General features: G+C 58.5%; 100 protein-coding genes, 2 tRNA genes and 8 pseudogenes (2 of these 110 only partly in view). 71 read left to right on the top strand and 39 right to left on the bottom strand.

The window, feature by feature from the left end:
- Both typA and thiI read right to left on the bottom strand, forming a co-directional pair.
- On the bottom strand, nt 1–1,246 hold the 5' portion of the coding sequence (typA, locus tag AABM54_RS01835; protein ID WP_347903336.1) for a translational GTPase TypA. 575 nt of this gene lie to the left of the window's left edge; the window shows 1,246 of its 1,821 coding nt (coding positions 1–1,246); it begins with the start codon at nt 1,244–1,246; the stop codon falls past the left edge of the window.
- A 137-nt stretch (nt 1,247–1,383) separates the two neighbouring features.
- Nucleotides 1,384–2,838, bottom strand: coding sequence for a tRNA uracil 4-sulfurtransferase ThiI (gene thiI, locus AABM54_RS01830; protein WP_347903335.1), 1,455 nt, complete (start codon nt 2,836–2,838; stop codon nt 1,384–1,386).
- 330 nt (nt 2,839–3,168) lie between these two features.
- Between thiI and glnA the strand changes: the two genes are divergently transcribed.
- From glnA to ntrC, 6 genes are all read left to right on the top strand, one after another.
- Nucleotides 3,169–4,575, top strand: a complete 1,407-nt coding sequence (glnA, locus tag AABM54_RS01825) for a glutamate--ammonia ligase (protein ID WP_095077959.1) — start codon at nt 3,169–3,171, stop codon at nt 4,573–4,575.
- 149 nt (nt 4,576–4,724) lie between these two features.
- Entirely contained in the window at nt 4,725–5,921 is a 1,197-nt protein-coding gene (locus AABM54_RS01820) for a hypothetical protein (protein WP_347903334.1), read from the top strand.
- A 130-nt stretch (nt 5,922–6,051) separates the two neighbouring features.
- On the top strand, nt 6,052–6,558 hold the full coding sequence (locus AABM54_RS01815; protein WP_347903332.1) for a DUF4124 domain-containing protein: 507 nt from the start codon (nt 6,052–6,054) through the stop codon (nt 6,556–6,558).
- Nucleotides 6,555–7,181, top strand: coding sequence for a DUF4124 domain-containing protein (locus AABM54_RS01810; RefSeq protein ID WP_347903331.1), 627 nt, complete (start codon nt 6,555–6,557; stop codon nt 7,179–7,181). The genes AABM54_RS01815 and AABM54_RS01810 overlap by 4 nt, the downstream gene beginning before the upstream one ends.
- 230 nt (nt 7,182–7,411) lie before the next feature.
- Entirely contained in the window at nt 7,412–8,497 is a 1,086-nt protein-coding gene (gene glnL, locus AABM54_RS01805; protein WP_347903330.1) for a nitrogen regulation protein NR(II), read from the top strand.
- Nucleotides 8,494–9,930 carry a nitrogen regulation protein NR(I) gene (ntrC, locus tag AABM54_RS01800; protein WP_347903329.1) on the top strand — a complete coding sequence of 479 codons (1,437 nt, stop codon included), beginning with the start codon at nt 8,494–8,496 and terminating at the stop codon, nt 9,928–9,930. The genes glnL and ntrC overlap by 4 nt, the downstream gene beginning before the upstream one ends.
- Nucleotides 9,931–10,461: 531 nt before the next feature.
- Here ntrC and AABM54_RS01795 read toward each other — a convergent pair.
- Nucleotides 10,462–10,903 (bottom strand): annotated as a pseudogene (locus AABM54_RS01795) (hypothetical protein).
- On the opposite strand from AABM54_RS01795, the gene AABM54_RS01790 reads away from it, so the two are divergent.
- On the top strand, nt 10,902–11,357 hold the full coding sequence (locus tag AABM54_RS01790) for a tRNA (cytidine(34)-2'-O)-methyltransferase (protein WP_347903328.1): 456 nt from the start codon (nt 10,902–10,904) through the stop codon (nt 11,355–11,357). The pseudogene AABM54_RS01795 and the gene AABM54_RS01790 overlap by 2 nt on opposite strands.
- A gap of 132 nt (nt 11,358–11,489) precedes the next feature.
- Here AABM54_RS01790 and secB read toward each other — a convergent pair whose 3' ends face one another.
- From secB to AABM54_RS01775, 3 genes are all read right to left on the bottom strand, one after another.
- Nucleotides 11,490–11,972, bottom strand: a complete 483-nt coding sequence (gene secB / locus AABM54_RS01785; RefSeq protein ID WP_347903326.1) for a protein-export chaperone SecB — start codon at nt 11,970–11,972, stop codon at nt 11,490–11,492.
- 67 nt (nt 11,973–12,039) lie between these two features.
- Nucleotides 12,040–12,294, bottom strand: coding sequence for a glutaredoxin 3 (grxC, locus tag AABM54_RS01780; protein WP_347903324.1), 255 nt, complete (start codon nt 12,292–12,294; stop codon nt 12,040–12,042).
- A gap of 1 nt (nt 12,295) precedes the next feature.
- A complete protein-coding gene (locus AABM54_RS01775; RefSeq protein WP_347903322.1) occupies nt 12,296–12,709 on the bottom strand; it encodes a rhodanese-like domain-containing protein in 414 nt (137 codons plus the stop codon).
- A 151-nt stretch (nt 12,710–12,860) separates the two neighbouring features.
- On the opposite strand from AABM54_RS01775, the gene gpmI reads away from it, so the two are divergent.
- The 5 genes and pseudogenes from gpmI to AABM54_RS01750 all read left to right on the top strand — a co-directional run bounded on the left by gpmI (nt 12,861) and on the right by AABM54_RS01750 (nt 19,682).
- Complete coding sequence (gene gpmI, locus AABM54_RS01770; RefSeq protein WP_347903320.1) at nt 12,861–14,390, top strand: 2,3-bisphosphoglycerate-independent phosphoglycerate mutase; 1,530 nt, start codon at nt 12,861–12,863, stop codon at nt 14,388–14,390.
- A gap of 255 nt (nt 14,391–14,645) precedes the next feature.
- Nucleotides 14,646–15,933 (top strand): annotated as a pseudogene (locus AABM54_RS01765) (murein hydrolase activator EnvC).
- Between the two features lie 31 nt (nt 15,934–15,964).
- Nucleotides 15,965–17,272 (top strand): S41 family peptidase, encoded by a 1,308-nt coding sequence (locus tag AABM54_RS01760; RefSeq protein ID WP_347903319.1) that lies wholly within the window; start codon nt 15,965–15,967, stop codon nt 17,270–17,272.
- 1 nt (nt 17,273) lies between these two features.
- Nucleotides 17,274–18,071 (top strand): divergent polysaccharide deacetylase family protein, encoded by a 798-nt coding sequence (locus AABM54_RS01755; RefSeq protein WP_347903318.1) that lies wholly within the window; start codon nt 17,274–17,276, stop codon nt 18,069–18,071.
- A 147-nt stretch (nt 18,072–18,218) separates the two neighbouring features.
- Nucleotides 18,219–19,682, top strand: coding sequence for a serine protease (locus tag AABM54_RS01750; protein ID WP_347903316.1), 1,464 nt, complete (start codon nt 18,219–18,221; stop codon nt 19,680–19,682).
- A 6-nt stretch (nt 19,683–19,688) separates the two neighbouring features.
- Here the strand turns inward: AABM54_RS01750 and AABM54_RS01745 are convergent, their stop codons facing one another.
- The 7 genes and pseudogenes from AABM54_RS01745 to AABM54_RS01715 all read right to left on the bottom strand — a co-directional run bounded on the left by AABM54_RS01745 (nt 19,689) and on the right by AABM54_RS01715 (nt 25,539).
- Complete coding sequence (locus AABM54_RS01745; RefSeq protein ID WP_347903315.1) at nt 19,689–20,444, bottom strand: ABC transporter substrate-binding protein; 756 nt, start codon at nt 20,442–20,444, stop codon at nt 19,689–19,691.
- 73 nt (nt 20,445–20,517) lie between these two features.
- A complete protein-coding gene (gene hisF, locus AABM54_RS01740) occupies nt 20,518–21,288 on the bottom strand; it encodes an imidazole glycerol phosphate synthase subunit HisF (RefSeq protein ID WP_054595158.1) in 771 nt (256 codons plus the stop codon).
- 9 nt (nt 21,289–21,297) lie between these two features.
- A pseudogene (hisA, locus tag AABM54_RS01735) lies at nt 21,298–22,036 on the bottom strand (1-(5-phosphoribosyl)-5-[(5-phosphoribosylamino)methylideneamino]imidazole-4-carboxamide isomerase).
- A 42-nt stretch (nt 22,037–22,078) separates the two neighbouring features.
- The gene (locus AABM54_RS01730) at nt 22,079–22,339 is read right to left on the bottom strand and encodes a DUF2164 domain-containing protein (RefSeq protein ID WP_347903314.1); all 261 of its coding nucleotides are present in this window, start codon (nt 22,337–22,339) and stop codon (nt 22,079–22,081) included.
- Nucleotides 22,339–22,977: an imidazole glycerol phosphate synthase subunit HisH gene (gene hisH / locus AABM54_RS01725; RefSeq protein WP_347903313.1), complete on the bottom strand. Its 639-nt coding sequence runs from the start codon at nt 22,975–22,977 to the stop codon at nt 22,339–22,341. The genes AABM54_RS01730 and hisH overlap by 1 nt, the downstream gene beginning before the upstream one ends.
- Nucleotides 22,977–23,570: an imidazoleglycerol-phosphate dehydratase HisB gene (gene hisB / locus AABM54_RS01720; protein WP_347903312.1), complete on the bottom strand. Its 594-nt coding sequence runs from the start codon at nt 23,568–23,570 to the stop codon at nt 22,977–22,979. The genes hisH and hisB overlap by 1 nt, the downstream gene beginning before the upstream one ends.
- A gap of 307 nt (nt 23,571–23,877) precedes the next feature.
- On the bottom strand, nt 23,878–25,539 hold the full coding sequence (locus tag AABM54_RS01715) for an OFA family MFS transporter (RefSeq protein WP_347903311.1): 1,662 nt from the start codon (nt 25,537–25,539) through the stop codon (nt 23,878–23,880).
- A gap of 224 nt (nt 25,540–25,763) precedes the next feature.
- Here AABM54_RS01715 and AABM54_RS01710 point away from each other — a divergent pair, with 224 nt between their 5' ends.
- The 11 genes and pseudogenes from AABM54_RS01710 to AABM54_RS01660 all read left to right on the top strand — a co-directional run bounded on the left by AABM54_RS01710 (nt 25,764) and on the right by AABM54_RS01660 (nt 39,831).
- Nucleotides 25,764–26,162 carry an acetyl-CoA sensor PanZ family protein gene (locus AABM54_RS01710; protein ID WP_347903310.1) on the top strand — a complete coding sequence of 133 codons (399 nt, stop codon included), beginning with the start codon at nt 25,764–25,766 and terminating at the stop codon, nt 26,160–26,162.
- A gap of 84 nt (nt 26,163–26,246) precedes the next feature.
- Nucleotides 26,247–28,474: pseudogene (locus AABM54_RS01705) on the top strand (AsmA family protein).
- Nucleotides 28,471–29,538: an A/G-specific adenine glycosylase gene (gene mutY, locus AABM54_RS01700; RefSeq protein WP_347903309.1), complete on the top strand. Its 1,068-nt coding sequence runs from the start codon at nt 28,471–28,473 to the stop codon at nt 29,536–29,538. Before AABM54_RS01705 ends, mutY begins: the two are co-directional and overlap by 4 nt.
- Nucleotides 29,535–29,807 (top strand): oxidative damage protection protein, encoded by a 273-nt coding sequence (locus AABM54_RS01695; protein WP_347903308.1) that lies wholly within the window; start codon nt 29,535–29,537, stop codon nt 29,805–29,807. The genes mutY and AABM54_RS01695 overlap by 4 nt, the downstream gene beginning before the upstream one ends.
- A 103-nt stretch (nt 29,808–29,910) precedes the next feature.
- Nucleotides 29,911–29,986: transfer RNA gene (locus tag AABM54_RS01690), tRNA-Phe, on the top strand.
- A 172-nt stretch (nt 29,987–30,158) separates the two neighbouring features.
- A complete protein-coding gene (locus tag AABM54_RS01685; RefSeq protein ID WP_347903307.1) occupies nt 30,159–30,632 on the top strand; it encodes a hypothetical protein in 474 nt (157 codons plus the stop codon).
- Nucleotides 30,633–30,765: 133 nt separating this feature from the next.
- Nucleotides 30,766–32,686: pseudogene (locus AABM54_RS01680) on the top strand (N-6 DNA methylase).
- Nucleotides 32,683–33,930, top strand: a complete 1,248-nt coding sequence (locus tag AABM54_RS01675; protein WP_347903306.1) for a restriction endonuclease subunit S — start codon at nt 32,683–32,685, stop codon at nt 33,928–33,930. Before AABM54_RS01680 ends, AABM54_RS01675 begins: the two are co-directional and overlap by 4 nt.
- Nucleotides 33,927–34,880 (top strand): GIY-YIG nuclease family protein, encoded by a 954-nt coding sequence (locus AABM54_RS01670; protein ID WP_347903305.1) that lies wholly within the window; start codon nt 33,927–33,929, stop codon nt 34,878–34,880. The genes AABM54_RS01675 and AABM54_RS01670 overlap by 4 nt, the downstream gene beginning before the upstream one ends.
- Before the next feature lie 4 nt (nt 34,881–34,884).
- On the top strand, nt 34,885–36,567 hold the full coding sequence (locus AABM54_RS01665) for an RNA-binding domain-containing protein (RefSeq protein ID WP_347903304.1): 1,683 nt from the start codon (nt 34,885–34,887) through the stop codon (nt 36,565–36,567).
- Nucleotides 36,568–36,639: 72 nt separating this feature from the next.
- Nucleotides 36,640–39,831 (top strand): type I restriction endonuclease, encoded by a 3,192-nt coding sequence (locus tag AABM54_RS01660; protein WP_347903303.1) that lies wholly within the window; start codon nt 36,640–36,642, stop codon nt 39,829–39,831.
- A 178-nt stretch (nt 39,832–40,009) separates the two neighbouring features.
- On the opposite strand, the gene AABM54_RS01655 is transcribed toward AABM54_RS01660, so the two are convergent.
- Together AABM54_RS01655 and AABM54_RS01650 are read right to left on the bottom strand one after the other, a co-directional pair.
- Nucleotides 40,010–40,606 carry a hypothetical protein gene (locus AABM54_RS01655; protein WP_347903302.1) on the bottom strand — a complete coding sequence of 199 codons (597 nt, stop codon included), beginning with the start codon at nt 40,604–40,606 and terminating at the stop codon, nt 40,010–40,012.
- 95 nt (nt 40,607–40,701) lie between these two features.
- Nucleotides 40,702–40,989 carry a YceK/YidQ family lipoprotein gene (locus AABM54_RS01650; RefSeq protein WP_347903301.1) on the bottom strand — a complete coding sequence of 96 codons (288 nt, stop codon included), beginning with the start codon at nt 40,987–40,989 and terminating at the stop codon, nt 40,702–40,704.
- A gap of 170 nt (nt 40,990–41,159) precedes the next feature.
- Here AABM54_RS01650 and AABM54_RS01645 point away from each other — a divergent pair, with 170 nt between their 5' ends.
- Nucleotides 41,160–41,465: a hypothetical protein gene (locus AABM54_RS01645; protein ID WP_347903300.1), complete on the top strand. Its 306-nt coding sequence runs from the start codon at nt 41,160–41,162 to the stop codon at nt 41,463–41,465.
- Here AABM54_RS01645 and AABM54_RS01640 read toward each other — a convergent pair.
- Nucleotides 41,431–42,453, bottom strand: coding sequence for an acyltransferase (locus AABM54_RS01640; protein WP_347903298.1), 1,023 nt, complete (start codon nt 42,451–42,453; stop codon nt 41,431–41,433). The two genes, AABM54_RS01645 and AABM54_RS01640, sit on opposite strands and share 35 nt — an antisense overlap.
- A gap of 205 nt (nt 42,454–42,658) precedes the next feature.
- Complete coding sequence (locus AABM54_RS01635; RefSeq protein ID WP_347903296.1) at nt 42,659–43,120, bottom strand: carboxypeptidase regulatory-like domain-containing protein; 462 nt, start codon at nt 43,118–43,120, stop codon at nt 42,659–42,661.
- Between the two features lie 353 nt (nt 43,121–43,473).
- On the opposite strand from AABM54_RS01635, the gene AABM54_RS01630 reads away from it, so the two are divergent.
- The 14 genes and pseudogenes from AABM54_RS01630 to AABM54_RS01565 all read left to right on the top strand — a co-directional run bounded on the left by AABM54_RS01630 (nt 43,474) and on the right by AABM54_RS01565 (nt 56,683).
- Entirely contained in the window at nt 43,474–43,878 is a 405-nt protein-coding gene (locus tag AABM54_RS01630) for a hypothetical protein (protein WP_347903294.1), read from the top strand.
- A 142-nt stretch (nt 43,879–44,020) separates the two neighbouring features.
- On the top strand, nt 44,021–45,013 hold the full coding sequence (locus AABM54_RS01625; protein ID WP_347903293.1) for an alpha/beta fold hydrolase: 993 nt from the start codon (nt 44,021–44,023) through the stop codon (nt 45,011–45,013).
- A gap of 35 nt (nt 45,014–45,048) precedes the next feature.
- Nucleotides 45,049–45,502: pseudogene (locus AABM54_RS01620) on the top strand (hypothetical protein).
- Between the two features lie 470 nt (nt 45,503–45,972).
- Entirely contained in the window at nt 45,973–46,746 is a 774-nt protein-coding gene (locus tag AABM54_RS01615) for an ABC transporter ATP-binding protein (protein ID WP_347903291.1), read from the top strand.
- Between the two features lie 13 nt (nt 46,747–46,759).
- Nucleotides 46,760–47,515 carry an ABC transporter substrate-binding protein gene (locus AABM54_RS01610; RefSeq protein WP_347903290.1) on the top strand — a complete coding sequence of 252 codons (756 nt, stop codon included), beginning with the start codon at nt 46,760–46,762 and terminating at the stop codon, nt 47,513–47,515.
- Nucleotides 47,516–47,593: 78 nt separating this feature from the next.
- Complete coding sequence (locus AABM54_RS01605) at nt 47,594–48,289, top strand: ABC transporter permease (RefSeq protein ID WP_347903289.1); 696 nt, start codon at nt 47,594–47,596, stop codon at nt 48,287–48,289.
- A complete protein-coding gene (locus AABM54_RS01600) occupies nt 48,286–48,975 on the top strand; it encodes an ABC transporter permease (protein WP_347903288.1) in 690 nt (229 codons plus the stop codon). The genes AABM54_RS01605 and AABM54_RS01600 overlap by 4 nt, the downstream gene beginning before the upstream one ends.
- Nucleotides 48,956–50,185, top strand: a complete 1,230-nt coding sequence (locus AABM54_RS01595) for a methyltransferase (protein WP_347903287.1) — start codon at nt 48,956–48,958, stop codon at nt 50,183–50,185. Before AABM54_RS01600 ends, AABM54_RS01595 begins: the two co-directional genes overlap by 20 nt.
- 613 nt (nt 50,186–50,798) lie before the next feature.
- Nucleotides 50,799–50,874, top strand: a tRNA-Thr gene (locus tag AABM54_RS01590).
- Between the two features lie 165 nt (nt 50,875–51,039).
- The gene (locus AABM54_RS01585; RefSeq protein ID WP_347903286.1) at nt 51,040–52,368 is read left to right on the top strand and encodes an integrase arm-type DNA-binding domain-containing protein; all 1,329 of its coding nucleotides are present in this window, start codon (nt 51,040–51,042) and stop codon (nt 52,366–52,368) included.
- 906 nt (nt 52,369–53,274) lie between these two features.
- The gene (locus AABM54_RS01580; protein WP_347903285.1) at nt 53,275–54,255 is read left to right on the top strand and encodes an integrase domain-containing protein; all 981 of its coding nucleotides are present in this window, start codon (nt 53,275–53,277) and stop codon (nt 54,253–54,255) included.
- Nucleotides 54,252–54,527, top strand: a complete 276-nt coding sequence (locus AABM54_RS01575; protein ID WP_347903283.1) for a hypothetical protein — start codon at nt 54,252–54,254, stop codon at nt 54,525–54,527. Before AABM54_RS01580 ends, AABM54_RS01575 begins: the two co-directional genes overlap by 4 nt.
- A gap of 351 nt (nt 54,528–54,878) precedes the next feature.
- Nucleotides 54,879–55,985: a hypothetical protein gene (locus AABM54_RS01570; protein ID WP_347903282.1), complete on the top strand. Its 1,107-nt coding sequence runs from the start codon at nt 54,879–54,881 to the stop codon at nt 55,983–55,985.
- Nucleotides 55,986–56,152: 167 nt separating this feature from the next.
- Nucleotides 56,153–56,683: a DUF5677 domain-containing protein gene (locus tag AABM54_RS01565; RefSeq protein ID WP_347903281.1), complete on the top strand. Its 531-nt coding sequence runs from the start codon at nt 56,153–56,155 to the stop codon at nt 56,681–56,683.
- Between the two features lie 220 nt (nt 56,684–56,903).
- Here the strand turns inward: AABM54_RS01565 and AABM54_RS01560 are convergent, their stop codons facing one another.
- Complete coding sequence (locus tag AABM54_RS01560; protein ID WP_347903280.1) at nt 56,904–57,857, bottom strand: retron St85 family RNA-directed DNA polymerase; 954 nt, start codon at nt 57,855–57,857, stop codon at nt 56,904–56,906.
- The gene (locus AABM54_RS01555) at nt 57,854–58,801 is read right to left on the bottom strand and encodes a retron St85 family effector protein (RefSeq protein ID WP_347903278.1); all 948 of its coding nucleotides are present in this window, start codon (nt 58,799–58,801) and stop codon (nt 57,854–57,856) included. Before AABM54_RS01555 ends, AABM54_RS01560 begins: the two co-directional genes overlap by 4 nt.
- Before the next feature lie 794 nt (nt 58,802–59,595).
- Between AABM54_RS01555 and AABM54_RS01550 the strand changes: the two genes are divergently transcribed.
- Nucleotides 59,596–60,735 carry a hypothetical protein gene (locus AABM54_RS01550; RefSeq protein WP_347903277.1) on the top strand — a complete coding sequence of 380 codons (1,140 nt, stop codon included), beginning with the start codon at nt 59,596–59,598 and terminating at the stop codon, nt 60,733–60,735.
- Nucleotides 60,736–60,844: 109 nt separating this feature from the next.
- Here the strand turns inward: AABM54_RS01550 and AABM54_RS01545 are convergent, their stop codons facing one another.
- The 3 genes from AABM54_RS01545 to AABM54_RS01535 all read right to left on the bottom strand — a co-directional run bounded on the left by AABM54_RS01545 (nt 60,845) and on the right by AABM54_RS01535 (nt 63,490).
- Nucleotides 60,845–62,134, bottom strand: a complete 1,290-nt coding sequence (locus AABM54_RS01545) for an OprD family porin (protein ID WP_347903276.1) — start codon at nt 62,132–62,134, stop codon at nt 60,845–60,847.
- A gap of 237 nt (nt 62,135–62,371) precedes the next feature.
- The gene (locus AABM54_RS01540) at nt 62,372–62,767 is read right to left on the bottom strand and encodes a nuclear transport factor 2 family protein (RefSeq protein ID WP_347903274.1); all 396 of its coding nucleotides are present in this window, start codon (nt 62,765–62,767) and stop codon (nt 62,372–62,374) included.
- Between the two features lie 27 nt (nt 62,768–62,794).
- Nucleotides 62,795–63,490 (bottom strand): DsbA family protein, encoded by a 696-nt coding sequence (locus tag AABM54_RS01535; protein WP_347903273.1) that lies wholly within the window; start codon nt 63,488–63,490, stop codon nt 62,795–62,797.
- Nucleotides 63,491–63,752: 262 nt separating this feature from the next.
- Between AABM54_RS01535 and AABM54_RS01530 the strand changes: the two genes are divergently transcribed.
- A complete protein-coding gene (locus AABM54_RS01530; RefSeq protein WP_347903271.1) occupies nt 63,753–65,846 on the top strand; it encodes a TonB-dependent siderophore receptor in 2,094 nt (697 codons plus the stop codon).
- A 58-nt stretch (nt 65,847–65,904) separates the two neighbouring features.
- Here AABM54_RS01530 and AABM54_RS01525 read toward each other — a convergent pair whose 3' ends face one another.
- The 4 genes from AABM54_RS01525 to AABM54_RS01510 all read right to left on the bottom strand — a co-directional run bounded on the left by AABM54_RS01525 (nt 65,905) and on the right by AABM54_RS01510 (nt 71,558).
- Entirely contained in the window at nt 65,905–66,105 is a 201-nt protein-coding gene (locus tag AABM54_RS01525; RefSeq protein WP_347903270.1) for a hypothetical protein, read from the bottom strand.
- Nucleotides 66,106–66,351: 246 nt separating this feature from the next.
- A complete protein-coding gene (gene aguA, locus AABM54_RS01520; RefSeq protein ID WP_347903269.1) occupies nt 66,352–67,458 on the bottom strand; it encodes an agmatine deiminase in 1,107 nt (368 codons plus the stop codon).
- A gap of 5 nt (nt 67,459–67,463) precedes the next feature.
- Nucleotides 67,464–68,342: an N-carbamoylputrescine amidase gene (gene aguB / locus AABM54_RS01515; protein ID WP_347903267.1), complete on the bottom strand. Its 879-nt coding sequence runs from the start codon at nt 68,340–68,342 to the stop codon at nt 67,464–67,466.
- A gap of 303 nt (nt 68,343–68,645) precedes the next feature.
- Nucleotides 68,646–71,558: an aminotransferase gene (locus AABM54_RS01510; RefSeq protein ID WP_347903266.1), complete on the bottom strand. Its 2,913-nt coding sequence runs from the start codon at nt 71,556–71,558 to the stop codon at nt 68,646–68,648.
- Between the two features lie 201 nt (nt 71,559–71,759).
- On the opposite strand from AABM54_RS01510, the gene rfbB reads away from it, so the two are divergent.
- The 7 genes and pseudogenes from rfbB (at nt 71,760) to AABM54_RS01475 (ending at nt 78,868) form a co-directional block, all read left to right on the top strand.
- Complete coding sequence (gene rfbB, locus AABM54_RS01505) at nt 71,760–72,842, top strand: dTDP-glucose 4,6-dehydratase (protein ID WP_347903264.1); 1,083 nt, start codon at nt 71,760–71,762, stop codon at nt 72,840–72,842.
- A complete protein-coding gene (gene rfbA / locus AABM54_RS01500) occupies nt 72,839–73,714 on the top strand; it encodes a glucose-1-phosphate thymidylyltransferase RfbA (protein ID WP_347903263.1) in 876 nt (291 codons plus the stop codon). The genes rfbB and rfbA overlap by 4 nt, the downstream gene beginning before the upstream one ends.
- Nucleotides 73,711–74,256 (top strand): dTDP-4-dehydrorhamnose 3,5-epimerase, encoded by a 546-nt coding sequence (gene rfbC, locus AABM54_RS01495; RefSeq protein WP_347903261.1) that lies wholly within the window; start codon nt 73,711–73,713, stop codon nt 74,254–74,256. Before rfbA ends, rfbC begins: the two co-directional genes overlap by 4 nt.
- A complete protein-coding gene (gene rfbD, locus AABM54_RS01490; protein WP_347903260.1) occupies nt 74,253–75,134 on the top strand; it encodes a dTDP-4-dehydrorhamnose reductase in 882 nt (293 codons plus the stop codon). Before rfbC ends, rfbD begins: the two co-directional genes overlap by 4 nt.
- Nucleotides 75,135–75,170: 36 nt before the next feature.
- Nucleotides 75,171–76,979 (top strand): ATP-binding protein, encoded by a 1,809-nt coding sequence (locus tag AABM54_RS01485; RefSeq protein ID WP_347903258.1) that lies wholly within the window; start codon nt 75,171–75,173, stop codon nt 76,977–76,979.
- Nucleotides 76,976–78,362: pseudogene (locus tag AABM54_RS01480) on the top strand (sigma-54-dependent transcriptional regulator). The gene AABM54_RS01485 and the pseudogene AABM54_RS01480 overlap by 4 nt, the downstream one beginning before the upstream one ends.
- Before the next feature lie 50 nt (nt 78,363–78,412).
- Complete coding sequence (locus AABM54_RS01475; RefSeq protein ID WP_347903257.1) at nt 78,413–78,868, top strand: thioesterase domain-containing protein; 456 nt, start codon at nt 78,413–78,415, stop codon at nt 78,866–78,868.
- Between the two features lie 68 nt (nt 78,869–78,936).
- Here AABM54_RS01475 and cysQ read toward each other — a convergent pair whose 3' ends face one another.
- Both cysQ and nudE read right to left on the bottom strand, forming a co-directional pair.
- On the bottom strand, nt 78,937–79,773 hold the full coding sequence (cysQ, locus tag AABM54_RS01470) for a 3'(2'),5'-bisphosphate nucleotidase CysQ (protein ID WP_347903256.1): 837 nt from the start codon (nt 79,771–79,773) through the stop codon (nt 78,937–78,939).
- Nucleotides 79,770–80,336, bottom strand: coding sequence for an ADP compounds hydrolase NudE (nudE, locus tag AABM54_RS01465; protein WP_347903254.1), 567 nt, complete (start codon nt 80,334–80,336; stop codon nt 79,770–79,772). The genes cysQ and nudE overlap by 4 nt, the downstream gene beginning before the upstream one ends.
- A 223-nt stretch (nt 80,337–80,559) precedes the next feature.
- Here nudE and yrfG point away from each other — a divergent pair, with 223 nt between their 5' ends.
- Nucleotides 80,560–81,222, top strand: coding sequence for a GMP/IMP nucleotidase (yrfG, locus tag AABM54_RS01460; RefSeq protein ID WP_347903253.1), 663 nt, complete (start codon nt 80,560–80,562; stop codon nt 81,220–81,222).
- 147 nt (nt 81,223–81,369) lie between these two features.
- Here yrfG and lysM read toward each other — a convergent pair whose 3' ends face one another.
- On the bottom strand, nt 81,370–81,810 hold the full coding sequence (gene lysM, locus AABM54_RS01455; protein WP_347903252.1) for a peptidoglycan-binding protein LysM: 441 nt from the start codon (nt 81,808–81,810) through the stop codon (nt 81,370–81,372).
- Between the two features lie 137 nt (nt 81,811–81,947).
- On the opposite strand from lysM, the gene AABM54_RS01450 reads away from it, so the two are divergent.
- The 4 genes from AABM54_RS01450 (at nt 81,948) to AABM54_RS01435 (ending at nt 86,870) form a co-directional block, all read left to right on the top strand.
- Nucleotides 81,948–82,835, top strand: a complete 888-nt coding sequence (locus tag AABM54_RS01450; protein ID WP_347903251.1) for a LysR family transcriptional regulator — start codon at nt 81,948–81,950, stop codon at nt 82,833–82,835.
- A gap of 94 nt (nt 82,836–82,929) precedes the next feature.
- Nucleotides 82,930–83,769 (top strand): formate dehydrogenase accessory sulfurtransferase FdhD, encoded by an 840-nt coding sequence (gene fdhD / locus AABM54_RS01445; RefSeq protein WP_347903250.1) that lies wholly within the window; start codon nt 82,930–82,932, stop codon nt 83,767–83,769.
- Complete coding sequence (locus tag AABM54_RS01440) at nt 83,766–86,114, top strand: FdhF/YdeP family oxidoreductase (protein WP_347903249.1); 2,349 nt, start codon at nt 83,766–83,768, stop codon at nt 86,112–86,114. Before fdhD ends, AABM54_RS01440 begins: the two co-directional genes overlap by 4 nt.
- Nucleotides 86,115–86,384: 270 nt before the next feature.
- Entirely contained in the window at nt 86,385–86,870 is a 486-nt protein-coding gene (locus AABM54_RS01435; RefSeq protein ID WP_347903248.1) for a YMGG-like glycine zipper-containing protein, read from the top strand.
- 67 nt (nt 86,871–86,937) lie between these two features.
- Here AABM54_RS01435 and AABM54_RS01430 read toward each other — a convergent pair whose 3' ends face one another.
- Both AABM54_RS01430 and AABM54_RS01425 read right to left on the bottom strand, forming a co-directional pair.
- Nucleotides 86,938–87,369, bottom strand: coding sequence for a thioesterase family protein (locus AABM54_RS01430; RefSeq protein WP_347903247.1), 432 nt, complete (start codon nt 87,367–87,369; stop codon nt 86,938–86,940).
- Between the two features lie 30 nt (nt 87,370–87,399).
- Nucleotides 87,400–88,626 (bottom strand): 3-hydroxyacyl-CoA dehydrogenase NAD-binding domain-containing protein, encoded by a 1,227-nt coding sequence (locus AABM54_RS01425; RefSeq protein ID WP_347903246.1) that lies wholly within the window; start codon nt 88,624–88,626, stop codon nt 87,400–87,402.
- 326 nt (nt 88,627–88,952) lie between these two features.
- On the opposite strand from AABM54_RS01425, the gene rffA reads away from it, so the two are divergent.
- The 8 genes from rffA to AABM54_RS01385 all read left to right on the top strand — a co-directional run bounded on the left by rffA (nt 88,953) and on the right by AABM54_RS01385 (nt 95,630).
- Nucleotides 88,953–90,116 carry a dTDP-4-amino-4,6-dideoxygalactose transaminase gene (gene rffA / locus AABM54_RS01420; RefSeq protein ID WP_347903245.1) on the top strand — a complete coding sequence of 388 codons (1,164 nt, stop codon included), beginning with the start codon at nt 88,953–88,955 and terminating at the stop codon, nt 90,114–90,116.
- A 188-nt stretch (nt 90,117–90,304) separates the two neighbouring features.
- Nucleotides 90,305–91,945: a hypothetical protein gene (locus AABM54_RS01415; RefSeq protein WP_347903244.1), complete on the top strand. Its 1,641-nt coding sequence runs from the start codon at nt 90,305–90,307 to the stop codon at nt 91,943–91,945.
- 38 nt (nt 91,946–91,983) lie between these two features.
- Nucleotides 91,984–92,676, top strand: coding sequence for a WbqC family protein (locus tag AABM54_RS01410; RefSeq protein ID WP_347903243.1), 693 nt, complete (start codon nt 91,984–91,986; stop codon nt 92,674–92,676).
- Nucleotides 92,673–93,002, top strand: a complete 330-nt coding sequence (locus tag AABM54_RS01405; protein WP_347903242.1) for a hypothetical protein — start codon at nt 92,673–92,675, stop codon at nt 93,000–93,002. Before AABM54_RS01410 ends, AABM54_RS01405 begins: the two co-directional genes overlap by 4 nt.
- Nucleotides 92,989–93,624, top strand: coding sequence for a class I SAM-dependent methyltransferase (locus AABM54_RS01400; RefSeq protein ID WP_347903241.1), 636 nt, complete (start codon nt 92,989–92,991; stop codon nt 93,622–93,624). Before AABM54_RS01405 ends, AABM54_RS01400 begins: the two co-directional genes overlap by 14 nt.
- Nucleotides 93,621–94,286 (top strand): acetyltransferase, encoded by a 666-nt coding sequence (locus AABM54_RS01395; RefSeq protein WP_347903240.1) that lies wholly within the window; start codon nt 93,621–93,623, stop codon nt 94,284–94,286. The genes AABM54_RS01400 and AABM54_RS01395 overlap by 4 nt, the downstream gene beginning before the upstream one ends.
- On the top strand, nt 94,283–95,206 hold the full coding sequence (locus AABM54_RS01390) for a hypothetical protein (protein WP_347903239.1): 924 nt from the start codon (nt 94,283–94,285) through the stop codon (nt 95,204–95,206). Before AABM54_RS01395 ends, AABM54_RS01390 begins: the two co-directional genes overlap by 4 nt.
- 34 nt (nt 95,207–95,240) lie before the next feature.
- On the top strand, nt 95,241–95,630 hold the full coding sequence (locus tag AABM54_RS01385; RefSeq protein WP_347903238.1) for a GtrA family protein: 390 nt from the start codon (nt 95,241–95,243) through the stop codon (nt 95,628–95,630).
- 16 nt (nt 95,631–95,646) lie between these two features.
- On the opposite strand, the gene AABM54_RS01380 is transcribed toward AABM54_RS01385, so the two are convergent.
- The 3 genes from AABM54_RS01380 to AABM54_RS01370 form a co-directional block, all read right to left on the bottom strand.
- Nucleotides 95,647–97,581: an ATP-dependent DNA helicase RecQ gene (locus AABM54_RS01380; RefSeq protein ID WP_347903237.1), complete on the bottom strand. Its 1,935-nt coding sequence runs from the start codon at nt 97,579–97,581 to the stop codon at nt 95,647–95,649.
- Nucleotides 97,582–97,743: 162 nt separating this feature from the next.
- Nucleotides 97,744–98,874, bottom strand: coding sequence for a polysaccharide deacetylase family protein (locus AABM54_RS01375; protein WP_347903236.1), 1,131 nt, complete (start codon nt 98,872–98,874; stop codon nt 97,744–97,746).
- A 67-nt stretch (nt 98,875–98,941) separates the two neighbouring features.
- On the bottom strand, nt 98,942–100,117 hold the full coding sequence (locus AABM54_RS01370; RefSeq protein ID WP_347903235.1) for a tetratricopeptide repeat protein: 1,176 nt from the start codon (nt 100,115–100,117) through the stop codon (nt 98,942–98,944).
- A 281-nt stretch (nt 100,118–100,398) separates the two neighbouring features.
- Here AABM54_RS01370 and AABM54_RS01365 point away from each other — a divergent pair, with 281 nt between their 5' ends.
- From AABM54_RS01365 to AABM54_RS01335, 7 genes and pseudogenes are all read left to right on the top strand, one after another.
- A complete protein-coding gene (locus AABM54_RS01365) occupies nt 100,399–100,569 on the top strand; it encodes a YhfG family protein (protein ID WP_347903234.1) in 171 nt (56 codons plus the stop codon).
- Nucleotides 100,569–101,157: pseudogene (locus tag AABM54_RS01360) on the top strand (putative adenosine monophosphate-protein transferase Fic). Before AABM54_RS01365 ends, AABM54_RS01360 begins: the two are co-directional and overlap by 1 nt.
- 52 nt (nt 101,158–101,209) lie before the next feature.
- Nucleotides 101,210–101,611: a DUF1493 family protein gene (locus AABM54_RS01355; RefSeq protein ID WP_347903233.1), complete on the top strand. Its 402-nt coding sequence runs from the start codon at nt 101,210–101,212 to the stop codon at nt 101,609–101,611.
- Between the two features lie 204 nt (nt 101,612–101,815).
- Nucleotides 101,816–102,313: a helix-turn-helix transcriptional regulator gene (locus tag AABM54_RS01350; protein WP_347903232.1), complete on the top strand. Its 498-nt coding sequence runs from the start codon at nt 101,816–101,818 to the stop codon at nt 102,311–102,313.
- A complete protein-coding gene (locus AABM54_RS01345; protein WP_347903231.1) occupies nt 102,310–103,587 on the top strand; it encodes a HipA domain-containing protein in 1,278 nt (425 codons plus the stop codon). Before AABM54_RS01350 ends, AABM54_RS01345 begins: the two co-directional genes overlap by 4 nt.
- A gap of 11 nt (nt 103,588–103,598) precedes the next feature.
- Complete coding sequence (locus AABM54_RS01340; protein WP_347906311.1) at nt 103,599–103,778, top strand: hypothetical protein; 180 nt, start codon at nt 103,599–103,601, stop codon at nt 103,776–103,778.
- Between the two features lie 43 nt (nt 103,779–103,821).
- Nucleotides 103,822–104,676, top strand: a complete 855-nt coding sequence (locus tag AABM54_RS01335) for an EamA family transporter (RefSeq protein WP_347906116.1) — start codon at nt 103,822–103,824, stop codon at nt 104,674–104,676.
- 68 nt (nt 104,677–104,744) lie between these two features.
- Here AABM54_RS01335 and AABM54_RS01330 read toward each other — a convergent pair whose 3' ends face one another.
- Together AABM54_RS01330 and hslO are read right to left on the bottom strand one after the other, a co-directional pair.
- A complete protein-coding gene (locus AABM54_RS01330) occupies nt 104,745–106,292 on the bottom strand; it encodes a phosphoenolpyruvate carboxykinase (RefSeq protein ID WP_347903230.1) in 1,548 nt (515 codons plus the stop codon).
- Between the two features lie 179 nt (nt 106,293–106,471).
- Entirely contained in the window at nt 106,472–107,374 is a 903-nt protein-coding gene (hslO, locus tag AABM54_RS01325; protein WP_347903229.1) for an Hsp33 family molecular chaperone HslO, read from the bottom strand.
- Between the two features lie 100 nt (nt 107,375–107,474).
- On the opposite strand from hslO, the gene AABM54_RS01320 reads away from it, so the two are divergent.
- Entirely contained in the window at nt 107,475–108,278 is an 804-nt protein-coding gene (locus AABM54_RS01320) for a phosphatase PAP2 family protein (RefSeq protein WP_347903228.1), read from the top strand.
- A gap of 182 nt (nt 108,279–108,460) precedes the next feature.
- Here the strand turns inward: AABM54_RS01320 and AABM54_RS01315 are convergent, their stop codons facing one another.
- Entirely contained in the window at nt 108,461–108,868 is a 408-nt protein-coding gene (locus AABM54_RS01315; protein ID WP_347903227.1) for a S4 domain-containing protein, read from the bottom strand.
- A 220-nt stretch (nt 108,869–109,088) separates the two neighbouring features.
- On the opposite strand from AABM54_RS01315, the gene AABM54_RS01310 reads away from it, so the two are divergent.
- The gene (locus AABM54_RS01310; protein ID WP_347903226.1) at nt 109,089–109,571 is read left to right on the top strand and encodes an ATP-dependent zinc protease; all 483 of its coding nucleotides are present in this window, start codon (nt 109,089–109,091) and stop codon (nt 109,569–109,571) included.
- Nucleotides 109,568–110,473, top strand: coding sequence for a 30S ribosomal protein S6--L-glutamate ligase (gene rimK / locus AABM54_RS01305; protein ID WP_007949201.1), 906 nt, complete (start codon nt 109,568–109,570; stop codon nt 110,471–110,473). Before AABM54_RS01310 ends, rimK begins: the two co-directional genes overlap by 4 nt.
- Before the next feature lie 167 nt (nt 110,474–110,640).
- Here rimK and AABM54_RS01300 read toward each other — a convergent pair whose 3' ends face one another.
- Complete coding sequence (locus tag AABM54_RS01300) at nt 110,641–111,954, bottom strand: ATP-binding protein (protein WP_347903225.1); 1,314 nt, start codon at nt 111,952–111,954, stop codon at nt 110,641–110,643.
- 117 nt (nt 111,955–112,071) lie between these two features.
- Nucleotides 112,072–112,812, bottom strand: a complete 741-nt coding sequence (ompR, locus tag AABM54_RS01295; protein WP_347903224.1) for a two-component system response regulator OmpR — start codon at nt 112,810–112,812, stop codon at nt 112,072–112,074.
- A gap of 360 nt (nt 112,813–113,172) precedes the next feature.
- Between ompR and AABM54_RS01290 the strand changes: the two genes are divergently transcribed.
- On the top strand, nt 113,173–115,343 hold the 5' portion of the coding sequence (locus tag AABM54_RS01290) for a Tex family protein (protein ID WP_347903223.1). Its footprint extends 154 nt past the window's final position; 2,171 of the gene's 2,325 nt are visible here — the first part of the coding sequence; the start codon lies at nt 113,173–113,175; its stop codon lies off the right edge, out of view.

The raw sequence follows: 115,343 nt of genomic DNA, 5'->3' as shown, positions 1-115,343 counted from the left end.
TGATCGAACCTTGCGATTCTTCCGGCAGGTCGATGGTCACGTTTTCGTACGGTTCGTGCTTGACGCCGTCAACCATGCGGATGATCACTTCCGGACGACCAACACCCATTTCGAAGCCTTCGCGACGCATGGTTTCGATCAGTACCGAGAGGTGCAGCTCACCACGGCCGGAGACTTTGAACTTGTCAGCCGAGTCGCCTTCTTCAACGCGCAGGGCAACGTTGTAGAGCAGTTCCTTGTCCAGACGTTCCTTGATGTTACGGCTGGTCACGAACTTGCCTTCTTTACCGCAGAAAGGCGAGTCGTTTACCTGGAAAGTCATGGAAACGGTTGGCTCGTCAACGGTCAGCGGCTTCATCGCTTCGACGTTCAGTGGGTCGCACAGAGTGTCGGAGATGAACAGCTGGTCGAAGCCGCTGATGCAGACGATGTCGCCGGCAGCTGCTTCTTCAACGTCGATACGGTGCAGACCGTGGTGACCCATCAACTTCAGGATACGGCCGTTGCGGCGCTTGCCGTCAGCGTCGATAGCCACAACTTGAGTGTTCGGCTTGACGCGACCACGAGCGATACGGCCAACGCCGATAACACCCAGGAAGCTGTTGTAGTCCAGTGCGGAGATTTGCATCTGGAACGGACCGTCACGGTCGACTTTCGGCGCAGGTACGTTGTCGACGATCGACTGGTACAGCGGGGTCATGTCTTCAGCCATGTCGGTGTGTTCCAGACCGGCAATACCGTTCAGGGCCGAGGCGTAGACGACTTTGAAGTCCAGCTGTTCTTCGGTAGCACCCAGGTTGTCGAACAGGTCGAAGATCTGGTCCAGAACCCAGTCCGGACGCGCGCCTGGACGGTCAACCTTGTTGATGACCACGATTGGACGCAGGCCGGCTTCGAACGCCTTCTTGGTCACGAAACGGGTTTGCGGCATAGGGCCGTCTTGAGCGTCAACCAGCAGCAGAACGGAGTCAACCATCGACATTACGCGTTCAACTTCGCCGCCGAAGTCGGCGTGGCCCGGGGTGTCCACGATGTTGATGTGGTAGCCGTTCCAGTTGATGGCGGTGTTTTTCGCCAGAATGGTAATACCGCGCTCTTTCTCCTGGTCGTTGGAGTCCATCACGCGCTCGTCGTTGAGCTCGTTGCGCTCCAGGGTGCCGGATTGACGCAAGAGTTTGTCTACCAGGGTGGTTTTACCATGGTCAACGTGAGCAATGATGGCGATGTTGCGTAGATTTTCGATCACTTGTGTATCTCGATCAGAGGATTCGGTGTGCTGACAAGTCTTGGCAGCGATTAACGTTGCGTCCGCAAAGCCGTTACAGCTTGACGGCGGCGTCGGGGGGCCGGTGACGCAGGCCACAGGCAAACAGCCCCGGGCTCTTAGCTCGGTCGATAAACGCGCACATTGGCATGCCCCTCACTGAGCAAATGGTGGGCATGCAGGCGACTCATCACGCCTTTGTCGCAATACAGCAGGTACTGGCGAGTAGGGTCCAGTTCCTTGAAACGAGCGTTCAGTGCATAAAACGGCATCGCTTGTACCTCGACGCCAGCAAGCTGTAACGGGTCGTCTTCAGCGGCATCCGGGTGACGGATGTCGATGACGATCTGACCGGCCAGCGCTTCACTGACTTCTTCAATCTGCACGTCCTGGCCCAATTCATCGATTACGCGATCGATCGGCACCAGTTTGGCGTTCTCGAGCGCACGCTCGAGCACCGCCATGTCGAATTCTTTCTCTTCATGCTCCACACGCGGACGCTTGGCGTGGGTCTTGGGGTTCACCGAGATGACCCCGCAGTATTCCGGCATGTGCTTGGCGAAGTCGGCGGTGCCGATTTCGTTGGCCAGGTCGATGATGTCCTGCTTGTGACTGGCGATCAGCGGACGCAAGACCAGCTTGTCGGTCACGCAGTCGATCACGGACAGGTTCGGCAATGTCTGGCTCGACACCTGGGAAATCGCTTCACCGGTGACCAGTGCCTCGATGTCCAGTCGATCAGCGATTCGGGACGCAGCGCGCAACATCATACGCTTCAATACTACGCCCATATGACTGTTATCGACTTTCCCGAGAATTTCGCCCAGCACTTCCTCGAACGGCACACTGACAAATAACACGCGCTGAGAGCTGCCGTACTTCTTCCAGATGAAGTGCGCGACTTCCATCACGCCCAATTCGTGGGCACGCCCGCCGAGATTGAAGAAGCAGAAGTGCGCCATCAGCCCGCGGCGCATGATCTGGTAGGCGGCGACGGTGGAATCGAAACCGCCGGACATCAGCACCAGGGTCTGTTCCAGCGCGCCCAGCGGGTAACCGCCGATGCTGTTGTGCTGGTTGTGGATCACGAACAACCGTTTGTCGCGAATTTCGATGCGAACTTCGATTTCAGGCTCTTTCAGGGAAATACCGGCAGCACCGCACTGACGACGCAGTTGGCTGCCGACGTACTTCTCGACGTCCATGGAGCTGAATTCGTGCTTGCCGGCACGCTTGCAGCGCACCGAAAAAATCTTCCCGGCCAACGAATCGCCGAAGTGCAGCTTGCACTTGGCGACGACGTCGTCGAAGTCGCCCAGCGGGTACTCGTCAACCTGCAGGAAATGCGCGATGCCCGGCATGCAGCTCAGGCGCTCGGTCATGTCCTTCAGGGCTTTGGGGTCAGTGACGTGCGTTTCCAGCTCGAGGTTGTCCCATACGCCGTTCACCACCACAGCCGGGTCCAGATCGCGGAGCACGGCACGGATGTTCTTGGCCAATTGACGGATGAAACGCATCCGTACCGGGCGGCTCTTGATGGTGATCTCGGGGAAGACTTTTACGATTAGTTTCATGAAAACAGCGCGCGCTGGGCCAGCCGAAAAAGGGGGGCGCGGATTATAGCGGAAATTGCTCAAGGTTTAACCAGTTAATGTGCAGAAGGTTTTCGATGCACCAAAACAGGTCATTTATCACTTAAAGCGCTACATTAAAGGGCGATATTTTGCGCAAACCCTGCGCTTTCACCTTTATATGCGTGGGATTGGGGCGAAAAACCCAAGTCGGGGCACTGGCATGCAATTTGCTCCCTTGTGAGGCAGGTTGCCTTGGCAGAGTATTCGCGCCGGCATCACCCACATTCTAAGGGCACTCCACTACCTGCCCGAAGCCACCCGGAGGACACTATGTCGAAGTCGGTTCAACTCATCAAAGATCATGACGTCAAGTGGATTGATCTGCGCTTCACTGATACCAAAGGCACTCAGCACCACGTGACCATGCCGGCCCGTGACGCGCTGGATGACGCCTTCTTCGAAGAAGGTAAAATGTTCGACGGTTCCTCCATCGCTGGCTGGAAAGGCATCGAAGCCTCCGACATGATCCTGATGCCGGACGACACCACTGCCGTCCTGGATCCGTTCACCGAAGAGCCGACCCTGATCCTGGTGTGCGACGTCATCGAGCCTTCGACCATGCAAGGCTATGACCGCGACCCACGCGCCATCGCCAAGCGCGCCGAGGAATACCTGAAGTCCACCGGTATCGGCGACACCGTATTCGTAGGTCCAGAGCCTGAGTTCTTCATCTTCGACGAAGTGAAGTTCAAGTCCGACATTTCCGGCTCCATGTTCAAAATCTTCTCCGAACAAGGTTCGTGGATGTCCGACCAGGACGTGGAAGGCGGCAACAAAGGCCACCGTCCAGGCGTCAAAGGTGGCTACTTCCCGGTTCCGCCGTTCGACCACGACCACGAAATCCGTACCTCCATGTGCAACGCCATGGAAGAAATGGGCCTGGTCATCGAAGTTCACCACCACGAAGTGGCGACTGCCGGCCAGAACGAAATCGGCGTCAAGTTCAACACCCTGGTTGCCAAGGCTGACGAAGTTCAGACCCTCAAGTACTGCGTACACAACGTTGCCGATGCTTACGGCCGCACCGCGACCTTCATGCCCAAGCCTCTGTACGGCGACAACGGTTCGGGTATGCACGTTCACCTGTCCATCGCCAAAGATGGCAAGAACACCTTCGCAGGCGAAGGCTATGCCGGCCTGTCCGACACCGCTCTGTACTTCATCGGCGGCATCATCAAGCACGGTAAAGCCCTGAACGGCTTCACCAACCCGTCGACCAACTCCTACAAGCGTCTGGTCCCGGGCTTCGAAGCTCCGGTAATGCTGGCCTACTCGGCTCGCAACCGTTCCGCGTCGATCCGTATTCCTTACGTGTCCAGCCCTCGCGCTCGCCGCATCGAAGCACGCTTCCCGGACCCGGCAGCCAACCCGTACCTGGGCTTCGCTGCACTATTGATGGCTGGCCTGGACGGCATCCAGAACAAGATCCACCCTGGCGACGCCGCTGACAAAAACCTGTACGACCTGCCGCCTGAAGAGGCGAAAGAGATCCCGCAAGTGTGCGGCAGCCTGAAAGAAGCCCTGGAAGAGCTGGACAAAGGTCGTGCGTTCCTGACCAAAGGCGGCGTGTTCAGCGACGACTTCATCGACGCCTACATCGCCCTGAAAAGCGAAGAAGAGATCAAGGTTCGTACCTTCGTACACCCACTGGAATACGAGCTGTACTACAGCTGCTGATCCGGTAGCGCTCGCGCAAGCGGCGTGACTCAAAAGAGGCCTCCTTCGGGAGGTCTTTTTTATGGGCGCTGATTTCCCGCGTTTGTACATCCATGGATAATCGGCAATTTTCGCGCACCGACATCGGTGCACCAGACGAAGGGATTCGCATGAAGTGGACACACCTGGTCGTGATCGGCTGCCTCGCATGGGGCACCGCCCACGCTGCACCCTTCTATGACGGCAAACCGTTGGCTCATCCGCTGCTCGGCAACCTGCCGGAAAGCGCGATGACCCTCGCATTCTTCAAGGAGGCCGATGGCGTCAAAGGCTATTACAGCCCCAGCCAGGCACCCGACCAGTCACCGCAACTGCTCGATAACTTCGGCGACGCCTCGATCGAGTCCGTCTTCGCCATGTCACTGGACAGCGAGAGGCCGACCCGCTTCGTCCTGTTCAAGCAGCAGGGTCGTTACCAGGTACATGCCTACCGCTACGACGCCAACGATCATCTTTATAGCCAGGTCGGCTCGCTGCAAAAAGCCCTCGACCGCATCGTCGACGGCAAGAAAACCCTCGACGCCCTCACGGTCAAAAAGGCCCTGGCCCAACTGACGCAACTCAACCACCGCTTCTTCTTTGAAAATTCGGACATTGCCGAATTCGATCAGATCGACCACACCCAAGGCACGCTGGTCGGCTACTTCGACGATAGCCAGCAACTGATCCGCCACACCCCGCCGGGTGAGGAACAACTGGCCTACAAGAAAACCTTCCAGAAAAAGGATGGCCGCTTCCTGACCGTCACCTACTGGCGCGGCTACGGCAAACCCCTGCATGAGGGCTCGCGTACGGTCTACAACTATCAGGTCAGCCAGATCGCCTGGGAAACCGATCCGACCCGCTACCGCGGCAGCGAAGACGGCGACAGTGTTGTGTACGGCCATGGTTTCATCGGCGCCCAAGGCAAGTACAGTCACGGCCTGCGCACGGGTGAATGGCACTTCAGCAAAGGCTGGGAAGAGCACCAGAGCGGCCCTTATGTCGAGGGCAAGCGTCAGGGCCAATGGTATGTCACCACCCCTGAAAATACCCAGACCGGCCTTTATGAAAACGACCAGCGCGAAGGCCGCTGGGACATCCTGCCCTCCGAGAACGATGAACCTGCCGATAACGACATTCGCGGCTTCGACACCTACGTCCATGACCAGCTCAATGGTCCGAGCGAACGCCGTGTCGGCGACAAAACAGTGGAACGCGGCAACTACCTGAACGGCAAACGCCAAGGTCCCTGGCTCACAAAGGATGGCAGCGGCCACTATGAGAACGATGAACCCAGCGGCCCCTGGTCACCTGGAGCCCCCTGACATCGAGCCTCCTTCGGGAGGCTTTTGTTTGCACCAGCGATCCATTTCATGACGGCATGTAAGCACCTTGGGCCAACCCCCGCCGTTGACCTATGCTGCACCCAACGTCTTCGTTTATCGGTCGATTTTTATGGGTCGTGGTTTTCTGCTGATACTGCCTCTGATTGCCCTGCCTGCCGTCGCGCAGATCTACAAGTACACCGACGCCGACGGCAACGCTGCCTACAGCAATCAGCCGCCCGATGGCGTGAAGAGCCAAGCGGTCGAGCTGCCACCGCTCAACCAGGTTGAACGCCAGCAACCGGCAGCAGAACAACCCTCCGCCCCGCGCAATGACAGCAGCGCCGCGTATGCCGTGCTGGAACTGACTGGTCTGCCCACCGAAGAAGCCCTGCGCGCCAACAACGGCACCTTCACCGTCGGCGTGCAGATCCAGCCCCGCCTGCAAGGGCCGCATCTGTTGCGACTGCTGCTGGACGGCCAGCCTTATGGCCAGCCGAGCAACGTACCGCGCCTGCAATTGGTCAATATTGATCGCGGTGAACACAGCCTCGCGGTGCAGGTACTCGCCGCAGAACGCGTGGTCCAGCAAAGCCCGACGGTGACTTTCACCGTTCAACGCGTGCATACGCCGTGAAGCGCTGGCTCATCATCACCAGCCTGTGGCTGATCAGCCTCCCGGCGCTGGCCGAGGTTTACACCTACCTCGACGCTCAGGGCAACCGGGTGTTCACCGACCAGCCGCAACCCGGCAATGCGAAACGGGTGCCGCTGGCACCGGGCAATCGCATGGCGGCCCATCCCGTCGGCACCACGCCAAACGCCTCGCCCAGGAAAACTGAAGAAACACCGCTGTTTCGCTACGAAATGCTTCGAGTGCTGGTGCCGGACCCGGATGCCTCCGTGCGCAGCAGCGCGGGCGAACTGATCGTCAGCGTCACCAGCGAACCCAGCCTGCAACGCGGGCACCGTTACCGGCTGTTGCTGGATGGCAAAGCGACCGCCGAGCCGGGCCCCAGCCCGGTGTTCGCCCTGAGCAATGTTGATCGCGGCAGCCACCACCTCGCGGTGGAAATACTCGACGAGCAGGGACGCATCGTCGAACGCACGGCCAACCAGCCATTTCACATGCTGCGTATTTCCCTGGCGCAGAAGCGTCAGGTCACACCCTGCGTAATGACCGACTACGGCAAACGCCCGGAATGCCCCCTCGCCGACAAGCCTGAAGAAGAAAAAGTCGGGATTTTTCCTTTCTTCTGAACACCTCCCAGGTTTGCGCACTATATTGGTGCAATAGGTTGCACCCTACCCACTTATCAACCCATTTTGGTTCGAAAGTACCCGTCGAAGCTGACAGAACGCCACGCAATCGAGCTTCAAACGCCCGTTTCAGGGGTTTATTGCTTCTTTTCGGAGCCTTGGTTTGGTTTTTGCATTTTCCTCGCATCAGCGCCTTCTTCTCGCGCGCGCTTGCTCCAAAAGAGGTCCTAATGACCATCAGCGACGCACTGCACCGCTTGCTACTCGACAACCTGACCACCGCTACCATTCTGCTCGACGCCCAATTGCGCCTTGAGTACATGAACCCCGCGGCAGAAATGCTCCTGGCCATCAGCGGCCAGCGCAGCCACGGGCAATTCATCAGCGAGCTGTTCACCGAGTCGACCGAAGCCCTGAACTCCCTGCGCCAGGCCGTGGAGCAGGCGCATCCGTTCACCAAGCGCGAAGCGATGCTTACTGCCCTGACCGGCCAGACACTGACCGTCGATTACGCGGTAACACCGATCCTGAGTAACGGCGACACGCTGCTGCTGCTCGAAGTCCACCCGCGTGACCGTTTGCTGCGCATTACCAAGGAAGAAGCGCAGTTGTCCAAGCAGGAAACCAGCAAGATGCTGGTGCGCGGCCTCGCTCACGAAATCAAGAACCCTCTCGGCGGGATTCGCGGCGCCGCCCAGTTGCTGGCCCGCGAACTGCCGGAAGAAAGCCTCAAGGACTACACCAACGTCATCATCGAGGAGGCCGATCGCCTGCGTAACCTGGTGGATCGCATGCTCGGTTCAAACAAGCTGCCGTCGCTGGCCATGTGCAATGTCCACGAAGTGCTGGAGCGCGTGTGCAACCTGGTCGAGGCCGAAAGCCAGGGCTGCATCACATTGGTGCGCGACTATGACCCGAGCATTCCCGACGTACTGATCGACCGTGAACAAATGATCCAGGCCGTCTTGAACATCGTGCGCAACGCGATGCAGGCCATCAGCAGCCAGAACGAACTGCGCCTGGGCCGCATCACCCTGCGCTCACGCGCCATGCGCCAGTTCACCATCGGCCACGTGCGCCATCGCCTGGTGACCAAACTCGAAATCATCGACAACGGTCCGGGGATCCCTGCAGACCTGCAAGAAACCATCTTCTTTCCCATGGTCAGCGGTCGCCCGGACGGTACCGGGCTCGGCCTGGCCATTACCCAGAACATCATCAGCCAGCACCAGGGCCTGATCGAATGTGACAGCCATCCAGGCCACACCACGTTCTCGATCTTTCTGCCACTGGAACAAGGAGCCCCATCGACATGAGCCGTAGTGAAACCGTGTGGATCGTCGATGACGACCGTTCTATCCGCTGGGTCCTGGAAAAAGCCTTGCAGCAGGAAGGCATGACCACGCAAAGCTTCGACAGCGCTGATGGCGTGATGAGCCGCCTGGCACGGCAACAGCCGGACGTGATCATCTCCGACATCCGCATGCCGGGTGCCAGTGGCCTGGACCTGCTGGCCCGCATTCGCGAGCAGCACCCTCGCCTGCCGGTGATCATCATGACCGCGCACTCCGACCTGGACAGCGCCGTGGCGTCCTATCAGGGCGGCGCGTTCGAGTACCTGCCCAAGCCGTTCGACGTCGATGAGGCGGTTTCACTGGTCAAGCGCGCCAATCAACACGCCCAGGAGCAGCAAGGCCTGGAAGTCGCACCTGCACTGACCCGTACCCCGGAAATCATCGGTGAAGCACCGGCGATGCAGGAAGTGTTTCGCGCCATCGGGCGCCTGAGCCACTCCAACATCACCGTACTGATCAACGGCGAGTCCGGCACCGGTAAAGAACTGGTCGCCCACGCCCTGCACCGTCACAGCCCACGGGCAGCCTCGCCGTTCATTGCGCTGAACATGGCGGCGATCCCCAAGGACCTGATGGAGTCCGAGCTGTTTGGCCACGAAAAAGGCGCGTTCACCGGCGCCGCCAACCTGCGGCGCGGGCGGTTTGAACAGGCGGACGGCGGCACGTTGTTCCTCGATGAAATCGGCGACATGCCCGCCGACACCCAGACCCGCTTGTTGCGCGTACTGGCAGACGGCGAGTTTTATCGCGTGGGCGGCCATGTGCCGGTCAAGGTCGATGTGCGGATCATTGCCGCGACTCACCAGAACCTGGAAACCCTGGTGCACGCCGGGAAATTCCGTGAAGACCTGTTCCACCGTCTGAACGTGATCCGCATCCACATTCCGCGCCTGTCGGACCGTCGCGAAGACATTCCGACCCTGGCCAAGCACTTCCTCGCCCGCGCCGCGCAAGAGCTGGCGGTGGAGCCGAAGCTGCTGAAAAGCGAAACCGAGGAATACCTGAAGAACCTGCCGTGGCCAGGCAACGTGCGCCAGCTGGAGAACACCTGCCGCTGGATCACGGTGATGGCATCGGGTCGCGAAGTGCACATCAGTGACCTGCCGCCAGAGCTGCTGAACCTGCCGCAGGATTCGGCACCGGTGACCAACTGGGAGCAAGCGCTGCGCCAGTGGGCCGATCAGGCGCTGGCACGCGGTCAGTCGAGCCTGCTCGACAGCGCAGTGCCGAGCTTCGAGCGGATCATGATCGAGACCGCCCTCAAACACACCGCCGGCCGCCGCCGCGACGCCGCCGTCCTGCTGGGCTGGGGCCGTAACACCTTGACCCGCAAGATCAAGGAATTAGGGATGAAGGTCGATGGCGGGGAGGAGGATGAGGGGGAGGAGGGCTAACCAGCGGTTAGCTTTTCGCTGATCTCTAGATCCAATCGCGAGCAAGCTCGCTCCCACAGGGTTCTATGGTGTTCACACACTTGTGAAACACCGAAAACCCACTGTGGGAGCGAGCTTGCTCGCGATGCTTTTGGGGTCTGCGTGCACCGCCTCAATGCACCGTGAACCGCAATCGCGCATACCACGCGAAGCAAAAACCCGCCGCCAACCACACAAAATCCCATCCAACAAAAACGCCAAAGCCCAGAATTACGGGGCTTTAACGCTGCATGCGGGCTTTTTGTTTCAACTTATCAAAACCTGGCACGCCCCCTGCAATAGCTCAAGCACTACCCAGTTTCGGGGACCTTGGTACAGGCAGGCCGGGGATTCCCCTCTTTACACCCAGGGCTCACAACGAACCCCACCCGTTTTGGGGTCCCTGATACAGGCAGGTCAGGGGTTCCTTCTTTACACCAGGCTCAGCCGCCTGCGCAGCAGAGCCCTCCCGTTTCGGGAACCCTGGTACAGGCAGGCCGGGGATTCCCTCTTTTACTGCGCCTGAAGATGGACCTCCAACCGCCAGCGACCCTCGACCTCGCTACCGGCCCCATTCCCCCTTCAGGGGCCGGGCCGCCACCAGCGTCAGCAACAAACCCTTGTCACTCAAGCGCACCCGCCAGTTCACGTCCCTGTCATTGAGCTTCAATTGGCCTTTCTGCGCCTTGCCTTCGGCCTCGAACAGCAAAGCAACGCTGCCGTCGATCAGTTCGCCATGGGTCTTGGGCTCATTGTTGAACCACACCACCAAACCATCGCCGCTCACCTCGACCTGCTGTAACTCGGCGGGATCAGGGGTGGTCAGGCGACCGATCATCATGCCGACCATCACGCCCACAATCGCCAACGAGGCCATCACCCGAGGGAATAGCTTCGGTCGCGGGTCCACTTCCGGCGTAGAATGCCGGCCATCTTTACCTTCGGAGCCGTGCATGTTTCACGTCATCCTTTTTCAACCAGAAATTCCGCCGAATACCGGCAACGTTATCAGGCTGTGCGCCAACAGCGGCTGCCACCTGCATTTGATCGAACCGCTGGGCTTCGAGATGGACGACAAACGCCTGCGCCGGGCCGGGCTCGACTACCACGAGTATGCCACCCTGCAACGCCACGCAGACCTTGCCAGCTGTCTGGAGAGCCTTGGCCATCCGCGGTTGTTTGCCTTCACCACCAAAGGTTCGCGGCCGTTCCACGACGCCAGCTTCGCCGAGGGTGATGCCTTTCTGTTCGGCCCGGAAAGCCGTGGCCTGCCGGCCGACGTGCTGGACGCCCTGCCGGCCGAACAACGCCTGCGCCTGCCCATGCGCGAAGGTTGCCGCAGCCTGAACCTGTCCAACACTGTGGCGGTGGCCGTGTACGAAGGCTGGCGCCAGCTCGGCTTTAAGTAACACCCCCTAACAAATGTGGGAGCGGGCTTGCTCGCGAAGAGGTCATCAGTTTCAACATGAATGCTGACTGATGCACCGCTTTCGCGAGCAAGCCCGCCCCCACATTGGACGTGCTGCGACGCTCAGGAACGCTTACTGAACGGTCTGTGCGCCGTCTTGCTGCATGCGTTGCAGTTCTTGCGCGTACAGTGCGTCGAAGTTCACCGGAGCCAGCATCAGGGCCGGGAACGAACCGCGGGTCACCAGGCTGTCCAGGGTCTCGCGAGCGTACGGGAACAGGATGTTCGGGCAGAACGCACCCAGGGTGTGGCTCATCGACGCGTCGTCGAGGTTCTTGATCAGGAAGATACCGGCCTGCTGGACTTCAGCAATGAACGCCACTTCGTCGCCGTTTTTCACGGTCACCGACAGGGTCAGCACGACTTCGTGGAAATCGCCTTCCAGGGCTTTCTGACGGGTGTTCAGGTCCAGACCGACGCTCGGTTCCCACTGCTGGCGGAAGATTGCCGGGCTTTTCGGGGCTTCGAACGACAGGTCACGCACGTAGATGCGCTGCAAGGAGAATTGCGGTGCGGTTTCTTCTTCGCTAGCTGCAGTGTTCTGTTGGTCAGTCATCTCAGATCCTTCTTGATCTTGGGGTCTTGTAGGGTTTGCTGTTTTTGGCTGCTCTTAACTGCGGCAGTCAGGCCTTGAGCAACGCATCAAGCTTGCCAGCGCGGTCCAAAGCAAATAAATCATCACAACCACCCACATGGGTGCTGCCGATCCAGATTTGCGGCACGGACGTGCGCCCCGCTTTCTGACTCATTTCGGCACGCACCTGCGGTTTGCCATCGACCTTGATCTCTTCGAAGGCTACGCCCTTGTTCTCGAGCAGGTACTTGGCGCGCGAGCAGTAGGGGCAGTAATCGCTGGAATAGACGACGACGTTGGTCATTTCACTTCACCAGCGGCAGATTGTCGGCTTTCCAGCTGGACACACCGCCGGACAGCTTGGCAGCGGTGAAACCGGACTTCATCAGCTCGCGAGCGTGAGTACCGGCGTGCTGGCCCATGGCGTCGACCAGAATAAGGGTCTTGGCCTTGTACTTTTCCAGTTCGCCAACGCGCGCCATGAGTTTGTCCTGCGGGATGTTCAGCGCGCCAACGATGTGGCCTGCGGCGAAATCCTTGCTTGGACGGATATCGATCACTACGCCCTCGTCCTTGTTGACCAGCGCCGTCAACTCACCGGTGCTGAGGCTGCGGCCGCCGCGGCTCAACTCATGGGCAATCAACAGCGCCAACAAGATGACGAAGGCGCCTACGAGCAAGTAGTGTTCAGTGGCGAATTGAATCAGGTGAGCAACCATCAAGGAGGTTCCAGGGCGTTAAAATGTCGGCCAGTATACACAGCCACTATGGTGGGCCAAACCCCGTCCGGCGGTGACGCCGAATGAACTTGCCTTTAAACTGCCACTCCCTTTTCCATCGCCCCTTTTAACTCAAGCCAGAGTGGAATCTATGACTACGACGCCTAAACCTTTGGTCCTGATGATTCTCGACGGCTTCGGTCACAGTGAGAGCCAGGAATCCAACGCCATCTTCGCGGCCAGGAAGCCGGTCCTCGACCGTTTGTACGCCACTGTACCGAACGGCCTGATCTCGGGCTCGGGCATGGACGTCGGTCTGCCGGACGGCCAGATGGGCAATTCGGAAGTCGGCCACATGAACCTCGGCGCCGGCCGGGTGGTTTACCAGGACTTCACCCGCGTGACCAAAGCGATCCGCGACGGCGAGTTCTTCGATAACCCGACCATCTGCGCGACGGTGGACAAAGCCGTTGCCGCCGGCAAAGCCGTGCACTTCATGGGCCTACTGTCCGATGGTGGCGTTCACAGCCACCAGGATCACCTGATCGCCATGGCCGAACTGGCCTTCAAGCGCGGTGCCGAGAAGATCTACCTGCACGCCTTCCTCGACGGCCGCGACACACCGCCAAAAAGCGCACAGTCGTCCATCGAGCTGCTGGACGAAGCCTTCAAGACCCTGGGCAAAGGCCGGATCGCCAGCCTGATCGGGCGTTACTTCGCCATGGACCGCGACAACCGCTGGGACCGCGTGGCCCAGGCCTACAACCTGATCGTTGATGGCAACGGCGAATTCAACGCCGCCACCGCTCAGGAGGGCCTGCAAGCGGCCTACGAGCGTGGCGAAAGTGACGAATTCGTCAAAGCCACCAGCATTGGCGAGCCGGTCAAAGTGGAAGACGGCGACGCCGTGGTCTTCATGAACTTCCGCGCCGACCGCGCCCGCGAGCTGACCCGGGTGTTCGTCGAAGACGACTTCAAGGACTTCGAACGCGCCCGCCAGCCAAACCTGGCCGGTTTCGTCATGCTCACCCAATACGCCGCCAGCATTCCTGCACCGTCGGCTTTCGCGCCGGGCAGCCTGGAAAACGTACTGGGCGATTATCTGGCAAAAAACGGCAAGACCCAGCTGCGCATTGCCGAAACCGAGAAGTACGCCCACGTGACCTTCTTCTTCTCCGGCGGTCGTGAAGAACCGTTCCCCGGCGAAGAACGCATCCTGATCCCGTCGCCGAAAGTCGCCACTTATGACTTGCAGCCCGAGATGAGTGCCCCTGAAGTCACTGACCGGATCGTCGACGCCATCGAAAACCAACGCTATGACGTAATCGTGGTGAACTACGCCAACGGCGACATGGTCGGTCACAGCGGCGTGTTCGAGGCGGCGGTTAAAGCGGTTGAATGCCTGGACCTGTGCGTCGGTCGGATCGTCGAGGCACTGGAAAAAGTCGGCGGCGAAGCGCTGATCACCGCCGACCACGGTAACGTCGAGCAAATGTCCGACGCGTCCACCGGCCAGGCCCACACCGCTCACACCACCGAACCCGTACCGTTCATCTACGTGGGCAAGCGCGACCTCAAGGTCCGCGAAGGCGGCGTGCTGGCCGATGTGGCCCCGACGATGCTGATGCTGATGGGGCTGGAAAAACCGGCGGAAATGACCGGGACCTCGATTCTGGTGTAACCCAACCTTCCAAACACCACCAAACCCTGTGGGAGCGAGCCTGCTCGCGATAGCAATCTGATAGCCAACATCGATGTTGAATATTAGGACGCCATCGCGAGCAGGCTCGCTCCCACATTGGTTGTGGGTAGTTTGATAGAACAATTTTCTCCACAACCCGGTCCAGTTATCACACAGCCCGAAATGGACGTTTTTTTTGCAGCCTTGGGCGGGCATACTAGGCTGTCTTTTTTCCCTCTGGTGTCGCCCGCCTCTATGCTTCGCGCCCTGATTGCCCTTGCTCTGACCTGCCTGCTCCTACCGGCCTTCGCCGACGAGCGCGCGCAAACCCAACAACAGTTGGACGCCACGCGTCAGGATATTGCCGAGCTGAAAAAGCTGCTGGGCAAATTGCAGGAAGAAAAATCCGGCGTGCAGAAAGAATTGCGCGGCACCGAAACCGAGATGGGCAACCTGGAGAAGCAGGTCGACACGCTGCAAAAAGAGCTCAAGAAAAGCGAATCCGAGCTGCAGCGACTCGATGCAGAGAAAAAAAAACTCCAGAGCGCGCGCACTGAACAGCAACAACTGATCGCCACCCAGGCCCGTGCGGCCTACCAGAATGGCCGTCAGGAGTACCTCAAGCTGCTGCTCAACCAGCAGAATCCGGAAAAATTCGCCCGCACCCTGACCTACTACGACTACCTGAGCCAGGCACGCCTGGAACAGTTGAAGAGTTTCAACGAAACCCTGCGCCAACTGGCTAACGTCGAGCAGGACATCGCAATGCAGCAGGCCCAGTTGCTGGTGCAGAAAAGCAGCCTGGACAGCCAGCGCAATGAACTCGACAAGGTCCGCAAGGAACGTCAACAAGTGCTGGCCAAGCTCAGCGACGACGTGAAGGCCCGCGATCAAAAGCTGCAAGCCCGCGAGCAGGATCAGGCCGACCTGTCTAAAGTACTCAAAACCATCGAAGAAACCTTGGCGCGTCAGGCCCGAGAGGCAGAAGAGGCGCGACAGAAAGCGTTGATCGCCCAGCAGGAAGCCGAAAAAAAGCGTTTACGTGAGGCTCAGGCAAACGCGACTGACGCCCCACGCAAACCGGTTAAATCGACACCCGGCGCCCTGGTTTCAAGTTCAGGCGAGACCTTCGGCGGCCCTTTTGCTTCAACCCGTGGAAAACTTCCATGGCCGGTTGATGGTCGACTGCTTGCCCGCTTCGGTGAAACCCGTGGCGACGATGCCCGCACCAAATGGGATGGCGTGATGATCAGCGCCTCCGCTGGCAGCCAGGTGCATGCCGTGCATGGCGGGCGCGTGGTGTTCGCCGACTGGTTGCGTGGCGCCGGCCCTGCTGGTGATCCTGGACCACGGCAATGGCTTTTTAAGTCTTTACGGCCACAATCAGACGCTGCTTAAAGCGGCGGGAGATGTGGTCAAGGCAGGCGAGTCCATCTCCACTGTGGGTAACAGTGGTGGCCAGGACACGCCCGCGCTGTATTTCGCTATTCGTCAGCAGGGTCACCCGAGTGATCCAGCACAATGGTGTCGTGCGCAAGGATAAGCGCCGGACCTAAATTAGGAGTTCGTTCGACATGCTGCATTTGTCCCGCCTCACCTCGCTGGCCCTGACGATCGCGTTGGTGATCGGCGCGCCTCTGGCGTTTGCCGCCCAAACCGCGCCGCCAGCGACGGCTGCGACCACTCAGTCGCCATTGCCGCTGGACGAGTTGCGCACCTTCGCCGAGGTCATGGACCGGATCAAGGCAGCCTATGTCGAACCGGTCGACGACAAGACCCTGCTGGAAAACGCCATCAAGGGCATGCTCAGCAACCTCGACCCGCATTCGGCCTACCTGGGCCCGGAAGACTTCGCGGAACTGCAGGAAAGCACCAGCGGTGAGTTCGGTGGCCTGGGCATCGAAGTCGGCGCTGAAGACGGCTTCATCAAGGTCGTTTCGCCCATCGATGACACCCCGGCATCCAAGGCGGGCATCCAGGCGGGCGACTTTATCGTCAAGATCAACGGCCAGCCGACTCGCGGCCAGAGCCTGACCGAAGCCGTCGACAGGATGCGCGGCAAGATCGGCCAGAAAATCACCCTGACCCTGGTCCGCGATGGCGGCACGCCGTTCGACGTGACTCTGGCCCGCGCGGTCATTCAGGTCAAAAGCGTGAAGAGCCAGTTGCTGGAGTCCGGCTACGGCTACATCCGCATCACCCAGTTCCAGGTCAAGACCGGCGAAGAGGTCTCCAAGGCCCTGGCCAAGCTGCGCAAGGACAACGGCAAGAAGCTCAACGGCATCGTGCTTGATTTGCGCAACAACCCGGGCGGCGTGCTGCAATCGGCGGTGGAAGTGGTCGATCACTTCATCACCAAAGGCCTGATCGTTTACACCAAGGGCCGGATTGCCAACTCCGAGCTGCGTTTCTCGGCCACCGGCAAGGACGAAAGCGAAGCGGTGCCACTGGTGGTGCTGATCAACGGCGGCAGCGCCTCGGCCTCGGAAATTGTTGCCGGCGCCCTGCAAGACCAGAAGCGTGCCGTGGTCATGGGCACGACCAGTTTCGGTAAAGGCTCGGTGCAAACCGTGTTGCCGCTGAACAACGACCGCGCATTGAAAATCACCACGGCGCTGTACTTCACGCCGAACGGTCGCTCGATCCAGGCCCAGGGCATCGTCCCAGACATCGAAGTGCGCAAGGCGAAGATTACCAGCGAGCAGGACGGCGAGTACTTCAAGGAAGCCGACCTGCAAGGTCACCTGGGCAATGGCAACGGCGGTGCCGACAAGCCAACCGGCTCAAGCGGCAAAGCCAAGCCAATGCCACAGGACGATGACTACCAGTTGGCCCAGGCCCTGAGCCTGCTCAAAGGCTTGAGCATTACGCGCAACCATTGAGATGCGCTTACCGCGACTACTGGGTCTGCTGTGCTGTCTGACGGGTGTTGCTCACGCCGCGCCCGCCGAGACAGCGACCTCGCCTCACAAAGCCTACCTGAGCCTGATCATCGATGACCTGGGGCAAAACCTGCCCCGGGATCGCCGCGTGCTGGCGTTGCCCGGCCCGGTGACCACGGCAATCATGCCCGACACGCCCCACGCGACCGAATTCGCCCGCGAAGCTCATCGCGCCGGCAAAATCGTCATCCTGCACATGCCCATGGACCCAGCCACCGGGCCGTTCGCCTGGCATCCCGAGCTGCCCATCGAAGAACTCGAAAAACGCCTGAACGCGGCATTCAAGGTCGTGCCGTACACCAGCGGCCTCAACAACCACATGGGCAGCCGCATGACTGCCCAGCAGCCGGCCATGGCCTGGTTGATGGGTGAGCTGCAACGTCGGCACAAGTTCTTCGTCGACAGCCGCACCAGCGCGCAGACCGTTGCGGCGGCCGAGGCGCAGAAAATTGGCTTGGCGAGTGTTTCACGGGATGTGTTTCTCGATGACGAACGAACCGAAGCCGCCATCTTCACCCAGCTCCAGACGGCCATCAACCTGGCGCGCAAACAGGGCTCGGCAGTGATGATCGGGCATCCGTATCCGCAAACCCTGGCGGTGCTGGAGCGCGAGTTGCCCAAGCTCAAGGCTCAGGGCATTGAGTGGATCGATATCAAGTCGATGATCGGCCTGCGTGGCAACCGAGCGACGCCAGCGCATGGCAAGGATGGAAACTATCGCTCCCCCGCTCACGAGTAGCTGATTCCTCAAGCACAGCGTCACTCGCCAACACGTGCTCCGCACAGCCTTATCAGCGCACTCGACGCAATAATTATCTATCTCTCAGGACACAAAGGGCCGTGCCAGGATAGGACTCACCCTGAATTTCATCACCAAGGAATGGCCATGAAATGCATGAGTCACCTGCCAGCCTGGGGGCTTGTCGGCCTCTTGGTCGCGGGCCCCGCTGTACACGCGCGCGACCTGGGAGAAGGCGCCGCCAACAACTCGGCTTCAAAAGCCCTTCAAAACGCTGACAACCGATACGCCCTCTGGAGCGGTATCGGCCGCCTGGCTCACCGCTCCGGCACGTCCTGCACCGCCGCTCTGCTTGATACCCGAAACAGGCACGGCAAAGCGGTGGGCCCGGCCTACCTGATCACTGCCGGTCACTGTGTTGCCTTTGCCTACGGTACCGCCCACCTGGACGAGCCCATTGACGCGACCATCACCTTCAGCTTTTTCCATGACACGCCCAAGCAACACATGACTTATCCGACTCGAATGGCTCGCTGGACCAGCATCGTGGGCACGGACCTGGCGATACTTGAAGTTGAGGCTTCACTGGCAACGCTTATCAAGAAAGGTATCAACCCACTCAAACTCGCCAGCCATCAGCACTCCACAGCCCATAACGTGCTCAACCTGGGCGCACCCGCAGGTTACAAAGAGAAAGGATTACGCTTGAGTGCCTGCTCGGAGGGAATGGCCGGAACCTTCATCGATCACCCAGGCGTTTTTTCGCTGGCCATGAGAAACCTCTGCGATTTGCGTGGTGGCAGCTCGGGCAGCCCGATGCTTGATCGCCAGAACAATGAAATCACCAGCATCGTCAGCAAAGTCGCTGCCACGTCAAGCAATCAGGCGTCGCCCGACTGCCATGCAACGGCGGCCTGCCAAGCGGCCACGTTCAACTACAGCTACCCGGCCAACTTCCTGCACCTGTGCTTTATCGAGGGTATTTTCGATGCGAATGCGCCGGACTGCTCACTCAAGCCTGTGAACCTTACGGTTACCCAACCCTGGAACATCAAGGCTTATGTACACACGCAAAAAAACACGGAGGGGCACATCACCTGGCCGACGTGGAATTTCGGATTTTCACTGGATGACCCGTTCTACCGCTACAAAGCCGTGCGCAACGCCAGGGACTGCCAAACACCGGGCAACTACAGCGACGCCATCCACTCCGAAGATGCCTACATCAACAACGGCATAGGCCCTCAACCTGGCGCGCATGCACTCTGCATCATGGGTGTCGCCTCGCCAGCGCAGCCACTCACTCGGTCATCGCTGAAAAATGCTTTTACCCACGCGGTGTATTTGACCTCTGCCGAGTCGATGCCCCGTATCAGTCCTGACTACCGTGTCACTTGGGACCTCTTGCATGCGGACTTCATCCACAACTTTTTCTACTCAGCCCCCGCTGACGGTCAGCACTGTGGCGACATTGATGACCCTCGTTACAAGCCTGTTCCCGAGAGCATCACCTTTGCCGAAGAACAACTGCCGATCATGCTGTGCAGCTATGTTCGCAACCGCTCCGGGCAACCGTCATCGATACGCACCGACCTGATTGAGCGCCCCTGAACATCCCTAGAGATACCGCGCCATGATGTCGTCGACCACGCCTTCCTTGCGCAACTGATCCAGTGCGGCCTGAAGCCGGGCGACGATTTCATCCGGCACGTTTTTGTTCAGCGCCAGGTACAACTCGGCGCTGTTGAAGCGCAGCACAGTCTTGAGGCCGGTCACGCCGTCCTGTCGAGCCAGGTAACGACCGGCCGGATCGCCAGTGGCCCAGAGGTCGATCTGGCCGTTGACAAGCTTCTTGGCGTTGTCCTGATCACGCAGCACCACTATGGGCTTGAGCCCTTGCTTGATCAGGGTTTCGGCAATCGCGTCGCCCTTGTAGGCGCCAATCTTGTATTTACGCGCCTGCTCCAGGGAGTCGAGGGTGATCTTGCTGTCCGCCTTGGCCAGCAGGATCCAGTCGTCCGGGCCGATGGGGCCGACCCACTTGAAGAGTTTTTCCCGGTCCGGCAGGCGCGCCGTCACAAACACGCCGTATCCCGGTTTTTCCAGGGCGAGTTTATAGATCCGCTCCCAGGGGAAGCGCAACGTCAGGCTGTAGGTGATGTCGGCACGCTTGAACATCTCGCGGACGATGTCCACGGCGATGCCGTTGATGTTCTCGTCCTGAGCGAAGTTCTTGCCGTTCTTGGCCATGTTGTACGGCGGGAAGTTTTCCGTCAGCAGCACCAGGGAGGTGCCCGGATTGTCTGCGGCGTGTGCGCTCGCTGCGAGCAACACCGAAGCACTGGCAAGAGCGAGAAGAAGACGTTTGAGCATGACAGTTACCGGAATCCATGGCGTGCCCCAGAGTGCCGTGAGGCCGCCATGCTGTCCAGTGGCCTTTATCGACCTAGCGCACGCAGATTCCGCGTTGAGCCATGTAGGCCTTGGCCTCTGGCACGGTGTATTCGCCGAAGTGGAAAATACTCGCCGCCAACACCGCGCTGGCGTGACCTTCGAGGATGCCGTCCGCCAAGTGCTGCAAATTGCCGACACCGCCAGAGGCGATCACCGGAATGCCCAGCGCATCGCTGATGGCCCGGGTAACGCCCAGGTCGAAACCGTTTTTCATGCCATCCTGGTCCATGCTGGTCAGCAGGATTTCACCCGCCCCCAGGCCTTCCATCTTCTTCGCCCACTCCACCGCGTCCAGCCCGGTGGGCTTGCGACCTCCGTGGGTAAAGATCTCCCAGCGCGGGGTTTCGCCCGGCAGTGAAACCTTCTTGGCGTCGATGGCGACAACGATGCATTGCGAGCCGAAATGCTGCGCGGCTTCGCCGACGAACTCAGGGTTGAACACCGCCGCCGTGTTGATCGAAACCTTGTCCGCGCCGGCATTGAGCAGGTTGCGGATGTCTTGCACGGTCCGCACGCCGCCGCCCACGGTCAGCGGGATGAACACCTGGCTGGCCATGCGCTCAACGGTATGCAACGTAGTGTCGCGACCATCGACGCTGGCGGTGATGTCGAGAAAAGTAATCTCGTCGGCACCTTGCTCGTCGTAGCGACGGGCAATTTCCACCGGGTCGCCGGCGTCACGGATGTTCTCGAACTTCACACCTTTGACGACCCGGCCGTTGTCCACGTCCAGGCAAGGGATGATGCGTTTGGCCAGCGCCATGGTGAGTCCTCAGCCTTTGTACGAATCGCAGAAGGCTTGCGCTTCGGCGACGTCGAGGGTGCCTTCATAGATCGCCCGGCCAGTGATGGCGCCGATGATGCCTGGCGCCTTGGCGTCGAGCAGCGACTTGATGTCACCCAGGTTGTGAATGCCGCCCGAGGCGATCACCGGAATCCGCGTGGCCGCAGCCAGTGCAGCGGTGTACGACACGTTGCAGCCCTGCATCATGCCGTCTTTGGCGATGTCGGTGTAAACGATGGCGGACACGCCGTCAGCTTCGAACTGCTTGGCCAGGTCGATCACCTGCACGGTGCTGATTTCAGCCCAGCCGTCGGTGGCGACAAAACCGTCCTTGGCGTCCAGGGCCGACGATCACCTTGCCCGGAAAGGCGCGGCAGGCTTCAGCGACGAAGGCTGGGTCTTTCACGGCTTTGGTGCCAATGATCACGTAGCTCACGCCCGCTTTCACGTAGTGCTCGATGGTTTCCAGCGAACGAATGCCGCCACCGATCTGAATCGGCAGGTTTGGGTAACGCTTGGCGATAGCCGTGACCACTTCGCCGTTGACCGGTTGGCCTTCGAAGGCGCCGTTCAGGTCGACCAGATGCAGACGGCGGCAACCGCCCTCCACCCACTTGGCAGCCATGCTCACCGGGTCATCGGAGAACACCGTGGAATCTTCCATGCGGCCCTGGCGCAGACGTACGCAGGCACCGTCTTTAAGATCGATAGCGGGAATAATCAGCATCTGGCAAACCTTCAAATTCGAGTATTCAGCTTCGCTCGGAAATCAGTTTTTCTCGAGCGCCCACAAGTCGCTTTCGATGCTTTCGAACCTCTCTTTGAGGTGCGTCTGCACATCGAAAATCGCCCTGTTGTAATAGTGCGGAGCAATTTCACGGGTAAACAGCTCAAGAATCTCAGCCGCCTCGAACGAGCCCAGGTCGAGTTCGAAGCGCTCTTCCATGAAACGCTTGATCTTGTGGTTGGCCTCGTTCTCCTGCTCGGGAGTGAGGGTCAGGATCGGCGGCTTGGACTTCTTGACGGCCATTACCAGCGACCGTCCCACGCTGCGAAGTTCTGCAGCAATTGCAGGCCATGGGTATGGCTCTTCTCCGGGTGGAACTGCACGGCGAAACGCGAGCCCTCGGCCAGCGCTGCGGCGAAGTCCACGCCGTAGTGACCGCCACCCACCACCTGGCGCGGATTACCGGCGGCGATGTAGTAGCTGTGCACGAAGTAGAAACGCGCCAGGTCCGGGATGTTGTGCCACAGCGGGTGATCCACCGTCTGCTTCACTTCGTTCCAGCCCATGTGCGGGACTTTCAAGTGTTCGCCGTCCTCGTGCAGACCTTTGCCGAAGAACTTCACCTGGCCAGGAAACAGGCCGATGCAGTCGACGCCGTCGTTCTCTTCACTGCGTTCGAGCAAGGCTTGCATGCCCACGCAGATGCCGAGGAACGGACGGTCCTGGCTGACTTCACGCACCAGCGAGTCGAAGCCCAGCCGACGGATCTCCGCCATGCAGTCGCGAATCGCGCCCACACCGGGGAAAACCACGCGGTCGGCTTCGCGAATCACGTCGGCATCGCTGGTGATCAGTACCTTGCCGGCACCTACGTGTTCGAGGGCCTTGGCCACCGAGTGCAGGTTGCCCATGCCGTAATCGATAACCGCGACCGTCTGCATTACAGAACGCCCTTGGTTGAAGGCATTTGCCCGGCCATGCGTTCATCCAGCTCGACGGCCATGCGCAGGGCGCGGCCGAAAGCCTTGAACACGGTTTCGATCTGGTGGTGAGTGTTGGTGCCACGCAGGTTGTCGATGTGCAGGCTGACATTGGCGTGGTTGACGAAGCCCTGGAAGAACTCCTGGAACAGGTCCACGTCAAAACCGCCGACGGTGGCGCGGGTATAGGGCACGTGCATTTGCAGGCCTGGGCGACCGGAGAAATCGATCACCACGCGCGACAGCGCTTCATCGAGCGGCACATAGGCGTGGCCGTAACGACGGATGCCTTTTTTGTCGCCGATGGCTTTGCTGAAGGCTTGGCCCAGAGTGATGCCGACGTCTTCCACCGTATGGTGGTCGTCGATATGCAGGTCGCCCTTGCTCTCGATATCCAGGTCGATCAGCCCGTGACGGGCGATCTGGTCCAGCATGTGCTCAAGAAAAGGTACACCGATATCAAATCGGGCCTTTCCGGTGCCATCCAGGTTGATCGAGGCTTTGATCTGGGTTTCCAGAGTGTCGCGCTCGACGGACGCCTTACGTTCGGCCATCACCAGCTCCGCAAAATCATTGGGCGAAAAAGGCAGCCATTATAGGGTCGCGAAGGACAAACTTAAAACACGGGAAATGATGTCCCTGACGGACAGAACCCAATGCCGCCGGGGGTGTACATGTCCATACAAGCGGTTTCGTTGCAAACACCGCAAAATAAATGTGGGAACGAGCTTGCTCACGATGAGGCCCTCACATTCAACATTTCTGTCGACTGTCGGACCGCCATCGCGAGCAAGCTCGCTCCCACAGGGTCGGTGCAATTCAGGTCTGAACAGAAGCTTTCAGGCCAGCCTGGGAAATACCTCAGTGGAACAGCACCGCCGTTTTCTGCAACGTGACCCACACACCCCACGCCAGCGGAATGCCTACCACCAGCCAGGCCGCGATGGTCAACGGCAGGCTGCCCGGCGACGCTTTCCACTCCAGCACGGTGCTGCTGTCAGCGCCCTTGTCATGGCCTCGCGCCTGTTCGGCGGCGAGTTCGGCGTCGGTCATGAAGTACTTGTCAGCCACCGGGCGCACCAGCAGGTTGCAGAGGAAACCCAACGCCAACAGGCCCGCGAGGATGTACAACGTGATGTCATACGCTGCCGCACGCTCGACGCCGATTGCCAACTGATACTCGCGCAACAGCGTCACCAGCACCGGCCCGAGAATCCCCGCCGCCGCCCACGCGGTCAGCAAGCGACCGTGAATGGCACCGACCATTTGCGTACCGAACAGGTCCGCGAGGTACGCTGGCACCGTTGCAAAACCACCGCCATACATCGACAGGATGATGCAGAACGCAGCCACGAACAGCGCGATGTTGCCCAGGTGACCAAGGTTAGGAATCAGCGCATACAGGGCGAAACCCAGGGCAAAGAACACGAAATAGGTGTTTTTGCGGCCCAGATAATCCGAGAACGACGCCCAGAAGAACCGTCCACCAATGTTGAACAAGCTCAGCAAACCGGTGAAACCGGCGGCAATCGCGGCGATCTGCGCCAATTGCGCAGTATCCAGCTGATTGAAGGTCAGGTCGTTGCCCAGCAATTTGCCGGCGAATACTTCCTGCAACAACGGCGACGCCATGCCGATAATCCCGATACCCGCCGACACGTTCAGGCACAGCACCAGCCACACCAGACGAAACTGCGGGGTTTTCCAGGCCACGTTCACGTGCACATGGCGGTGGGTGATCATCGCGTTCGCGGCTTTCTTCGCCGGCGCACTCCAGCCCTCAGGCTTCCAGCCCGTTGGCGGAACACGATAGGCCAAGGCGCCGCCGATCATGAACACGAAGTAGATCGCGGCCATCACCAGGAAGCTCTGCCACACGCCCACGCTGGTGGGCGTCGCAAAGTGACTCATCAAGGCCGCCGCCAGCGGAGCGCCGACCATCGCACCACCGCCAAACCCCATGATCGCCATGCCGGTGGCCATGCCGCGCTTGTCCGGAAACCACTTGATCAGGGTCGAGACTGGCGAGATGTAACCTAGCCCCAGTCCGATACCGCCAATCACCCCGGAGCCGATCCACATCAGCCAGATCTGGTGGGTATAAACCCCCAGCGCCGAAATCAGCAGACCGCCGCACCAGCACAGCGCCGAAACGACACCGGCCTTGCGCGGCCCGGCGTGCTCCAGCCAACCGCCCCAGATCGCGGCCGAACAGCCCAGGAAAATGAAAAACAGGGTGTAGATCAGGCTGAGCATCGAAATCGGCCAGTCGCACCCGGACGAAAAGATCTGCGCGATCAAGCTCATTTCCGGCGCACAGGCCACGGTGGTCGTGACGCCCAGTGCCTTGGACAGCGGCAACCAGAACACCGAAAAACCGTAGGCCATGCCGATGCAAAGGTGGATGGCCAGTGCGGCCGGTGGCACCAGCCAACGGTTGAAACCGGGCCTGGCGATGATGCGCTCCTTGGACAGGAACGCAGGCTGGACGGGAGCAATGCCCGCCTCGGTGCTCGTGCTCATTAGTGTTTCCCCCAATTATTAGTAGGGTTCGCCAGCCACCCGCCTCCCACAGCCTTGTGCACGCAGGCATGGCCGTTTTTTTCGGTGAGGCTCCATTAGGGCGCGACGCGAAGTCGCAGAAGGACGGACGAACGGGCAGAGGTTACCATTTGCCCGTGACAGAAAAGCCAGTCTGATACGGTCTTTTCCATGCCATCTGTTCTCGTATTGCTCAAGGATCATCCATGCCAATCGTCGTCGAGTCACTGAACCAGGCCACACTCCAGGATCAGCAAGACCTGCAGAAAATTTACCGCGATGCCCCGCAGTGGCTGCTGGCGCCGTTTGCCGACGACCTGCAACTGATCGAAAATTTCCTGGGCGACGGCTCGCTGATCGCCGGGCGTTTCAATGACCGACTGCTCGGCGCGGCACGCCTGCAACGCCAGCAAGACGTCTGGACTCTGTCCCATTTGTGCGTACGAAAAATCACCCGCCGCCGTGGCGTTGCAGAGCGGCTGGTGAACCAAGCGCAGGAAATGGCGTCGCAATGCGGCGCGACATTGCGCCTGCTGGCGCCGGACGGGCACCTCGAAGCCCAGGCACTGGCGGCCAAGCTGCGGTTACCGCTGGATGTACTGTAGACGCGATCCGTGACCAGCCGTCAGTTTCGGAGCGCTATACTCCCCGGCTAAATTTCGAATTCGACTAACTACAAGGACTCGCCCATGAAAGCGTTCGGCAAAATCCTGGGTCTGGTACTTCTCGGGCTGTTGCTGATCATTGTGGCGCTGGGCTTTGCCCTGACCCACCTCTTCGATCCCAACGACTACAAAGACGAGATTCGCCAGATTGCCCGTGACAAGGCCCACATCGAGCTGACGCTCAATGGCGATATCGGCTGGAGTCTGTTCCCCTGGCTGGGCCTTGAATTGCACGAAGCCAGTGTCGCGACCCTGGCCAACCCCACCGCCCCGTTCGCCGACCTGCAAATGCTCGGCCTGTCGGTACGCGTGCTGCCGTTGCTGCGTCGTGAAGTACAGATGAGCGATGTACGCGTCGAAGGCCTGAACCTGCGCCTCAATCGCGACAAGAACGGCCACGGCAACTGGGAAGACATCGGCAAGGTCGCGCCCGTCGCCAAACCTGCCGATGCTCCGGCGACCAGTTCTACGGAACCGGCGACTGAAACCGCAGCCGCAGAAAAACCGGCCCAGCCGATTCGCCTGGACATCGACAGCCTGACCGTGAACAACGCACGGGTCGAATACAGCGACGAGCAGACCGGCAAGCAGTTCAGCGCCGAAAGCATTCAGTTGAGCACCGGGGCCGGTCCACGACTCGACCAACATTGCAGTCAAGCTCACGGCTTTCCTGGCGAGTAACCAACCGGTCCTGCGGGTCCGTACCGAACTCAACGGCCAGTTGCGTTTCGAGCGCGCCCTCAAGCGCTATCAATTCGAAGACATGAAACTCGCCGGCGAAGTCTCCGGCGACCCGCTGCAAGGCAAGACAATGACCTTCTCGGCCCAGGGCCAGTTGCTGCTGGACAAGGCCGCGAACATCGCCGAGTGGACCGGGATCAAGATCTCCGCCAACCAGCTGCGCGCCCTCGGTGAACTGAAGGTCAACGACCTGGACAAGACCCCGCAGATCAGCGGCGGAATCTCGATTGCCCAGTTCGACCTGGCCAAGTTTGTCGACAGCATCGGCCAGAAACTCCCGGCCATGGCCGAAGGCAGCCTCAGCAAGGTTGAACTGGTCAGCCGCATCGCCGGCACGCCCAGCAGCGTGTCGCTGGACAACATCAACCTGAAACTCGACGACAGCAGTTTCAGCGGGCGCATCGCCGTCGAGGATTTCGCCAAGCAATCACTGCGCATGCAGCTCAAGGGCGATACCTTCAACGTTGATCGCTACTTGCCGCCAAAATCCGCCGAGGCCAACAGCGCCACGGTGGCGCGCCAGGCCGAAGTCAACAGCACCGAGGCCGATGCCATGGCGGGCGCCGGCACCACGCCGCTGCCACAAGCACCGACCAAGGGCGCCTGGAGCACCGAAAAACTGCTGCCCACCGAACGCCTGAGCAAACTGGACGTGGACGCCGACCTGACCTTCGGCCAACTGACCCTCGACAAGTTGCCGATCCAGAACGCCGCCCTCAAAGCCACCGGCCAGGGCGGCCTGCTGACCCTGCAAAACCTGCGCGGCGAGCTGTACAACGGCAGCTTCGACGCCAAGGGCACCCTCGACGTACGCCAGCCTGTGCCCCTGCTGAGCATGCAGACGCAGATCAGCAAAGTGCCAGCGGAAAAGATCCTCGAAAGCCAAGGCAAAAACCCGCCGGTCAAAGGCCTGGTGACGCTCAACAGCAACCTGACCGCCAGCGGCAACAGCCAGAAAGCGCTGATCGACAGCCTCAACGGCACCGCCAGTTTTGTCATCAACAATGGCGTGTTGCTCAACGCCAACCTTGAACAACAACTGTGCAAAGGCATCGCCACCCTGAACCGCAAAACCCTCAGCGGCGAGCCTCGCGGCAAGGACACACCGTTCCAGGAACTCAAGGGCAACCTGACCTTGCGTAACGGCGTGGCCAGCAACCCGGACCTGAAAGTGCGCATTCCCGGCATGACCGTCAACGCCGATGGCGACATCGACCTGCGGGTGCTGGGCATGGACTATCGCGTGGGCATCATCGTCGAAGGCGACAAGAGTGACATGCCGGACCCGGCCCTGCCAGGTCGGCGAGAAATTCGTCGGCATCGAGTGGCCATTGCGCTGCCGTGGCCCGCTGGAGCTCGGCGCCAAGGCCTGCCGCCTGGACAACGAGCGCTTGGGCCAAGTCGCCAGCAAACTGGCCAGCGACAGGATCAGCGAAAAAATCGACGAAAAACTCGGCAATAAAGTCAGTCCGGAACTGAAAGACGCCCTCAAGGGACTGTTCAAACGATGAGAGCCGAGCAGTTTTCAACGGCGGTGCTGGACTGGTACGACCGCCACGGTCGCCACGATTTGCCCTGGCAACAGGGCATCACCCCGTATCGGGTGTGGGTGTCGGAAATCATGTTGCAACAGACGCAGGTCAGCACCGTGCTGAACTACTTCGACCGGTTCATGGCGTCGTTGCCGACGGTCGAAGCGCTGGCCGCCGCACCGGAAGATGAAGTGCTGCACCTGTGGACCGGGCTGGGTTACTACACCCGCGCCCGCAACTTGCAGAAGACCGCGAAGATTGTCGTGGCCGAGTACGGTGGCGAGTTTCCCCGGGATGTCGAGAAGTTGACCGACTTGCCGGGCATCGGCCTGTCCACCGCCGGCGCCATCGCCAGCCTGAGCATGGGCCTGCGGGCGCCGATCCTCGACGGCAACGTCAAACGCGTGCTGGCGCGCTTTACCGCGCAAGAGGGCTACCCCGGCGAGCCCAAGGTCGCCAAACAGCTCTGGGCCACCGCTGAGCGCTTCACGCCTCATGACAGGGTCAACGCCTACACCCAGGCGATGATGGACATGGGCGCTACGCTTTGCACCCGCAGCAAGCCGAGTTGCCTGCTGTGCCCGCTGGAAAAGGGCTGCGAAGCGCACATGCTTGGCCTGGAAACCCGCTACCCGATCCCCAAACCGCGTAAAACCGTGCCACAGAAGCGCACGCTGATGCCGATGCTCGCCAACCGCGACGGCGCCATTCTGCTTTACCGTCGCCCGTCCACGGGCCTGTGGGGCGGTTTGTGGAGCCTGCCGGAGCTGGACGACCTCGCGGACCTGGAACACCTGGCCATGCAGCATTCGCTGGAACTGGGCAAACATCAGGAACTGCCGGGGCTGGTGCACACCTTCAGCCATTTCCAGTTATCGATCGAACCCTGGCTGGTCCGGGTCCAGGAGGCCAGCCATCACGTGGCCGAGGCCGACTGGCTCTGGTATAACCTCGCCACCCCGCCGCGCCTGGGCCTTGCCGCCCCGGTGAAAAAACTGCTGAAGCGCGCGGCCGATGTATTGAACGCAGGAGAGTCGTCATGACCCGCACCATCATGTGCCGCAAGTACAAAGAAGAATTGCCCGCCCTGGAGCGTCCACCGTTCCCCGGCGCCAAAGGCCAGGACATTTTTGACCACGTTTCGCAAAAGGCCTGGGCCGACTGGCAAAAACACCAGACCCTGCTGATCAACGAAAAACGCCTGAACATGATGAACGCCGAAGACCGCAAATATCTTCAGGGCGAAATGGACAAGTTCTTCTCCGGCGAGGATTACGCCAAGGCCGAAGGCTACGTTCCACCTGCCGAGTAATCCCGTAAAACCGGGGGTTGGATCGTAAGCGACGGTAATAATTAAATATTTTTTGAAAACTTGCTTGACGACCCCCTGAAAAACCCGTTTAATGCGCCCCGTTGCCCAGATAGCTCAGTCGGTAGAGCAGGGGATTGAAAATCCCCGTGTCGGCGGTTCGATTCCGTCTCTGGGCACCAAATACCGAAAACCCTGAATCGCAAGATTCAGGGTTTTTTTATGCCTGGAATTTGATGACGCCTCGCTCCACGCCACCCCCTAATACTCTTTCCTACATCGCCGAGACTTAAACGATCGGCCGCTTTGCGCTTTAATCAACTGGATCGCCCTTGTGCAGATGGAGACAATCCAATGGCATCCCAGACCAAACAACAAAAGCGAGCCAAACGCGCCAAGGTAAAGGCCAAGCAGCAGCGCGTGGCTAGAAGCAGCCACCCTGCGCAACTCGGCGATTTCTCTGACGGAGCAAGCGCGCATCCGATCGATTATTTGGAGAGCCTGTTCGTCCTGTTTCAAGAAGCAGAGGACGAAAGTCGCAAAGATCTGTTCGTCACGATGTTCACCGCCTTGGCTGATGTGCTTTCGGCAGATCAAGGCCTGCAACAAGAGATGAGCCAGTCGGGCGATCCCTCAGAAACAATGGCAACTCTTATTCAGTTCTTTTTGATTGATTACCGGAAGTGGGCCCATGGCGCCACAGAAGACGAAACCCTCAAATGGCTCGATGCACCAGACGTAGTTGCGGATTTTTCTCAGGCCATGGACGAAGTGGCTGCCGACTTGGGCGCTGATCTACTTGAGGAAGATGCCCCGCGCATCGATTAATGGCATCCTTGCGCCCAATTAAATCGCCCGCTGGCGATACGCCTTAGGGCTTGCGTGCAGGGATGACCATTTTCCGATTCATCTCCCTCCTTGCCGCCAGGTCCAGGCTCGCAATGCATTGAGAGGAACACTCGTGAATCAGCAAAACCTGGCCGACTTTATCTGGAACGTGGCAGACGTCCTGCGCGGTGACTTCAAGCAATCCGAGTTCGGTCGCATCATCTTGCCGTTCACCGTGTTGCGCCGGCTGGAATGTGTACTGGAACCTACCCGCGACAAAGTACGTACCCAGTTCACTGCACTGAAGAACACCACCGTCGACCTGGACCTGATTCTGCCAGGCATCGCGCAAGCGACCTTCTACAACACTTCGCAGTACGACCTGGCCAACGTTGGCGCGACGAGCACCCGGGCGAATCTGGAAGACTACATCGCCAAGTTCTCGGCCAACGCCCATCAAGTGTTCCAACACTTCAACTTCAGCGATTGGCTGAACCGTCTCGAAAGCGCCAACCTGCTGTACCTGGTGACTCAGAAGTTCGCCAGTATCGACCTGCACCCCAACACCATCAGCAACCATGAAATGGGCCTGGTGTTCGAGCATCTGATTCGCAAATTCGCCGAGTCGGCCAACGACACTGCCGGGGAGTTTTTCACCCCCCGTGATGTGGTGCGGCTGGCAACCACCCTGGTGTTTTCTCCCGATCACCAAGCGCTGAATGGCAAGGGCGTGGTCCGCACCGTCTACGACTGCGCGGCTGGTACTGGCGGCTTTCTGTCGTCGGCCATCGAGCAGGTTGCCGAGTGGAACCCTAACGCGCGCCTGATCCCGTACGCCCAAGAGCTGAACCCCGAGACCTACGCCATCTCGCTGGCGGATAAGTTGATTCAGGGATTCGAGACCAAAAATATCAAGCTCGGTAACACCCTCTCCCACGACCAACTGCCCCATGAGCAGTTCGATTACTGCCTGGCCAACCCGCCATTCGGGGTGAAGTGGGAAAAGGTCCAAAAGCAGGTGCAGGACGAGCAAAAACACAAAGGCTTCGCCGGGCGCTTTGGTGCAGGCCCTGCCACGCGTGGGTGATGGCTCGCTGTTGTTTTTGATGCACTTGCTGTCCAAGCGCAAACCTATCGAACTGGGCGGCAGCCGGATTGGCATCGTGCTGTCCGGCTCGCCGCTGTTCAACGGTGGCGCCGGCTCCGGTGAGTCGGAGATACGCCGCTGGATTCTGGAAAACGATTGGCTGGAAGCAATCATCGCCCTGCCCAACGACCTGTTCTACAACACCGGCATTGGCACTTACATCTGGATGCTGTCCAACCACAAGGACGCGACACGCAAGAACAAGGTGCAATTGATCGACGCCACCGCCATGCACGCGCCGATGCGCAAATCCCTGGGCAGCAAACGCAAACTGCTCTCGGAAGGCCAGATCGCCGACATCGCCCGCCTGCATGATGCGGGTGAAGACGCACCCAACAGCAAGATGTTCAACACCACCGACTTCGGCTACCGCCGCATCACTGTCGAACGCCCACTGCGCCTGCGCTTCAGTGTCACACCCGAGAAAGTCGCCACCTACGCGGACAGCAAAGGTGCCGATTACATCGCTCAGTTCGCGGCGGTAGAAGGCAGCTTCGACAACCTGCCAGCCTTCCTCAAGGCTGCCGGGGTCAAAAAGCTTGGCAAAGCTACACAGAAAGCGCTGTTCAGCTGTTTCGGTGAGCGCGACCCTGAAGCCCAACCGGTACTGGGCGAAAAAGGTCAGTTGCAGGCCGACAGCGACCTGCGTGAAAACGAAAACGTGCCGCTCAACCAGCGCATCGAAGACTACTTTGCCCGCGAAGTACTGCCACACGTCCCTGACGCCTGGATCGACACCAGCAAGTGTGACGAGAAGGATGGCCTGGTGGGCATCGTGGGATACGAGATCAATTTCAACCGCTATTTCTACCAGTACCAGCCGCCACGTTCGCTGACGGAGATTGATGCGGACCTGAAAGCCGTGGAAGCGGAGATCGCTGCGCTGTTGAACGAGGTGACGGCATGAGTCATTACAAGCCGTATCCGGCTTATAAGGATTCTGGGGTGGAGTGGTTGGGGCGCGTGCCGGAGCATTGGGAAGTAGTACCACTAAAGTGGTTAGCCGCGATTCAAAATGGCAGAGATTACAAAGCAGTCGAAAGTGATAGCGAGGGATATCCTGTCTTTGGCTCCGGCGGTGCATTCACTTACGCTACTGAATATCTTTTTAACGGCGAATCTGTACTTCTCGGACGAAAAGGAACCGTCGACAAACCACTATACGTCAATGGTCCCTTCTGGACCGTTGACACAATGTATTACACGCTAACCAGCCCAAAGTCGGTAGCCCGATACCTATATTATTGCGCTCTAACAATCCAGTTTGATCGCTACTCGACCAATACCGCTCTTCCTAGCATGACCCAAGAGGTTTTGGGACAAATCACGTTTGCCACCCCCTCTGTTCAAGAGCAACGAATAGTCGCCACCCATCTCGACCGAGAAACCGACCGAATTGATGGACTCTTGGAGAGGAAAACCCGCTTCATCGAACTTCTCCGTGAAAAACGCCAGACGCTGATCACCCATGCCGTCTCAAAAGGCCTCGATCCTAGGGCGAAAATGAAAGGCATAGAAGTAACATCCGTGAAAGAAATCCCCGAGCAGTGGAGTGTCAGAAGTTTTAAACATCTAGCAAATATTCGCTATGGAATTGGTGAGCCTCCAGCATACAAATCTGAAGGAACACCCTTAATAAGGGCAACTAATGTTGACGCTGGAAAAATAAAAAGCAAAGGTCTGGTTTATGTTGACCCACTAGACATCCCTGAAAAGCGAATTGTTTGGCTTGCGCCTGGAGACATCATTGTTGTTCGAAGTGGGGCATATACTGGTGACTCGGCCATTGTGCGCGAAGAGCATTGTCCAAGCATCGCAGGCTTCGACATGGTCGCTAGTGCACATAGTATTGAACCAGACTTTTTACAATACGCCCTGCTTAGCGACTACTTGAAATCCAATCAAATTGATTTGGAAAAAATGCGGGCAGCACAGCCACATCTCAATGCAGAAGAACTAGGGGCTTGCTTCGTATTGGTACCACCAAAGCAAGATCAAGAGGGTATTGTTAACTACCTTAATCAAGCAACCACCCGTCTCGACACCCTAATCACCAAAACCGAACTCAGCCTCACCCTGCTAAAAGAACGCCGCTCCGCCCTCATCACCGCCGCCGTCACCGGCCAGATCGACCTAAGGGAGGCCTCATGACCCAAGGCCGCAGCATTCGCCTGTTCCTGGTGGACGGCACGCCCACAGGCCTGCTGACGGCCGAAATCATGAATTGGACCGGCCATGTACTGACCGGTCCACGCAGCAAACTGGTCGAGTTGATTCAGCGCCCTGAGTGCGCCCGCACCGGTGTGTATTTTCTGATCGGGCCAGACCCGCAAGACAGCCTGCGCACTCAGGTGTATATCGGTGAGTCGGACGATGTGGCGCAGCGGCTCAAGCAACACAACAGGACCGAAGATCAGGGCGGCAAGGATTTCTGGGAACGGGTTTGTCTGGTGACCAGCAAGGACCTGAATCTGACCAAGGCCCACGCCAAGTACCTGGAGAGTCGATTAATGAGCGTTGCCAGGAACATCGGGCAATGTACTCTCATCAATGGCACCGCCCATGACTACGGCAATCTGCCCGAGTCAGATCGCGCTGACATGGAGTATTTCCTGGAGCAGATCCGTATCGTGTTGCCCGCGTTGGGCTTTGAGTTTTTGCGTGAAGTAACCAAACCCTCGCAGGTCAGTCTGGCAAACGACACTCACTCAATAACTGTCAGCCAGTCGCCAATCTTTGAACTGTCCAAAAAGGGCTCCCCAATCAAGGCCCGCGCACAAGAAATCGATGGCGAGTTCTTTGTACTCAAGGGCTCTAACGCTAGCGCCAACTGGACCAGCACCCCTCATTGTTATCAGACACTCCATACCCGTCTTATCGAGGACTCCGTATTCCCGTTATCCGAAAACGGTTTGCGCGTGTTTGTCGATGATTACGCGTTCAAGAGTCCGAGCGCCGCTGCTGCTGTTATCTTGGGGCGTGCCGCCAGCGGAAGAACAGCTTGGCTGATGGAAAGCACCGGCCAAACCTACGCCGCCTGGCAGGAGCAGCAAGTCGCGGCACTCAAGCCAGCCCAACCTGCCCTGCCCCCCACGGATTAACCCAATGAACGAAGCCGCCCTTCAGCACTATCTGCGCGAGCATTTCCCCAAGGAAAACGCCGCCTGCGAGTGGAAGGAGTTCAAAAACCTCACCCACGCCGTGTCCGGGCGCAAAGGCGAGGACATTGCCAGCTACCTGTCCGCCATTGCCAACATGGCGGGCGGGCATTTGGTGATTGGGGTAGAGGACGCTTCGTTACGGATTGTCGGCATCGAGAAGTTTCACGATTACACACCGGAGAACATCCGCCAGCGCCTGCTGGGGCGTTGCAGCAATCTGGACTCGGAAGGCTTTCGCGTCGAAAGCTTCACCACCGGCGATAGCGGTAAAACCGTTTGGGTGTTTCATATCCCCCAGCATCGACCTCGTCTGCCGGTGTATGCCCATGACAAAGCTTGGCAGCGCCTGGACGACGCGCTGGTTGAAATGCGTCAGGAGCGGCTGGAAGCCATTCTGAGTGAGCCGATCGACAACCGTGATTGGTCGGCCGAAACGGTGGAAGGCGCAACACTCGACGATCTGGATGAACAGGCTCTGATCGTGGCGCGGGAGAAATTCGCCGAAAAGTATCGAAACGCTTCGTTCGCGCCGGACATCCCCACATGGGATACCGCGACCTTTCTGGATAAAGCGAAAATCACCATCCAGGGCCAGATCACCCACACTGCACTGTTATTGCTCGGCAAACCGCAATCCAGCCACTTTCTGCCAACACTGGCACAAATCACCTGGAAGCTGACCGGCGAAGAGCAGGCTTACGAGCATTTCGCCCCACCGTTCCTGCTGGCAACCACTCAGGTGCTGCACCGCATCCGCAACATCAGCTACAAGCTGTTCCCGCAAAACCAACTGCTGGCAACCGAGGTCAGTAAATACGACACTCGCGTCATCCTCGAAGCCCTGCACAACTGCATCGCCCACCAGGACTATCAGCTGCGTTCACGGATTATCGTCACCGAGCGCGTCGACCGGTTGGTGTTCGAAAGTGCCGGTGGCTTTTTCGAGGGCCAGCCTGAGGACTATTTCAGCGGCGAGCAGACCCCAAGTCGCTACCGCAACCCTTGGCTGACCCAGGCCATGGTCAGCCTGAACATGATCGACACCATGGGCTTCGGTATCCGCACCATGACCCTGTCACAGCGCAGCCGCTATTTTCCGCTACCGGATTACAGCAAGTCCGAATCGAAAAAAGTCGTGCTGGAAATCTACGGACATGTGATTGACGAGAATTACACGCTGCTTCTGCTTGAACGTGATGATCTTCCGCTAAACACGGTGATGCTGCTGGACCGGGTTCAGAAAAAGCAGCCGATTACCGACACCGCCGCTGGAATGCTTCGCAAGCAAGGCCTCATCGAAGGCCGAAAGCCGAACTACTACACTGCCGCCCAGGTAGCCCAAACCACTGGCAACAAGAGCGACTACATACGTAATCGAGCCTTCGACGACGCCTACTACAAACGCCTGATCCTCGATTACCTGAAGCACTATGGCTCCGCCTCCCGCGACGAACTGGTCACGCTGATCCTAGACAAACTTTCAGACGCTTTAGACGAAAAACAAAAGCAGAACAAATTTCGCAACCTGCTGAACGCGATGTCGACACGGGACAAAACCATTGAAAAATCAGGGGGTTTGCATAAGGGTCGATGGGTTCTAAAACCCGCACCAAGCCTCTTTATCTAGACAAACTTTAGTCAAACTCTAGACAAACTCCCCCGCTCAAACCGGGTTCTATTTAGCTGTGAAGGATCGCACATGTCCCACATCCACCACGAATGTGAACTGGAACGCCACATCATCGAGCAACTGGCCGATAGCGGCTGGCTGGTCGGTAAATCCAGTGGCTATGACGTCGCGCGGGCGTTGTATCCGGAAGATGTGTTCGACTGGCTGAATGACACTCACCCACAGCAGTTGGCAAAACTGCGTCAGATGCACGGTGACAGCACCCGCACCGTTTTGCTCGACCGACTGGTGGAACAACTCCAGAAGAACCTCGGCGGCACTATCAACGTGTTGCGCCATGGTTTTCCTGTTCCAGGAGCCGCCATTCTGACCATGAGTCAGGCCCTGCCTGAAGATGCGCGCAACGACACCGTGATTGCGTACTACGCCGCTAATCGTCTGCGAGTGGTTCCACAACTGCGCTACTCCCAGGACAAGACCGACGAAATTGACTTGGTGTTCTTCATCAATGGTTTGCCCGTGGCAACGGTCGAGCTCAAAACCGATTTCACTCAGTCAGTGGAAGCAGCCATGCAGCAGTACTGCCAGGACCGCCCGCCCAAGAGCGTGAAAACCGGTCGGGCCGAACCGTTACTGGTGTTCCGTCGGGGCGCTGTCGTGCATTTCGCAATGAGTGACAGCGATATCCGCATGACCACGCGACTGGCCGGTGACTCAACGTTCTTTCTACCCTTCAACCGAGGTAATGACGGTGCCGCGGGGAACCCGACTAACAAGGACGGCAGTTATCCGGTGAGTTATCTGTGGCAACAGGTGCTGCAAAAAGACAACTGGCTGCGGATCTTCCACCGTTTCGTGCTGCTTGAGCGCAAGGAAGTGCAAGACGCCAAGGGCATTGCATCCTTCAAGGAAACGCTGATTTTTCCACGTTTCCATCAATGGGAAAGCGTGACTGCGATGTTGCATGAGGTGGAGAAGGAAGGCGCAGGCCAACCCTACCTGATCCAGCACAGCGCCGGATCCGGCAAAACCAACACCATCGCCTGGACCGCTCACTCGCTGATCCGTATCCGCCGCCCGGATGGCGAGCCTTACTTTCACAGCGTTCTGGTAATCACCGACCGTCAGGTCCTGGACAAACAGCTGCAAGACGCCATCCAGCAAATCGATCATCAGACCGGGCTGGTACGGGCCATCGACCGAGAAACATCGAATCTGCCCAAGAGTAAGCAACTGGCAAACGCCATGCTCGACGGGGCACCGATTATCATCTGTACATTGCAGACATTCCCTCATGCGCAAACAGCCATTCTCGGTGAGCAGTCGCTACGTGACCGGCGTTTCGCAATCATCATCGACGAAGCCCACAGTTCCACCGGTGGCACCACCGCGGACGATCTGCGCTATGTGTTGACCGGGCAAAGCGAAGAAGAGTGGGAGCTGCTCACCAAGGAACAGCGCTTGTCGGTTTGGCAGTCATCGCGCCAGCGGCCGGGCAATGCCAGCTATTTTGCATTTACCGCTACCCCTAAACACTCAACGCTGAGTCTTTTTGGGCGCACGCGCTATCCAGAACAACCTGTCAGCACCGAGAACCCACCGGTCCCCTTTCACCTGTACACCATGCAGCAGGCGATCGAAGAGGGTTTCATTCTTGATGTCCTTAAGAACTACAGCAGCTACAAAGTCGCCTTCAAGATCGGTGCGACTTTCATGGACAGCCAGGACGAGCGAGTTGATGAAAAAAGCGCCAATCGGGCGTTGGCCAAGTGGTTGGCGCTGAACCCGGTCAACGTCGGACAGAAAGTCGAACTGATCGTTGAACACTTCAAGAAGAACGTCAGCCATCTATTGAATGGCCAAGCCAAAGCAATGATCGTGACGCCTTCTCGTGCTTCAGCGGTCAAGTATCAACTGGCCTTGCAGGATTACTGCGAACGCAACGACTACACCAGCATAAAGTCGATGGTGGCTTTCTCTGGTGATGTGCCCAATCAGGAAGTCAAAGCCGCTGGTTTCAAGGAAGATCACGCCTTTAGCGAAACCAACCTCAATCCAGGGCTCAACGGTCGTGATATGCGTATGGCCTTCGACACCCCGGATTACCGCGTGATGATCGTCGCCAACAAGTTCCAGACCGGCTTCGACCAACCAAAACTGGTTGCAATGTATCTGGACAAAAAAATCTCTGGCGTTGAAGCCGTGCAGACGCTGTCTCGTCTGAACCGTACCTATCCTGGCAAGGACAAGACCTTTGTCATCGATTTCGCCAACGAGTCCGAAGAAATCCTAAAGGCTTTCAAGACCTTCTACCGAGACGCACAAGTAGCGGATATTCAAGACCCGAACATCGTCTACGACATCAAGCAACGTCTCGACGAGATGTACATCTACGACCGTGCTGAAGTGATTGCATTTGGTGATGCAATCGTTGATCAAAAGGTTACCCACCAGAAACTCTATGCCCTGACCCAGCCAGCAACCGACCGCTTCAACGGCAAACTCAAGTTGCTCAACGACGGCATTGACAAATGGGAAAAAGCCTGGGAAATCGCTAATGAGCAGGGTGATGAGCAGGACATGCAGAACGCTGACGTCCAGCGTGCCGAGTTTGCCAAGAAACGCGACGAGCTTATGATTTTCAGCGAAAGCCTGACCAAGTTCGTCCGAACTTACGAATACGTGGCGCAGTTAGTAGAGTTTGCCGATCCGTCACTGGAGGCCTTCGCCAGTTTCGCTCGTTTACTGCGCAAGCGGCTCAAAGGTATTGGCTCCGATCAAGTCGACCTCGCGGACCTGACATTGAGCCACTACAAGATCCACCAAGGCACGGCTCTCGGAGGTCTAGTTCCGTCAGAAGAGACACCTCGCCTTTATAGCGTTACTGATAATGGACTTCGAGATGCGCGTGATCGGGAGAAGAAGTATCTGTCGGAGTTGATTGAGAAGCTCAACGAAGCCTTCGGCAAAAACATTACTGACACCGACAAAGTTGCGTTCGCCGTACATGTCTCGGAGAAGCTGCGAACTGACAACGTGGTCATGGACCAGGTGCAAAACAATACTCGCGAACAGGCCATGAAAGCCGATCTGCCGAGAAAGGCCATCCAGGCCATTGCTGATGCCATGAGCAGCCACGCAAACATGGCAACACAACTGCTTAGCGATGAAGCCACTCGAGATATGTTCATAACAGTGCTGTATGAACTGCTGAGAAAAGATGCAGGGGCAGACTTGATCGAACAATCCCGCCAAGGTTAACGAATCGACCTAAAACCCTTGCAACCAGGACTAGGTCAGCTTTCATGTGGTGTCAACATCACATGAAGGCCAACAAAAAACCCGCCAAGTGCGGGTTTTTTGTTGTCTGCGATTTAACCGGCACGCCTGGAATACTCAGGGCGATGCGAGTCGACGCACACACCTTAACTTGCCTCGCTCAGACCTCGCCGCGTAAACGCCGCTCCCGCTCGGCACGCTCTTCGAGGGGGCCGGTCGGCGGATTGCCGATCAGGTACAGCGGCGGCGCGACGATATGCCCTGCTGCCGGCAATTGCTTCAGACGCTTGATCACCGAGCGAGCCGATTCCGCGCTTTGTTTGGTGCTGATCTGCAGGTGTGGCAACGTCCCGAAGGGCTGTTTCATCTTCACGGTGTAAACGCGAAGCCGGGTACTGCCCATGCGCCCAAGATTGCGATAGTGCTCCACGGTTTCCAGATGGGTGATGTCTTCAAAGGGTATGAACCGGGACAGCAGCGCAGCGTGGTCGTGTTTATCACCGATCGCCAGGTTCAAGCCTCGTTCATCGAACCACGCACGATAGGTCGTGTCTGGAACGATCCTGTCGACAATGATCGCCAGAAGCAACGGATAGGTTGTCGCCACCCCTATCGTCAACAGGATGAGCCAATCCACATGGGTCGTCAGCGCCCAGAAAAACCCGATGATCGCCGCCGGCCAACCCAGCTTGAACGCCCAGGCCGCCCAAGGTCGGGATTGGCAAAATACCTTAAGGTCACCCCGACCATCGATCATGCAGATGCTCTCGGGAAACAGCTTGATCGAGACCTCGCCAGAGACTGGCAGCGGGTCGACGATTGCCTCGGACGCCGGACGACGAGACTGGGCCATCACAGCGTATTGACGTAGTCGATTGGCAGAAACACCGTGTCCAGCGCCGCATCAACGGGCAGTGACACCACGGTCACCAACGGACAGACCAGCGAGACGTAACACAAAATGCCCGCAGGCGAGCCTTCGCCACCCGTTTTGTTGACCCCCAGCAGCATCAGCCCGCCATCGACGCCTTTGTAGTAATCGGCTTGCGACTCTGCGCCCAATCGCCCCAGCATGGTCCCGCAACCCGCCACGCTCGCCATCAACCCCAGGACAACCCCAAGGCGTAAAGTCCGTTTCAAATCCTGTTTCCTTTTATCGAGTTCACGCAGTGCACCGTACGGTGACGCGACGACGTGCCGTATCCATGGAAAACTACGCACATTCGCAGCGCGCGAGTGTAATGGCATTGGATAGCCCTGCGCGCCCTCCAATGCGACGAACCCCACCCCACACAAGGACAGTGAGCAGCATGACCAGCAGAAAGAAGCCCACGCCCCCAGCCTCGCGTCGCGATGCACGGTTGTTTCTCGGCTTCGCCGCCGCGCTGGCCGTGATGGCCTGCCTGATAGCCTTCACCGTCGCTGACGGCTTGATGCACGGCGCCATCAACTCGATGACCCGTTTCGGTCCCAAAACGCTTTATACGCTCGCAGAGGACGCCAGGATGTACCGCTTCACGCTCATCTGGCACAGCGTGATAGCCGGGGCGCTGCTGATACTGGCCGGCGTGTCGTTTCAGGTCAGTCGGGCCTTGGCGCCTGATCGAAAGCCGTAGGCCGCGCAGCCGAAGCGGACGCGCTGGCCTGCATCCGCTTGCGCAACCGACTGCGCAACGCAATCGCCGGCTTCTCGACCAGCCGATAACTGACCCACCCCAGCGCCATCGACGCCGCCATCAGGGTAAGCATGTCCAGGTGCGTGGGGGTCGTCATCCCAAAGGTCCGCCAGACCCAGATCAGCAGGAAGTGATTGAGAAAAACGCCGTAGCTGATGTTGCCCAGCAACTGGTCCAGCCGCCCCGATGACCTTTGCGCCAACAGGAAAATCATTGGCACCCCGACGACCACCCCCAGTAGCACCTCGGCATTGAAGGGCACCCTGTTGACGCCGAACACCAGGGTCGCCACCAGCAACGCGCAGCACAACCCGCAAGTGGCCACGATTGCCAGCCTCTCGCGTCGGCCCTTCTCATACAGAAAACTGCCCAGCAGAAACATGAACAACGTGCCCGGCAGCAACCGGTAGCCAAACCAATCGGTATTGATCGTCGTCGAATAGGCGAACAGAAACACCACCAGCGAACTGCCGAATGCCAGCCAGCGCAGGCGATAAATCAACAGAAACGGAATCACCAGATAGAAACAGGCTTCGAGCCCCAACGACCAGGCGGGCGGGATAATCACGCCATCGGCCATCAGCGGCGTCATGTAAAAACTGTTTGGCACGATCAGCGCGTTCAGGATCAGGCTTTGCCAGGTGATCGCGTGCACAAAAAAGTCATGCACGTCGGCTGCAAAAAAATAGATGACGCTCAGCGTCAGATAGAAAAGATACTGCGGCTGCAACCGCATCAACCGATCCAGGTAAAAGTCGGGAATCGACCTGGGGGCCAGGTAGTAGCGCTTGATCAGCGCGGTCATCACATAGCCCGAAAGCATGAAGAACGAAATCACCGCGACCACCCCGGGGTTCAACCCCAGGACTGTCAGCCCCATGTGTGACACCAGCACCAGCAAGGCCAGGATCAAGCGGTACGTTCCCATGCGAATCCCTGTGGATGGAAAGAGGAACCGCACTCTAGCAAGCCCGGCTCATCGATAGCCAACAGCGTTTCGCGAACATATTCACAACGGGATCGAACAGACAGGACAACCCCACACACTCACATGCCCCGACTACCGGGGCATGTGTTCCGAACAGGCCAGACCGCGGCTATTACCGCCATACGCTTCAGGCCTCAAACACGCGTCATTTGGCATCCTTCCAGTGCGCATTCACGTCCCGGATAGTGCCACCCACCAGCGTCACCGAGCTTTGCTCCGGCTGCCCGTTGCGGGTCGCCGTCACGTTGTACCTGCCAGCCGGCAGATTGACATAAACGATAGGCCCGACCTGATTCAGCGCCAGCACCGAGTGGCCCTGCATGTTCTGGATCATCACATCCACATCCGGCACATACTCATTCGCCGGCCCCGTGGAGAACGTCAGATGCAGGTTGTAACCCTTGGCTTGTTGAATCGCCCGCGACTCATCCAGGCCAATGCCCCCTGACAGGTAAGAGATCCCGTTTTGTTGTTGTGGCTCCAGCTGGACGACCGACATGTCGATCGGCTCCTGGCTCGGGCTGGCCGCCAGCAAAATCGAGGAAGGCCACACCGCCAGTGCCGCCGCCAGCCCGGTGGAAAATGCCAATGCGTTAAAGGACTTCATAACGACTCCCAGGGTTCGTACAGAACCCGTCGAAGGCGATGCCCGCCCTGATGCCCGTACCCACAAAGTGGCGGCATCGCGGTTCTTTGCCTGCACTGCGCAGCGATCACGCTACGCGGGCCTGCTGCTCGCGAGGGATGCAAAACAAAGCCTCGCTCTTATAAGTTTATGCCCCACCCCATGGCCGATTAGATCAATTAGGCGTGAAGCCCTGCACAAAACCGGCTAGCAAAGGCACAACCCGCTTCAAGGCACTCGCGGCTAAAACACCCACGCCGCGAATGTTCCCTTCGGTTTTTCGCGCAACTGCGCTTCAATAGCTCACCCTGCGCCTGGATAGAGGACCAACATCAATGGCATCCGCGGACAAACAACAGAAACGAGCCAAGCGCGCAAAAGCCAAGGCTAAACAAAACAGAACCCAGCGCGCAGCGCCTCAGGTCGACCTGGACCCGAACGACGACCGCATCGACTTCGAGTCGGTTGACCTGTCCGACCTGTTCGACAGAATGCGCACCGCCGAGAAAACCAGCCAGCAAGCGCTGTGCACAGCCTTCCTGGAAGACCCGTTGCTGGCATTGGTGCTTGAACAGGAAGGCGAGGAAGAGGCTACAGACTTCATCCTCGCAGCGCTGATCGAGTACCGCCAATGGTCCACCGAGGCGGACGAAGCCAAGGCCCTGGCCTGGATTGAAAGCCCGCAGTTCCAGGCCGACTATGTCGCGGCCTCCGAAGCGCTGCAGAAATCGTCACGCTGATTCTGCGAGTCAAAAAAAACGGCTGCTGTCATACCTGACAGCGGCCGTTTTTCGTTGTGCTCCACTGCCGCGGCACCTGCAGATTGTTCCCTCACCACATGCAGACTATCGTGGGCAGCAATTGAGCCCAGGTCTCTCTCAAATGAACGTGCCGATCACACCCTCCCGGACACCACCGCTGCCTGCTCAGGCTGAAGAGCCACGACCAACCTTCGGTCCGAGCGAATCATTCCGAGAGCCCGCTGCCGATGGGGTTGTGCTCGGCGGCTTCACCTGGCGTCATCCACGGCACGCTGACGACCGCCCGGTCGTCATTATCAACGCGGCCACCTCCGTACGCTGCCGGCATTACTCTCGCTTTGCCGATTACCTGTTTGCCAATGGCTTCGACGTCATCGCCTATGACTACCGGGGCATCGGCGAATCCCGCCCCGCCTCCTTGCGCGGGTTCAAGGCCTCTTGGTCAGACTGGGGCGCACTGGATTTCGAGGCCATCCTGCAACGGGCCATCCGGGAGTATCCCGGCCAGCCGATCGACGTGGTCGGCCATAGTTTTGGCGGCTGCGCAGCAGGGCTGGCCGCTTCCGGGCACGTGATCCGACGCCTGGTCACCGTGGGCGCGCAATTCGCTTACTGGCGAGACTACGCCTCGGCCAGCCGCTGGCGGATGTTCATCAAGTGGCACCTGTTCATGCCGCTCATGACGAAAGGCTACGGCTACTTTCCCGGCAAACGTCTGGGCTGGCTCGAAGACACGCCCGCCGGTGTCGTCTACGACTGGAGCACCCCGGCCGCCCGCTACGAACAACGCCCCAGCGGTCGCGTCATCGCCGCGAAACCTCAAGGCTTGCCGTTCACTGCGGTCACCGCGCAAGCCCTGGCCATCAGCCTCAGCGACGATCCTTACGGCACTGTTTCCGCCATCGAGCGCTTGCTCGGCTACTTCACCGCCAGTGCCAACACCCACCTGCGAATCACCCCCGAAGACATCGGCGAAGTGGAAGTCGGACATTTCGCCTTTTTTCGCAGCCCGTACCAAGCCACACTATGGCCCATTGCATTGTCCTGGCTACAGAACGGCGAACTGCACCCCGGCACACCCGGACGGTTAGTGCCCCGCAGCGCCCCGACCTGAGCCGCCCTCCCCCACACGCATACGGAACGAAGTACATGGCTGCCACGAACAAACAACAGAAACGCGCCAAACGCGCCAAGATCAAGGCCAAGCAGATTCGCATCAGCGGCAGAAAACCCATCGCCATGCATGACGACCCGAACGCGCCGGCCGAGCAGATGCCCGAGTACACCCTGGCGATGTTCGGCAAAATGCGCGAAGCAGAAGCCATCAGCCGCAACGACATGCTGCTGACCTTGCTGACGTCGCTCAGCGAGATCATCAACGACCATCCAGAACTGCTGGACATGGAAAACGCCGAGAACGAAGCCATGGCCGCCACGCACCTGGCTGCCGACATGCTGATCGACTACCGCATGTGGGCCGACGGCATGGACCGTGAAGCGGCCCAGGCCCTGGCTCACAGAACCGCAGTTCATCACCGACTTCGGCAGTGCGCTGGACAGCTATCGCGAATCGCTGGACGAGCCAGAGGCAAAAGGCGAGTAACCACGCCGCAAGCCCCCTCGCCAACAAAAACGGCCGCTGTCATCACTGACAGCGGCCGTTTTGCGTTACGCGGTGCGGATCAGCTCAACGCCAGCGCAGGGTCGTTCCAGGGCACCAGGGCCACGACAATGAAGATCGACAACGGACGCACCACAAACACACGTAAAAAGTGTGTCATGCACAATAAAAGTGCGGATCGGGAACGTTTGGCCGGTTAGCGCTTCCAACACCCGGCCAAAGCTGGCACCATCGCGCCTTTTTTTACGCGACACCCGCGCAATCATGGCTTCAAACGGGCGTTCGGTTGTTGATGGCGCGACAGTCTGCTGCGCTGATGCGACAACCTGCCGCACACTGTCCGTTTACGCCCCGCGGGGCTGTTGGCTGCGATTCGAACGCCATGCTAGCTTGGCGCTCCCAGTAAGGCCGCCCAACAGCTGGAGCACAACAGAACACAATGAGGACCGCACATGGCTGAGGCCACGCCCGCGCTTGAAATCCGCAACTTGCACAAACGCTACGGCCAGCTTGAGGTGCTCAAAGGCGTCTCGCTGACCGCCCGCGACGGCGATGTGATCTCGATCCTGGGTTCCTCCGGTTCCGGCAAGTCCACGTTCCTTCGTTGCATCAACCTGTTGGAAAACCCGAACCAGGGACAGATCCTGGTGGCCGGCGAAGAGCTCAAGCTCAAGCCTGCAAAAAACGGTGAACTGGTTGCCGCCGACGGCAAACAGATCAACCGCCTGCGCAGCGAGATCGGTTTTGTGTTTCAAAACTTTAATCTCTGGCCGCACATGAGCGTGCTCGACAACATCATCGAGGCGCCGCGCCGGGTGCTCGGCCAGAGCAAGCGCGATGCCATCGAAACCGCAGAAGCCTTGCTGGCCAAGGTCGGCATCGCCGACAAGCGCCACGCCTACCCGGCACAACTCTCCGGCGGCCAGCAACAACGCGCCGCCATCGCCCGCACGCTGGCGATGCAACCCAAGGTCATTCTGTTCGACGAGCCCACCTCAGCGCTTGACCCGGAAATGGTTCAGGAAGTACTTAATGTGATCCGCGCCCTGGCCGAAGAAGGCCGGACCATGCTGCTGGTGACCCATGAGATGGGCTTTGCCCGCCAGGTGTCCAGCGAAGTGGTGTTCCTCCACCAAGGCCTGGTCGAGGAACAGGGATCGCCACAGCAGGTGTTCGATAACCCGCTTTCGGCGCGCTGCAAACAATTCATGTCCAGCAACCGCTAACGGAGCTAACTACATGCAGACTTACAAGAAATTCCTCCTGGCTGCGGCCGCCACCCTGGTGTTCTCGGCCAACGCCATGGCTGCCGAAAAACTGAAGATGGGCATCGAAGCGGCCTACCCGCCGTTCAACAACAAAGATGCCAGCGGCCAGGTGGTCGGTTTCGACAAGGACATCGGCGACGCCCTGTGCGCCAAGATGAAAGTCGAATGCGAAGTCGTGACCTCCGATTGGGACGGCATCATCCCGGCGCTGAATGCCAAGAAATTCAACTTCCTGATCTCTTCCCTGTCGATTACCGACGAACGCAAGCAGGCCGTTGATTTCACCGATCCGTACTACTCCAACAAGCTGCAGTTCATTGCGCCGAAGAACGTCGACCTCAAAACCGACAAGGATTCGCTCAAAGGCAAGGTAATCGGCACCCAGCGCGCCACCCTGGCTGGCACCTGGCTGGAAGATACCTACGGTGACGACATCACCATCAAGCTGTACGACACCCAGGAAAACGCCTACCTGGACCTGACATCCGGTCGCGTCGACGCCATCCTCGCGGACAAGTACGCCAACTACGACTGGCTGAAAAGCGACGCCGGCAAGAACTACGAGTTCAAGGGCGACCCGGTGGTGGAAAGCGACAAGATCGGCATCGCCGTGCGCAAGGGCGACGACAAACTGCGTAATGACCTGAACGTCGCGCTGAAAGAAATCGTCGCTGATGGCACCTACAAGAAGATCAACGACAAGTACTTCCCGTTCAGCATCTATTGATCCTGAGCTGCCTGACCGGCGCCGTGTGACGCGGTGGCCGGTCCTTAGCAAAGCCTGCTGCGATTTGAATACCCATCCATGATTATCGATCTCTACGGATTCGGCCCGGCGCTCGCCGCTGGTGCGCTGATGACCGTCAAACTGGCGCTCACGGCCTTGTGCCTGGGGCTGGTGCTCGGTCTGCTCGGCGCCTTGGCCAAGACTTCCCCGTACAAGCCGCTGCAATGGCTTGGCGGCACCTACTCGACCCTGGTTCGAGGCATCCCGGAATTGCTCTGGGTGCTGCTGATCTACTTCGGCACGGTCAACCTGATGCGTGCCCTGGGCGAGTTTTTCGGCAATCCCGACCTGGCACTCAACGCCTTCGCCGCTGGCGTGATCGCGCTGGGCCTGTGCTTCGGCGCCTACGCCACGGAAGTGTTCCGCGGGGCAATCCTGGCAATCCCCAAGGGCCACCGTGAAGCGGGCATGGCGCTGGGTCTGTCTAAGTGGCGGATTTTCACCCGGCTGATCATGCCGCAGATGTGGCGCATTGCTCTGCCGGGGCTGGGCAACCTGTTCATGATCCTGATGAAGGACACCGCACTGGTGTCGGTGATTGGCCTGGAAGAAATCATGCGTCATGCCCAGAACGGCGTGACCATGACCAAGCAACCGTTCACCTTCTACATGGTCGCGGCCTTCATGTACCTGGGCCTGACGGTGCTGGCCATGACCGGCATGCACCTGCTTGAAAAACGCGCCGCTCGCGGCTTCGCGAGGAGCACGCAATGAACTGGGAAGTCATTATCAAGTGGCTGCCGAAACTGGCCCAGGGCGCGACCCTGACGCTGGAACTGGTGGCCATTGCGGTCATCCTCGGCCTGCTGCTGGCCATTCCGCTGGGCATCGCCCGCTCGTCGAAGCTCTGGTACGTGCGCGCCCTGCCTTATGCGTACATTTTCTTCTTCCGTGGCACGCCGTTGCTGGTTCAGCTGTTCCTGGTCTATTACGGCCTCGCGCAGTTCGACGCTGTCCGCGCGAGCGCGATGTGGCCGTACCTGCGCGATCCGTTCTGGTGCGCCACCGCCACCATGACCCTGCACACGGCGGCCTACATTGCCGAGATCCTGCGCGGGGCGATCCAGGCCATTCCACCGGGCGAAATCGAAGCTGCCCGGGCACTGGGCATGTCGCGGCCAAAAGCGCTGTTCTACATCATCCTGCCGCGCGCCGCGCGCATCGGCCTGCCAGCCTACAGCAACGAAGTGATCCTGATGCTCAAGGCCAGCGCCCTGGCCAGCACCGTGACCCTGCTGGAACTGACCGGCATGGCCCGCACCATCATCGCCCGGACCTACCTGCCGGTAGAGATCTTCTTCGCCGCAGGCATGTTCTACCTGCTGATGGCCTACGTGCTGGTGCGTGGCTTCAAACTGCTGGAGCGCTGGTTGCGCGTCGATGCCTGCCAGGGGCGTTGACCGACCGGTGCTGGCGGGCGAGCAATTGCTCGCCCGCTTCACGGCACTGGACGAATTCCTGACCGAGCATCAAGCCCTGTGGCGCCCGCGCCCATTCACCCATCGGCACCTGCCATGGGAAGAAAGCCACCCGGAACTGGCGAACTGGCTACGCCAACGGTCGCTGGAAGACGCAGAAAACAGCCACAACCACCCCGAACAACTGCCCGCTCCTGCGCCTTTTCCGGCACTGGCAGCGCAAGCCTTTGCGCTCAGCACTGTAGGCGATCTTCCCGTTCATGCACTTGAACCTTCGACCCGGCGCCTTAACGTCGACGTACCCGGCCGCAAATGGCAGCAGATCGAAGCCTTCGCCGCTTGCCTGACGTTCTCTACAGCGCCCCGGCACTGGCTCGACTGGTGCTCAGGCAAAGGGCATTTGGGCCGACGCCTGTTGCAACCCGGCCAGCAACTGACGTGCCTGGAGTTCGACCCGGCACTGATCGCCAGCGGCCAGGCACTCAGCCAGCACCATCACCTCGCGGTGAACCATCACCAGCAAGACGTGATGGCCGCCGATGCGGCTGCGCGCCTGAATGCCAACCACACGCCAGTCGCCCTGCACGCCTGCGGCGACCTGCATGTGCGGCTGATGCAACTGGCCAGCGCGGCAGGTTGTGAACAACTGGCCATCGCACCCTGCTGCTACAACCGCATCAGTACCCGCGAGTATCAACCGCTGTCAGTCGCGGCCAAGGCCTCTGGCCTGGAGCTTTCGCTGGATGATCTGGCGCTGCCGCTGAGCGAGACCGTCACCGCGGGCGCTCGTGTCAGACGTCAGCGCGATGCGTCCATGGCCCGGCGCCTGGCCTTCGACCTGCTGCAACGGCAACTGCGCGGCACTGACGACTACCTGCCAACCCCATCGCTGCCCAGCAGTTGGCTGACCAAACCCTTTGCCGACTACTGTCGCGATCTGGCGGTGCTGAAAAACTTATCCACAGTCGGCGAACATGACTGGTCAGCGCTGGAATCCGCAGGCTGGCAACGCCTGGCACAGGTCCGCAACCTGGAACTGCTGCGCGGTTTGTTCCGTCGGCCGCTGGAGTTGTGGCTGGTGCTGGATCGGGCGCTGTTACTGGAAGAAAAAGGCTACAACGTTCGCCTTGGGCAGTTCTGTGAAGCACCGTTGACGCCACGCAACCTGATGCTGTTGGCCGAGCGCCGATAGACCACGCAGGCACACCCCGGCCTGTGGATAAGTCTGTTGATGAAATAATCCTGGATCCAGTTAGAACACTGTTTCGGCGCTGAAACAGTACCTGATCGTTTTTTGTTCACATGAATAAAAAACCGAAAAAACAGCTATTTGCGAGCAAATGAGAACGGCATCACAGAACCCGGCCACCTGCTGTCATTCGACAGCCGCCGTTGTGCATAAGCCTTCAAGCGAAAGGGCATAACCGCCCATTCAGCGGCTCTTTAATAGCAAAATAACGCGCGGGGAAATCACCCACACGGCACCGGAACATCGCCATGAAATGGCTCGGCGAAGCATAGCCCAAAGCCTCCACTGCGCCAGTGACCGACACACCGATTACAAACAGTCCCCCGTATCGCACCTGCTGGCACCCTCGAACAGAACGGTGCCAGTTTGGCTGGCGAAATTGCCCTGATTGGTTGGCCCCTAAAACAGGACACAAAGGGTCAACCCGGCACACCTCCCTCCCCGCCGAACCTCAAGGAATTCACGGCTTGGCAACCCAGGTCCAACCCCGAATAAAAATAGTCAGAATTCAGGGGTTTACAGAATCTCGCCAATCGCTATAATCGTTGCCCAACACGCCGGTATAGCTCAGTTGGTAGAGCAACTGACTTGTAATCAGTAGGTCCCGGGTTCGACTCCTGGTGCCGGCACCACATTAGGCTCCATTGCATTCTACTGAATGCTCTGGAAGCCCCGAAAACCCGCCCTTTGGCGGGTTTTTTCGTTCCAGGACCCTCTGTCGGGATCCAACAAAATCCCCCTTCCCCGAGGGTATGTTAGGGGTACTGCGATTTCCCGGTCAGGAGCGCGTACCCCCTATGCCACGTCTAGCGATCCCCCTCAGCGACCTGCAATGCCGCACGGCCAAAACCCGCGAACGCGCCTACAAACTGTTCGACGGCGGCGGCATGTACCTTTTCGTCAAACCCAATGGCGTGAAGACCTGGCGCTTGAAGTACACCAAGCCCAACGGCAAGGAAGGTACGCTCATCATCGGCAATTACCCCATCGTTACCCTTTCCGTCGCACGGCGTAAGCGAGACGAAGCCAAGGCATTGCTGCTCGACAACCTCGACCCAATGGAAGAAAAGAAGAAGGCCAAGATCGTAGCCCAGCGGGCGGCACTGCTTTTCGAAACCGTTGCTCTGGAGTGGCACGCCGACATGTCCCGTCGCTGGACCGAAGGACACGCAAAAACCGTGATGAGCCGACTGCGTACCCACGTCTTCCCGCTGATCGGCCAACGACCCATCGCTGAACTCGATACCCATGACCTGCTAGAAATCACCCAGCGCATCAAGGAACGCGGCACCATGGATGTGGCGTTAAGGGTACAGAACTACTTATCCACCATCATGCGCGGGGCCAAAAGGGCTCGGCAGATCACCATGAATCCCGCTCTAGATCTGGCAGGCTCGCTTCACTCGCCGCGCACAGTCCATCGCCCGGCCCTCTCTCTCAACCGCCTACCCGAACTGCTGCACCGTATCGACAACTACAACGGCCGCGAACTGACGCGCCTCGCCGTCCTGTTGACGTTGCATGTATTCGTCCGCTCCAGCGAACTGCGCTTCGCTCGATGGAGTGAGTTCGACCTCCAACGCGCCATGTGGGAAATCCCCGATACACGCGCACCGATTGAAGGGGTACGCAACTCCACGCGCGGGACCAAGATGAACGGCGACATTCAAATGGTTCCGCTATCGCCGCAGGTCATCGAAATACTGGAGCGCCTGCGCAGCCTCAGTCGCTTTTCAGAGTTGGTGCTACCGGGCGACCACAAGTACTGGAAGCCCATGTCCGAGAACACGGTGAACACCATGCTCCGCAACGTCGGCTATGACACCAGCAAGGACGTGTGCGGCCACGGCTTCAGGACCATGGCCTGTAGCGCCCTGCTTGAGTCCGGGTTATGGACCGACGCAGCCATCGAAAGACAAATGAGCCACAAGGAACGCAACCGTGTGCGCGCCGCGTATATCCACAAAGCTGAATTTCTGGAGCAGCGCCGGCTGATCATGGCGTGGTGGAGCAACTACATTGATGCCAACCGCCATGGGCATGTGACACCCCACGAATTCGCTCACCCAGTCGGCGACAACATCACGGCCCTAAAAAATAGCCGTGGCGCATCCAAACGTGGGTAAGCCTGTGAGATCACCGTTGTCCGCCCTTCCACGCGGGTCCATCCAAGCGGGGCTGCAAAGCCGCCCTGCTTGGATGGACCTCATTTAAAAAATCTAAAGCCCACGCGAACTGTCTGTGGAAAACCATAGATTTCCACCGGTGGATAATTTCATCCACAGCCGCAGAATTCCCGAAAATTCGAGTCTTGACCCAAATTATCCACAGGCGTAGAAAAGATCGGGCAAAGCGCTGTCGTTGACAGCAACCCCAGGTAGCCAGAACCTTTGAGGCTACGCCACACCGTGGTGGTTCTCCCAAAGTGCGATTAGCGTCCGGCGGCTCGCACGGTCACTCACCGAGTGATGGATGCCTACTTCAGATCGTTGCCATTGCGGCAAATACATCCCTCTACCCAGCTGCCCTGCAGCAACCTATCTGCTTGGCCATTTCACTGCGCCAACCTGCGCCCGTCTCTTTCTTCTGGAAAGAGACGGGCGCTCCTACCCCTGCTGCAGCCCACCTCGTACAAGGCTCTGCGGCATTCCCCCTCGTGACAATCGGCGTGACAAACACCGAAGCCACCAGCAGCAGCGATGCAGATGATGGTGCCGCAGCCTACGGAATGGACTGCACCTGACTGACAGTCAGGTATGCCCCGGTCATCGCATCACTGTCTTCACCCGACTCAGGATCTCGCGGCGCCGGTCTCGTCAGCCAGTGTAGCCTCCACCCGCCCACTTCTTCGGAAGTGTTCAGGAGGCCAGATCATGAGATGCCCAAGCTCCCGGTCGTAAGGAGCCGCCAGTCCCGCGTTAGTGGACAACCCTCACAGGTCGCAGGGGCCTTGATCCCTGATAACACTCAACATTCTTGGCGGGATGACGTGGGGAAGGTTTTACAAGTGTGGCTTACAGAGGAGTTTGGTCATGGGATTGGTCGGTAGACGGGAGGGGCGTAATTTTGGCTATGGCCGGCAATTGAGCTATGCCGGGCTGCAGGCACTGAAAGACCTGTTTGGCGGTGAGCATTACGGGACGGTCAAAGCACACAGTGATCGTTGGCAGACGTTCGTGCGCTGGTGTCGGTCGGAGGACGGCCCGGGAATTAATGATGCACGGCAGATAGATCGGCAGACCTTGCTGGATTACGCGGAGCATCTGCGTCACTTGGTTGAGCGCAGCGATCTCGCCATCGCCACTGCGCAAAACCGATTATCCAGCATCAATCGGACCCTGGCAGCGCTTCGCGGTGATCAGTATGTGAAAGTACCGAGTCCGAGCAAGGCGCTAGGAATGCGGCGCACCAGTGTTCGTCGTTCGGTGCCGCAAGGCCAAGACCGCGAACATGTGAAGAGGGTCGTAGAGGTGCTTTGCGCACACCAGCAGCCGCGTGCCGCGGCCATCGCTCAATTAGCGCGAGCCACCGGCATGCGCTTACGTGAGGCCATTTTGGCCGACCTTCCGCGCTTAAAACGTGAGGCCGAACAATACGGCAAGATCAACATCCAGGATGGCACCAAGGGGGGCCGCTCAGGTGCCTCGGCACCTCGCTGGATCAGGGCGGATGATCATATTCGCGAGGCGCTGAAATTCGCCGAACAGGTCTCACCCGACGGTAGCCGCAACCTACTTGCACCGAACGAAACCTACCTCGATTTCCAAGGGAGAATCGTCCGTCCTGCACGGGACATCCTCCATCAGTACAACCTCAAAGGCTTCCACGAATTGCGGGCAGCCTATGCGTGCGAACGCTATGAGCAAATCACCCACCATCCCGCCCCCATCAACGGTGGCCATTGCTATCAACTCGACCGACGTCTCGATCAGGAAGCCCGAGTACAAATCAGCTATGAGCTGGGGCACAACCGTATCGTCGTGGTGGCCGCTTACATTGGTGGTCGCGCATGAGCACGGCATTCGATATGGACCTGTTCCTGGCGGGCGTCCTAACCGGGTCGCATACCACGCGCCAACGCCACCTGCGTCAGGCGAGGGCCATCCAAACAGCGATCGCTGAGCGCTGGCAACGCGACAATCCATGGACTTGGCAGAGAAAACACCTTGCGTGGTTTTTGAATCACCACCTAAACCAGCACACTCAATCGACGCGCTATCACTATTTGCTGACCATGCAATTACTCACTCATCGCTTAGGAAAATCCTGGCAGTTCAACCTCTAAACGAAGGTCAGAAAACGGCCAGAAGCAGTCGGTCGCGGGATGACATTTTCGACCCGTTGCCTCCTCTAGAACTCCGTTTAAAGCGGTCGTTTTATAAGCAGATAGAAACTGTGGCCTGTTCCCTCACTGTTACTAAGAGCTACGTGAAGTTCAATGCGACGACAACAAAATAATACTTAGCACTGAAACTTATTTCAGTAGATAATTATATTCGGAGCGACGGCAACCTAGATCACCGATCTAATCAATATCCGAGCAGCTAAAAATGTTTCATGCTCTCGCACATATGCATCTTCCGATTTTGATTGCAAATGGCTATCATTGAGAGCCTGCAAATAAAGGATAAGCCTCATGTCACCATTAGGGTTTACGCTCAAAAAAGGATTTCAACTAAGCGATCACAGTATGCGAAAAGATGATCTCGCATTGGTCTCTCTGAGAGTGGCAATGAAGTCTTTTTTTTCAACTTATGCTAAATTGCGTGGTCGAATTTCAAGCATCAAAAACCCCTCCGCAACCACGCAGGAGGTCATAGATTCATATTCCCTAAATTATGCAGAGGCATACGCAGAAACCGTAGTGCACTTTCAGCACTTCGCTGAGCTAGCATGCAAAAGCTTTCTACGTAATGACCACCCCCTTCTGTCAGATGTTGGGTCTGGAAAGGCTGGCGTGCTTCACAGTCTTCTTCATAATAAAAAATTGACTGCGGATGAAGAGAAGCAAGTTCGCAGTATCGAGTTTTCTGAAGCGCTAAAAAGGCTTAAGGAACTTGTAAGTTCCAATAAGCTTGAAGGTCATGCTAACCTCCAATTCATTACTACTCACTTCGATACGCTGAACGAACTTAACAATCTGCGGAATAGAGTCTGGCATCGTGGGCTTTACGTTCTAGAGTATTCGGCACTTGATGAGTTTGTCGGGAAATACGTGCTACCCTTCGTACGTGACGTGGTATCTCACCAGTTTTTCGCTGGGAAGGAGATAATATGGAAGTATGCGTCGCCACATTGTGGGCTAGACCCAATCGATGAGATTGTTAAGCATTTTTCTACCGAGGCCTATAACCTTGAAAAGGTCGCCTATCTTAAAGAAATTGGTAGATCCGCATATGACGACAAACTACCCAAATCCCCCAAGAACGAAAAGCCTTTTACATTTACATTTTTTCTACACAACGCTGAAAAGAAGAGGGCTGAACGAATCGCAGCGAGCGAAGCAAAGCTGGACTTTTACGAAGTTTGTCTATGCCCTACCTGTGGCGCAAACTCCTTAATCATTCATGAAGAGACTGATTCCGACTTTGATGATGAGGGTGCGCCTTTCAACTGGTATAGATTCACGCATGCCGCAAAGTGCGAGTACTGTGGCCTCTCCCTGGATGATGAGATCGGAAACGCAAAGGATCATGGACTTAGCGGTATTCCAGAATATTTTCGAAGTGAGGCAGAGTCCTAATATAACGGTAGAGTCATTGTGAAACTGGCTGAAACGTTCAGTGGGCATAAACATTTTACGTATCTTATGGGGATCTAGTTATGTTAATTACGGACGAACTGCGTCACGCTGTAATGCGATCAGAAGATGCTCTCTCTCATGCCAACCTAGTCTTCAAGGATACCTCCTTGGAAATTATTTTGGCATTCTGGGATAGGCTTTTAGAGAACAGCAATTCAATATGTTTGCTGTTAGATAATGATTTTATAAACGAGGCAATGGTAATCCACCGCTTATCGATTGAGCACTTTAGTGTCATCGTTGGTTTGGTGGAAGGCAAAACGTCCCTTGAAGACTTAAAAAACAAGGACCTCACAGACCTGCCTAAACAAGCTCGGGGGGTACAGAGAGGGGACGAAAAAAATTTAAGCCTGACTCCAGAAAATCGTGAGATTTTGAAGGATTTCGTAAGCCAGATGGACGCAGCACCCGCACAGGCATCTGGAACCAGCGTTTACAATCTGCTTGACTCCTGTGGTTTGGACTCCGTGTATATCAACTATCGTCTGTATTCCATTCGAGCAGCACATGCGACCCTATTGTCTGGCATCAGTTCGGGCGATTTTGCCGAAAAAGCCAAGCTGATAACCGACGCAATAAGCCTTTTGGATTTAACCAATGCATTTGCCCGTAAATATGAAAGTAAGACAACGGAGTAATACGACAAGCTGAATAGGGACGCTCTTTGCTCACTGAATCCTGTTTTGGGAGGATGAGATGAATCAGCGTCCGCTTCTGGCCGGTTCTGCCTGTCGTGACCGGCAGAAGTCGGCCAAGAGTAGACGTTCGACCATGAAGGTGACTTTGCCAATCCGATGCAAACGGCTCGTTAGGTCGAATGCAAATGGGTGGGTAAGTCCGTGCAATTACGCAGCAGGCTCAATTACGCTTTTCACCCCGCAACCTCATAAGTTCAGTAATAACTTTTGAAGTGTACTTGCCTCTAAGCTTAGCGACAAACAATGGCTCGACATCTTGGGCAAAACCTATGAGACCTTGCAAATGTGCAATCGACTTACGATCAAGTTGACCTAGTATAAAATGATGAATCATTGCGCTAATCAACCGCTTTCTATCACGACCGATAGTCACATTACCGTCGTTGCTCAGCACTAGTCCGGTGACTCGCCGCTGGTTCTTTTTAGAGGCATGAACCGTTTTATCTGCATTGAGCAATAGCCCAGGCTCAGGTAGTTCCTTGAGAGTACCCTGAAGAAATTCTTCTACAAGAAAAGTTTTGCCCTTTTCATTGGAGGAAAATGTTAGATCATCTGCATATCGTGAGTAGATAATGTCACGCTCAAAGCACCACTGACTTACGACCGAGTCAAAGTTAAACATGACTGCATTAGACAACACTGGCGAAGATGGAGCACCAATACTAAGAGCCAAACGCCCTGTTGCTTTATCGCGAATGCAGCTCATCCTAGCCATATCGGCAATGCTTCTTTCAGACAATTGCCCCTGAAATACTCTAGACAGTAAAGTCTGTACATCGACTTCAGTTATTGACCCGAAAAAATTAACAAAATCAAATTTTGATATATATGAGCAGCCAACATGCCGCTCAGCGTTATTTTTAATGCTTGCTCCGTGCTTATACGCCGCTGCGCACTCATGCACCGGCAACTTAGAAAACCAAAAATTCATCATAAAGTTTTGGATGATTTTAGTTTCTTTGGCAGGCTGAGCGATCGGCCTAACACCACCGTTTTTCTTCGGGATAGTATAGCGCTTGTAAGCATATGGAGCCCTAACCAGCAATCGAACGACTTCGTGTTCAGAAATCATAAACTCATCTGAAAGGTGTTCACGAAAATTATATTCGCTCATTTCGCAACCCCTAACTTTGCTTGTTCAATAGCCCTGTTGCGATTTCGTTCGGATGTCGCTGCTTTGTAATAATCGACGCATTCTACTTTCAATCTTAATGTGTCAACCATACCTCCCGTTTTAAGAGCGAAGCGGAGCGTATGAAAAGATTCGTTACCACAGGCGTAAAATTTTGAATCACCATACCCACCGATCTTCTTAATAAACTCAAACTCTTGCAACAAGAATATTTTTCGCCGCACATCATCACGATGTATATCTTTGCCTAGCCCCTTAATCGCCTCAACAATCTCGCTTTCCTTAAGAGCAACAAAAAGCCTAATCAACTCGTATATTAGAACGACAATATGAATATTATTACCAAGAGACAGGCTTTGTGTTTTTTTCAGAGCATTAAGTTCTTCTACAATATCATCCATAACGCCTGTAACAACATGCTCTGGAATCTCAAGCGGATACTTTGGATTCCAAGGATAAACCTTAACGCCGCTTCCGTGCCTTTCGTTTATATGCCTAAGAATTCCAAGGTTGATAAAAGATTTATCGTCCGCATATTCTTCAGGTACAAATACTATGAGTTTTTTTTGAAAATCTGGTAACTGCGAAAAAGCACCTAGCTCAGCAATGGAGCCGTCGCTCTCAACGGTGATTGCAATGAGTGAGCAGATGCTCGCAAGATCTGCTTCGAAATCCATCAGGTTTCGATAGACCCCATCTTCATGCCACGACTTAATCTCTTCTGGCCGAAAAATGTGGGGTGCCTTCATCATACTGAGCGCTTTGCGCTTCAAAGCATCACGAAGAGAACGGACGGGAGGGTCCTTTGCATCTGCATGTTCTTTTTCAGGGACATAGCCCCCGCAGAGTAGAACAATCGGATTCTTGGAGAAGTAAATTTTACTCTCATCCAAATCTACATCAGCAAGAATATGTCGCGGATCCATGCGAAAAAGGGCTCTTTACCAAGATTCAGCCGCAGACAAGATCTGTGGACCGGAGCGACGAAGGAGCGTAGGGCCGCAGATCTTGTCTGCGGAATAAAACAACGCAATGCAATTGAGTCTGGCGAAACGCCTGACTAAGCCTTCAACGACTAGTATCTGGCTCTAAACGCGTAAAGAGACCTCCTTTCTAGGGCAGAACGCCAGCATTGTCAATTTTAATTTTCAGGTCTCATAGCCCCACATATTCTGTTTCCGAGTGAGATTTGTGATGGCCATCCAAGGATGTGAGCCGATCCCCTGGACGGAATCGACTGACCAACGCGAGGGGCCGCTTTGGGTTTATATCTGACCTTCTTGACCGCCTGCTATTGGCCGTCTGCTGCCTGTCGACACGGCAGCTTTTGGGGGATTCCTGCCTATTCTCTAAGGAAGGGATGATCGACAACGTTCTAATTCAGGAGGTTTACCATTCGTATGCGGCTCTGAATTACTTACAGACCGACAATGTGCTGACATCTAAAAAATCCCGGATTCGATTCCACCTAACGCCATAACTAGCTGATTTATTTATAGTTACTAGTTGGGGTACGCCGAATTTTCCAGCGAACTCCAGACGCCCGAAAAACCTAGTCTCGCCGAAACATACCGTTCGTCTGGTGCCGCACCATACAAAACGAAGCCCTCGCAGAAATGCGAGGGCTTTGTTGTTTCTGGGGTTTCAGTTTAATGTCCCCGGCTCGGATTGCCTTAACACACCGGAACAGCGCTCAACGCTGCGCAACAAGGACGTATTCATGAAGCTCCCGCTGCTTTCGATCATTCCCTCCGTCCTCGTCATGCTGACGTTGCATTCCCCCAGCGCTCAAGCCGCCGGGTTCGACTGTGCGAAAGCTACCACGCAGGTGGAAAGAACCATTTGCGGCACGCCTGTGCTTTCAGCGCTGGATGAACAACTGAACGAACAGTACAAAGGGCTGAAGCACCTTCAGGTGTTTCGCTTGATGGAAACTCAGTGGCTGAGCGATGTGCGCAATGAGTGCGAAACCGTATCGTGTCTAGAGGACGCCTACCGTACGCAACAGCGTCTACTGAGCCCGGCAACACTTGTCGCCCCTGTAGACCAGACCACCCTGAAACCCCTTCCTCCGGGTCAGCGTTACTCCATGACCGAAGACGAACCCTGGGATCGCTATACCCTCGCGTCGTTTGAAGGTGTTCGAGCCGGTGGAGACCAGCAGATCGTTGATGCAGCTGTCATTTCAGGGGTCCTGCATGTGGTGCTCTTCGTGGGTAAATACCGTCCCGACGAACCCGGGTATGTAGGTAACTTGTACGAATACGTCGATAACAAACCTGGCCTGCACATTATCGCCAGTGAGGTCGCTTTCGTCGGCTGGGCGGCACCCGCCCGCAATGACCAGGGCATGCGTTTCGCAGGGATCTCGGATGGCGTTTTCTACTACCGCCAACACCAGGCCGGGAATCTGCAAAAAGGCATGGCCTACCGTATCGCCTCGCGCCAGGCGCCCAAAGAAAGTACTCAGGTCTTTCAGGTGCCGTCGAACACCTTGCTGAATGCCAAAGCCAACGTGACCGAAGACGTGAATACCCTCAACAACCAACTGACGCTGAACTACCCAGTAGCAGCGTTCGGCACCTATGCCGAGCGTGTCGCCGACCCGGATGCTCCCGGCATTCCGGACACCGGCTGGGGTATCGTCAACCCGACCTGGAGCGAAACCCGGCCCGTGCTCTACTTCGACAATAACGGGGCCCGCGCCTGCATCTGGCGTGTTGATCTGGCGACCAAGACCCTGTCCAAGATCGTGCCGGAACATGAAGCGGTTTCCGGACACTCGATCGAGTTCAACGGCCGGGAAGCACTGGTGTACCTCGACGGGAATGCACTCAAATTTGCGATGGCGCCAGATTGATAGCGGGCGCACTGAATGCGTTGATTTCCCTCCGCACAAAAAAGCCCCGAACCAGTCGGGACTTTTTCAGTTGAGCCTTGCATCAGGGCCCTGGTTCACGCAACCCACATCAAAAGACGTTGATCGGGTATTCCACAAACACACGCAGTTCGTTGCCGCTGTCGTTGTAGTCCGAGGACTTTTTCGACACGCGCAGGATCGAGCTGCGCAGTTTTACGCTCAGGTCTTTGGCCGGGCCGCTTTGGACCACGTACTTGAACTGGTTGAAGATCTCGCGCTCGGTGCCGCCGGTGCTGTCCTTGGTGGTGATGTTGTCACCACGCACGTAAGCCACGTTGTAGGTCAGGCCCGGTACGCCAAAGGCGCCGAAGTCCAGGCCGTAGGCCAGTTGCCAGCTGCGTTCGTCTTCAGCGTTGAAGTCGGACCAGTAGGAGTTGGCCAGGTAGATGGTGTTGCCGCCATCGCCTGTACGATTACCCGCGTTCTGGTAGCCGCCGTACGGGTAGCCCAGGTTGCTGTCGCCGGTGCTGCGCTGGTGGGCGAGGGTGAACGAGTGCGGGCCGGTGGCGTAGGTGGCGGCCAGGCTCCAGATTTTGTTGTCTTCGCCGCCGGCGTTTTTCAACTCGGCGTAGGACTTGTCCAGTTCGGTGCGGTAGCCGTTGAAGTCCAGGGTCAGGGACTGATCGGTGGCCAACGGGAACACGTAGTTCAGGTTCACGTATTGTTTCTTCATGACGTCTTCAACGTCGGAAGCGTACAACGCTGCCTTGAACTCTTTGGTGAACTGGTAGCTGCCGCCCAACACGTTGATGGACTTCAGGCCACCGCTGTCACGGCCTTCAGCGCTCTTGCGCGATTCGGCGGTGAAACGACCGGCGTCCAGCACCAGGCCATTGATCTCCTTGGAGGTGATCAGGGTGCCGGTGTAGCTTTCAGGCAGCAGGCGGGAATTGTCGTAGTTCAGCACCGGCAGGGCCGGCATCTGGTCGCCGTAGGTCAGGACGGTGTTGGACACACGGAACTTGACCGCAGCGCCAGCCTTGGCCAGGTCGCCCGCTGGCGTATGGTTGCCGTTGTTGCTGGTCTTGAAGAAGTCGACGCCGCCAAAACCGCTATGGCTGCCCTTGTCCAGACGCAAGGCGTACAGGCCGAAGGCATCAACGCCCACACCGACAGTGCCTTGGGTGAAACCCGACGAGAAGGTACCAATGGCTGCCTGACCCCATTCACGCTGGTCGGGATTGCCGTCTTTTTTGTCGCGATTGATGTAGGCGTTGCGCAGCAGCACTTTCAGGCTGCTGTCTTCAACAAAACCCTTGGACTCAGCCTGGTCGTTAGCCATGGCTTGAGTAGCGCTCAGAATCCCCAGTGCGATCAGACCGATCCGCTTGTTCAACATATTATTTTCCTTATTACGGGTTGATACGCGCTGTGACCGGTGGGGTGATGCGGCGCGTTCAGCGCTCTTTTTCACCCGCAAACAAAAAGGCCCGGCCACGAAAAATCGTGTCGGGCCTTTGTTATTTTTTTCAGTTATGGCTCTTGGCCACAGGCGTTGGGGCGAATCCTAGCCGCGCCCTTAACGGTGTGTCAATTTCGTGAATCGTCTGTGAATAGGCGAAAATCGTCTAAGAATTCACTTGCCAGCGATAGCCAAATGCACGGTATGGCTGTCGACGAATTGTTCGAAGTGGGTGACTTTACCGTCCGCCAATGTCCACAAATGGGCCACGCGCGCGTTCATCGGTCGGCCGGTGGTTTTGTAAACACCGCTGTAATTGCCGTAGGCAAATACCTTGTCGCCCTGTGCAACGTAGCTCTCGACCTTGAACTGAAACCCCTCCCACTCCGTGGCCAGGCGCTTGAAGACGTTCTCGACAATCGCATCGAAACCCACGTAAGTGCCGGCATAGGGGAACCCGGCGGCTTCGGTCCAGCGCGCATCGGCCGCCAACACAGCCTCGGTGTTGCGCGCATTTTCCTGGGAGTTCGCGCCTTCATAGGTGCTTTTGATCAGGTTCAGGTTATCCATAAGTCGCTCCGCGTCGGGTGATGGCTATTAGTGTGCGCAACCGTTCAGGCCACAGGCCTGAATCGCTGAAGACGATTCGTTGGCCGGCACACCCACCGATTCGCTCAGCCATGCGGCAAACGCTTCGGGTTTGCCCAGCCACGGACTGATGTCGACCAGCGTGAACTCACCGTTGTGTTCCAGGGCAAACGTCGGGAAACCCTGCCCCCCGACTTTGGCCAGCAAGGCGCGGCTGTCCTTTATATGGCCCTGGATTTCGTTTGCCTGGGCGTCCTTGAACTCACGCTTGAAGGTTTCGGCTTCCAGGCCAATGGCGACGGCCACTTCCAACAGGACCGCTTCATCGGCAATCCGCCGACCTTCCACGTAGTGTGCGGTCTGCAAGCGTCCGAGCAGTTCCAGCCCACGACCGGCGAGGTGTTCAGCCGCCAGCACGGCGGCAATCGGTGGCGCCGAATCGAACACGGCCGTGTGATCGCGCAGCAACCCTTCAAAATAGGCTTCGCCGAATGGCTGACCGGTGTATTCGGCAATGCGCCGGTCGTGGGGCATCACGTAGTCGCGCAGTTGCGGCGAAACGGTCTGCCGGTTGGCACCGGTCATCATGCCGCCCGCATGAGCACTCACCGGCAACACGGCTTGCGCAGCTTGTACCAGCGGTTTGGCGCCGTAGCACCAGCCGCACAGAGGATCGTAGATGTAGTGAAGGGTCGCAGCAGACATGGAGGGCTCCAGCAAAGTCGTGTTGATTCGATGCCGGCAGGTTAGGCCTCTGCGGGTAACCGAAAAACGCCGGATTGGCTTTTAGTCTGTTTCGCGAATCGGTCGAATGTGCTGACCGCGCCTTTATGACTCGTCAGACACACTCCTGACATAATTTGAAACAATCTACCCAAGCAGCAACTCAGGAATAGTTAACGAAAGTAAATAGCAAGCATTACCATTCGCACCCTCGAATTTTCCAACCTTCCCGGATGCGCTTCAGATGCCTGCTCCCTTCCGCTTTACGCCCATCACACTGGGGCTTTGCTCCTTGTTGTCGGCCGGATTTACCTGCGCTGCCCCTACGACATTGCCCGCCACTTCGATCAGCGCCGAAGCCGACCTGGATGATCCGCGCGTCAAGGAAGTCAGCACTGCCACCCGTACAGCGACGCCTGTACGTTATGTGCCGCAGGCCATCGACTCAGTAAAAACCTCGAATGTTGCCGATTACGGTACTAATGACCTGGGCACCGCACTGAGCGGTATGCCGAACGTCAGCAGTGCCGCCGACACCCGCTTCGACAGCCTGCGCATTCGCGGCTTCGACGCCAGCAACGACTTCTACCTCGACGGCGTGCGCGACGACAGCCAGTACGTGCGCGACTTGCACAACATCGAGCGCATCGAAGTGCTCAAAGGCCCGGCCGCCGTGTTGTACGGCCGTGGCAGCCAGGGCGGGATCGTCAACCGGGTGAGCAAGTTGCCGCAGTTCGGCCGCCGCTCCACGATCGAAGCCCAGGGCGACAGCGAAGACCTGCGCAGCCTGTATGCGGACTTGAGCACCGACCCGTCGGAAAACCTCAGCCTGCGCCTGAACATGGGCAACATGGACCAGAACAGTTTCCGCGACGGCATCAGCGGCAATCGCCAGTTGTTCGCACCGTCGATGAGCTGGCAGCTCACGCCTGACCTGAACTGGCTGGTGCAGTACGAATACAGCCGCTACAACCGCACACCGGATCGCGGGATTCCGGGTGTCGGCGGCCGCCCGGCCGATGTCGGCCGCGACACCACCTACGGGGGCGAGCACGATTTCATCGACGACAAGTCCCAATCCCTGCGCTCGAAACTCAGCTACGAAATCGCCGACAACTGGCAACTGCGCCATACCCTTGGCGTGTTCAAGCTCAACAGCGATTTCGACAATACCTACGTTACCGGCTTCAACACCAAGACCAAAAAGTACACGCGCCAGCATTGGCAGCAGGATTTGAACACCCGCAACGTGTTCAACAACCTTGAACTCGAAGGCAGCTTCGACACCTTTGGCCTTGAGCATCGATTGCTCACGGGGATTGAGATCGGCAGCCAGCGCCGCGACCCGATTCTGTACAACGCCGCCCCATCCGGACCGGGCAGCCGACCCGTGCCCGAACAGAATCTCTACAACCCGGACCGCGGCCTCGTGCACACCGGGCGCATGCAAACCTTCAGCAACTCCCACACCGAAGTCGAAAGCCGCGCCGTCTACGTGCAGGATCAACTGCGCCTCAACGATCAATGGCAATTGCTCGCCGGCCTGCGTTACGACACCTTCGACATCGAGTCGACCAACAAGCTCAAGAACATCAGTGAAGACCGCGACAGCCACAGCACCAGCCCACGGGTCGGCGTGGTCTGGACGCCGCTGCAAAACCATTCGTTCTACGCGTCCTGGACCAAGACCTTCTCGCCGGTCGGTGGTGGCCTGATCGGCATCACACCGGGCGTAGCCGGCAACACCAACGACCTGAGCCCCGAGCTGACCAAGCAGAAAGAAATCGGCGTGAAGAGCGACTGGTTCGACAACCGCCTGAGCACCACGCTGGCGGTGTATGAGCTGGAACTCTACAACCGTCGTACCAGCGATCCGGATAACCCTGGTTTGATGGTACTCACCGGTGAGCAACGTTCACGCGGCATCGAACTGACCGCCGCCGGCAAGATCACCGGTAACTGGTCCATGCGTGGCGGTGTGGGTATTCAGGACGCTACCGTGGTCAAGGACAACAACGGCCTGGAAGGCAAACGCGTGACCAACGTCGCCAAGCATAACGCCAGTGTGTTCCTCACCTGGAAACCGGAGATGGGCTGGTACGCCGAAACCGGCCTGACGCTGGTGGGCGACCGTTTTGCCGACAACGCCAACACCACCGTATTGCCGGGCTATGGCCGTTGGGATGCGTTGGCCGGTTTCCGTCAGAAGGATTGGGACCTGCGCGCGGCGCTGAACAACATCACCGACCACACGTACTACGCGTCGTCCACCAGCGCCTTCCAGATCCAGCCGGGCGCACCGCGCAGCCTCGTGGTGACCGGGACTTACAGCTTCTAAAACACCAGGCAAAAAAAAGCGCTGCCTTCTGGCAGCGCTTTGACCAATCCTTTGGTTTCTATCCTTCCATCACATCCCACAACGCTTCAAGTTCTGCTTCGCTGAACAATCCAGCGGGGTAGCGCTCGACCATGATCCGGCGGGGGTCAGGTTCTCTGACCTGACGGGTTCCGTTGGACTTCAACCATTGCGCGAGCACCTGAAGCGATTCGCTATTCATTGCCAAGGGATGCGATGTCCGCTCGCTGACCATGTTCATCTCCAGCGCTCTCTCCTGGTTCGTGAGCGGCTAACTTATCCAAGGTTTATGACAGAACATCGCCGTTCTACATTCCCGAGAAGTACCCTCAGGGTGATACAAGAGCTATGCCAAGGCGTAATACTTTCCGACGTACGGACACAAAAAAGCCCGCAGCCCATAAGGGCGGCGGGCTTGATGTGCATCGTAAGATTTAAGCCATCATAAAAAGCGTCAATCAAACGACACCGGCTGTTACAAGTCCACTCAACCTTTGCACGGCGCAGGCTGCTGTTGGGTAAGACAGTGGATGTTGCCGCCCCCCAGTAACAGTTCACGACCCGGCACCATGACCACTTCATGTTGCGGGAACAGGCTTTGCAAAATCTCTTTTGCCGGAGCGTCCAGCGGGTCGTCGAAACTCGGCGCAATAATGCCGCCGTTGACGATCAGGAAGTTCACGTAGGAACCGGCCAGACGTACCGTCGGATTGCGCTCCTGCGTGCCGTCCACCGGGTCCACGCCGGCACACTCTTCTTCGGTCGCGAACAGCGGCCCCGGAATCGGCATCTTGTGTACCGTGAACGGGCGACCTTTGGCGTCGGTGCTGCCTTGCAGCACTTTCATCGCAGCCTGGCAACGCGGGTAGTTCGGATTTTGCGGATCATCGGTCCAGGCCAACAGCACTTCACCGGGACGCACGTAGCAGCAGAAGTTATCCACATGGCCGTCGGTTTCGTCGTTATACAAACCGTCCGGCAGCCAGATGATTTTATCCACAGCCAACTGCGCGCTGAGCACGGCTTCGATCTCGGCACGGTTCATGTGCGGGTTGCGATTGCGGTTCAGCAGGCACTCTTCGGTGGTGATCAGCGTGCCTTCGCCATCGACGTGAATCGAACCGCCTTCGAGCACGAAGCCTTCGGTACGGTAGCGTGGGCTGCGCTCGATCTCGAGGATCTTGCCGGCCACTTGCGAATCACGATTCCACGGCGAATACAGGCCGCCGTCAAAGCCGCCCCACGCGTTGAAATCCCAGTCGACACCACGAACTTCGCCACTGTTATTGATGACGAAAGTCGGGCCGGTATCACGGACCCAGGCGTCGTCGCTGGACATTTCGACCAGGCGAATATTCGGCACGTCGAGACGCGCGCGAGCGTTTTCGTACTGGGCCGCCGACACGGCAACGGTCACCGGTTCAAAACGTGCGATGGCCTTGGCCACCGCCACGTGCGCGGCCTGTGCAGGCTTGCCACCCAGGCGCCAGTTGTCCGGACGCTCGGGCCAGACCATCCAGGCCTGGGTTTGTGGCGCCCACTCGGCGGGCATGTAGAAGCCGTCGGCGCGTGGGGTGCTGTGTAAAGTGGTCATGGTGATCAGGACTCCAGGGAACCGTCGAGGGTTTTGATCGCATTGTATAGGTTCGGGCGACGATCACGGAACGAGCCCCAGGCGCTGCGAATGTGCTCCAGTTCGTCGAGGTCAAAGCTGTGAACCAGCACGCCTTCTGCGGTTTCGTTGAGTTCCTGCACCTTCTCGCCAAACTGGTTGGCGATGAAGGACGAGCCGTAGAAGGTGATGTCGTAGCCGTCCTGTTCTTCGTTGCCGATGCGGTTGCTGGCGATCAACGGCATCAGGTTGGCACCGGCATGGCCTTGCTGAACGCGCTGCCAGTGATCGCGGGACGAGATGCTCTTGTCGTGCGGTTCGCTGCCGATGGCGGTCGGGTACAACAGGATTTCCGCGCCCAGCAACGCCATGCTGCGGGCGCATTCCGGGAACCACTGGTCCCAGCAGATGCCCACGCCGATTTTTGCGTAACGGGTGTTCCAGACTTTGAAGCCGGTATCGCCCGGGTTGAAGTAGTACTTCTCATGATAGCCAGGACCGTCCGGGATGTGGCTTTTACGATAAATCCCGAGGTTGCTGCCGTCGGCATCGATGATCGCAATGCTGTTGAAACGTGCGCGCCCCGCCAGTTCGTAGAAGCTGATCGGCAACACCACGTGCAGTTCCCTGGCAATTTTCTGGAAGTGCTTGATGGCGACGTTGTCGGAGACGGTCGTGGCCAGTTGCAGGTAATCCGGGTTCGGCTTCTGGCAGAAGTACGGGGCCTCGAACAATTCCTGGATCAGGATGATCTGCGCGCCTTGGGCAGCAGCCTCACGGACCAGCTTTTCAGCGGTCTCGATGTTGGCCTCAAGGTCCCAGGAACAAGCCATCTGGGTAGCGGCGACGGTAACGATACGACTCATGAATCATCTCCTGGGCAAGCGCAGAGGGTCGAGGGTGACATGGACCGATGACAGAAACGGGAACGACCGGGCGTGATGATTCACGCCGTGGCGTACGGCGACTTTATAGCCGATAAAAATCGGCTTTCAAAGCGATAAATATGCCTTATGTCGAAATATCCAACGTTAACCCAGATAACAATCGAACTTGAACGCCACCCCTGTGGGAGCGAGCTTGCTCGCGATGAGGCCAGGCCAACCAACATAGACGTTGAATTGAAGGCCGCTATCGCGAGCAAGCTCGCTCCCACATGGAGTAGATGTTCACAGACTTTCTGCGAGTACCTTCGACAGCATGTCGACAAAGAAGTCCACACTCTGGCGCGTGGTGACCATCGGGGGTTTGATCTTGAGGATGTTCAGGTAGTCGCCGGTCGGCTGCATGAAAATGCCCAACTCACGCAGGCGGTCGCACAACAGGGTAGTTTCTTCGGTGGCCGGCTCCAGGGTTTCTCGGTTGCGGATCAACTCCACCCCCAGATAAAAACCTGAGCCATGCACCGCGCCCACCAATGGATGGTGATCGATCAAGGCTTCGAGCCGTTCCTTGAAGTAGCCGCCAACAACCTGCGCGTTCTCCCAGAGTTTTTCCTCCTCCATGACGTCCAGCACCGCCATGCCGATCCGGCAACTGACCGGGCTGCCACCGGCCGACGAAAAGAAGTAACCCTCGGCTTCCAGCGCTTCGGCAATCTCCCGGCGAGTGATCACCGCGCCCAACGGCTGGCCGTTGCCCATGCCCTTGGCCATGGTGATGATGTCCGGCACCACGCCTTGCTCTTCGAAGCCCCAGAAGAACGTGCCCATACGCCCGTAACCGACCTGCACTTCATCGGCAATGCACACGCCGCCCTGGGCACGAACCCGCGCATAGACCTGTTTGAGGTAACCCGGCGGCAGCGAAATCCCCCCCGCGTTGCCATACACCGGCTCGCAAATGAACCCCGCCAGTTGCCGCTGCTGCCCGGCGATTTTCGCCAGGTTGTGCTCAACGCTGCGCACGTAGTCCGGCGCACTGTCGAGGCCGCGGAATTCGCCGCGATAGGTGTTCGGCGCAGTCACCGGGTGCACCCAGTCCGGGCGACTGCTGAGGGCCTTGGGGTTGTCGGCAATCGAGGTCGACACTGCATCTGCCGCCACCGACCAACCGTGATACGCCTCCAGCACGCTGAGCATGTCACGACCGCCGCTGTAGGCCCACGCCAGGCGAATCGCCAGGTCATTGGCCTCGGTGCCGCTGTTGACCAGAAACACCCGGTCCATCGAGTCCGGCGCCAACGCCAGCAAGCGCTCGGAAAACTCGGCAATGGCCGCGTAGTGGAACCGCGAGTTGGTGTTGAGCAACGACCATTGGCGGCTGGCCTCGGCAGCCATGCGCGGGTGGCCGTGGCCGAGCACCGCGACGTTGTTGAGCATGTCCAGGTAAGAACGGCCTTGCATGTCGATCAGGTGATTGCGCCAGCCCCGCTCGATACGCGGCGGGTCGGTGTAATAGTGTTTTTGCGAACGGGCGAAACTCGCGTCACGACGGGCCAGCAAGGCCTGCGGATCCAGCTCGACCTGCGCGTCGCAAGCGAGCCCCAGCAAGGTCGCAGGTGATGGGCACAAGGCTTGCCACGCCGCTGCGCGGGACGGCGTGCAAAACAGCGGTGGATTCAATTCCGCGCCACGGCTCAACTGAACCTGCAACGCCCCGCAGACCTCACCCAGCACCTGCCCTTTGAGCAGCGCGGCCCCCGAATGCAACGACGCGCCGACGCCCCACAAATGCACGCTCAACTGCGCGCTGTCGAGTTGCACCCGGCCATCGGCGAACACGTGCAACACGCCGGCAAACGGCGCCTCCACGGGCGTACCGAGCGGCACCTGCAACGCCACATGCAACGGGCAGGTGTCCGGCTCGACCGCGCTGTCCGGGCGGGTGCGGGACAAACGGTACTGCCCATAACGGCTGGCTGCCAACCCGTGCACGCGGGCCGCTTCGACCAGTAAACGCTGATCGATGCCCGCCTGCTCCCAGTTGCCCGCCTCGAAATGCTCGCTCAGCACACCCAGGTCGATCAAGGCGAACTCGCGGCCCACCAGGCTCGGCAGCAACGGCGCGAAACCTTCGCTGACAATGGCCGGCAGCGACTCGCCGACGGCGGTGAGAATCGCCGCGTCCATCAACTCGAAGGGCACCGAGGTCGCGACGCGGAAAATCTCCCACTCGTGGTTCAGGTTGTCGCGGCTGTACTGATTCTGCGGATCGATGCTCACCTGCTGCTCACCGCTGAGCACCAGCACCGCCGCCCGCGCAACGATCAACGGCCACAGGGCCTGCAACTCTTCGCGCTGCAACGGATTGACCGCGTGATACGCCCGCACCGCCGGCAGGATGTAGAACGGATCACCTTCGGCGTGGTGCAACAACGCCGCGCAGGTCACCGACAGATCAGTGATGCGCCAGGTGCGGACCAGGTCGCCGAAATCAATCACGCCCTGCAACTGCCAGTGACGTTGTTGATCACGCAGGCAGACCACGTTGTCGTCGGTGATGTCCATGTGAATCGCCTGCACCGGCAGGTTCGCCAGCAGCGGCTGCAAGCGCTGCCCGGCTTTGCGAGCGGCCTCGGCGATCAAGGCGCGCTGACGCTCGTCACTGATGACCGGTAGCAGATGAGCGATCAGCGCCTGCGCGTGCCGGGCGTCCCACTGCAACGTTCGCTCAAGCCCCGGATGCTCGAACCCGGCCAGGGCCAGGTCCATTTCGCCACAGAGCCGGCCAAGGTCTGACACCAACGCCGGGCTCAAATGCTGGAGGTGAGTCAGCGACTGCCCCTCGATGTAGTCGAGCACGCGTACGTGCATCTCTTGCCCGGCAAGTTCCAGGGTGAGCAGGTCCCGGCCGTCGTTCGCCGGAATCACTCGCGGCACCTGCACCCCGGATTTCGTCGCCAGATGCTTGAGGGCCGCGTGCTGGGCCTGCAATTCCAGCGCGGCATAATCGCCACGGCAGATCTTCAGGACAAAGCGCCCCTGCCCACAGTCGAGCCGGTAATTGAGGTCCTGCTGACTGCCCAACGCCTGCAGCGTGCCGCTCAGCCCATAGTGTTCGCGCAACAGCGCCAGCGCCTGCTGTGCAGTCACCTGCGGGCCCGGCAGACTGGCGCGATGAATCAACGTGGCGAGCGGCATACATCAACCCCTGAAATTTTATTAGGCGCTTATATCGCCACCGTGACCGACGATAAGCAACCCCCGGAGGTCAGTCGCTCGTCGCCGCGAAATCCCGATAAATGACAAATCCGACCAACACCCCTATTGCACCACCCCGGTGCTGCCGACAAGCTATGATCCTTCGCTTCACGACTGTCTCAGGCTAAACAGGCGACCTACATGCGCATTCTCATCACCGGCGGCGCCGGTTTCATTGGTTCGGCCCTGGTGCGCGAGCTGATTACCCACACCGACCATGAAGTGCTCAACCTGGACAAGCTGACCTACGCCGGCAACCTGGAATCGCTGAGCAGCATCGCAACCGATACCCGCTATGAATTCGTGCAGGCCGACATCGTCGACCAGGCCACCGTCAGCGCGGTGCTGGAACGTTTTGCGCCACAGGCGATCATGCACCTGGCGGCGGAGTCCCATGTCGACCGCTCCATCGACGGTCCGTCGGATTTCATCCAGACCAACATCGTCGGCACCTACAGCCTGCTGGAAGCCACCCGCGCCTACTGGCAGCGCTTGGCAGAACCTGAGAAAAGCGCGTTTCGTTTTCACCACATCTCCACGGACGAGGTCTACGGCGACCTGCACGGCGTCGACGATCTGTTCACAGAAACCACGCCTTACGCGCCGAGTTCGCCGTACTCTGCCAGCAAGGCTGCGTCCGATCACCTGGTCCGCGCCTGGCAGCGCACCTACGGTTTGCCGGTACTGCTGACCAACTGCTCGAACAACTACGGGCCGTTCCATTTCCCCGAGAAACTGATTCCGCTGGTGATCCTCAATGCCCTGGCAGGCAAACCGCTGCCCGTGTACGGCAATGGCCTGCAAGTGCGCGACTGGTTGTACGTCGAAGACCACGCCCGCGCCTTGCTCAAGGTCGTCACCGAAGGCGTGGTCGGCGAGACCTACAACATCGGCGGCCACAACGAACAGAAGAACATCGACGTGGTGCGCGGTATTTGCCATCTGCTCGAAGAGCTGGCACCACACAAACCCGCAGGCGTCGGGCACTACGCCGACCTGATCACCTTCGTCACGGACCGTCCCGGCCACGATCAGCGCTATGCGATCGACGCCGGCAAAATCCAGCGCGAGCTGGGCTGGGTGCCGCAAGAAACGTTCGAAACGGGCCTGCGCAAGACCGTCCAGTGGTATCTGCAAAATCTGGAATGGTGCCGCCGGGTTCAGGACGGCAGTTATCAGGGCGAACGCCTGGGTTTTACCGACTTTAAGGATCTGATTGCATGATGAAGGGCATTGTTCTGGCGGGCGGTTCGGGCACGCGCCTGCACCCGATTACGCTTGGGGTCTCCAAGCAACTGCTGCCGGTCTACGACAAACCGATGATCTACTACCCGATCTCGGTGCTGATGCTGGCGGGCATCAAAGACATCCTGCTGATTTCCACACCGCAGGACCTGCCGCAGTACCGCAACCTGCTGGGTGACGGCAGCCAGTTCGGCGTGCACTTCAGCTATGCCGAACAGCCATCTCCGGACGGCCTCGCCCAGGCATTCCTGATTGGCGAGGCGTTCATTGGCGATGACCCGGTGTGCCTGATCCTGGGCGACAACATTTTCCACGGGCAGTACTTCGGCGAACAACTGAAAAACGCGGCCCGACGCTCAACCGGTGCAACGGTATTCGGGTACTGGGTCAAGGATCCGGAGCGCTTTGGTGTCATCGACTTCGACAGTGAAGGGCGTGCCATTTCAATCGAAGAAAAACCCAAGAAGCCAAAGTCCAGCTACGCCGTCACCGGGCTCTACTTCTACGACAACGACGTCATAAAAATCGCCAAGGCAGTGACACCTTCTGCACGCGGCGAGCTGGAAATCACCGACGTCAACAATGCCTACCTGCAACGCGGCGATCTACAGGTCGAACGCTTCGGACGCGGCTTCGCCTGGCTCGACACCGGCACCCACGACAGCCTGCTGGAAGCTTCGCAATACGTGCAGACCATCGAACACCGTCAAGGACTGAAAGTCGCCTGCCTCGAAGAAATCGCTTATCAGAACGGCTGGATCGACCGCGAACATCTGCTGGAGCGTGCCCAGTTTTTTGGCAAGACCGGCTACGGCCAGTACCTTTTCACCATCGCGGGAGAACACCAATGAATGTATCGCTCACCGAACTGCCCGGTGTTCTGATCATCGAACCCAAGGTATTTGGTGACGAGCGCGGTTTTTTCTACGAAAGCTTCAATGCGCAGGCGTTCGAGCAGGCAACCGGCCTGAGTAAAGTGTTCGTGCAGGACAACCACTCACGTTCGCAAAAAGGCGTGCTGCGCGGCCTGCACTATCAACTGGAACACACTCAAGGAAAACTCGTACGGGTCACCGCCGGCGAAGTACTCGATGTGGCCGTGGATATCCGCCGCAGCTCGCCCAACTTCGGACGCTGGGCCAGCGTACGTCTGTCGGCGCAGAACAACCGTCAGCTCTGGATTCCGGAAGGCTTTGCCCATGGTTTCGTGGTGCTCAGCGATTACGCCGAATTCCTCTACAAGACCACCGACTACTACACGCCATCGGCCGAGCGCTGCATTCGCTGGGACGACCCGGACCTGGCCATCGACTGGCAACTGACCGAAGCCCCCCAACTGTCCGTCAAGGACCAGGCTGGCGTGCAGTTCAAAGAGGCGGATGTATTTGCATGAGCGCCCCCTTGAGAGTCCTCATCAGCGGCCAGCACGGCCAGGTGTCTCTTGAGTTGCAAAAACACCTCAAGGGCCTGGGTGAAGTGATCGTGTGCGCACGCGAGCAACTTGATCTGGCGCAACCCGAGCAGATCCGCCAGCAGGTGCGTGCGCTACGCCCGGACCTGATCATCAACGCCGCCGCCCACACTGCGGTCGACCAGGCGGAAAGCGAACCGCAACTGGCCTTCACGATCAACGCCACGGCGCCCCAGGTGTTTGCCGAGGAAGCGCTTGCGCTGGGCGTCCCGCTGATCCACTACTCCACCGACTACGTGTTCGACGGGCGCAAAACCGCGCCCTACACCGAAGCGGACACGCCCAACCCGCTGGGCGTCTACGGCGCCAGCAAACTGGCCGGTGAGCACGCCATCGCTGCCGTCGGTGGTGCACACCTGATCCTGCGCACCAGTTGGGTCTACTCGACCCACGGGCGCAACTTCCTGCTGACCATGCAACGCCTGCTGCAAGAAAAACCACACCTGCGGGTGGTGGCGGACCAGATCGGTGCACCGACCTGGGCCGGCACCATCGCACGGAGCACTCGTGCCCTGATCGAACGCTGGCAGTCGGGCCACGCTGGCGCCTGGGGCACTTATCACCTGAGCGCCCAAGGTGAAACCTCATGGTTCGGTTTTGCCCAGGCCATCGCCGAACAGTTGCAGGCCCGGCACCTGCCGTGCGCGAGCCTTGAGGCGATCCCGTCCAGCGAGTACCCGACGCCTGCTACGCGCCCGCTGAACTCACGCCTCGATTGCAGCCGGCTGCTACAGCAGTGGAATGTCAGCCAGCCCGACTGGCGCGACGCGCTGCGCGAGTGTCTTGCCGAACAAGCCTAGGCATAATGCGCCTGTACTCACAGGCGCCCGATGCTCATGACCCCGACCCTCCCCCGCAGACCCCGCTGGCGCAGCCTCGCTCTGCTCGCGTTGTGCCTCGCGCCGTTGCTGTGGCCGCTGGAGCATCTGGCCGAGCGTTACTACCGCAGCGAACTGGCCGGGCAGAACCGTCAGACCCTTGACCTCTACGTCGCCAACCTGCTGGGCACCCTGCACCGCTACGAAGTACTGCCGCAAATCCTCGGCGACCTGCCGGCGCTGCGGGCCGTGCTGGGCGCACCGGACGATGGCGTCACCCAGGGCAATGCCAACCGCTTCCTGAAAAACATCAGTGCCCAGACTGGCGCTGAAGTCATGTACCTGATGGACACACGCGGCAAGACCCTGGCCGCGTCCAACTGGGATAAACACGACAGCTTCGTCGGGCGCAATTTCGCCTTTCGCCCCTATTTCAGCGAGGCCATGCAGGGCCGCCTCGGACGTTTCTTCGGCCTGGGCACCACCTCGGCCAAACGTGGCTACTTCTTTGCCGCCGCTGTCCGCGATGGCGAACAGATCCTCGGCGTGCTGGTGGTCAAGGTCGACCTCGACCACACCGAAAGCCTCTGGGGCAAAACCCCGGAGCAACTGCTGCTGACCGACCACAACGGCGTGGTGATTCTGACCTCGCGCCCGGAATGGCGCTTTCGGGCGACCCGCCCCCTGAGCGATGACGACCGCCAGGCCATCGCGGCGGTCCAGCCCTACCCGACCCGCGATCCAAAACCGCTGAACCTCAACCCCAGCGCCTGGCTGACCCAGACCCAGCAGATAGAGGAAACCGGCTGGAGCGTCAGCATCCTCGCCCCGCGCACCCTGATCGACCGCCCGGTGCGCACCGTGGTCGCCATTGGCGGCGCGACGTTGCTGGTGGTGATGTTGCTGCTCGGGCTGTTGATGCAGCGTCGTCGTCACTACCTGGAACGCATCGCCTTCGAAGCCAAGGCCCGACGCGAACTGGAAATGCGCGTGGCGGAGCGGACCAGCGACCTGGAAGGCCTCAACCGGCGCCTCAAACAGGAAGTACTGGAGCGCGAGCAGGCGCAGCAGGAATTGGTGCGCGCCCAGGATGACCTGGTGCAGGCCGGCAAGCTGTCGGCGCTGGGCACCATGTCGGCGAGCATCAGCCATGAACTCAACCAGCCATTGGCGGCGATCCGCAGCTACGCGGAAAACGCCGAAGTGCTGCTTGACCATCAACGCACCGACGACGCCCGTGGCAACCTGAAACTGATCAGCGAGCTGACCGGGCGCATGGCCTCGATCATCGCTCACCTGCGAGCCTTCGCCCGCCGCGACCGCCACGCGCCGGAAAGCGTCGCCCTGCAACCGGCACTCGACGATGCACTGGCATTGCTGGCCAAGCGGCGGCGGAGCATGGAGGTCGAATTGATCCGCGACCTGCCGGCCGCCACGCTGTGGGTCGAGGCCGGCGAAACCCGTCTGCGGCAGGTGCTGGGCAACCTGCTGGCCAACGCCCTCGACGCACTGACCGAAAAAGGTCCGCCGCGCAGACTCTGGCTGAGTGCCGAATCCACCTCCGACGGCGTCAATCTGTACATTCGCGACAACGGTCCGGGGTTCTGCATGGAAGCCCTGGGCCGGGCCGGCGAACCCTTCTACACCACCAAGACCCGCACCCAGGGCCTTGGGCTGGGGCTGGCCATTTGCGACACCCTGATGCGCGCCTTCGGCGGTGAACTGTCGTTCGCCAACCACAAGGAAGGTGGTGCCTTGATTACCCTGCGGCTGCGCGCTGGCGCACCCGGTGTCAGCCTGCAACCGTCCGAGGACCGCAGCTCATGAGCAACATCGTCGACAATCGGGTGCAAGTGGTGTTGATCGACGACGATCCCCACCTGCGCCAGGCCCTGAGCCAGACCCTGGACCTGGCCGGGCTGAAAGTCCTGCCGCTGGCCGAAGCCCAGGGCCTGGCCGCGCGCCTGGAGCGCGACTGGCCGGGCGTGGTGGTCAGCGACATCCGCATGCCGGGCATGGACGGCCTCGAACTGCTGAGCGAGTTGCACGCCCAGGACCCGGAGCTGCCGGTGCTGTTGATCACCGGCCACGGCGACGTGCCGCTGGCGGTGCAGGCGATGCGCGCCGGGGCCTATGACTTCCTCGAAAAGCCCTTCGCCAGCGACGCCCTGCTCGACAGCGTGCGCCGTGCCCTCGCCCTGCGCCAACTGGTGCTGGAAAATCGCAGCCTGCGTCTGGCCCTGAGCGACCGCAATGAACTCAGCACGCGACTAGTCGGGCAGTCAGCGCCCATGCTGCGCCTGCGCGAGCAGATCGGCGCCCTGGCGGCCACCCGCGCGGACGTGCTGATCCTCGGTGAAACCGGCGCCGGCAAGGAAGTGGTGGCCCGCGCCCTGCACGACTTGTCGAACCGCCGCAGCGGGCCATTCGTGGCGATCAACGCCGGGGCGCTGGCCGAGTCGGTGGTCGAGAGTGAACTGTTCGGCCACGAACCCGGCGCCTTCACCGGCGCGCAAAAACGCCGCATCGGCAAGTTCGAATTCGCCAACGGCGGGACGCTGTTCCTCGATGAAATCGAAAGCATGAGCCTGGATGTCCAGGTGAAATTGCTGCGCTTGCTGCAAGAGCGGGTGGTCGAGCGGCTGGGCGGTAATCAACTGATCCCGCTGGACATCCGCATCATCGCCGCCACCAAGGAAGACCTGCGCCAGTCGGCCGACCAAGGGCGTTTTCGCGCTGACTTGTATTACCGCCTGAACGTCGCGCCGCTGCGCATCCCGCCGCTGCGCGAACGGGGTGAAGACGTGCTGATGCTGTTCCAGCATTTCGCCGACGAAGCCAGCGGCCGCCACGGTCTGCCCCCTCACGAATTGCAACCGGGGCAACGCGCCCTGCTGCTGCGCCACACCTGGCCCGGCAACGTGCGCGAACTGCAAAACGCCGCCGAACGCTTTGCCCTGGGCCCTGGAGCTGGAACTGGACAACAACGCGCCGGACGGCAGCGCCGGCACGATCACGGCAGACCTCAGTGGCGGTTTGAGCGAGCAGGTGGAAAATTTCGAGAAGAGCCTGATCGCTGCCGAACTGGCGCGCACTCACAACTCCATGCGCAGCCTCGCCGAGGCCTTGGGCATACCGCGCAAGACCTTGCACGACAAACTGCGCAAGCACGGCCTGACGTTCGCCAACAACAGCGACGAACCCGATTGAGCCGCGCCGACTAACCTTTAAACAGACACCTTGAGCCCCGAGGCCCGTGCATGAACCGCGACAGCCGTTACCTGGAATCAATCCTGCACCACGACATTCCTCTGACACGGGACATGGGCCTGAAGGTGCTCGACTGGCAGGCTCAGCAACTGCGCTTGCAACTGCCGCTGAAAGCCAACGTCAACCACAAAAGCACCATGTTCGGCGGCAGCCTGTACTGCGGCGCGGTGTTGGCAGGTTGGGGCTGGTTGCATTTACGCCTGCGCGAAGAAGGCGTCGAGGACGGGCACATCGTGATTCAGGAAGGCCAGATCAGCTACCCGCTGCCGGTCACCACCGACGCGATTGCCCTCTGCGATGCGCCGGGCGCAGCGACATGGAAGAAGTTCCTGGCCACGTACCAGCGTTATGGCCGGGCGCGGTTGACGTTGCACACGCGCATCGTCAACGCCGACAGTGATGAAGATGCGGTGAAGTTTACCGGGCAGTACGTGCTGCACCGGTAAGACATGAGCGCCACCCCTAACCCTCCGGGAGAGGGTTAGGGTGAGGGCGGCAGCTCTGGATCAGCCCATCACCCCCGGGCCAGCGCCAACAATTTCTCCCGCCAGGCAGCCTTGGCCGGAAGTGCCAGGAAAAACGAATTACGCAGCGATTCACGTGCCGGATAGCTGAACGGCACGCCACTCAACTCCAGCACCTCGCCACCCGCGCCCTCCAGCACGCCTTGAGCGGCAGCAGTGTCCCATTGGGAGGTGGGCGCCAGTCGTGGGTAGCAATCCGCTGCGCCTTCGGCCAGCAGGCAAAACTTCAGCGAACTGCCAATGTTGGCCAGTTGCAGCTCACCCAGGCTGTCGCTCAAACCGGCCAGCAAACGCTCTTGCTCGGGGCTTGAATGCCGACGGCTGGCAACCACGGTGAAGGCTTCGCCCGCACCGGGTGTTTCACGTACGTGGATCGGCTGCGGCGTTTCACCCGCGTCGGCACGCCACGCGCCAAGCCCGGCGCCGCCGAAATAGCAGCGGCCGTTAGTCGGCATCGACACTACGCCAAACACCACGCGACCCTGTTCGATCAACGCGATGTTGACGGTGAATTCTTCGCTGCCGGAAATGAATTCCTTGGTGCCATCGAGCGGGTCCACCAGCCACCAGCGCTGCCAGCGGCTGCGCACGTCCTGCGCGATGTCCGCGTCCTCTTCGGACAGCACCGGAATGCTTGGGTCCAGCGCCGTCAAACCGGCCAGGATCAAGTGATGGGCCGCCAGATCCGCCGCCGTGACCGGTGAATCGTCGGACTTGGCCGTCACTGCCACGCCGGAGCGCCAGAACGGCAGAATGACTTCACCGGCCTTGAGCGCCAACTCGACCACCGGGGCCAGCAACGGATGAACCTGTGGAAAATTGATCATGGCAAAAATACCCCGCGCTCGGTCAGCACATCACGGGCCAGGTACAACGCCGCCAAGGCACGCCCTTCGCTGAACTGCGGGTTTTGTGCCAAGGCCGACAGTTCGCGCAGGTTGACCCGGTCGACCCGCATCGGCTCCGGCTCATCGCCTTCAAGCCGTTCCTCGTACAACTCGGTTGCCAGGACCACCTGAATACGCTGGCTCATGTAACCCGGCGACAACGACAGTTCAGTCAAATGTTCCAGCTGATGCGCGCCAAAACCCGCTTCCTCCTTGAGCTCACGCTCGGCGGCGGCCAACACGTCTTCACCCGGCTCGATCAAGCCCTTGGGCAGGGACAGCTCATAGGCGTCCGTACCGCCGCAGTATTCTTCGACGAGCACGGCATGATCATCATCGATCATTGCCACAATCATTACCGCGCCATAGCCAACGCCTTTGCTGACCAGCCGCTCGTACGTGCGCTCCACGCCATTGGAAAAGCGCAGTTGCAGCTCTTCGACGCAAAAAAGACGAGTGGTGGCGACGATCTCGCGGGCGAGTACAGTGGGTTTCTGGCGCATGAAAGGCTCCTTGGCGATTGCGGGTTACTATACAGGCTGTTTGAAAGCTGCTGCGCTCAAGATTGCAGCGTCAAGAAACGGCTCAAACGGGTCATTTACAACTCGTAGACTCCCCGTCCTCGCCGTTTTTTTCCTTGCACTCGCTACGCTTTCAAATCAGCCTGTAACCGTGGCTTTCTTGATTGTTTATGTCGGATATCCTTTACCGCTGGAGAAGTTTTCAATGCTGTCACTGCCCTGGCACGACATCGACACCGTTCTGCTGGATATGGACGGCACCCTGCTGGACCTGCACTACGACAACCACTTCTGGATGGAGCACCTGCCCCAACGCTACGCCGAACTGCATGGCATCAGCAGGGCGATGGCCGAGCTGGAGTTGCAGCCGTTGTTCGAACGCAATGCCGGCCAGTTGCAGTGGTATTGCCTGGACTTCTGGAGCGCCGAGTTGAAGCTGCCGGTGCGGGAACTGAAGCTGGAAACGGCTCACCTGATTGCGTTGCGCCCGGATGCCGATACCTTTCTGGCGGCGATCAAACGGGCGGGTAAACGCGTGGTGCTGATCACCAACGCCCACCGCGATTCGCTGTCGTTGAAGCTGGAAAAAATCGAGTTGGCGCCCTACTTCGAGCGTTTGATCAGCTCCCACGATTACGGCTTCGCCAAGGAAAACCCGCAGTTTTGGGACGCCTTGCAAGCCGACATCGGCTTCGACCCGGCACGCAGCCTGTTCATCGACGACACCCTGCCAATTTTGCGCAGCGCACGGGATTTTGGTGTGGGGCATCTGTTGGCGGTGAGCCAACCGGACAGTCGCAAAGCACCGAAAGACACCGCCGAGTTTGCGGCGGTGGGGGATTATCGCGAGCTGATTGCAGGACTCTAGAGTCCATTGTGGCGAGGGAGCTTGCTCCCGCTGGGCCGCAAAGCGGCCTTAAATCGATATCCGCATACCTTCAGACAAAACGCATCAACCGGTTTACGACTGCTGCGCAGCCGAACGGGAGCAAGCTCCCTCGCCACAAGTCTTACATTACTCAGGAATCCGCAGCGACTGCCCCGGATAAATCTTGTTCACATCCTTGAGCATCGGCTTGTTGGCTTCGAAGATTTTCTGATACTTGTTGGCATCGCCATACACACGCAGGGAAATCGCGCTCAGAGTGTCGCCCTTCACGACGGTCACAAACACAGCGGCCTTCGCCACCGGGCCGGTCACGGTGATCTGGTCGTCCACGCTGCCGACACCGGCGATATTGCCCACGGCCAGCAGGATTTTTTCCTTCTCTTCCTGGCTCGCCACTTCACCGGTAACGATCACCTTGTCACCGTCTACCGTGGCCTTGATGTTGGGGTTACCCAAACCGACCTTGGCAATATGGTCCTTCAACTGCTCGCTGGCATTGGCGTTACCCGGTGTCAGCAAATCGATCAGTTTTTCGCCTGCTTCTTTCACAAAACTAAAAAGACTCATGGTGCACACTCCTTGGGTTTAAAGGTCCGGTCGCGAAAGACTAGACCAACACCGTCGGACACGGTTCCCAACCGACCAATGACTACGCCCGCACGCTGGCGCTAGAATCCCCACCCTGCCACCCGCCCGGAGCGACGATGGACATCAAACAGCTGAAATTCCTCATCGCCCTGGACGAAACCCGCCACTTCGGCCAGGCCGCGGCGCGTTGCCACATCACGCAGCCCACCTTGTCCATGCGCCTGCGCAGCCTTGAGGAAGAACTCAACCTGCCGCTGGTCAATCGCGGCCAGCGTTTCGAAGGTTTCACCGCCCCCGGCGAACGCGTACTGGCCTGGGCGCGCACGGTACTGGCGGCCTACGACGGTCTACAGGCCGAGGCCGCTGCCTGTCGTGGCAATCTGGTCGGGACCTTGCGGCTGGGCGTGGTGCCGCTGTCGAGCTTCGACCCCTTGCCGCTGATGCAACAGCTGCACGCCGAGCACCCGAACCTGACGTTCGAACTCTCGGCGTTGAGTTCCGAGCAGATTCTCGAGCAACTGGCGAGCAATCGCCTGGACCTTGGCGTGTCCTACCTTGAACGCCTGGACAACGAGCGCTTCGACTCCCTGGCCTTCAGCGAAACCCGCATGGGCTTGCTCTACGACCAGCGTTTTTTCAGCTTCGGTGAAAAACCCTTGAGCTGGGAGGCGCTGATCGAGCTGCCGCTGGGCATGCTCACCAGTGGCATGCACTTTCGCCAGTCCATCGACCACAACTTCCATAGCCGCGGCCTCAACCCAAAACCACTGTTGCAGACCGACGCCGTCCATCAACTGTTACAAGCCGTGCACGGTGGCCTGTGCTGCGCGGTGATGCCGCTGGAGGGCGGGCTCGAATCCCTGACCGAGCACCTGCGCCTGCAACCGATTGAAAACGCACAGACGCTTGGGCGCCTGGGGCTGATCATGCGCCGCAGTGCACCTCGTTCGGCGCTGGCGGAAGCGTGTTTTGCGCTTTATCAAAAATCGCTGATAGCGTCTTGATCGACGTCATCTATCGGTAGATCAGTAATAGCGATTAGACGTGACACAGCGTCGCGCCTAGTCTTAAACCTGATTAATCCGCCGGTATTGCCCCATGAACGCCAAGCGCCCGGTCTGCCCGGTGCCTTCCGTGGAAACGTCCGCGCCCGCCGCCAGCCAGAACTACCAGTATTGCAACCTCGATCACAGCGAATCCGCCACCACGGCACTCGCTGAGGAAGTGGCGCTGGCCATCGCCTACAACGGCATCAGCCAGGCCGTGATGCTGGTCACCCCGACCGACCTGGAAGACTTTATCGTCGGCTTCAGCCTCGGCAGCGGGATCATCAGCGACGCCTCTGACATCTATGACCTGCAACTGAGCGGCACAGGGTCGGCACAATACGCCCAAGTGCAAATCGCCAGCCGCGCCTTCTGGAACCTCAAGCAGCAACGCCGCCAACTGGCCGGCACCAGCGGTTGCGGGCTCTGCGGGGTCGAAGCCGTCGAACAGGCATTGCCTGACCTCAAGGTATTGCCCGGCGCGCCACTGCCACCGGCCGAATGGCTGGAAGGCTTGCGCCAGCGCATCAGCGCGTTCCAGCCGCTGGGCCAGCATTGCGGCGCCGTGCATGCGGCGGTGTTCATGAACAACCGGGGCGAACTGCTGCTGGGCCGTGAAGACATCGGCCGACACAACGCCCTCGACAAACTGATCGGTGCCCTGATCCGGCAGAACATTCCGACCGCAGGCGGCCTGGCGATTGTCACCAGCCGTTGCAGCCTGGAACTGATCCAGAAAGTCCTGCGCGCAGGTATCCAGACCCTCGTCAGCCTGTCGTCGCCCACTGGCCTGGCCCTGCAATGGGCCCGCCGGCACAACCTCAACCTCATCCACCTGCCGCAGAAAAGTGCGCCGCGGGTCTATAGCCCTGCGACGGAGAGTCAAGCGTGAGCACCCATCATCAAGCCGACCAGACACCCACCCCGCGCTACAAGCCCTACAAGGGCCCGGCCGGTGGCTGGGGCGCGCTGATCAGTGTCGCCCAGGCGTGGCTGACCAGCGACAACGCGCTGAAAAACATCCGCATGATGCTCAAGACCAACCAGAACGGCGGCTTCGACTGCCCGGGCTGCGCCTGGGGCGACTCGCCGGAAAGCGGCATGGTCAAGTTCTGCGAGAACGGCGCCAAAGCGGTCAACTGGGAAGCCACCAAACGCCGTGTCGATGCGGCGTTCTTTGCCAGGCACAGCGTCACCTCGCTGCTGGAGCAGAGCGACTACTGGCTTGAATACCAGGGCCGTCTCACCGAGCCCATGAGCTACAACGCCGAGACCGACCGCTACACCCCCATCAGCTGGGAAGCGGCCTTCGCGTTGATCGGAAAACACCTGCTCAACCTGTCGAGCCCCGATCAGGCCGAGTTCTACACCTCGGGCCGGGCCAGCAACGAAGCCGCGTACCTGTATCAACTGTTCGTGCGCGCCTACGGCACCAACAACTTTCCCGATTGCTCGAACATGTGCCACGAGGCCAGCGGCGTCGCCCTGGCGCAAAGTGTCGGCGTCGGCAAAGGCACCGTGACCTTCGACGACTTCGAACACGCGGACGCGATTTTTGTCTGGGGCCAGAACCCCGGCACCAACCACCCACGGATGCTTGAACCACTGCGCGAAGCGGTCAAGCGCGGCGCCCAGGTGGTGTGCGTCAACCCGCTCAAGGAACGCGGACTGGAACGCTTCCAGCACCCGCAACATCCGCTCGAAATGCTCACCAACGGTGACCGTCCGACCAACACCGCCTACTTCCGTCCCGCCCTGGGCGGCGACATGGCGCTGCTGCGCGGCATGGCCAAGTTCCTGCTGCAATGGGAGCGCGAGGCGCAACAAACCGGCGCGCCGTCGGTGTTCGACCACGACTTCCTCAACGAGCACACCGCCAGCGTGCTCGACTACTTGGGCAGCATCGACGACACCCCGTGGGCGCAGATCGTCGAGCAGTCCGGGCTGACGCTTGAAGACATCGAGCAAGCGGCGCGCATGTACGCCAAGGGCAAGAACGTGATCATGTGTTGGGCCATGGGCATCACCCAGCACCGGCACTCGGTGCCGACCATCCAGGAAATCGCCAACCTGATGCTGCTACGCGGCAATATCGGCCGACCGGGCGCGGGCCTGTGCCCGGTGCGTGGTCACAGCAACGTGCAGGGCGACCGGACGATGGGTATCAACGAACGCCCGCCGGCGTTCTTCCTCGATGCGCTGGAGCGCCGCTTCCAGTTCAAGGTGCCCCGCGGGAACGGTCACAACGTGGTCGAAGCCATTCACGCGATGGCTGACGGGCGCTCCAAAGTCTTCATCGGGCTGGGCGGTAACTTCGCCCAGGCCACGCCGGACAGCCCACGGACCTTCCAGGCCCTGAGCAACTGCGACCTCACCGTGCAAATCAGCACCAAACTCAATCGCAGCCATCTGGCTCACGGTAAAGAAGCGCTGATCCTGCCGTGCCTGGGCCGCACCGACATCGACCTGCAAACCGAAGGCGCGCAAGCAGTGACCGTGGAAGACTCCTTCAGCATGGTCCACGCCTCCAACGGCCAGTTGCAGCCGCTGTCGAAACACATGCGCTCCGAGCCCTGGATCGTCGCCGGCATCGCCGCCGCTACGCTGGGCGCCAAACCTGTCGACTGGAACTGGGTGGTGGCCGATTACAGCCGCATCCGCGAGCTGATCGCCGACACCATTCCGGGCTTCACGGACTTCAACCAGAAGCTCAAAAACCCGGGTGGTTTCTACCTGGGCAACAGCGCAGGCGCGCGGCGCTGGAACACCCCATCCGGTCGGGCCAACTTCCGGGCGAACATCCTGCCGGCCGACCTGGTCCACGAGCGCACCCGCGCCACCGGGCAATTGCCGGACCTGATCATGCAGTCGATGCGCTCGCACGATCAGTACAACACCACTATTTACGGCCTCGACGACCGTTATCGCGGGGTCAAGGGCCAGCGGGACGTGTTGTTCGTCAATGAAGCGGACATCATTCGACTGGGCTTCAAACCGGGGCAGAAAGCCGACATCGTGTCGATCTGGGACGATGGCCGCGAACGTCGGGTCAAGGGCTTCACGCTGCTGGCCTTCGACATCCCGGCCGGGCAAGCCGCCGCGTACTACCCGGAAGTGAACCCGCTGGTGCCATTGGAAAGCACCGGTGACGGCAGCCACACGCCGACCTCCAAGTTCGTGGCAATCCGCCTGGAAGCCGCGAGCGAAACCGGGTTGATCATGGCGAAGTCGGCTTAACGCGGTGTCTGGTCTGGCGATTCGACGAAAGCGGTGGGTTATTCAACAAAATTTCCGGCCCCCGCACTTTTCAATCGCCCACAAAAAAGGCCGCTTTTGCATAAAAGCGGCCTGTCACAAGTAGCTAAAGACCGGCGAAAAATCATTAAGTTCCAGCTAAAAAACAATAACTTAGTGAATTGTGTACACGTCGTGTTACTCGTCGGATTTCGATTGTAACCGCCACGACACAGCCTCAGGATCGCGTCGTCATCCCTTTGAGGCTCATCTATGAAGTTCTCCTCGATTCTCTTGTTGTCCCTTGGCCTGGTCAGTGGCTTCGCTTCTGCCGGAGGCACCACCGAAGCAGGTGTGGGCGGCGCATTGGGCGGGGTTTTAGGCTCGGTGGTGGGCCAGTCGCTGGGCGGCAACACCGGCTCGACCATCGGCGCAGCGCTGGGCGGCGCAGGTGGCAGTGCGGTCGGTGCCGACAAACGCAGCCGTGGCGAAGCCGCCATCGGTGGCGCACTCGGTGCAGCAGGCGGCAACGTGGTCGGGCGTAGCGTCGGCGGCCGTAACGGCAGCCTGATCGGCGCAGCCGCCGGCGGTGGCGCGGGTGGCGCACTCGGCAACTACATGGGTAACAAGAGCGACGACGATGATCGCCGCTACAGCAGTCGCGACCGTGACGATCGCCGCTACTACCGTGATGATCACCCTGGCCGCGGCCATGCCTATGGACATCGCAAGCACAAGCATCGTTATTATCGCGACTGATGCCTGAGTAGTCTCACGCAACAGATGCCACAAAAAATCGCAGCCCTCGGGCTGCGATTTTTTTGTTTCACGCCACCAACCGTTCCAGCGCCCCGCGCAGCCCGTCCGGGATGGCCACTGGCTGATTCGACGCCCGGTCAACGAACACATGCACAAAACGCCCCGCCGCGCAGGCATCTGCTTCCCCGGCCTTGAACACGGCCAGTTCATACTGCACTGAGCTGTTGCCCAGTTTCCCCACCCGTAACCCGATCTCGATGCGCTCGGGGAAGGCAATCGACGTAAAATAGTCGCACGCCGAACTCACCACAAAACCCACCACGTTACCGTCGTGAATATCCAGGCCACCGACTTCGATCAGGTAGGTGTTTACCGCCGTGTCGAAGAAGCTGTAATAGGTCACGTTGTTCACGTGGCCATAGACATCGTTGTCGTGCCAGCGCGTGATGATGGGCTGGAAATGCACGTAATCGGCGCGTTGCGGCATGCGGTCGGTCATGGGTGGTTCCTGTGTGAGGGTGACGCGAGTCTACCGGTCAGCGAAACCTTTACCCACCGCCGCCAGCTCGCTGATCAGCCGGGCTGGCTGCCAGTGGTCGCCCTGTTTGGTCTCCAGTTGCACCAGCCGCTCATGGATCGCCGCCAACCCTTGCTGATCCGCCCAGGCCATCGGCCCGCCCTTGTCGGCCGGGAAGCCGTAGCCATGGAGGTAGACCAGATCGATGTCATGAGCCGAGTCGGCGATGCCTTCCTGCAGGATCTTCGCGCCCTCATTGACCAACGCCAGCACGCAGCGCTCAAGAATCTCTTCAGGGCCGATATCCCGGCGCTGATAGCCAAGCTGCTCGCTTACGTGCAACACCAGCGCATCCACCTCGACATCGTGTTCGGCCTGTCGGCTACGGGGCTCGTAGTGGTAATAACCCTTGCCACTCTTCTGGCCAAAACGGCCAAGTTCACACAATCGATTATCGATTTGCACCTCTGGCGCATCCTGCCCGGTGCCCGCCAATTCCCGGGCGCGCCATTCCAGGTCGACGCCAACCACGTCGTACATGCGAAACGGTCCCATGGCGAACCCGAAACCTTGCAGTGCCGCATCAACCTGTTGTGGATAAGCGCCTTCAAGCAACATCTTGCGGGCCTCCAGCACGTAGGGATGCAGCATCCGGTTACCGATGAAGCCATGGCAATTGCCCGACACCACGCTGACCTTGCCCATCCGTTGGCCCAGCGCCAGCGCAGCCTTGAGCACTGCTGGCGCGGTTTGGGCGCCACGAATGATTTCCAGCAGTCTCATGATGTGCGCCGGGCTGAAGAAGTGCAGGCCCAGCACCTGTTTCGGTCGATGCGTGGCAGCGGCGATGGCGTCAATGTCCAGGGCCGAGGTGTTACTGGCCAGGATCGCTTCAGGCTTGAGCACGCCGTCCAGTTCGCGGAAGATTTTCTGTTTGAGTTCGAGGTTTTCGTAAACAGCCTCGATCACCAGGTCCACCTCGCGGATGGCGCGATAATCCGCGGCGGTCGTCACTCGGGCGATACGTGCATCGGCCTCGGCCTGGTCAATCCGCCCCTGGCGCACGTTGTGTGCATAGGTGTCGGCGACGGCGATCAGGGCTTGTTCGAGCATCTGCGCATTATTGTCGACCCACTGCACGGGCACCCCGGCGTTGGCCAGGCACATCACAATGCCCCGGCCCATGGTCCCCGCGCCGATCACGGCAGCGCGCTGAATGTCGAACGGTGTCTGGCTCATTGTTTGCTCTCTTGTTGGCGATCCAAAGACAGCGTTCACCATAGTCAGCCCGATGAGGTTTTTGAAATTTATTACCGTGATGAGTGCCATTCAGCGGATGGATTGATAAACATCGTCATACAGGGGGTCTCTCAGCCGTTCCGAGAAGCATGAATGTGGGTTTCAACGGGGGGTTAGGCTATGATCGGCGCAGCCGTAAATACCTGCGAGCGAACCCATGTGAACCGGCCTTTTCATTCAAAACCTCGCTTGGCAGAACACGAAAATTAAAGCAAAGACCTGCACATTGACTTCACTGCAGAATCTTCCAGGCTTGGAGACGTGACTTGAGCATCGGAAAAATCCCGTTCAATCGGCCTTACATGACAGGTCAAGAGTTTTACTACATCGAACAAGCAAAACTCGGAAATGTACTCGCCGGAGATGGTCCGTTCACCAAGCATTGCCACCGCTGGCTTGAAGAAAAAACAGGTTCGGTAAAAGCGCTCCTTACTCATTCATGTACCGCTGCACTTGAAATGGCGGCGTTATTGCTGGATATCCAACCTGGTGACGAAGTCATCATGCCGTCTTATACCTTTGTCTCCACGGCTAACGCGTTTGTGTTACGCGGTGCAGTCCCCGTGTTCGTCGATGTTCGGGAAGACACACTGAACCTTGACGAGCGACTGGTTGAGTCTGCCATTACCCACAAAACCAGAGCCATTGTTCCTGTCCATTACGCCGGGGTAGCGTGTGAAATGGATACCCTTCTGGACATTGCTCGCCGTCATAACCTGAACGTCGTAGAAGATGCCGCCCAAGGGGTGATGGCAAGTTATAAAGGCCGGGCATTGGGAAGCATTGGCGATATAGGTGCCTTCAGCTTTCATGAAACCAAAAATGTGATTTCCGGTGAGGGGGGGGCGTTATTGGTCAACGATGCATCTCTGGCCCTGCGTGCTGAAATCATCCGGGAAAAAGGAACTGATCGCAGTCGGTTTTTCCGAGGAGAAGTCGATAAATACACGTGGCAGGAAGTAGGCTCTTCTTTCTTGCCCGGCGAACTGATTGCCGCCTTTCTTTGGGCACAGTTGCAGGAAGCACAAGCTATTACGTCGCGGCGTCTCGCGAGTTGGCAGTATTATCATGAACGGCTTGCCCCCCTCGAAAGCGAGGGCATCTTACGTCGACCGATAGTTCCAGAAGAATGCCAACACAACGCGCACATGTATTATATCTTGCTAAGCCCGGACATCGATCGTCATGCGGTATTAAGCACCTTAAAGAAAAATGCCATTGACGCAGTGTTCCACTATGTACCGTTACACTCCTCGCCCGCAGGACAACGTTATGGACGGACACATGGATCACTGGAGGTTACCCACCAACAGTCTGAACAATTAATCAGGCTGCCCTTATGGGTAGGGTTGACCGAGCCGCAACAGGACAGGATTGTAGACTGCCTGGTGGCGTCGATAAACCAAGCTGCGAAATCAGCGACCCTTTAGCCCTGTTATCAGGGTGACATCAAGATCGCGACCGTCTGACAGCGGTCCACCTCACAGCCAACATGAGCGTAGATATCCACGCCTGTTGGCGAAACCTTTTTATCTTGGGGGTCGAAGCAGTAGTTCTAGTATAAAAACAAGCGAACCCAATACAACGATACTGTTTTTCGACACACAAGGCCGTCAACATGAATTTCGCAACAACAAGAATGCTACCACTTGTCGTCATCAGCTTGTTTCTTTGCCTTTTAGTGAGTGGTATCTTCGTTCCGATATACTCTGATGAAGTTGTCTCCAAGTGGAGCGCCTCCAGATTTTTCCTGGAAGGTCATAATCTGGTTTCACTTTATCCACAGTGCACAACGATGTCTGACCGCGCAGTCTCTCCGATTTTCTACCCTGCGGCATTATTAATATCGACAGTTTACGCAAATCTTTCACCGCTCGGGATCAGGGTGAGTGGGATAGTGCTAGCACTGACATGGTTCGCCTTACTTGCATTCTGGTGTTTCAAACAAACCGGCGATAAAACTACTGCGATTCAAAGGCTGGCGGGGCTTATTGGGCTTTCTGCATTAGGCATCATGCCGTACTTATGGATACTCTCTCGATCAGAACAATTCCTGACGTTACCTCTTTTGATTTTCTGTGTCACAGCGCTCTATTTTAAAGAAATAAAATCAGCAGGACTACAGTGTGCAGGGGCGCTGCTGCTTATAGTCACGTTATCGTGCTTCTTCTATATGCATCCCAAAAGCCTGTTTTTCCTGCCGTTCTTACTGGCTGCCCTATGGCTCGCAACCGCCTCGTATCACAAGCTGGTTAGACTTGCGCTGCTTTCATACGCCGTCATTCTGTTTGCTCAAGTGCTCCACGAATCGAACGCAATTGCCGCGTGCACAGATGCGCCAGCGATACAGTCCATATTGGCAGCTAACACACTTTTGCCAAAAATGCTTTTCTCTGCACCGACTGAGTTTATTGATGCCGCTTATCAAAACCTCATCAATTTTCCAGAGCGTTTATTACGACACCTTACCTTCAATGCAACCTCGCAATCGGGCTGGCTCCCTCCCATAGAGGAAAGCACGGGCTTTACATTATTCGTTAACTTTTTGATAAAATACTGCTTCTATGCCCTCGTCGTTGGTGTACACCTTGCCAGCCTCCTGACCTTCATTGTTCAAATAATAAAAAGGAAATTTTCAGCCCCCATTATTATGGCTGCTCTATTGGCAGCTGCCGACATCTTGAATATTGCATTCTTTAACGTTCAACATTTTTACTCCGGCGTTCAGTTCGTTCCACTTTCAATCATCCTGACTGCTTTGCTATTTCAGAACGTGGACATTTCAAAGTCATACGGACGCTGGGGCATCGGCTATTCGGTTATATCCGTAGTGTCCATCACGTCAATGATAGTGTTTTTGCTTTCAGTCACCCCAGCCACAATAAAAAACTCATCGTCCAGTACGGCCACTCTGCCTGGGCAGCCCTTATCCATTCCGGTTTTTAATACCCAATCACACCTGAAGTCTATCGAGGAACTGGGCGCCTCCTGCGGATTGACACCAGGAAACGCCGGAAACATGGTGCTTGACCACATGACATACTTTGCTTTTCTCAAAGAGAAAAAGCCCATCCATGTACTGTACGTCTCTGAAATTGGCTACGGCGGCGACCTGACACACGGTCGCCTGCTGCCATTTTTAAGAAAACTCGAGAGCCCTGGAATTATTACGCGCTGCGAATGGATACCCAATGAGTTCCGCAAGGCTCAAAAAAGTAATGACATGGGTTATTGCTGCGTGAATTTCAATGACTTGTAGATCGTGCATTTTATTCATTTAAGAGGCGTCTGAACAAAATGAAGAAAATTGCTATCGTGCAATCCAACTACATACCCTGGAAAGGGTATTTCGACATGATTGCCGCCGTCGATGAATTTATTCTCTACGATGACATGCAATACACTCGGCGTGACTGGCGCAACCGTAACCAGATCAAAACACCGCAAGGTCTGCAATGGCTGACCGTGCCCGTCAAGGTCAAGGGCAAATACCATCAGACGATTTTCGAAACCGAAATCGAAGGTTCGGACTGGGCCGCGGTGCACTGGAAGTCATTGCAGCAAAATTACCGTCGCACGGCTTGTTTTGAAGAAGTTTCGACGTGGCTCGAACCGCTCTATCTTGGGTCTTACACACGACTGTCCGAACTGAACCGGGCCTTTCTTGAGCGTATCTGCAAGTACCTCGGGATCATCACGGTCATCAGCAACTCCTCGGATTACACCTTGAGCGACGGAAAGACCGAACGCCTGGCTGATCTGTGTGTGCAGGCAGGCGCCACCGAGTACATTTCAGGCCCGGCGGCCCGTGACTATGTCGAACCCGATGTGTTTTCCGAACGAGGCGTTGAGCTAAGCTGGTTCGACTACTCAAGCTACCCTGAATACCCGCAACTCTGGGGCGATTTCTCCCACAACGTCACCATTCTTGACCTGCTGTTCAATTGCGGGAAAGAGACACCTCACTACATGAAGTTCATACGCCCATGAAACTTTCAATTGTTGTGACGCTTTATCAATCAGCGACCTACCTCGCCGAGTTTCATCGACGGGCCAGCGCAGCCGCTCAAGAACGGGTGGGGAATGATCTGTTCAAATTGCTCACGGGCATGAACCTCCCCGAGAATATCGTGACCGCACGCTTGATGACCCGGCGCTATGTGGATGGGTGGACCTCGGTCATGGCGTCCATCTGGCTTCTGGGCGCAATGATCATTTCCTTTATCGGTGTGGTGGGCATCTATTTGTCGAAGATATTCTCCGGAACCAAACAGCGGCCCTACACCATTGTGAGGCAAGTTCATGGAAAGCGATAAAACCGAACTGTTGTCTGAGGTGGCAGAGTACTACTCCTCAAAGCTGGCGCAGCACGGCGAGACTCCACAAGGGGTCGACTGGAATGGCAAAGACGGGCAGTACCTGCGGTTCGCCCAACTCGACACCATCATCAGCAGCCAAACGCCCTTTTCAGTCAACGATATCGGCTGTGGTTACGGTGCGTTCTACGACTTCTTGCAGGAACGACACAGCACGTTTTCCTATGACGGAATCGATGTATCCGAGGACATGGTCACCGCGGCAAGGTTGCGCTACAACGATGTGGCCCATGTGCAGTTTCATGTCGGTAGCGAGCCCGTACAACTTGCTGACTACGGCGTCGCCAGCGGCATTTTCAATGTTCGACTGGGGAGAACCGACGCAGAGTGGCTGACCTATATCGAAGGCGTCCTGGATACGCTGGACAAGACCAGTCGCCTCGGATTCGCTTTCAACTGCCTGACTTCCTACTCTGATGCCGACAAGATGCGCGATTATCTTTACTACGCGGATCCCTGCATGCTGTTCGATCTTTGCAAACGTCGCTACTCGCGCAATGTGACGCTGCTTCATGACTATGACCTCTACGAGTTCACTGTCCTGGTGAGGAAACAGCCATGAAAAAACCTCTGGTCATTTTCGGTGCTGGCGATATTGCACAGCTCGCCCATTACTACTTCACGTCGGACTCAGACTACCAAGTCGTTGCCTTTTCTGTTGATGCTGCCTATTTGACCGAAACTGTTTTTTGCGGACTTCCCGTGTTCGCATTCGAGGAGCTTGCCACACACTGCCCACCAGAAAAGTACGAGTTGTTCGTTGCACTCAGCTACTCGAAGCTCAACGCAGTACGCAAAGACAAATACCTTGCCGGCAAGGCCCTGGGGTACCGGTTCGCAAACTTCATCAGTTCTCACGCCACGGTCCTCAATGATGGATTGATCGGAGAGAACTGCTTCATTCTCGAAGACAACACCCTTCAGCCATTTGTCACCCTTGGCAACAACGTGACGCTTTGGAGCGGCAACCATATTGGCCACCACTCCACAATCAAGGACCACGTTTTCATTGCCTCCCATGTGGTGGTTTCTGGAGGTGTGGAAATTGGCGAGCAGTGCTTTATTGGTGTCAATGCAACACTGCGCGATCACATTAAAGTAGGTGAACGATGCGTCATCGGTGCCGGTACGCTGCTACTGTCCGATGCTGAGCCTGAAGGCCTGTACGTCGGTCCTGCAACAGAACGCTCTAAAGTGCCCAGCACCCGGCTGAGGAAGATATGACTGCTTATTGGGAGAAACTGGGACTGCTTTACTGCCCTTCCAGTGCAGGTCGGCACCCCAAGCTTCTGACTCACGTCGCCAACCCCTTGCCGGTTCTGCTTGAGGGCGATATTTATCGGATCTACTACAGCGGCAGGGACAGCGAGAGCCGTTCATCTGTCGGGGCGGTCGATATTAATATCGTTACTCGCCAGGTTATCCATGAGCACCACGAACCCATGTTCGAACATGGTGCCGAAGGCAGCTTTTTTGCAGATGGCGTGAGCATCGGCAATTGCTATGAAGTCGATGGCGTACGTTACATGCTCTTTATGGGCTGGCAAAACCCTGCAGGTGGCCACTGGCGTGGTGATATAGGTCGACTGATCGTCAATCCCGACCTGACCCTGAAACTGGAAAGTCATGCACCTTTCATGGGGGCTGACAGCACAGACCCCATCAGCCTTTCTTATCCATGGGTAATGCAAGGTGCCAGCGGCGGCTACGACATGTGGTACGGGACAACTGCAAACTGGGATGCCGGCAATGGAGAAATGCTGCACACGTTGAACTATGCATTCTCACGTGACGGGCATCAGTGGGCTCGACAAGGATTGGCAGTGCCCTACGTCATAGGAAAGGCACAAGCCTTCTCAAGGCCAACGGTCATAGGCTCCCTGGAAACCGGTTTTGAAATGTGGTTCTCCTACCGCAGCGGTTCGGGTGAGACCTACAGAATCGGATATGCGCGCAGTACCGATGGTCAATCCTGGCAGCTTGCTCTGGACGCTTGCGGCATTGATGTATCCGAGAAAGGCTGGGACTCAGAGATGATCGAGTATCCCTATGTTTTCATCCACAAAGAAGAGCGCTATATGCTGTACAACGGCAACGGTTATGGCAGGTCCGGATTTGGTTTGGCGGCGTGGGTCCATGCGTAAATTACTATCAAGACTGCCTGATAGAGCATCATTCATGGAGCTCCTGCGCTATGGCATTCTCGGCATTCTCACCAACTCAATCGGTTACTCGATTTATCTGCTGATTACATACGCTGGCGGAACTCCGAAACTAACAATGAGCCTGCTCTATGCCGCCGGTTCCACTATCGGATTTTTTGGTAACCGTAAGTGGACCTTCTCCCACGACGGAGATGTGCTGAGTGCCGGGGCGCGCTATGTCTTCACCCATAGCCTCGGTTACCTATTGAATTTATCCATTCTCATCGTGATGGTGGACCATCTTGCTTACCCGCATCAGTGGGTTCAAGCCCTGTCGATATTTGCAGTTGCCGGCTTTCTTTTCCTGATGTTCAAGTTCTTCGTATTTCCAAAATCGTCGATTGCTCAGAGAAGCGAGACGTAGGCATGCGCAACCCTCTTCAACGGGGTCGAACCACCTCGGCCCACTCGCACACCTCGGCATACGGATAGTCTTCCAGCACTGCAAACCCCGGAATCCCTCGCGCCTTGAGTTTGGTAAAAAGCGGCACGCTGATGCCGCACAAGAACCGCGTCAACCGTTCGGCTCCCGGCAGCTGGCCGCTATGGGCTTGATGCCTGTGGATAAAATCGCCGCACAGCGCCTGGAAGTTTTTATCCACAAGCGGCGGCAACACCGGCGGCTCTGGTAGCCGTGCCACCTGCCCATGGCACACCGAGCAGTGCCCGCACTGCTGCGGAGCGTTTTCGTCGCCAAAGTACTGCGCCAACCGGTAACCCAGGCAGTGTTCGGTGGCGAACAGATCAAGCATTGCGTGGATCCGCGCGATCTCGGTCGTTTCGTGCTGTTTGAAATAGCCGTGTAATTCACCACTCAGGCGCCGGGCGTCGAAGTCAGTCACCAGCAGGCTGTACACCTCGGTCATCTGCTTGCTTTCAAGCTCTACCCAGCCCTTCTCCTGGAAGTAATCCAGCGCTTTGACCACGCGATTACGCTCGGCCTGATGCTGTTGATACAGCGCATCGAAATCCACCGTGGCCCAGGTTCGTGCGCGGCTGGAGGTCTGGATGATTGCAGCAACAAAGTCCCGTCGCTCGCCTTCGAATCGTGCCAGCAAGGCTTCTGGCTCCAACAGAAACTTGAAGCGATATTCAGCAAAATACGCATAGCGCGGGGCGATAAGACCACGCAGTTCCAACTGCACCAGCAACGTCTTGAGCGGCAACTGGCGAATGTTGCTCTGATCGGCCAGCGGCCCGAGCAAAAACTCCCACTGCCCGTCCGGCGCGGCAGCTTGCAACTCATCCAGCACACAGCGGATGCCATCCAGCTCCGGCGTGTCACCGTAAACGAAGTTTTCCAGCACGTTGAGGCTGTCGCGGTTGGCCAGCACCAGGCAGTCGGACGGCTGCCCGTCACGCCCGGCGCGGCCGATTTCCTGACTGTAGTTTTCGATGGATTTGGGCAAATCGAAATGCACAACGTTGCGGATATCGCTCTTGTCGATGCCCATCCCGAACGCGATGGTGGCCACAATGCAATTGGACTGCCCGCCCATGAACCGACGCTGAATCGCCTCCCGCTGCTCATGGGGCAAACCGGCGTGGTAGGCCTCGGCCTGAAGACCGTGCTGGCTCAGATGCTGGGCAATCTGCTCGGCGGTTTTCTGCAAGGTCACGTAAACGATGCTCGGTTGACCAGCGCGCTGGCCCAGCCATTCCACCAGGCGTCGACGCTTGTCGTGACCGCGTACCGGTTCAACCAGCAAGTTCAGGTTGGGCCGGTAGAAACCGGTGGTCACCACATCGTCCGGCGCGATGGCGAACTTCGCCTGCATGTCGGCGATCACCTTCGGCGTAGCGGTGGCGGTCAGCAGCAATGCCTGCGGGATGTTGAACTGACGCTGGTAGTCCGGCAGCTTCAGGTAGTCGGGGCGAAAGTTGTGGCCCCACTCGGAAATACAGTGCGCCTCGTCCACCACCAGCAGCGAGATCGGTACTTGCTGCAAGAAATTGCGAAAACGCTCGTTCTTCAGGCGTTCGACGGAAATCATCAGGATCTTCAGTTCGCCGGAACGGGCACGCGCCATGACCGCGTTGGCGTCATCGCGGCTCTGGGCCGAGTCGATACTCGCCGCCGCAATCCCGTGGCGTTGCAAAAAACTCAACTGATCCTGCATCAACGCCAACAATGGCGAAACGACCACGGTCAGGTGCGGCAAGAGCAACGCCGGCAGCTGATAACACAAGGACTTGCCAGACCCGGTGGGGAAAATCGCCGCCGCCGAGCGCCCGGCCAGCACCGCACTGACCGCTGCTTCCTGGCCGGGCCGGAACTGTGGATAACCGAAGACCTGTTCGAGGGTGTTGTGCATAAGCTGTCACTCCGTTGACCGCCGCCATGCCAAAAGCCTAGTCGGCATGAACCGCGAGTCGAGAATAGGTCGGGCGCAAAAACAATACGGGATGATACCGCGAGAGGGAGGCGGGCTCGTTGGCAGAACGAACCCGTTGGCAGAAGAAAACAGCCGCCGCGACTACAGCTCTGCGTGGCAATCCACCCACTTCACGCCGTTGCCCTGGTTGGCCGCGATCAATGCCGGGACGGCTTTGGGAGCCTTGTCGTGGATATCGTGGAACAGAATGATCCCGCGGCGCCACAACAGCATCAGCGTCTGTACGCGCTGGGTCGCGGCACTGGCGCTGACCTGCTTGCTCCAGTCCTGTGAGTCGATGCCCCAGAGCATCACCTTCAACCCCTGGGCCTTGAAGAACTGCGCGCTGTCGCTGGCACGCTGCCCGTAGGGCGGACGGAACAACGGCTGATAATCGTCCGGCATGGTGCCGCGCACCAAGGTCACCGAGCGGCTGACAGACGATTGCCATTCACTCCAGGCGCTGTGGGATTTGTGCTGCCAGCCATGCAGGGCGACGCACTGGCCGCTGTACAACGCCTGCATTGCGGCCGGCGAAGATTTACGCAACCGTGCCTGAAACGGTTCGCCCAACACAAAGAAAGTACCGTGCAGGTCGTGGGCACGCAGCACGTTGGCCATTGCGTCGGTATGACCGCCCGCTGCACTCGGACCATCATCGAAGCTCAACAGGAACTGCCGATCGGCCAGTTCATCGCCTGTCAGCTCGGCATCATCGAAGCGCTCGATTTCACTGCTGATTTTCGGGAACAACGCCGCCAGGCGCAGTTGTTCATTCAAGTACTGCTCGTGAAACACCTGGCTGGCCTTCGCCCACGGCGCATACGCGGGGCTGGTGTCGCCGGTGAAACCCGCCGCCAGTTGCCGCAAGTCCCCCAGGCCCCGAACCTGTGGACAGAACATCTCCTTCTCGCAGTCCTGACTGGCGCTGCGGTAGTTGCTCAACAAGCGATCCCAGAATCGTTCGCGCACCTGCGCCACCGATTTCAAATCGACTTCCTTGACCCCCAGTCGCTGCTTCAACGTGGTTTCGTCCAGCGTTTCACTGGCCAGTAGCGCTTTGCCAAACATCAGGATTTCAGCCCGCGACGCGGTGTCAAAACCCGTCACGGTCGCCAGCGAAGCCGGCCAGCCACTGCGATCAATCGTTGCGAACACCGTCGGCCCTGCCGCTTTCGCGGTGCTCGTCATCAGACCAGCCAGCAGTAACGGTGCAACAAAACGAACCCACATATCGGTCTCCAAAAATGAACAACGCGCCAAAAGCAGCGCGTTGCGGGATCAGCTCAACGCCTGCCAATCAGCGGTTTTTCACCCGCTCGATGGCCTTGTCGTACACCGCGTTGGCTTTTTGCTCCCTGGCCAACTGGTAGTGACGCAGTGCGTCGGCAAACTGGCCCGCGTCTTCGTAGATACGGCCAATGTTGTAGTAGGTGCTGGCGCGCAAAGTGTCGGCCGAGCGGCCGTTGGCCAACGCGATGGCCTTGCGACTGGCCCAGAGTGATTCAGCTATTTTGTCGCTTTTCTGATACGCCAGACCGAGGTTGCTGTAGGCCTGGGCGTAGGCGTCATCCAACCTGACAGCTTCCAGGAACAAGTCAACGGCCTGGTAGTACTTGCCGTCTCGGTAGGCCACTTCGCCTCTTCGATTCAGCTCTTTCGCATCGTTTTGCGGGACGGCGCTCCTTACCACCATGGACGTCGCCATCTTGTCATCGAGCAATGAGGTCATATCGTTCAGCACATCGGCAGCATCGTGATAAACGCCGCTCAGGCCATTGATGTCCTGGAGATCACCTTTGCCGGTGATGCGGAACACCGTCCACAGGTTGCCCTTGACGTTCTGCGGCACGTAATAGGTGCGCACCAGCGTCTGGCCCATGTACACAAAGACCTTGGCCTGGCTGTTGGAAAGCTGACGCGAGTCCAGGTTGCTGGCGTTGTTGTAGTCATGCACCGCGTAGACGTAGGTCTCGCCGAAGTGTTTTTTACTCAGGGAAATAGTTTCCGGGCCATAGCTGTCGGTGTCGTCGACATCCAGCTGCGCATCAGCCCCCCACTTGTTCTCGAAGTAAACATGGTTGCCAGGGAAGAACAGGTGGGCATCGAGGTCTTCCGGGAGCGACCCCCAGCTGAGCACCACACGCAGGCTGTCGAGGTCCTGCATCACCGGGCTGAGGGCATAGGTCATGCTCTTGCACGGGCACTTGACCACCAGGTCGGAGTAGCCGGCTTTCTTGATGATCAGCAAATTGCTCGCGTCATCAGCAAAATCGGTGTCCAGGGTGACCCGACCCTGAGCATCGGTGCGACCCGTTACGTTCTGCGCGCCGTTGCGTTGCAACAAGACTTCGGCGTCAGCGATCTTCTGATCCTTGACCACCGCGCTCAGCACCTCGATCGGCAACTGCTGCGCCTGCACCGAAAACACTGCGGACCACAGCGACAACACAGCAGCCAGACGAAGCAATCGCATACCCAATTCCCTTTAAGTGCCAACACCGGACATCGCGAAATGTCCTACAGATTCTCGCGCGCACCATACAGAGGTTTTCCCGCGCGCGCCTTAGATTCGCGCAAGAAACCCAGCGTCTACAGGAACCCCTGTACGCGTCTCGGGGTGAGCGCCGGGAGGGCAGGGAAAGCCTTACAGTGCTCGGCTTTACTGACGATTGGTGGCGACCGGGTGGCAAAAACCAACCTGTCTCGTCCTGTCGATTGGGCTACACTTGAGCCCTGCATCGAGAGGTAAACGTGATGAGCGAACTGACGTTCCAGCAAAAACAGGAGCATTACGACAAAATCCGTCGTTCGAACTGTTTGGCCAGCCTGCGTCTTGAAGGTTTTCACACCAGTCCGGCGGACGTAGAAAAACCACTCCCCAGCCGGGAAGCCATCCTCAAGAAATACCGTCAGAATCCGCAGTAATGTCGGACAAGTACGGGGTTGGCCAAGACCCCTATTGCTATCCAGGCACAGAAGTTCTGCGCAACCGCCTCAATATTCATGACGAAGCGCTACTCAGTGAAGCCGAGCGAGAGCTGTACGAACTGGTAGCGGCCAGTAGTATCACGCTGGCTCCCCCTCCTTACGATCTGCCATTTCTGCAACATATCCATCACGTCCTTTTTTCGGACATTTATGAGTGGGCTGGCCAACTCAGAACGGTGAACATAAGAAAAGGTGACACTTTCTTTTGTACCTCCGAGCGCATCCTCGTAGAGGCCCGGAAAATCTTCGCCACCATGGAAAAACGCGCCTGGTTCATGGATACGACCAAAACCGAGCTGGTTGTCAGGGTTGCCGAAGCTTATGGCGATCTCAATGTCATCCATCCTTTTCGTGAGGGCAATGGCCGGGCCCCAACGCATTCTGTTCGAACAAATCATTGTGAACGCGGGGTTTTCAGTCGACTGGTGGCTGGTCAATGACGCGGCATGGGTGCCCGCCAACATCGATGCGGTGGCATGCGACTATCGGGGCCTGGAAGCTATTTTCGAGCGCTGTATCAGCTAACAGCTGCAATCCCCGACATTTATAACCTTCGTCGCCTCACGGACTGCCCACCATGAACCTCGCCCCCCACTTCCCCGACGACCATGCCATGCACCTGCTCATGCAGGTGTTGCACGAAGAACTTAGCCTGCCGGAACGCAAGACCATCCGCCTCGACACCTCGATCAATTTCGACCTCGGCGCCGACGGTGCAGACGCGCAGCACTTGATGGAAGCGCTGGAAGAACAGTTCGGCATCGACTTCGTCGACTACGACGCCTATCGCTACTTTCATCCCGAAGGCTACGATGTTGCCCTCAAACGCAGGGCCAAGGGACGTGGCGACAAACTCCCGCTGACCATTGGCATGCTCTACAAGGCAGTCAAGACACAGCGATGGGACACAGGGACGTTGGAAAGCGGTAACGCGACTATGACGATTCCATCAGCGAAAATCGTAAGCCCCCAGCCATAAGTGGAATTATTCTGCCTGTTTAGCCAAGTTTTCACTTGAATAATGGCAGTTACAACGATCTGTCATATCCAGGTCAAACTGCACAGAAGGGGAGTTAGCGTACAAGACAGGCTGCTTGTGTGATCTTTGAGCCCTGCCAACGCACTCACCCATAACTGCTATTATTCTGGTAGTTAAAGCCTAAAAGCGAAGGAATAATGGCACATGGCTAAGAAAACAGCGCCACTCCTGCCCTCCACAAACAAACTGCTCTACGAGTTTGGTGAGCGCCTGAAACTGGCTCGGCTGCGCCGAAAACTGACTGCCAAGCAAGTGGCCGAAAGGGCTGGCATGTCACTGACCACATTGCGCTCTCTGGAGTCAGGCGGATCAGGTGTGACGATGGGCGCCTATTTGTCAGTGATGCAGGTGCTCGGCCTGGAGAAAGACGTGAGCAAGCTCGCCGCCGTGGATGAGGTGGGGCGCCAACTGCAAGACGCGCAATTAACACCGGGAGCCAACCGCGCCGCCAACAAACGCCAACGAGCTCACAGCGTGAGGCCAACAAAAACATCGTCTCTTGTTAGCGACAAGACGACGGAAGTGATTGAAGCCCCCGCCTCAAAACTGAATCTTGCCCATGATTTCCCAATCAACACCCACTCTTTATCCAGTTTGTTGACCCAGAAGAAAAAGCCTAAGCCTACGACAGGTGAAAAATGACACTGATCGCCGTGTATGCCGATTGGGAATCCTTGAACGGTCCCAGGCGTCTTGGGTTCCTCCACGCTAACAAGGTCCGCTCCAACAACGTATTCGAGTTTGAGTACGACGCTGCTGCATTGGCCAATCCTGAGTTGAACTTCACACCGCTCGATCCTCGTATCGGGCTCTACGAGGGCCGACAATTCCCCGGCCAACATCAATCACGCTTTGGCGTTTTTGCCGACTCAAGCCCGGATCGCTGGGGTCAATTGCTGATGAAACGGCGACTGGAACGAGACATCCGTGACGGACTGGTCCCCAAAGACAGCAAGCTGTACGAGTCGGATTTCCTTTTAGGCGTTCATGACCTTTATCGGGTCGGGGCAATCCGCTACAAGCTCAATGACGAAGGCAACTTTCTGGATGATCGCGATGGGTTGGCAGCCCCACCCTTCGTCGAGTTACGCGCCCTGGAGCAAGCAAGTCGCGCCTTGGAAGACGATCCGGATAACACGTCACCCGATGGACGCGAGTGGCTGAGAATGCTGATAGCGCCCGGTGGTTCTCTGGGCGGGGCCAGACCCAAAGCCAGTGTTGCCGATGAGCAAGGGCATTTGTGGATCGCCAAGTTCCCGAGCACACGCGATGACTATGACGTCGGCGGTTGGGAAATGGTGGTGAATGCCCTTGCGAGTCATTGTGGATTGCGGGTCGCAACCGGCATCGCACGCCGCTTCGCCAGTGACCATCACTGCTTCATGGTCAAGCGTTTCGACCGTACCGAAAATGGCGGCCGACTGCACTTTGCCTCAGCCATGACGATGACCGATCGGGTTGACGGCGACGACGCATCGGTAGGTGCCAGCTATCTGGAATTGGCTGAAGTGCTCATTAATCACGGTTCAGAAACCAAGGCAGATCTGCGCGAGTTGTGGTCCCGCATCGTGTTCAACCTCCTGGTCTCCAATACCGACGACCACCTGCGCAACCATGGTTTTATCCTTGACCCCGGTCGGGGATGGCGCCTTTCCGATGCCTACGACATGAACCCGGTCGCTCACGCCGATGGGTTGAAGCTCAACATCACAGACTCCGACAACGCGCTGGATCTGGAACTTGCTCGTGAAGTGGCCGAGTACTTTCGTGTCAGTCGTGTCGATAGAGAAGACATTATCGAGAGCTTCCAAGAGGTCACCAGCCAATGGGCAACACTGGCCGGTGCGTTGGGGATTTCGAGACGTGAACAAGACAACATGGCGTCAGCGTTTCGGCTTTCGGGGAGTCAGTCTTAACGGAGGGGTAATTGGACGCCATCCCATCCCTCAACAATGACGCCTATCGCTACTTTCATCCCGAAGGCTACGATGTTGCCCTCAAGCGCAGGGCCAAGGGACGTGGCGACAAACTCCCGCTGACCATTGGCATGCTCTACAAGGCCATCAAGGCTGAATGCCGGGATACGCAGGCACTCGAAAGCCTGTAGCGTTCGCGGCACATAACAATAAGGACATTGCGTGGACGTATTGATGGGCCTGTTGGCCGCTGCACTTTGGGGCGGCACGGATTTTCTGGTGGGCCTCAACGCCCGCGCGGTCGGCGTGAAGCGCGCCGTGTACTTTGGCCAGGCGCTGGGCTTCGTGATCATGAGCCTGCTGCTGATCATCTTCCCCGCCTATCTGCTCAAATCCCTCGCCGCACCACTGAACGTATGGCTGATGGGCGTGTGCGCCGCCGTGCTCACCGTCTCCGGCGCCCTCGCGCTGTCCAAGGCCTTCGCCCTCGGCAAAGCCTCCATCGTCGCGCCGCTGGTGACCTCCTACGGCGTGGTCACTACCTTGTTGTCGTGGGCCAGCGGTGAACACATCAGCCTGATCCAATGGCTGTGCATCGCCCTTTGCGTGTTCGGCGTCATCCTCTCCAGCCGCCATACCGACAGCGGCCTGCCCCACACCACCAGCGCACGCCAATCCATCGTCTACGCCCTACTCGCGGCCGGGTTCTACGGCACCAGTTTCTGGCTGCAAGGCCAATTCATTCTGCCGGTCCTCGGCCCGATCACCATGCTCTGGCTCGCTTACCTCGTGGGTTTCAGCGTGCTGGTGCTGGTCGTCCTGAAGATCAAGGACGGTCTGAAAATCCCTCCGCTGAAAAACTGCATGACCCTCACGGGCGCCAGCCTGATGAACCTGGGCGGTTTCTCGTCGTTCGCCTGGGGCGCGGCGGTGGGCTCGGTGTCCGTGGTGACGGTGATCAGTACATTGTCGGGCGGGATTGCGGCGATTTTGGGGTACGTATTTTTCAAGGAACGGTTGGCGAAGGTGCAGGTGTTGGGGGTTGTTCTGGTGTTGGTGGGGGCGTTTGTGTTGCACCTGAAAACCTGAGCTGAACGCTGAATCGCGCTCACAAAAAAGCCGCCCCTAGAGGCGGCTTTCTCATTACCTCAGATCTCTTACAACTTCGGACCCGCAGCCTTGATCGCGTCGCTCACGTCGAACTTCTTGAAGTTCTCGATGAACAGACCGGCCAACGCCTTGGCAGCCTCGTCGTAAGCAGCCTTGTCAGCCCAAGTGTTACGTGGGTTCAACAGGCCGGTTTCAACGCCCGGTACGGCCAGTGGCACGTCGAGGTTGATGGTGTCCAGGTGCTCGGTTTGTGCACCGATCAACGCGCCGCTCTGGATCGCTGCGATCACGCCGCGAGTGGTCGGGATGTTGAAGCGTTTGCCAACGCCGTAGCCGCCGCCGGTCCAGCCGGTGTTGACCAGGTAGACCTTGGAGCCGAAGCCGCGGATGCGCTTGATCAGCAGCTCTGCGTATTCGCCAGCCGGACGCGGGAAGAACGGTGCGCCGAAGCAGGTGGAGAAGGTCGACTTGATGCCGCTGCCCGAACCCATTTCAGTCGAGCCCACCAAAGCGGTGTAGCCGGACAGGAAGTGGTAAGCCGCTTGTTCTTCGCTGAGGATCGAGACAGGCGGCAGTACGCCGGTCAGGTCGCAGGTCAGGAAGATCACTGCGTTTGGCTCGCCACCGAGGTTTTTCGGTGCGCGTTTTTCGATCAGCTCACGCGGGTAAGCGGCGCGGCTGTTCTGGGTCAGGCTGTCGTCGGCGTAGTCGGCCTTTTTGTTGGCATCGAGTACGACGTTTTCCAGGACTGCACCGTGCTGGATGGCTTTCCAGATAACGGGTTCGTTCTTCTCGGAGAGGTCGATGCACTTGGCATAGCAACCGCCTTCGATGTTGAACACCACGCCCACGCCCCAGCCGTGTTCGTCGTCACCGATCAGGTAACGGCTTTCGTCGGCCGACAGGGTGGTTTTACCGGTGCCGGACAGGCCGAAGAACAACGTGACGTCGCCCTCTTCGCCCATGTTGGCCGCGCAGTGCATCGGCAGAACGTCGACTGCTGGCAGCAGGAAGTTCTGAACCGAGAACAGGGCTTTTTTCATTTCGCCGGCGTAACGCATGCCTGCGATCAGTACTTTCTTGGCCGCGAAGTTGATGATCACGGTGCCGTCGGAGTTGGTGCCATCACGCTCAGGTACGCATTCGAACTCTGGAACGTTGAGGATCTGCCACTCGCCCTTGCCGCCGGCGTTGTACTGGCCAGCTTCAGGGTTGATGAACAGGCAACGGCCGAACAGGTTGTGCCAGGCAGTACCGGTGGTCATTTTGACCGGCAGGTAGTGCGCAGGGTCGGAACCGACGTGCACGTGGGAAACAAAACGCTCGCGCTCGCCGATAAAGGCTTCAACGCGGTCCCACAGGGCATCGAACTTGTCGGCCGGGAACTTGCGGTTGATCGTGCCCCAGGCGATGGCGGCCTGGGTGCTTGGCTCTTCAACGATGAAACGGTCGGCTGGCGAACGGCCGGTACGGTGACCGGTGCGAACAACCAGCGCGCCGGTATCGGCAAGCTCGCCTTCACCGCGATTCAGGGCTTCTTTGACCAGATCATCAACACTCAGATCGGTGTACACGGCGTTATTGGCTTGCGTCATGAGGTTCCCCGTCGGCCAGTGGCCGAGTGCTCCAAACGTTTTGTAGTAGAAAGTCGTGCACTACTACCGCGAAAAAAGTGGGCCGGATTATGCCAGAAACGCCCAAAAAAAGTAGGGCCCTCCCGTCAGGACGGCGTTATTCCGGCGTTTCCCAGGTGATTTACCTGCGCTGAATCGTTTTAGTGACGAGTATCTGACGGTATATCCACACCCGCCCCAGCGAACAATTGAGTGATATCGGCGGCATCAAACAGGTAGCGCTGGTTACAGAACTGGCAATCGATCTCGATATTGCCGCCATGCTCGATGACCAATTCCTGCGCATCTTCCAGACCCAGGCTGACCAGCGCATTGGCCGAACGCTCGCGGGAGCAACTGCAACGGAAGCGCAATTTCTGCACGTCGAACAAACGCACCTGCTCTTCATGATAGAGGCGATGCAGCACAGTTTCGTTGTCCAGGCTCAACAGTTCATCGGCGGTCAGGGTGCTGCCCAACGCGGTGATGTGCTGCCAGCTCGCGGCGCGTTCTTCTTCGTCCTTGAGGCGGTCGGCCGGCAGCTGTTGCAACAGTAGCCCACGGGCGCGACGTCCATCGGCGTGCAGCCAGAAACGTGTACCCACTTGCTGGGACATGACGAAGTAATTGGTGAAGCACTCCGAGAGCGTCTCGCCGTCGAGGTCGACGATGCCCTGGTAACGCTGGCCCTGGCGCGGGTCGACGGTGAGCGCCAACATGCCGTTTGGCATCAGGTCGGCCAGGGTCGCGTCGGGGGCGATCTGGTCCGCCTCGTAACGGGCCAGGCCACGGATCTCGCGCTCGCTGGAGCACTCGATCATCAGCAGCGGCACCGGGCCTTCGGAACGGGCCTGAAGGATCAGCAAGCCATCGAACTTCAAGGTGCCGACCAGCAACGACGCCGCCGCCATCAATTCACCGAGCAGTTGCGCGACCGGCTCCGGATAGGGGTGTTTGGCGAGGACTTCGGCATAGCTACGCTCCAACGCAACCAGCTCGCCGCGCGTGTCGCTGTCATCGAAGATGAAGCGTTGGGTGTAGTCGGTATCCGGTAGATCAGTCATAGGTCTGGGTATCTGAAGTGATGACAAAAGGTGTACGAGGGCCGAAAATCACACTCAAGCACCATTTTGGTGCGTGACTTGAAGCCATGGGAGGCATTTTATGAAGTATCCGGGTTTGTTCCAAGCTAGATGGAACCTCGGCGGATTGGCTCTGTGTAATTTAGTCCCGTTAGTGCTGCTGGGTTTCTGGTTGTGGCCTGTGGGGCAGATGCTCTGTGTGATTTTCGACGAATGGCTTTTTCGCTTGCTCAACGCCCCACTCGCCACGCATTCCACCTGGTTGCAGGTGTGGGCCGTCGCCAGCCTGCGACCTTTCGACGCGGTGGTCGGGGTGATCCTGCTGACGCTGCTGATTCGCGGCAATTGGGTATTCAAGACGACAGAGGTACGACGCGGCTTCTTCGGGTTTTTCTCGATTCTGCTATTGATGGTGGTGATTCGTGCGCTGTTTTCCAAGGTCGCGGCGCACATGGGCTGGCAACATCACAGCCCGTCGATGGTGATCGAGGGTGCCGTGCGCATGAGCGATTACTTCCCGGGGCTGGAAAAAGCCTGGGAGCTCAAGGATCGCTCCAGCCAGAGTTTCCCCGGTGATCACGCCTCGGTGTTGATTATCTGGGCGCTGTTTTTGACCCTGTTCAGCCGCACCTTCGGGCAATTGCTGGTGATCTGGGGCCTGGCGGTGTTGTTCATGATGCCGCGCCTGGTGGCCGGGGCTCACTGGGGGCAGGACGATTACATCGGCGGTTTGCTGCTGGCGGTGTGGGCGTTGGGTTGGGGTTACTTCACGCCGTTTACGTATCACGCTTCGAATTTCTGGCTGAAGGTGACGGCACCCGTCTTCGCGCTGCTGGGCAAGTTGCCGGTGGTTTCGCGGATGAGTGTGGTGTCAGCCGCAAACTGAAGCCTTACTCAATCCTGTGGCGAGGGCGCTTGCAGGAACGCCGCACCGTCCCGCTCGGCTGCGCAGCAGCCGCCAAACCAGTCAATCATTATTGTGTCTTGAAAAACATGATCGACTGAATAGGGCGTCCTTCGGCCGCCAGCGGGAGCAAGCTCCCTCGCCACAATTGTTTCCGGCACCGACTACTCGTCGTTGCTGCTGCCACGAAACTTGAACAGGTCCCGACGCTGTTTCTTGCTCGGTTTGCCATCGGTGCTCACGCCCAAGGCGCCCGCCTTGCGCTGGGCCGCCGCGTTTTCGCGCTTGGCGATGCTGGCTTCGGTCTCGGCGTACAACGCCTGGGCTTCGGGGGCGCCACGGCGGACAATCGATAGCGCCTGGACCACCACGGTGCGCTCATCAAATCCGGCGCGAATCTGCAACTCGTCGCCAACCCTCGGTTCCTTGCCAGGCTTGCAGCGCTCACCTCGACAATGCACTTTTCCGCTTTCGATCGCCGCTTTGGCCAGCGCACGGGTTTTGTAAAAGCGCGCCGCCCACAACCACTTATCGAGACGGACCTTGTCGTCCTCTTCCTGTTTTTGTGCCATGGGTTTTCCTCAATCTGAAATATTTGTGAACTGTACTACCGTTTCTGTCGTGCCCTGAATTTCAGCGTCTGCGCTTACAATGCGCAACGCTTTGGAGCCCGACTCAAGAGCCAGAAATCCAGGCTGTAGATATCTGTCGCCTTTTAACCACTATTCTGCGTGAATACCGCGAATTCGGCCGCTTCGCGGCGCGAGCGGGTTTCTCACCGGTTGAGCACTTTTGAAGACATTTGACCATTTGACCGTCGTGGGTCTGCGCGAGTGGGTGGCGCTCCCTGATTTGGGAGTCGCGGGCCTGCGGGCGAAGATCGACACCGGTGCCAGCACTTCCAGCCTGCACGCCACCGAGATCGAGCCGTTCGAGCGCGACGGGGAAACGTGGGTGCGCTTCAACGCGCACCTGGGCACGGTCGTGCAACTGCGTCACCGGCGCTGTGAAGCACCGCTGGTGACGATGAAAACCATTAAAAGCTCCAATGGCCACGCGCAGGTGCGCTACGTGATCAGCACCACCCTGGCGCTCGGCGATCGGGTCTGGCGGGTCGAATTCACCCTCGCCTGCCGCAAGTCCATGCGTTATCGCCTGTTACTCGGTTCCAAAGCCCTGATCGACGGCCAGTTGGTAGTCAATCCGGGCATTAAATACGTTCAAGACAAGCCGGTGTTCCCGGTGTCCACTACCTCTGCCACAGGTGTTGCATGAAGATCGCTGTGCTGTCGCGAAACCCGCGTCTGTATTCCACTCGTCGTCTGGTTGAGGCCGGCACCGAGCGTGGCCATGAAATGGTGGTGATCGACACCCTGCGTGCCTACATGAACATTGCCAGCCACAAGCCGCAGATCCACTACCGCGGCAAGCCACTGGAAGGCTTTGATGCGGTGATCCCGCGAATTGGCGCTTCGGTGACGTTTTATGGCTGCGCGGTGTTGCGCCAGTTCGAAATGATGGGCGTGTTCCCGCTCAACGAGTCGGTGGCCATCGCCCGCTCGCGGGACAAGCTGCGCTCGCTGCAACTGCTCTCGCGTCGCGGTATCGGCTTGCCGGTCACCGGTTTTGCTCACTCGCCGGATGACATTCCCGACCTGATCGACATGGTCAACGGCGCTCCGCTGGTGATCAAGGTGCTGGAAGGCACCCAGGGCATTGGCGTGGTGCTGTGTGAAACGGCGACGGCGGCAGAATCGGTGATCGAGGCGTTCATGGGCCTCAAGCAGAACATCATGGTGCAGGAATACATCAAGGAAGCTGGTGGCGCAGACATCCGCTGCTTCGTGGTCGGCGACAAGGTGATTGCCGCCATGAAGCGTCAGGCCAAGCCTGGCGAGTTCCGTTCCAACCTGCACCGCGGCGGCAGCGCCAGCCTGATCAAGATCACCCCGGAAGAACGCATGACCGCGTTGCGTGCGGCCAAGGTCATGGGGTTGGCGGTGGCGGGCGTGGATATCCTGCGCTCCAACCACGGGCCGCTGGTGATGGAAGTGAACTCGTCGCCGGGGCTGGAAGGCATCGAGACCACCACGGGCAAGAACGTGGCGGGGATCATCATCGAGCACCTGGAGAAGAACGGCGGGCCGAACATGACTCGAACCAAGGGCAAGGGTTAAGGCTCACTCCGCTCCCCTGTGGCGAGGGCGCTTGCTCCCGCTCGGCTGCGCAGCCGCCGCAAACCCGGCAACCGTGTTTTATCTGCAAGAACGCGGCTGTCGGAATTGGGAGTCCTTCGGCCTCCAGCGGGAGCAAGCTCCCTCGCCACAGGGGTTATGTGCGGCGGTTAGACCGCGTCTCTAGGCAACATCAACCCAAGCGGCAACCGCACCCGCGCTTCCAGACCACCACCGGTGCGGTTGCGCAGTTCGACATTGCCGCCATGCATCGACGCAATCCGCTTGACGATGGCCAGGCCTAGCCCGGTGCCCTTGCCGCCGCGCGCACGGTCGCCACGGGTGAAGGGGTTGAAGATCGCCTCCAGCTCCGACGGATCGATCCCGGCGCCACGGTCCATGACGCTCAGCACCACGTACGGCGCACTGACATCCCCCGAGACATACGCCGCCACTTCGACGCCGTTGCCGGCGTGATGCAAGGCGTTGCCGATCAGGTTGTTCAGCAGGCGCTTCATCGATACCCGACGCAACGGGAACGGCTGGATCGGCTCCAGGCGCAAACGCACCCGTTCTTCGTTCTGGTTGTAAGGCGCTGCCACTTCACGCACCAGATCACTCAGGTCGACTTCTTCCACCGACTCGTCCCGACCATCGCGGATGAACGCCAGGAACTGGTCGAGAATCGCGTCCATGTCTTCGATGTCACGCACCATGTCGTCGCTCAAATCACTGTGGTTGCCCATCAGCTCCAGCGACAGCCGCAACCGCGTCAGCGGTGTACGCAAATCATGGGACACCCCGGCCAGCATCAACTCGCGCTCGCGTCCGGCCTGTTCGACGTCCTCGGCCATCTGGTTGAAGGCGCGATACACCTCGGCCATCTCGCTGGGCGTGTCGCTGATCGGCAGCCGCACGCTGCGGCCCTGGCCCAGTTGCCGTGCGGCATAGACCAAGCGCTTCAAAGGCTGGTTGAGCTGGCTGACGAAGATCCAGGCCGACGCCGTGGACAGCAGCCCGATGGCGAGGAACCAGCCAAGCACGTTCCAGATTTTCTGGCCGCGCAACGGATGCGGGTACAACGGCACTTTCAGCCAGCCGTCGCCCAGGCTCGGCGCCCGAACCCAAAGCGCCGGCGGGGAATGCATGCGTAATCGCACTTCCGTGTCGGCGCCCAGTTCGGCCTGCATCTGGCGTTGGTAGATTTCGCTGTACGGCCAGTGTTGTTCGCCCTCGGGCACACCGGCACCGACCACGCGGATCAGGGTCGCGGCATCGGCGATCTTCTCGCGGTTGACCTCATCGGCCGCCCAATAGGCGCGCAACGTCAGGGCGACACCGTGGCTGTACTGGCGGTCCACCAGCACGTCCTCGTTCATCAACAGATAAACCAGGGTCAGCGCCTTGGAGAACAGCACGACGATCAGCACCAGCCAGAGGGTGCGCGAGAAGAAACTCTGGGGGAACCACACGGGGGTTTTCATAGACGACAGCTACACACTTTGCAGGAGCGAGCGAGGCTCGCAGAATTGCGGATCGCGAATCAACCGGACGCCGTCAGGCGACGCCCGCCCGGTTGACCCGCTCCTACAAATCACCGGTTACTTGGTTGCGGCGCCGTCCGGCACGAACACGTAACCCACACCCCAAACGGTCTGGATGTAGCGCGGCTTCGAAGGATCAGGCTCGATCATCCGGCGCAGACGGGAAATCTGCACGTCGATGGAACGCTCCAGGGCATCCCACTCGCGGCCACGGGCCAGGTTCATCAGCTTGTCGCGGGTCAGCGGTTGACGGGCGTTCATGACCAGCGCCTTGAGCACCGCAAACTCACCGGTGGTGAGCATGTGCACTTCGTCGCCGCGCTTGAGTTCGCGGGTGGCCAGCGACAGCTCGTAGTCACCGAAGGTCACGCTTTCGTCTTCGCTGCCCGGCGCGCCCGGCACCGGTGCCGCCTGGCGACGCAGGACCGCTTTGACTCGCGCCATCAACTCGTCCGGGTTGAACGGCTTGGACAGGTAATCGTCGGCGCCCAGCTCCAGACCCTTGATACGGCTCAGCTCGTCGCCCTTGGCGGTGAGCATGATGATCGGGATCTGGTTGTTCGACGCACGCAGACGGCGGCAGGCGGACAAACCGTCTTCACCGGGCAGCATCAGGTCGAGGACGACCAGGTTGAAGACTTCACGCGCCAGCAAACGGTCCATTTGCTCGACATTCGGCACCGCGCGAGCGCGGAAGCCCTTGCTGACGAAAAAACGTTCCAGCAGGCTGCTGAGCCCTGGATCGTCGTCAACGATAAGAATTTTTTCGCCTTCAGCAGTTTGTGCAGTGCTGCTCATTGGATGCTCCTTTGATCTCGGCGCGCATTATGGCGTAGCTGCCGTTATACGCACCGTGTGCATTGTTAGCAGATTTTTCCTCTGTGGCCAGTAATCCGGCCATTGTGCCTACAGGTCGCAATGCCCCCATCGGGCAGATCGGCGGGTATAATGCGCGGCCTTTTGTGTCGGGCAACGTCTGATCGTTATTGTCAGTGGCGGCTTTTTATTTTTCATCGCCTGGCAGTAATTTTTCGATTCCACGGGTCAATGGGAAGCCTTTTGACCCAGGTAGCGGCGCAGGCCAGGCCGCTCAACCAGACTCGCAGGGCCCTATTCCTGCGCCCGCGAGCCTGCTTTCACAATTTGTCAGGTGGTTTTATGGACAGCATCAACAGCCGCATCGCCGAGGAACTCGGTGTACGCCCACAACAGGTCGAAGCGGCCGTCGCGCTACTCGATGAAGGCTCCACGGTGCCCTTCATCGCCCGCTACCGGAAAGAAGTGACCGGCAGCCTCGATGACATCCAGTTGCGTCATCTGGAAGAACGTCTGCGCTACCTGCGAGAACTCGACGAACGGCGCATCAGCATCCTTGCCAGCATCGAAGAGCAAGGCAAGCTGACCCCTCAACTGGAACGCGACATCAAGCTCGCCGACACCAAGACCCGCCTCGAAGACTTGTACCTGCCGTACAAACAGAAGCGCCGCACCAAGGGCCAGATCGCCCTGGAAGCCGGCCTCGGTGAACTGGCCGACGGCCTGTTCAACGACCCTTCGCTGGCCCCGGACGCCGAAGCTGCACGCTTCATCAACGCCGAAAAAGGCGTGGCAGACACCAAGGCTGCCCTCGAAGGCGCCAAATACATCCTCATGGAACGCTTCGCCGAAGACGCCGGCCTGCTCGACAAGCTGCGCAGCTACCTGAAGCAGGAAGCCACCCTGAGTGCCCGCGTGATCGCCGGCAAGGAAGAGGAAGGCGCCAAGTTCCGTGATTACTTCGAACACGACGAACCTCTGAAAAGCATGCCGTCGCACCGCGCCCTTGCGATTTTCCGTGGCCGCAACGAAGGCATCCTCAGCTCCGCGCTGAAAGTCGGCGACGAACTGCCGGGCACCATGCACCCGTGCGAAGGCATGATCGGTCAGCAATTCGGCATCGCCAACCAGAACCGCCCGGCCGACAAATGGCTCGGTGAAGTGGTGCGCTGGACCTGGAAGGTCAAGCTCTACACCCACCTGGAAACCGACCTGCTGGGCGAACTGCGTGACGGCGCCGAGACCGAGGCGATCAACGTCTTCGCCCACAACCTGCACGACTTGCTGCTGGCCGCCCCGGCCGGCCCGCGTGCCACCCTGGGCCTGGACCCGGGCCTGCGCACCGGCTGCAAGATCGCGGTGGTCGATTCCACCGGCAAGCTGCTGGACCACGCCACGGTGTACCCGCACGTGCCCCACAACAAGTGGGACCAGACCCTCGCCGTGCTCGCCGCACTGTGCGCCAAGCACTCGGTGGACCTGATCGCCATCGGCAACGGCACCGCCAGCCGTGAAACCGACAAGCTCGCCGCCGAGCTGATCAAAAAATACCCGGCCATGAAAATGACCAAGGTCATGGTCTCCGAAGCCGGCGCTTCGGTGTACTCGGCCTCGGAACTGGCTTCCAAGGAATTCCCGGACCTCGACGTGTCGATCCGTGGCGCGGTGTCGATTGCCCGTCGCCTGCAAGATCCGTTGGCCGAACTGGTGAAGATCGACCCGAAATCCATCGGCGTCGGTCAGTACCAGCACGACGTGTCGCAACTGAAACTGGCCCGTGGCCTGGACGCGGTAGTCGAAGACTGCGTAAACGCCGTCGGCGTGGATGTGAACACCGCGTCCGTGGCGCTGCTGGCCCGTATCTCCGGCCTCAACGCGACCCTGGCGCAGAACATCGTGACCCACCGCGACGAACACGGCGCCTTCAAAACCCGTGCAGCGTTGAAGAAAGTCGCACGTCTGGGCGAAAAAACCTTCGAACAGGCTGCCGGTTTCTTGCGCGTGATGAACGGCGATAACCCGCTGGACTCGTCGGCGGTTCACCCGGAAGCCTATCCGCTGGTGCAGCGTATCGCCGCTGAAACCGACCGTGATATCCGTTCGCTGGTCGGCGACGCCAGTTTCCTCAAGCGTCTGGATCCGAAGAAGTACACCGACGAGACTTTCGGCTTGCCGACGGTCACCGACATCCTGCAAGAGCTGGAAAAACCGGGTCGCGACCCGCGTCCGGAGTTCAAGACCGCCGAGTTCCAGGACGGCGTCGAAGACCTCAAGGACTTGCAGTTGGGGATGATCCTCGAAGGTGTGGTGACCAACGTGACCAACTTCGGTGCTTTCGTCGATATCGGCGTGCATCAGGACGGTTTGGTGCATATCTCGGCACTTTCCGAGAAGTTCATCAAGGACCCGCGTGAAGCGGTGAAGGCCGGCGATGTGGTCAAGGTCAAGGTCATGGAAGTCGACATCCCGCGCAAACGCGTCGGTTTGTCGATGCGCATGAGCGACACCCCGGG

Source organism: Pseudomonas purpurea, assembly GCF_039908635.1.
In the GTDB taxonomy this organism is placed as follows: domain Bacteria; phylum Pseudomonadota; class Gammaproteobacteria; order Pseudomonadales; family Pseudomonadaceae; genus Aquipseudomonas; species Aquipseudomonas purpurea.
This window is presented reverse-complemented; position numbering and strand designations above follow the sequence as displayed.

Coding starts and splice junctions, on each gene's coding strand:
- thiI (WP_347903335.1), bottom strand. CDS start 2,838: ATGAAACTAATCGTAAAAGTCTTCCCCGAGATCACCATCAAGAGCCGC.
- glnA (WP_095077959.1), top strand. CDS start 3,169: ATGTCGAAGTCGGTTCAACTCATCAAAGATCATGACGTCAAGTGGATT.
- AABM54_RS01820 (WP_347903334.1), top strand. CDS start 4,725: ATGAAGTGGACACACCTGGTCGTGATCGGCTGCCTCGCATGGGGCACC.
- AABM54_RS01815 (WP_347903332.1), top strand. CDS start 6,052: ATGGGTCGTGGTTTTCTGCTGATACTGCCTCTGATTGCCCTGCCTGCC.
- glnL (WP_347903330.1), top strand. CDS start 7,412: ATGACCATCAGCGACGCACTGCACCGCTTGCTACTCGACAACCTGACC.
- ntrC (WP_347903329.1), top strand. CDS start 8,494: ATGAGCCGTAGTGAAACCGTGTGGATCGTCGATGACGACCGTTCTATC.
- AABM54_RS01790 (WP_347903328.1), top strand. CDS start 10,902: ATGTTTCACGTCATCCTTTTTCAACCAGAAATTCCGCCGAATACCGGC.
- secB (WP_347903326.1), bottom strand. CDS start 11,972: ATGACTGACCAACAGAACACTGCAGCTAGCGAAGAAGAAACCGCACCG.
- grxC (WP_347903324.1), bottom strand. CDS start 12,294: ATGACCAACGTCGTCGTCTATTCCAGCGATTACTGCCCCTACTGCTCG.
- AABM54_RS01775 (WP_347903322.1), bottom strand. CDS start 12,709: ATGGTTGCTCACCTGATTCAATTCGCCACTGAACACTACTTGCTCGTA.
- gpmI (WP_347903320.1), top strand. CDS start 12,861: ATGACTACGACGCCTAAACCTTTGGTCCTGATGATTCTCGACGGCTTC.
- AABM54_RS01760 (WP_347903319.1), top strand. CDS start 15,965: ATGCTGCATTTGTCCCGCCTCACCTCGCTGGCCCTGACGATCGCGTTG.
- AABM54_RS01755 (WP_347903318.1), top strand. CDS start 17,274: ATGCGCTTACCGCGACTACTGGGTCTGCTGTGCTGTCTGACGGGTGTT.
- AABM54_RS01750 (WP_347903316.1), top strand. CDS start 18,219: ATGAAATGCATGAGTCACCTGCCAGCCTGGGGGCTTGTCGGCCTCTTG.
- AABM54_RS01745 (WP_347903315.1), bottom strand. CDS start 20,444: ATGCTCAAACGTCTTCTTCTCGCTCTTGCCAGTGCTTCGGTGTTGCTC.
- hisF (WP_054595158.1), bottom strand. CDS start 21,288: ATGGCGCTGGCCAAACGCATCATCCCTTGCCTGGACGTGGACAACGGC.
- AABM54_RS01730 (WP_347903314.1), bottom strand. CDS start 22,339: ATGGCCGTCAAGAAGTCCAAGCCGCCGATCCTGACCCTCACTCCCGAG.
- hisH (WP_347903313.1), bottom strand. CDS start 22,977: ATGCAGACGGTCGCGGTTATCGATTACGGCATGGGCAACCTGCACTCG.
- hisB (WP_347903312.1), bottom strand. CDS start 23,570: ATGGCCGAACGTAAGGCGTCCGTCGAGCGCGACACTCTGGAAACCCAG.
- AABM54_RS01715 (WP_347903311.1), bottom strand. CDS start 25,539: ATGAGCACGAGCACCGAGGCGGGCATTGCTCCCGTCCAGCCTGCGTTC.
- AABM54_RS01710 (WP_347903310.1), top strand. CDS start 25,764: ATGCCAATCGTCGTCGAGTCACTGAACCAGGCCACACTCCAGGATCAG.
- mutY (WP_347903309.1), top strand. CDS start 28,471: ATGAGAGCCGAGCAGTTTTCAACGGCGGTGCTGGACTGGTACGACCGC.
- AABM54_RS01695 (WP_347903308.1), top strand. CDS start 29,535: ATGACCCGCACCATCATGTGCCGCAAGTACAAAGAAGAATTGCCCGCC.
- AABM54_RS01685 (WP_347903307.1), top strand. CDS start 30,159: ATGGCATCCCAGACCAAACAACAAAAGCGAGCCAAACGCGCCAAGGTA.
- AABM54_RS01675 (WP_347903306.1), top strand. CDS start 32,683: ATGAGTCATTACAAGCCGTATCCGGCTTATAAGGATTCTGGGGTGGAG.
- AABM54_RS01670 (WP_347903305.1), top strand. CDS start 33,927: ATGACCCAAGGCCGCAGCATTCGCCTGTTCCTGGTGGACGGCACGCCC.
- AABM54_RS01665 (WP_347903304.1), top strand. CDS start 34,885: ATGAACGAAGCCGCCCTTCAGCACTATCTGCGCGAGCATTTCCCCAAG.
- AABM54_RS01660 (WP_347903303.1), top strand. CDS start 36,640: ATGTCCCACATCCACCACGAATGTGAACTGGAACGCCACATCATCGAG.
- AABM54_RS01655 (WP_347903302.1), bottom strand. CDS start 40,606: ATGATCGATGGTCGGGGTGACCTTAAGGTATTTTGCCAATCCCGACCT.
- AABM54_RS01645 (WP_347903300.1), top strand. CDS start 41,160: ATGACCAGCAGAAAGAAGCCCACGCCCCCAGCCTCGCGTCGCGATGCA.
- AABM54_RS01640 (WP_347903298.1), bottom strand. CDS start 42,453: ATGGGAACGTACCGCTTGATCCTGGCCTTGCTGGTGCTGGTGTCACAC.
- AABM54_RS01635 (WP_347903296.1), bottom strand. CDS start 43,120: ATGAAGTCCTTTAACGCATTGGCATTTTCCACCGGGCTGGCGGCGGCA.
- AABM54_RS01630 (WP_347903294.1), top strand. CDS start 43,474: ATGGCATCCGCGGACAAACAACAGAAACGAGCCAAGCGCGCAAAAGCC.
- AABM54_RS01625 (WP_347903293.1), top strand. CDS start 44,021: ATGAACGTGCCGATCACACCCTCCCGGACACCACCGCTGCCTGCTCAG.
- AABM54_RS01615 (WP_347903291.1), top strand. CDS start 45,973: ATGGCTGAGGCCACGCCCGCGCTTGAAATCCGCAACTTGCACAAACGC.
- AABM54_RS01610 (WP_347903290.1), top strand. CDS start 46,760: ATGCAGACTTACAAGAAATTCCTCCTGGCTGCGGCCGCCACCCTGGTG.
- AABM54_RS01605 (WP_347903289.1), top strand. CDS start 47,594: ATGATTATCGATCTCTACGGATTCGGCCCGGCGCTCGCCGCTGGTGCG.
- AABM54_RS01600 (WP_347903288.1), top strand. CDS start 48,286: ATGAACTGGGAAGTCATTATCAAGTGGCTGCCGAAACTGGCCCAGGGC.
- AABM54_RS01595 (WP_347903287.1), top strand. CDS start 48,956: ATGCCTGCCAGGGGCGTTGACCGACCGGTGCTGGCGGGCGAGCAATTG.
- AABM54_RS01585 (WP_347903286.1), top strand. CDS start 51,040: ATGCCACGTCTAGCGATCCCCCTCAGCGACCTGCAATGCCGCACGGCC.
- AABM54_RS01580 (WP_347903285.1), top strand. CDS start 53,275: ATGGGATTGGTCGGTAGACGGGAGGGGCGTAATTTTGGCTATGGCCGG.
- AABM54_RS01575 (WP_347903283.1), top strand. CDS start 54,252: ATGAGCACGGCATTCGATATGGACCTGTTCCTGGCGGGCGTCCTAACC.
- AABM54_RS01570 (WP_347903282.1), top strand. CDS start 54,879: ATGTCACCATTAGGGTTTACGCTCAAAAAAGGATTTCAACTAAGCGAT.
- AABM54_RS01560 (WP_347903280.1), bottom strand. CDS start 57,857: ATGAGCGAATATAATTTTCGTGAACACCTTTCAGATGAGTTTATGATT.
- AABM54_RS01555 (WP_347903278.1), bottom strand. CDS start 58,801: ATGGATCCGCGACATATTCTTGCTGATGTAGATTTGGATGAGAGTAAA.
- AABM54_RS01550 (WP_347903277.1), top strand. CDS start 59,596: ATGAAGCTCCCGCTGCTTTCGATCATTCCCTCCGTCCTCGTCATGCTG.
- AABM54_RS01545 (WP_347903276.1), bottom strand. CDS start 62,134: ATGTTGAACAAGCGGATCGGTCTGATCGCACTGGGGATTCTGAGCGCT.
- AABM54_RS01540 (WP_347903274.1), bottom strand. CDS start 62,767: ATGGATAACCTGAACCTGATCAAAAGCACCTATGAAGGCGCGAACTCC.
- AABM54_RS01535 (WP_347903273.1), bottom strand. CDS start 63,490: ATGTCTGCTGCGACCCTTCACTACATCTACGATCCTCTGTGCGGCTGG.
- AABM54_RS01530 (WP_347903271.1), top strand. CDS start 63,753: ATGCCTGCTCCCTTCCGCTTTACGCCCATCACACTGGGGCTTTGCTCC.
- AABM54_RS01525 (WP_347903270.1), bottom strand. CDS start 66,105: ATGAACATGGTCAGCGAGCGGACATCGCATCCCTTGGCAATGAATAGC.
- aguA (WP_347903269.1), bottom strand. CDS start 67,458: ATGACCACTTTACACAGCACCCCACGCGCCGACGGCTTCTACATGCCC.
- aguB (WP_347903267.1), bottom strand. CDS start 68,342: ATGAGTCGTATCGTTACCGTCGCCGCTACCCAGATGGCTTGTTCCTGG.
- AABM54_RS01510 (WP_347903266.1), bottom strand. CDS start 71,558: ATGCCGCTCGCCACGTTGATTCATCGCGCCAGTCTGCCGGGCCCGCAG.
- rfbB (WP_347903264.1), top strand. CDS start 71,760: ATGCGCATTCTCATCACCGGCGGCGCCGGTTTCATTGGTTCGGCCCTG.
- rfbA (WP_347903263.1), top strand. CDS start 72,839: ATGATGAAGGGCATTGTTCTGGCGGGCGGTTCGGGCACGCGCCTGCAC.
- rfbC (WP_347903261.1), top strand. CDS start 73,711: ATGAATGTATCGCTCACCGAACTGCCCGGTGTTCTGATCATCGAACCC.
- rfbD (WP_347903260.1), top strand. CDS start 74,253: ATGAGCGCCCCCTTGAGAGTCCTCATCAGCGGCCAGCACGGCCAGGTG.
- AABM54_RS01485 (WP_347903258.1), top strand. CDS start 75,171: ATGACCCCGACCCTCCCCCGCAGACCCCGCTGGCGCAGCCTCGCTCTG.
- AABM54_RS01475 (WP_347903257.1), top strand. CDS start 78,413: ATGAACCGCGACAGCCGTTACCTGGAATCAATCCTGCACCACGACATT.
- cysQ (WP_347903256.1), bottom strand. CDS start 79,773: ATGATCAATTTTCCACAGGTTCATCCGTTGCTGGCCCCGGTGGTCGAG.
- nudE (WP_347903254.1), bottom strand. CDS start 80,336: ATGCGCCAGAAACCCACTGTACTCGCCCGCGAGATCGTCGCCACCACT.
- yrfG (WP_347903253.1), top strand. CDS start 80,560: ATGCTGTCACTGCCCTGGCACGACATCGACACCGTTCTGCTGGATATG.
- lysM (WP_347903252.1), bottom strand. CDS start 81,810: ATGAGTCTTTTTAGTTTTGTGAAAGAAGCAGGCGAAAAACTGATCGAT.
- AABM54_RS01450 (WP_347903251.1), top strand. CDS start 81,948: ATGGACATCAAACAGCTGAAATTCCTCATCGCCCTGGACGAAACCCGC.
- fdhD (WP_347903250.1), top strand. CDS start 82,930: ATGAACGCCAAGCGCCCGGTCTGCCCGGTGCCTTCCGTGGAAACGTCC.
- AABM54_RS01435 (WP_347903248.1), top strand. CDS start 86,385: ATGAAGTTCTCCTCGATTCTCTTGTTGTCCCTTGGCCTGGTCAGTGGC.
- AABM54_RS01430 (WP_347903247.1), bottom strand. CDS start 87,369: ATGACCGACCGCATGCCGCAACGCGCCGATTACGTGCATTTCCAGCCC.
- AABM54_RS01425 (WP_347903246.1), bottom strand. CDS start 88,626: ATGAGCCAGACACCGTTCGACATTCAGCGCGCTGCCGTGATCGGCGCG.
- AABM54_RS01415 (WP_347903244.1), top strand. CDS start 90,305: ATGAATTTCGCAACAACAAGAATGCTACCACTTGTCGTCATCAGCTTG.
- AABM54_RS01410 (WP_347903243.1), top strand. CDS start 91,984: ATGAAGAAAATTGCTATCGTGCAATCCAACTACATACCCTGGAAAGGG.
- AABM54_RS01405 (WP_347903242.1), top strand. CDS start 92,673: ATGAAACTTTCAATTGTTGTGACGCTTTATCAATCAGCGACCTACCTC.
- AABM54_RS01400 (WP_347903241.1), top strand. CDS start 92,989: ATGGAAAGCGATAAAACCGAACTGTTGTCTGAGGTGGCAGAGTACTAC.
- AABM54_RS01395 (WP_347903240.1), top strand. CDS start 93,621: ATGAAAAAACCTCTGGTCATTTTCGGTGCTGGCGATATTGCACAGCTC.
- AABM54_RS01390 (WP_347903239.1), top strand. CDS start 94,283: ATGACTGCTTATTGGGAGAAACTGGGACTGCTTTACTGCCCTTCCAGT.
- AABM54_RS01385 (WP_347903238.1), top strand. CDS start 95,241: ATGGAGCTCCTGCGCTATGGCATTCTCGGCATTCTCACCAACTCAATC.
- AABM54_RS01380 (WP_347903237.1), bottom strand. CDS start 97,581: ATGCACAACACCCTCGAACAGGTCTTCGGTTATCCACAGTTCCGGCCC.
- AABM54_RS01375 (WP_347903236.1), bottom strand. CDS start 98,874: ATGTGGGTTCGTTTTGTTGCACCGTTACTGCTGGCTGGTCTGATGACG.
- AABM54_RS01370 (WP_347903235.1), bottom strand. CDS start 100,117: ATGCGATTGCTTCGTCTGGCTGCTGTGTTGTCGCTGTGGTCCGCAGTG.
- AABM54_RS01365 (WP_347903234.1), top strand. CDS start 100,399: ATGAGCGAACTGACGTTCCAGCAAAAACAGGAGCATTACGACAAAATC.
- AABM54_RS01355 (WP_347903233.1), top strand. CDS start 101,210: ATGAACCTCGCCCCCCACTTCCCCGACGACCATGCCATGCACCTGCTC.
- AABM54_RS01350 (WP_347903232.1), top strand. CDS start 101,816: ATGGCTAAGAAAACAGCGCCACTCCTGCCCTCCACAAACAAACTGCTC.
- AABM54_RS01345 (WP_347903231.1), top strand. CDS start 102,310: ATGACACTGATCGCCGTGTATGCCGATTGGGAATCCTTGAACGGTCCC.
- AABM54_RS01335 (WP_347906116.1), top strand. CDS start 103,822: ATGGGCCTGTTGGCCGCTGCACTTTGGGGCGGCACGGATTTTCTGGTG.
- AABM54_RS01330 (WP_347903230.1), bottom strand. CDS start 106,292: ATGACGCAAGCCAATAACGCCGTGTACACCGATCTGAGTGTTGATGAT.
- hslO (WP_347903229.1), bottom strand. CDS start 107,374: ATGACTGATCTACCGGATACCGACTACACCCAACGCTTCATCTTCGAT.
- AABM54_RS01320 (WP_347903228.1), top strand. CDS start 107,475: ATGAAGTATCCGGGTTTGTTCCAAGCTAGATGGAACCTCGGCGGATTG.
- AABM54_RS01315 (WP_347903227.1), bottom strand. CDS start 108,868: ATGGCACAAAAACAGGAAGAGGACGACAAGGTCCGTCTCGATAAGTGG.
- rimK (WP_007949201.1), top strand. CDS start 109,568: ATGAAGATCGCTGTGCTGTCGCGAAACCCGCGTCTGTATTCCACTCGT.
- AABM54_RS01300 (WP_347903225.1), bottom strand. CDS start 111,954: ATGAAAACCCCCGTGTGGTTCCCCCAGAGTTTCTTCTCGCGCACCCTC.
- ompR (WP_347903224.1), bottom strand. CDS start 112,812: ATGAGCAGCACTGCACAAACTGCTGAAGGCGAAAAAATTCTTATCGTT.